The sequence below is a fragment of the Methylocystis sp. SB2 genome (genome assembly GCF_049817085.1).
GTDB classification, from domain to species: domain Bacteria; phylum Pseudomonadota; class Alphaproteobacteria; order Rhizobiales; family Beijerinckiaceae; genus Methylocystis; species Methylocystis rosea.
This window is the reverse complement of the sequence record NZ_CP187401.1, coordinates 386250-498469: the sequence shown is the minus strand read 5'-3', so window position 1 is coordinate 498469 and position 112220 is coordinate 386250. Positions and strand designations below refer to the sequence as shown.

106 protein-coding genes and 4 tRNA genes (2 of these 110 cut by a window edge) are annotated in these 112220 nt (G+C 62.2%); 66 read left to right on the top strand and 44 right to left on the bottom strand.

What is annotated here, in order from left to right; translation table 11 throughout:
- The 3 genes from fabG to ACPS74_RS02515 form a co-directional block, all read left to right on the top strand.
- Positions 1-246, top strand: partial view of a 3-oxoacyl-ACP reductase FabG gene (gene fabG, locus ACPS74_RS02525; RefSeq protein WP_029649952.1) — the final stretch only. Its footprint begins 540 nt before the window's first position; only the last 246 of its 786 coding nucleotides appear in the window; the start codon falls outside the window, past its left edge; it ends in the stop codon at positions 244-246.
- Between the two features lie 206 nt (positions 247-452).
- Positions 453-1481, top strand: coding sequence for a hypothetical protein (locus tag ACPS74_RS02520; protein ID WP_157055235.1), 1029 nt, complete (start codon positions 453-455; stop codon positions 1479-1481).
- 437 nt (positions 1482-1918) lie between these two features.
- The gene (locus ACPS74_RS02515) at positions 1919-3568 is read left to right on the top strand and encodes an anti-phage dCTP deaminase (RefSeq protein WP_244471418.1); all 1650 of its coding nucleotides are present in this window, start codon (positions 1919-1921) and stop codon (positions 3566-3568) included.
- Positions 3569-3701: 133 nt separating this feature from the next.
- Here the strand turns inward: ACPS74_RS02515 and ACPS74_RS02510 are convergent.
- The 5 genes from ACPS74_RS02510 to ACPS74_RS02490 all read right to left on the bottom strand — a co-directional run bounded on the left by ACPS74_RS02510 (position 3702) and on the right by ACPS74_RS02490 (position 9903).
- Positions 3702-3777: transfer RNA gene (locus ACPS74_RS02510), tRNA-Thr, on the bottom strand.
- Between the two features lie 119 nt (positions 3778-3896).
- Positions 3897-4934, bottom strand: a complete 1038-nt coding sequence (locus tag ACPS74_RS02505; protein ID WP_083481342.1) for a mitochondrial fission ELM1 family protein — start codon at positions 4932-4934, stop codon at positions 3897-3899.
- A 76-nt stretch (positions 4935-5010) separates the two neighbouring features.
- Complete coding sequence (gene greA / locus ACPS74_RS02500) at positions 5011-5487, bottom strand: transcription elongation factor GreA (RefSeq protein WP_029649943.1); 477 nt, start codon at positions 5485-5487, stop codon at positions 5011-5013.
- Between the two features lie 156 nt (positions 5488-5643).
- Positions 5644-8982, bottom strand: a complete 3339-nt coding sequence (carB, locus tag ACPS74_RS02495) for a carbamoyl-phosphate synthase large subunit (RefSeq protein WP_029649940.1) — start codon at positions 8980-8982, stop codon at positions 5644-5646.
- A 372-nt stretch (positions 8983-9354) separates the two neighbouring features.
- A complete protein-coding gene (locus ACPS74_RS02490; protein WP_029649938.1) occupies positions 9355-9903 on the bottom strand; it encodes a DUF924 family protein in 549 nt (182 codons plus the stop codon).
- 101 nt (positions 9904-10004) lie between these two features.
- Between ACPS74_RS02490 and ACPS74_RS02485 the strand changes: the two genes are divergently transcribed.
- Both ACPS74_RS02485 and ACPS74_RS02480 read left to right on the top strand, forming a co-directional pair.
- Positions 10005-10304, top strand: a complete 300-nt coding sequence (locus tag ACPS74_RS02485; protein ID WP_029649936.1) for a c-type cytochrome — start codon at positions 10005-10007, stop codon at positions 10302-10304.
- Between the two features lie 2 nt (positions 10305-10306).
- A complete protein-coding gene (locus tag ACPS74_RS02480) occupies positions 10307-10681 on the top strand; it encodes a GtrA family protein (RefSeq protein WP_029649935.1) in 375 nt (124 codons plus the stop codon).
- 38 nt (positions 10682-10719) lie between these two features.
- Here the strand turns inward: ACPS74_RS02480 and ACPS74_RS02475 are convergent, their stop codons facing one another.
- The 4 genes from ACPS74_RS02475 to ACPS74_RS02460 all read right to left on the bottom strand — a co-directional run bounded on the left by ACPS74_RS02475 (position 10720) and on the right by ACPS74_RS02460 (position 15546).
- Positions 10720-13026, bottom strand: coding sequence for a hypothetical protein (locus ACPS74_RS02475; protein WP_055725713.1), 2307 nt, complete (start codon positions 13024-13026; stop codon positions 10720-10722).
- A gap of 118 nt (positions 13027-13144) precedes the next feature.
- Positions 13145-14059, bottom strand: coding sequence for an oxygen-dependent coproporphyrinogen oxidase (gene hemF / locus ACPS74_RS02470; RefSeq protein WP_029649927.1), 915 nt, complete (start codon positions 14057-14059; stop codon positions 13145-13147).
- 243 nt (positions 14060-14302) lie between these two features.
- Positions 14303-14971, bottom strand: coding sequence for a hypothetical protein (locus tag ACPS74_RS02465; protein ID WP_029651481.1), 669 nt, complete (start codon positions 14969-14971; stop codon positions 14303-14305).
- A 98-nt stretch (positions 14972-15069) separates the two neighbouring features.
- Entirely contained in the window at positions 15070-15546 is a 477-nt protein-coding gene (locus ACPS74_RS02460; protein WP_029651482.1) for a tRNA (cytidine(34)-2'-O)-methyltransferase, read from the bottom strand.
- Between the two features lie 280 nt (positions 15547-15826).
- Between ACPS74_RS02460 and petA the strand changes: the two genes are divergently transcribed.
- Genes petA through ACPS74_RS02445 form a run of 3 tightly spaced genes read left to right on the top strand, consistent with a single transcriptional unit; the run spans position 15827 to position 18600 of the window.
- Positions 15827-16357: a ubiquinol-cytochrome c reductase iron-sulfur subunit gene (gene petA / locus ACPS74_RS02455; RefSeq protein WP_018408200.1), complete on the top strand. Its 531-nt coding sequence runs from the start codon at positions 15827-15829 to the stop codon at positions 16355-16357.
- 55 nt (positions 16358-16412) lie between these two features.
- Positions 16413-17651, top strand: coding sequence for a cytochrome b (locus tag ACPS74_RS02450; RefSeq protein WP_029651483.1), 1239 nt, complete (start codon positions 16413-16415; stop codon positions 17649-17651).
- Entirely contained in the window at positions 17644-18600 is a 957-nt protein-coding gene (locus ACPS74_RS02445) for a cytochrome c1 (protein ID WP_239754466.1), read from the top strand. Before ACPS74_RS02450 ends, ACPS74_RS02445 begins: the two co-directional genes overlap by 8 nt.
- 37 nt (positions 18601-18637) lie before the next feature.
- Here the strand turns inward: ACPS74_RS02445 and smbP are convergent, their stop codons facing one another.
- On the bottom strand, positions 18638-18988 hold the full coding sequence (smbP, locus tag ACPS74_RS02440) for a small metal-binding protein SmbP (RefSeq protein WP_029651485.1): 351 nt from the start codon (positions 18986-18988) through the stop codon (positions 18638-18640).
- Positions 18989-19182: 194 nt separating this feature from the next.
- Here smbP and ACPS74_RS02435 point away from each other — a divergent pair, with 194 nt between their 5' ends.
- Both ACPS74_RS02435 and glpX read left to right on the top strand, forming a co-directional pair.
- Positions 19183-20481, top strand: a complete 1299-nt coding sequence (locus ACPS74_RS02435; protein WP_029651486.1) for a homoserine dehydrogenase — start codon at positions 19183-19185, stop codon at positions 20479-20481.
- Between the two features lie 6 nt (positions 20482-20487).
- Positions 20488-21477 (top strand): class II fructose-bisphosphatase, encoded by a 990-nt coding sequence (glpX, locus tag ACPS74_RS02430; RefSeq protein WP_029651487.1) that lies wholly within the window; start codon positions 20488-20490, stop codon positions 21475-21477.
- Between the two features lie 8 nt (positions 21478-21485).
- Here the strand turns inward: glpX and ACPS74_RS02425 are convergent, their stop codons facing one another.
- Complete coding sequence (locus tag ACPS74_RS02425) at positions 21486-21635, bottom strand: hypothetical protein (RefSeq protein WP_018408206.1); 150 nt, start codon at positions 21633-21635, stop codon at positions 21486-21488.
- A 110-nt stretch (positions 21636-21745) separates the two neighbouring features.
- Here ACPS74_RS02425 and ACPS74_RS02420 point away from each other — a divergent pair, with 110 nt between their 5' ends.
- Together ACPS74_RS02420 and guaA are read left to right on the top strand one after the other, a co-directional pair.
- Positions 21746-23035: an RsmB/NOP family class I SAM-dependent RNA methyltransferase gene (locus tag ACPS74_RS02420; protein ID WP_029651488.1), complete on the top strand. Its 1290-nt coding sequence runs from the start codon at positions 21746-21748 to the stop codon at positions 23033-23035.
- Positions 23036-23177: 142 nt separating this feature from the next.
- Positions 23178-24782, top strand: a complete 1605-nt coding sequence (gene guaA, locus ACPS74_RS02415; protein ID WP_029651489.1) for a glutamine-hydrolyzing GMP synthase — start codon at positions 23178-23180, stop codon at positions 24780-24782.
- 252 nt (positions 24783-25034) lie between these two features.
- Here the strand turns inward: guaA and ACPS74_RS02410 are convergent, their stop codons facing one another.
- Entirely contained in the window at positions 25035-25988 is a 954-nt protein-coding gene (locus tag ACPS74_RS02410; RefSeq protein WP_029651490.1) for a class I SAM-dependent methyltransferase, read from the bottom strand.
- A 515-nt stretch (positions 25989-26503) separates the two neighbouring features.
- On the opposite strand from ACPS74_RS02410, the gene ACPS74_RS02405 reads away from it, so the two are divergent.
- The 8 genes from ACPS74_RS02405 (at position 26504) to ACPS74_RS02370 (ending at position 42657) form a co-directional block, all read left to right on the top strand.
- Positions 26504-27376: an FkbM family methyltransferase gene (locus tag ACPS74_RS02405; protein ID WP_029651491.1), complete on the top strand. Its 873-nt coding sequence runs from the start codon at positions 26504-26506 to the stop codon at positions 27374-27376.
- Between the two features lie 323 nt (positions 27377-27699).
- Positions 27700-27960: a hypothetical protein gene (locus ACPS74_RS02400; protein ID WP_029651493.1), complete on the top strand. Its 261-nt coding sequence runs from the start codon at positions 27700-27702 to the stop codon at positions 27958-27960.
- Between the two features lie 1019 nt (positions 27961-28979).
- Positions 28980-29795, top strand: a complete 816-nt coding sequence (locus ACPS74_RS02395; RefSeq protein ID WP_029651495.1) for a hypothetical protein — start codon at positions 28980-28982, stop codon at positions 29793-29795.
- Between the two features lie 150 nt (positions 29796-29945).
- Entirely contained in the window at positions 29946-37400 is a 7455-nt protein-coding gene (locus ACPS74_RS02390) for a type I polyketide synthase (RefSeq protein ID WP_029651496.1), read from the top strand.
- 51 nt (positions 37401-37451) lie between these two features.
- Positions 37452-38660: a 3-oxoacyl-[acyl-carrier-protein] synthase III C-terminal domain-containing protein gene (locus ACPS74_RS02385; RefSeq protein WP_018408219.1), complete on the top strand. Its 1209-nt coding sequence runs from the start codon at positions 37452-37454 to the stop codon at positions 38658-38660.
- A complete protein-coding gene (locus tag ACPS74_RS02380) occupies positions 38657-40537 on the top strand; it encodes a 4'-phosphopantetheinyl transferase superfamily protein (protein ID WP_029651497.1) in 1881 nt (626 codons plus the stop codon). The genes ACPS74_RS02385 and ACPS74_RS02380 overlap by 4 nt, the downstream gene beginning before the upstream one ends.
- A 37-nt stretch (positions 40538-40574) precedes the next feature.
- The gene (locus ACPS74_RS02375) at positions 40575-41378 is read left to right on the top strand and encodes an FkbM family methyltransferase (RefSeq protein ID WP_029651498.1); all 804 of its coding nucleotides are present in this window, start codon (positions 40575-40577) and stop codon (positions 41376-41378) included.
- A 64-nt stretch (positions 41379-41442) separates the two neighbouring features.
- Entirely contained in the window at positions 41443-42657 is a 1215-nt protein-coding gene (locus tag ACPS74_RS02370; protein ID WP_083481400.1) for a glycosyltransferase, read from the top strand.
- A gap of 15 nt (positions 42658-42672) precedes the next feature.
- On the opposite strand, the gene ACPS74_RS02365 is transcribed toward ACPS74_RS02370, so the two are convergent.
- Positions 42673-42813 (bottom strand): hypothetical protein, encoded by a 141-nt coding sequence (locus ACPS74_RS02365; protein WP_157055284.1) that lies wholly within the window; start codon positions 42811-42813, stop codon positions 42673-42675.
- 33 nt (positions 42814-42846) lie between these two features.
- Between ACPS74_RS02365 and ACPS74_RS02360 the strand changes: the two genes are divergently transcribed.
- The 7 genes from ACPS74_RS02360 to ACPS74_RS02330 all read left to right on the top strand — a co-directional run bounded on the left by ACPS74_RS02360 (position 42847) and on the right by ACPS74_RS02330 (position 49671).
- Positions 42847-43371, top strand: coding sequence for a hypothetical protein (locus tag ACPS74_RS02360; RefSeq protein ID WP_029651500.1), 525 nt, complete (start codon positions 42847-42849; stop codon positions 43369-43371).
- A 145-nt stretch (positions 43372-43516) separates the two neighbouring features.
- Positions 43517-44725: an ABC transporter permease gene (locus ACPS74_RS02355; protein WP_051381826.1), complete on the top strand. Its 1209-nt coding sequence runs from the start codon at positions 43517-43519 to the stop codon at positions 44723-44725.
- On the top strand, positions 44722-45456 hold the full coding sequence (locus ACPS74_RS02350; RefSeq protein ID WP_036242063.1) for an ABC transporter ATP-binding protein: 735 nt from the start codon (positions 44722-44724) through the stop codon (positions 45454-45456). Before ACPS74_RS02355 ends, ACPS74_RS02350 begins: the two co-directional genes overlap by 4 nt.
- The gene (locus ACPS74_RS02345; protein ID WP_029651503.1) at positions 45456-46574 is read left to right on the top strand and encodes an HlyD family secretion protein; all 1119 of its coding nucleotides are present in this window, start codon (positions 45456-45458) and stop codon (positions 46572-46574) included. The genes ACPS74_RS02350 and ACPS74_RS02345 overlap by 1 nt, the downstream gene beginning before the upstream one ends.
- Before the next feature lie 172 nt (positions 46575-46746).
- Entirely contained in the window at positions 46747-47400 is a 654-nt protein-coding gene (locus ACPS74_RS02340; protein WP_239754470.1) for a class I SAM-dependent methyltransferase, read from the top strand.
- Between the two features lie 132 nt (positions 47401-47532).
- Complete coding sequence (locus tag ACPS74_RS02335; protein ID WP_051381827.1) at positions 47533-48669, top strand: NAD(P)/FAD-dependent oxidoreductase; 1137 nt, start codon at positions 47533-47535, stop codon at positions 48667-48669.
- Positions 48670-49017: 348 nt separating this feature from the next.
- Complete coding sequence (locus ACPS74_RS02330) at positions 49018-49671, top strand: hypothetical protein (RefSeq protein WP_036242067.1); 654 nt, start codon at positions 49018-49020, stop codon at positions 49669-49671.
- A gap of 39 nt (positions 49672-49710) precedes the next feature.
- Here ACPS74_RS02330 and ACPS74_RS02325 read toward each other — a convergent pair whose 3' ends face one another.
- On the bottom strand, positions 49711-51120 hold the full coding sequence (locus ACPS74_RS02325; RefSeq protein ID WP_051381828.1) for a TolC family outer membrane protein: 1410 nt from the start codon (positions 51118-51120) through the stop codon (positions 49711-49713).
- On the opposite strand from ACPS74_RS02325, the gene ACPS74_RS02320 reads away from it, so the two are divergent.
- The 4 genes from ACPS74_RS02320 (at position 51119) to ACPS74_RS02305 (ending at position 53252) form a co-directional block, all read left to right on the top strand.
- A complete protein-coding gene (locus ACPS74_RS02320; protein WP_029651508.1) occupies positions 51119-51412 on the top strand; it encodes a hypothetical protein in 294 nt (97 codons plus the stop codon). The two genes, ACPS74_RS02325 and ACPS74_RS02320, sit on opposite strands and share 2 nt — an antisense overlap.
- Before the next feature lie 16 nt (positions 51413-51428).
- Positions 51429-51668 (top strand): hypothetical protein, encoded by a 240-nt coding sequence (locus tag ACPS74_RS02315; protein WP_029651509.1) that lies wholly within the window; start codon positions 51429-51431, stop codon positions 51666-51668.
- Between the two features lie 495 nt (positions 51669-52163).
- Complete coding sequence (locus tag ACPS74_RS02310; RefSeq protein WP_193392193.1) at positions 52164-52826, top strand: methyltransferase family protein; 663 nt, start codon at positions 52164-52166, stop codon at positions 52824-52826.
- Positions 52827-52892: 66 nt separating this feature from the next.
- On the top strand, positions 52893-53252 hold the full coding sequence (locus ACPS74_RS02305) for a protease inhibitor I42 family protein (RefSeq protein ID WP_029651511.1): 360 nt from the start codon (positions 52893-52895) through the stop codon (positions 53250-53252).
- On the opposite strand, the gene ACPS74_RS02300 is transcribed toward ACPS74_RS02305, so the two are convergent.
- Complete coding sequence (locus tag ACPS74_RS02300; protein ID WP_029651512.1) at positions 53249-54118, bottom strand: methyltransferase domain-containing protein; 870 nt, start codon at positions 54116-54118, stop codon at positions 53249-53251. The two genes, ACPS74_RS02305 and ACPS74_RS02300, sit on opposite strands and share 4 nt — an antisense overlap.
- 344 nt (positions 54119-54462) lie before the next feature.
- On the opposite strand from ACPS74_RS02300, the gene ACPS74_RS02295 reads away from it, so the two are divergent.
- The 4 genes from ACPS74_RS02295 to ACPS74_RS02280 all read left to right on the top strand — a co-directional run bounded on the left by ACPS74_RS02295 (position 54463) and on the right by ACPS74_RS02280 (position 57401).
- Entirely contained in the window at positions 54463-54957 is a 495-nt protein-coding gene (locus ACPS74_RS02295) for a L,D-transpeptidase (RefSeq protein WP_029651513.1), read from the top strand.
- A 373-nt stretch (positions 54958-55330) separates the two neighbouring features.
- Positions 55331-55834: a YbjN domain-containing protein gene (locus tag ACPS74_RS02290; RefSeq protein ID WP_029651514.1), complete on the top strand. Its 504-nt coding sequence runs from the start codon at positions 55331-55333 to the stop codon at positions 55832-55834.
- Positions 55831-56646: a pyrroline-5-carboxylate reductase gene (gene proC, locus ACPS74_RS02285; RefSeq protein WP_239754471.1), complete on the top strand. Its 816-nt coding sequence runs from the start codon at positions 55831-55833 to the stop codon at positions 56644-56646. Before ACPS74_RS02290 ends, proC begins: the two co-directional genes overlap by 4 nt.
- A gap of 77 nt (positions 56647-56723) precedes the next feature.
- Complete coding sequence (locus tag ACPS74_RS02280; RefSeq protein ID WP_029649047.1) at positions 56724-57401, top strand: TetR family transcriptional regulator; 678 nt, start codon at positions 56724-56726, stop codon at positions 57399-57401.
- Between the two features lie 72 nt (positions 57402-57473).
- On the opposite strand, the gene ACPS74_RS02275 is transcribed toward ACPS74_RS02280, so the two are convergent.
- From ACPS74_RS02275 to ACPS74_RS02265, 3 genes are read right to left on the bottom strand one after another with little or no spacing between them, the layout of a single operon-like run.
- The gene (locus ACPS74_RS02275; RefSeq protein ID WP_029649046.1) at positions 57474-58844 is read right to left on the bottom strand and encodes an ATP-binding protein; all 1371 of its coding nucleotides are present in this window, start codon (positions 58842-58844) and stop codon (positions 57474-57476) included.
- A 19-nt stretch (positions 58845-58863) separates the two neighbouring features.
- Positions 58864-59604: a response regulator gene (locus ACPS74_RS02270; protein ID WP_036241521.1), complete on the bottom strand. Its 741-nt coding sequence runs from the start codon at positions 59602-59604 to the stop codon at positions 58864-58866.
- A complete protein-coding gene (locus tag ACPS74_RS02265) occupies positions 59601-60164 on the bottom strand; it encodes a MarR family winged helix-turn-helix transcriptional regulator (protein WP_029649044.1) in 564 nt (187 codons plus the stop codon). Before ACPS74_RS02265 ends, ACPS74_RS02270 begins: the two co-directional genes overlap by 4 nt.
- A gap of 135 nt (positions 60165-60299) precedes the next feature.
- Between ACPS74_RS02265 and ACPS74_RS02260 the strand changes: the two genes are divergently transcribed.
- A complete protein-coding gene (locus ACPS74_RS02260; RefSeq protein WP_018408243.1) occupies positions 60300-61190 on the top strand; it encodes a branched-chain amino acid aminotransferase in 891 nt (296 codons plus the stop codon).
- Positions 61191-61227: 37 nt separating this feature from the next.
- Here ACPS74_RS02260 and ACPS74_RS02255 read toward each other — a convergent pair whose 3' ends face one another.
- The gene (locus ACPS74_RS02255; RefSeq protein ID WP_239754473.1) at positions 61228-62694 is read right to left on the bottom strand and encodes an aspartate aminotransferase family protein; all 1467 of its coding nucleotides are present in this window, start codon (positions 62692-62694) and stop codon (positions 61228-61230) included.
- 402 nt (positions 62695-63096) lie between these two features.
- Between ACPS74_RS02255 and ACPS74_RS02250 the strand changes: the two genes are divergently transcribed.
- The 10 genes from ACPS74_RS02250 (at position 63097) to ACPS74_RS02205 (ending at position 68002) form a co-directional block, all read left to right on the top strand.
- Positions 63097-63708, top strand: coding sequence for a cold-shock protein (locus ACPS74_RS02250; protein ID WP_029649042.1), 612 nt, complete (start codon positions 63097-63099; stop codon positions 63706-63708).
- 40 nt (positions 63709-63748) lie between these two features.
- Positions 63749-64210: a DUF192 domain-containing protein gene (locus tag ACPS74_RS02245; RefSeq protein ID WP_029649041.1), complete on the top strand. Its 462-nt coding sequence runs from the start codon at positions 63749-63751 to the stop codon at positions 64208-64210.
- An 83-nt stretch (positions 64211-64293) separates the two neighbouring features.
- Positions 64294-64370 (top strand) — tRNA-Pro (locus ACPS74_RS02240).
- Positions 64371-64434: 64 nt separating this feature from the next.
- On the top strand, positions 64435-64743 hold the full coding sequence (locus ACPS74_RS02235; protein ID WP_026222953.1) for an ETC complex I subunit: 309 nt from the start codon (positions 64435-64437) through the stop codon (positions 64741-64743).
- A gap of 9 nt (positions 64744-64752) precedes the next feature.
- A tRNA-Arg gene (locus tag ACPS74_RS02230) sits at positions 64753-64829 on the top strand.
- Between the two features lie 81 nt (positions 64830-64910).
- Positions 64911-64987, top strand: a tRNA-Arg gene (locus tag ACPS74_RS02225).
- A 28-nt stretch (positions 64988-65015) separates the two neighbouring features.
- Positions 65016-65738 (top strand): DUF2865 domain-containing protein, encoded by a 723-nt coding sequence (locus ACPS74_RS02220; RefSeq protein ID WP_029649040.1) that lies wholly within the window; start codon positions 65016-65018, stop codon positions 65736-65738.
- Positions 65739-65864: 126 nt separating this feature from the next.
- On the top strand, positions 65865-66509 hold the full coding sequence (locus tag ACPS74_RS02215) for a DUF47 domain-containing protein (protein ID WP_029649039.1): 645 nt from the start codon (positions 65865-65867) through the stop codon (positions 66507-66509).
- A 9-nt stretch (positions 66510-66518) separates the two neighbouring features.
- Complete coding sequence (locus ACPS74_RS02210; protein ID WP_029649038.1) at positions 66519-67517, top strand: inorganic phosphate transporter; 999 nt, start codon at positions 66519-66521, stop codon at positions 67515-67517.
- On the top strand, positions 67514-68002 hold the full coding sequence (locus ACPS74_RS02205) for an NUDIX hydrolase (RefSeq protein ID WP_029649037.1): 489 nt from the start codon (positions 67514-67516) through the stop codon (positions 68000-68002). Before ACPS74_RS02210 ends, ACPS74_RS02205 begins: the two co-directional genes overlap by 4 nt.
- On the opposite strand, the gene ACPS74_RS02200 is transcribed toward ACPS74_RS02205, so the two are convergent.
- Complete coding sequence (locus tag ACPS74_RS02200; protein WP_029649036.1) at positions 67989-68342, bottom strand: hypothetical protein; 354 nt, start codon at positions 68340-68342, stop codon at positions 67989-67991. The genes ACPS74_RS02205 and ACPS74_RS02200 overlap by 14 nt on opposite strands.
- Positions 68343-68416: 74 nt before the next feature.
- Positions 68417-69601, bottom strand: coding sequence for a cystathionine beta-lyase (gene metC / locus ACPS74_RS02195; RefSeq protein ID WP_029649035.1), 1185 nt, complete (start codon positions 69599-69601; stop codon positions 68417-68419).
- A 75-nt stretch (positions 69602-69676) separates the two neighbouring features.
- On the opposite strand from metC, the gene ACPS74_RS02190 reads away from it, so the two are divergent.
- Positions 69677-70708 carry an amino acid ABC transporter substrate-binding protein gene (locus tag ACPS74_RS02190; RefSeq protein ID WP_029649034.1) on the top strand — a complete coding sequence of 344 codons (1032 nt, stop codon included), beginning with the start codon at positions 69677-69679 and terminating at the stop codon, positions 70706-70708.
- Here the strand turns inward: ACPS74_RS02190 and ACPS74_RS02185 are convergent.
- Positions 70701-71291, bottom strand: coding sequence for a DUF2478 domain-containing protein (locus ACPS74_RS02185; protein WP_029649033.1), 591 nt, complete (start codon positions 71289-71291; stop codon positions 70701-70703). The two genes, ACPS74_RS02190 and ACPS74_RS02185, sit on opposite strands and share 8 nt — an antisense overlap.
- A 119-nt stretch (positions 71292-71410) precedes the next feature.
- Here ACPS74_RS02185 and ACPS74_RS02180 point away from each other — a divergent pair, with 119 nt between their 5' ends.
- A complete protein-coding gene (locus ACPS74_RS02180) occupies positions 71411-72118 on the top strand; it encodes a hypothetical protein (RefSeq protein WP_029649032.1) in 708 nt (235 codons plus the stop codon).
- Positions 72119-72128: 10 nt separating this feature from the next.
- The gene (locus tag ACPS74_RS02175) at positions 72129-72854 is read left to right on the top strand and encodes a DnaJ domain-containing protein (RefSeq protein ID WP_029649031.1); all 726 of its coding nucleotides are present in this window, start codon (positions 72129-72131) and stop codon (positions 72852-72854) included.
- A 44-nt stretch (positions 72855-72898) separates the two neighbouring features.
- Here ACPS74_RS02175 and ACPS74_RS02170 read toward each other — a convergent pair whose 3' ends face one another.
- Positions 72899-74569 carry a serine hydrolase gene (locus tag ACPS74_RS02170; RefSeq protein ID WP_029649030.1) on the bottom strand — a complete coding sequence of 557 codons (1671 nt, stop codon included), beginning with the start codon at positions 74567-74569 and terminating at the stop codon, positions 72899-72901.
- 236 nt (positions 74570-74805) lie between these two features.
- On the opposite strand from ACPS74_RS02170, the gene ACPS74_RS02165 reads away from it, so the two are divergent.
- The 5 genes from ACPS74_RS02165 to lipA all read left to right on the top strand — a co-directional run bounded on the left by ACPS74_RS02165 (position 74806) and on the right by lipA (position 80796).
- Complete coding sequence (locus ACPS74_RS02165; RefSeq protein ID WP_026222954.1) at positions 74806-75144, top strand: phasin family protein; 339 nt, start codon at positions 74806-74808, stop codon at positions 75142-75144.
- 161 nt (positions 75145-75305) lie between these two features.
- Positions 75306-75638: a hypothetical protein gene (locus ACPS74_RS02160; protein ID WP_029649029.1), complete on the top strand. Its 333-nt coding sequence runs from the start codon at positions 75306-75308 to the stop codon at positions 75636-75638.
- A gap of 148 nt (positions 75639-75786) precedes the next feature.
- A complete protein-coding gene (dnaE, locus tag ACPS74_RS02155; protein WP_029649028.1) occupies positions 75787-79248 on the top strand; it encodes a DNA polymerase III subunit alpha in 3462 nt (1153 codons plus the stop codon).
- Between the two features lie 198 nt (positions 79249-79446).
- The gene (locus tag ACPS74_RS02150; protein ID WP_029649027.1) at positions 79447-79779 is read left to right on the top strand and encodes a hypothetical protein; all 333 of its coding nucleotides are present in this window, start codon (positions 79447-79449) and stop codon (positions 79777-79779) included.
- 36 nt (positions 79780-79815) lie between these two features.
- Positions 79816-80796: a lipoyl synthase gene (lipA, locus tag ACPS74_RS02145; RefSeq protein WP_029649026.1), complete on the top strand. Its 981-nt coding sequence runs from the start codon at positions 79816-79818 to the stop codon at positions 80794-80796.
- Between the two features lie 222 nt (positions 80797-81018).
- On the opposite strand, the gene ACPS74_RS02140 is transcribed toward lipA, so the two are convergent.
- Positions 81019-81513: a hypothetical protein gene (locus ACPS74_RS02140; protein ID WP_029649025.1), complete on the bottom strand. Its 495-nt coding sequence runs from the start codon at positions 81511-81513 to the stop codon at positions 81019-81021.
- 130 nt (positions 81514-81643) lie between these two features.
- On the opposite strand from ACPS74_RS02140, the gene ACPS74_RS02135 reads away from it, so the two are divergent.
- Positions 81644-82114 carry a type II toxin-antitoxin system RatA family toxin gene (locus ACPS74_RS02135; protein ID WP_029649024.1) on the top strand — a complete coding sequence of 157 codons (471 nt, stop codon included), beginning with the start codon at positions 81644-81646 and terminating at the stop codon, positions 82112-82114.
- Here the strand turns inward: ACPS74_RS02135 and ACPS74_RS02130 are convergent.
- From ACPS74_RS02130 to ACPS74_RS02120, 3 genes are all read right to left on the bottom strand, one after another.
- Positions 82099-82608, bottom strand: coding sequence for a CinA family protein (locus ACPS74_RS02130; protein ID WP_029649023.1), 510 nt, complete (start codon positions 82606-82608; stop codon positions 82099-82101). The two genes, ACPS74_RS02135 and ACPS74_RS02130, sit on opposite strands and share 16 nt — an antisense overlap.
- Before the next feature lie 189 nt (positions 82609-82797).
- Positions 82798-83223 (bottom strand): alternative ribosome rescue aminoacyl-tRNA hydrolase ArfB, encoded by a 426-nt coding sequence (gene arfB / locus ACPS74_RS02125; RefSeq protein WP_029649022.1) that lies wholly within the window; start codon positions 83221-83223, stop codon positions 82798-82800.
- A gap of 259 nt (positions 83224-83482) precedes the next feature.
- The gene (locus ACPS74_RS02120) at positions 83483-84694 is read right to left on the bottom strand and encodes a bifunctional 2-C-methyl-D-erythritol 4-phosphate cytidylyltransferase/2-C-methyl-D-erythritol 2,4-cyclodiphosphate synthase (RefSeq protein WP_029649021.1); all 1212 of its coding nucleotides are present in this window, start codon (positions 84692-84694) and stop codon (positions 83483-83485) included.
- Between the two features lie 100 nt (positions 84695-84794).
- On the opposite strand from ACPS74_RS02120, the gene dusB reads away from it, so the two are divergent.
- From dusB to hflX, 7 genes are all read left to right on the top strand, one after another.
- Positions 84795-85844, top strand: coding sequence for a tRNA dihydrouridine synthase DusB (gene dusB / locus ACPS74_RS02115; protein ID WP_051381709.1), 1050 nt, complete (start codon positions 84795-84797; stop codon positions 85842-85844).
- Positions 85841-87013 (top strand): two-component system sensor histidine kinase NtrB, encoded by a 1173-nt coding sequence (locus ACPS74_RS02110; RefSeq protein WP_029649019.1) that lies wholly within the window; start codon positions 85841-85843, stop codon positions 87011-87013. Before dusB ends, ACPS74_RS02110 begins: the two co-directional genes overlap by 4 nt.
- 28 nt (positions 87014-87041) lie before the next feature.
- The gene (gene ntrC / locus ACPS74_RS02105) at positions 87042-88514 is read left to right on the top strand and encodes a nitrogen regulation protein NR(I) (protein WP_029649018.1); all 1473 of its coding nucleotides are present in this window, start codon (positions 87042-87044) and stop codon (positions 88512-88514) included.
- Between the two features lie 55 nt (positions 88515-88569).
- Positions 88570-90858, top strand: a complete 2289-nt coding sequence (locus ACPS74_RS02100) for a sensor histidine kinase NtrY-like (RefSeq protein ID WP_029649017.1) — start codon at positions 88570-88572, stop codon at positions 90856-90858.
- Positions 90858-92225, top strand: coding sequence for a sigma-54-dependent transcriptional regulator (locus ACPS74_RS02095; protein WP_018408274.1), 1368 nt, complete (start codon positions 90858-90860; stop codon positions 92223-92225). The genes ACPS74_RS02100 and ACPS74_RS02095 overlap by 1 nt, the downstream gene beginning before the upstream one ends.
- 229 nt (positions 92226-92454) lie before the next feature.
- Positions 92455-92718 carry an RNA chaperone Hfq gene (hfq, locus tag ACPS74_RS02090; RefSeq protein WP_026222957.1) on the top strand — a complete coding sequence of 88 codons (264 nt, stop codon included), beginning with the start codon at positions 92455-92457 and terminating at the stop codon, positions 92716-92718.
- A 4-nt stretch (positions 92719-92722) separates the two neighbouring features.
- Positions 92723-94087 (top strand): GTPase HflX, encoded by a 1365-nt coding sequence (gene hflX / locus ACPS74_RS02085; protein WP_029649016.1) that lies wholly within the window; start codon positions 92723-92725, stop codon positions 94085-94087.
- Between the two features lie 37 nt (positions 94088-94124).
- On the opposite strand, the gene mazG is transcribed toward hflX, so the two are convergent.
- The 4 genes from mazG to ACPS74_RS02065 form a co-directional block, all read right to left on the bottom strand.
- Entirely contained in the window at positions 94125-94946 is an 822-nt protein-coding gene (mazG, locus tag ACPS74_RS02080) for a nucleoside triphosphate pyrophosphohydrolase (RefSeq protein WP_029649015.1), read from the bottom strand.
- A gap of 71 nt (positions 94947-95017) precedes the next feature.
- The gene (locus tag ACPS74_RS02075) at positions 95018-95683 is read right to left on the bottom strand and encodes a cold-shock protein (RefSeq protein ID WP_026222959.1); all 666 of its coding nucleotides are present in this window, start codon (positions 95681-95683) and stop codon (positions 95018-95020) included.
- Positions 95684-96198: 515 nt separating this feature from the next.
- Positions 96199-96993 (bottom strand): MBL fold metallo-hydrolase, encoded by a 795-nt coding sequence (locus ACPS74_RS02070; RefSeq protein WP_029651005.1) that lies wholly within the window; start codon positions 96991-96993, stop codon positions 96199-96201.
- Positions 96990-97781, bottom strand: a complete 792-nt coding sequence (locus ACPS74_RS02065) for a TatD family hydrolase (protein ID WP_029651007.1) — start codon at positions 97779-97781, stop codon at positions 96990-96992. The genes ACPS74_RS02070 and ACPS74_RS02065 overlap by 4 nt, the downstream gene beginning before the upstream one ends.
- A 257-nt stretch (positions 97782-98038) precedes the next feature.
- Between ACPS74_RS02065 and ACPS74_RS02060 the strand changes: the two genes are divergently transcribed.
- The 3 genes from ACPS74_RS02060 (at position 98039) to ACPS74_RS02050 (ending at position 99885) form a co-directional block, all read left to right on the top strand.
- Positions 98039-98305: a hypothetical protein gene (locus tag ACPS74_RS02060; RefSeq protein WP_018408282.1), complete on the top strand. Its 267-nt coding sequence runs from the start codon at positions 98039-98041 to the stop codon at positions 98303-98305.
- Entirely contained in the window at positions 98302-99444 is a 1143-nt protein-coding gene (locus ACPS74_RS02055; protein WP_029651009.1) for a CapA family protein, read from the top strand. Before ACPS74_RS02060 ends, ACPS74_RS02055 begins: the two co-directional genes overlap by 4 nt.
- Positions 99445-99516: 72 nt before the next feature.
- Positions 99517-99885, top strand: coding sequence for a VOC family protein (locus ACPS74_RS02050; RefSeq protein ID WP_029651010.1), 369 nt, complete (start codon positions 99517-99519; stop codon positions 99883-99885).
- A gap of 225 nt (positions 99886-100110) precedes the next feature.
- Here the strand turns inward: ACPS74_RS02050 and ACPS74_RS02045 are convergent, their stop codons facing one another.
- The 3 genes from ACPS74_RS02045 to ACPS74_RS02035 form a co-directional block, all read right to left on the bottom strand.
- A complete protein-coding gene (locus ACPS74_RS02045; RefSeq protein WP_239754480.1) occupies positions 100111-100593 on the bottom strand; it encodes a hypothetical protein in 483 nt (160 codons plus the stop codon).
- 262 nt (positions 100594-100855) lie between these two features.
- Positions 100856-102394 (bottom strand): methionine--tRNA ligase, encoded by a 1539-nt coding sequence (gene metG / locus ACPS74_RS02040; RefSeq protein ID WP_029651015.1) that lies wholly within the window; start codon positions 102392-102394, stop codon positions 100856-100858.
- A 67-nt stretch (positions 102395-102461) separates the two neighbouring features.
- Positions 102462-102977 (bottom strand): DNA-deoxyinosine glycosylase, encoded by a 516-nt coding sequence (locus tag ACPS74_RS02035; RefSeq protein WP_029651017.1) that lies wholly within the window; start codon positions 102975-102977, stop codon positions 102462-102464.
- 62 nt (positions 102978-103039) lie between these two features.
- On the opposite strand from ACPS74_RS02035, the gene ACPS74_RS02030 reads away from it, so the two are divergent.
- Complete coding sequence (locus ACPS74_RS02030; protein ID WP_014889725.1) at positions 103040-103282, top strand: hypothetical protein; 243 nt, start codon at positions 103040-103042, stop codon at positions 103280-103282.
- Between the two features lie 17 nt (positions 103283-103299).
- Here ACPS74_RS02030 and ACPS74_RS02025 read toward each other — a convergent pair whose 3' ends face one another.
- From ACPS74_RS02025 to sufB, 10 genes are all read right to left on the bottom strand, one after another.
- Positions 103300-104073: an SDR family oxidoreductase gene (locus ACPS74_RS02025; protein ID WP_018408292.1), complete on the bottom strand. Its 774-nt coding sequence runs from the start codon at positions 104071-104073 to the stop codon at positions 103300-103302.
- 28 nt (positions 104074-104101) lie between these two features.
- Positions 104102-106831, bottom strand: coding sequence for a DNA gyrase subunit A (gene gyrA, locus ACPS74_RS02020; RefSeq protein ID WP_029651019.1), 2730 nt, complete (start codon positions 106829-106831; stop codon positions 104102-104104).
- A 115-nt stretch (positions 106832-106946) separates the two neighbouring features.
- On the bottom strand, positions 106947-107324 hold the full coding sequence (locus ACPS74_RS02015; RefSeq protein WP_029651021.1) for a TfoX/Sxy family protein: 378 nt from the start codon (positions 107322-107324) through the stop codon (positions 106947-106949).
- A gap of 16 nt (positions 107325-107340) precedes the next feature.
- Positions 107341-107733 carry a HesB/IscA family protein gene (locus ACPS74_RS02010; protein ID WP_029651023.1) on the bottom strand — a complete coding sequence of 131 codons (393 nt, stop codon included), beginning with the start codon at positions 107731-107733 and terminating at the stop codon, positions 107341-107343.
- Between the two features lie 27 nt (positions 107734-107760).
- On the bottom strand, positions 107761-108138 hold the full coding sequence (locus tag ACPS74_RS02005) for an SUF system Fe-S cluster assembly protein (protein ID WP_029651025.1): 378 nt from the start codon (positions 108136-108138) through the stop codon (positions 107761-107763).
- Positions 108139-108154: 16 nt separating this feature from the next.
- Entirely contained in the window at positions 108155-109399 is a 1245-nt protein-coding gene (locus ACPS74_RS02000; RefSeq protein WP_018408297.1) for a cysteine desulfurase, read from the bottom strand.
- The gene (sufD, locus tag ACPS74_RS01995) at positions 109396-110688 is read right to left on the bottom strand and encodes a Fe-S cluster assembly protein SufD (protein WP_029651028.1); all 1293 of its coding nucleotides are present in this window, start codon (positions 110686-110688) and stop codon (positions 109396-109398) included. The genes ACPS74_RS02000 and sufD overlap by 4 nt, the downstream gene beginning before the upstream one ends.
- 3 nt (positions 110689-110691) lie before the next feature.
- Positions 110692-111444: a Fe-S cluster assembly ATPase SufC gene (gene sufC, locus ACPS74_RS01990; protein WP_029651029.1), complete on the bottom strand. Its 753-nt coding sequence runs from the start codon at positions 111442-111444 to the stop codon at positions 110692-110694.
- Complete coding sequence (locus ACPS74_RS01985; RefSeq protein ID WP_029651030.1) at positions 111444-111728, bottom strand: type II toxin-antitoxin system RelE/ParE family toxin; 285 nt, start codon at positions 111726-111728, stop codon at positions 111444-111446. Before ACPS74_RS01985 ends, sufC begins: the two co-directional genes overlap by 1 nt.
- Positions 111729-111991: 263 nt before the next feature.
- Positions 111992-112220, bottom strand: the 3' portion of a protein-coding gene (gene sufB, locus ACPS74_RS01980) for a Fe-S cluster assembly protein SufB (RefSeq protein ID WP_029651031.1). It continues 1241 nt past the right edge of the window; only the last 229 of its 1470 coding nucleotides appear in the window; the start codon falls outside the window, past its right edge — the gene reads right to left on this strand; it ends in the stop codon at positions 111992-111994.

Below are 112220 nucleotides of genomic sequence, written 5' to 3'. Positions count from 1 at the left end.
ACCATCAACGCCGTTCTGCCGGGCAATGTGCGCACCGAAGGACTCGGCGCGCTTGGCGAAGACTATTTGGCGCAGATGACGGCCTCGATCCCGCAACGCCGGCTCGGGAGCGTCGAGGACGTCGCCTACGCCGCGCTGTTTTTCGCCAGCGACGAAGCCGGCTACATCACCGGCCAAACGCTGGTGATCGATGGTGGGCAGGTGTTGCCTGAGTCGCTGACGGCGCTGGAGGAGATGGGGCGGTGAACGGCTTTGGCCGCAACGGGTCGCAGACTTGGTTGAGTTGATCGAACGGCCATCCCAAGTATGCCGCAGAGGTCCGGCAACGATCAATGGCCTCCAGCGCAAGCGCCTGTTTAATGGCGGCGGCGAGCGGTGGAAACAATCGGTGCGACGGTAGCCGTTGCTATTTCCGGTGAAGCAAAATCCAACGTGAAGAAGTTACGAACAAAATGACTGCATCAAAGCCTAAGCGAAGGAAGCCTCGGCCAACCACGCCGTACGTTTGGAATGAAACGCGCGACGAATTTAAACCAGAAGACGTTCAATCGCTCGTCGACGCGCTGCTTAGAAATTATCTCAGCACTGAACCGTCGAAGGGAAAAGCTACTGAAGCTCGAAAGTTTGAAATTGCGGAGCAGACAATCGACCTGTTCTGGCGATTATTCGACATGCTTGGCTACTGGGCACAGGCTCAGATAGTTGGAAAGGTTTGGGCAGAGGCCAACCCAAAACTAGCGAACCAACTTGCAGAGCTTTGGAGCATCGCCGACGGCATCGAATTCGATTCTCACGTTTTGGAGAGGTTCGGCTCGGAATTCGGGCAGTCACGGGGTTGGATCGGCGAGCCCATTTTCGATTTCTTGGCGAGCAGAGAAGATTTGGACGAGCAGACCCAACTTTCGCAGCCTGTGTTGCGAGAGGCAATGCGCCGCCTGCTTTGCTCAGATTCGCGTCGAAGCTCCTTTTGGCGGAGACCACTAGCGGAAGGTCTAAAGGCTCTCAATTTCGGACAAATCGTAGAGCCGCTGGAACCGGTGCGAAGTCGTCGAAGAGCGGATTTCTTCGAAACGCTTGCCCTCAAAAGCGAAGCGCTATGTCGCATGAATTTTCTAATCGGCAAGGGCATCAAGAAGCATATCGCTTTAGAAAAAGTCGCTGGCGTATTGAACCAAAGCCCGGAAACATTGCGCTCATGGGAAAAGCTGTTGCGAGATGACGAGGAACATCAGGCTGACGCTCACGCCGCTCGCATTGCAGGCAAATTTGAGGAGGAAGTTAGGACTCGATCGGTTGATGAACTGGTCGATAAGTATGGCGACGAAGGCTTCCAGAATATCCCCTATTGGCAAAGGGCCAAATATCAGATGGGTCGAGCGCAGCATTACCCACTCGAACGCATTCGAGACGAACTAAACGAAATTCGCGCAGCGAAATCCGCGGTATCTAGACCTCGCTCCAAGATACCAAAAATGCGGTGACTATACCGACAGAAGATTCACCGCGACGAGAGTTGCCAGCGCCGGATACTAAGTCGGACACGTCGGGCAATAAGCATGCCCCGCTGGAAAGGAGCGTCCATGAATGTTCTAAATGCCGTTTCATCGCATTATGACGATGAAGCACTTTCGCCGGCCGAAGCCGGAAAATTTGTCGGTCTAGCGCCGGCCTGCCCTTGCCATAATGCGCTGTTGGGGCGGAGGGAGATATTAATTGCGGGGACTAGCGGAAAGCAGCAACTCGCGTCACGCGTAACGCAGTTCGGGAGCCACGCAAGTCCTCGTCAGTAATCAAGAACGCGCCGCGTCGCGCCATAGGTCTCTGCAGAAGCGCAAGGCGTATCGCTTCCAATTTGGCTTCGAGCGAAACATCTTGAATTTTCGCACGTCCCTTCGCGGGATTCTGGCGTATCTTGGTCATGCGATATCCTCCCGACATCACGAATCAAAATCATATTCCCTCTGATATCGGCATGCCAGAAAATGGTTTGGGCAAAATGAACAAACGTCGCACGCAGGCGAAAGTCGAGTCGCAGCCAGAAAATTCAATCCACAATCCAGAGCTCTTTTTTGGGCTCGTCGGACCGATAGGCGTTGACATCGAAACCGTCGTTGAGGCCCTCGCACGAACTTTGAAAGAAGTAGATTACGACGCCGAGCCAGTACACCTGACTCAACATATGGAGAATTCACAAATAAAGTCTCACATCGAGAATGTATCTTACCACAAGCGATATATGTCTCTCATAAAATATGCGAATGAGTTTAGGAAAATAGCGGGTTCGCCGGCTGCCATGGCTGGTTTAGCGGTTCTCACTATTAGGAAAATTCGTTCAAATCATACTTCGAGCGAGACGCTACCTAGCTTGGGTACCGGTTATATCATTCGACAATTCAAGCGGCCCGAAGAAATTGCCGCGATGCGCCGAATATACGGGCGGAAATTCGTTCAGGTTTCCGTCTATGGCAGTCCATTGGATCGGCGCAAAGTCCTGATGGAAAAAATCGCATCATTCGATGCCTCCCCAAAGACAGACGCCGACCGAGAACGACAAGCGATTGAGTTAATCGAAACGGATGCAAATCAGGCGGATGAAGAAAACGGACAGCGCCTCGCTGACGTTTTCCATCTTGGGGACGTGTTCGTCGACGGCATAGATCGAGAAAAAGCAGAGACTACACTGCGCAGGTTCATAAGAGCGTTCTTCGGGAACAACGCCGCGTCCCCAACTATTGAGGAATTTGGCCTCTACACGGCGTCCGCGGCGGCCTTACGGTCGGTCGATTTATCTCGCCAAGTTGGCTCTGCGATTTTTACGCCTTCAGGCGACATCATCTCAATGGGTTGCAACGAAGTGCCTAAGCCCGGCGGCGGAAACTATTGGGCAGATTCCGGCGAGACATTGTCGAGAGACATAGAGCGAGGCAACGACGCCAATCAGGCCCGCAAAGCAGAGATTGTATTTGATTTGGTAGAAAGGCTCGGGCGAAGCCAAATGCTCGCTTCGGAGCTTGCTGCCTTAGCTAGCGTTCCAGAACGGGTTGCCGCGGTTATGTCCAAGACTGCCGTACGAGATGCGCAGATAATGGATATCATCGAATTCGGGCGAATGATCCATGCGGAAATGAGCGCACTTACGGACGCCGCTCGCCTTGGGCGATCCACGAAGGACGCGACCCTCTATTGCACGACCTACCCCTGTCACCTTTGCGCAAAGCATATCGTTGCGGCTGGCATAATGCGGGTAGTTTTCCTCGAACCTTACCCCAAGAGCGCCGCTCAGAAGTTGCATGATGACTCGATAACTTCCGAAAGGACAGACGCCAAAAAGGTGCTGTTCGAACCATTTATGGGAATTTCGCCACGTCGCTATCGCGAAATCTTCGAAAAGAAGCGGAGGAAAGGGTCGGATGGCCGCGCCCTTGACTGGTATGAGAAGGTCCCGGTACCGCTAGTCGAAGATAAGAGCGCCGCCTACATCGAGAACGAGGAATCCGAGGTTTTCCTGGCTCTGCCGAACTTTCTCAGGGGGCGCGGAAAGAAACCGAAGCCGGCGGGCCCAAAATAAATAGAGATTTCCAGACCGATATACGCACTCATGCGCGCGCACATATATATACGCCAACCAGCCCGGTCGTTACCGGAGGTAAAATCGGATTTCCGTATCCGACCAGCTATTTTAAATAACGCATTGAATTAACTGGTGCCGCTTGAGGGATTCGAACCCCCGACCCCCTCATTACGAATGAGGTGCTCTACCAGCTGAGCTAAAGCGGCGATTGGCGGACGCCCGAAGGCGCGCGGCGGGTCACTCTTATCGGCGCGCGGCGGGTTTTTCAAGCAGCCTCGCGCCTTGCCAGCGCAGGGCGGCGCAGAAAAGCGGAGGGCGCTCAGAATTAAGGACGCGGCCCGGCAAAAGCCAAATAGGCCTGCGCGACGGCGCGGGCGATGTCGGGCGTCGCATTGACCGGCGTGCGGCGCCAGTCCTCGAGCGCGCCGCTCCAGAGGCGGATCGCGCCGGCGCCGGCGAGCGCCGTGAGATAGTCGTCGATCTTGCCTCGGCGGCTAGGCGGCGGAACGACATAGACCGGCGCGGCGGTCGCGACCGCCTCTCCCACCATATTGACGCTGTCGCCGGTCACGATAATCGCGTCGGCGTTTGCGAGCATTGAGAGATAGGGGTTCTCTCCCTCTCCATCCCAGAAGAAGCCGCTCGGGGCGATGAGAACGCGCCGAAGCCTCTCGCGCAAAGCCATCGGCGTGCGTCGGGAGGCCGTCGCCATGACCGAGCGCCCGGCGGCGAGGAGCGACGCCGCGATCTCAGCGAGCTCCGCGGTTTCCCTCGCGCCATAGGCGCCATGCCGGCTGTCGCCGCCAACAATCAGCGCAACGCGCGGGCGGGGCAGGGCGGCGATGCGGACATCGGGCGCCGCGCGCGCCGCCGCGAGCCGCTCCGGCGTGAGCCGATTCGCCGGGGTGAGCGGCGAGAAGACATTCGCGCCGCGAAGGCCGTCATGGCGCGGCGCGATGATGAGGTCGGCGGCGCTTAGTCCGTTCGCGGGCTTGTTCAGATAGACCGTGAACGTGCGCCCGCCGGAGTCGCGCTTCAGTCGCCGGAGCGCGGGGATCGTCCGGCGTCCCGCGCCGATCGCGATATCGGGGTAGGGCGGGGCGTGTGCGAAGACGTCCCGCGGATCTGCTGGCGCAAAAGGCGCGAGCGCGGCGTAAAACACGCGCGGCGCGACGCGGCGGATGTCGGGAGTCGCGCCCAGCGCTTCGGCGAGGCCGAGCGTCTGCGCCTCATGCCCGGCGCGGCCGTCGGAGAGAACGCGGATTGTCGTAAGCGGCGGAAGGTTCAGGATCCTCGAAGCGCCCCCTCCCCAGCCCTCCCCCGCTTCGCGGGAGAGGGGGTCAGATCCGGGCCAGTGACACACGCCGCGCAACCTTTGCGGTTAGGGTCCCCTCTCCCGCTTTAGCGGGGGAGGGACAGGGAGGGGGCGACGCCGTCCCTCACCCAAACGCAACCTTCAGGATCTCGTAGCTCTTGCCGCCGCCCGGGGTCATCACCTCCACAGTGTCGCCGACCGTCTTGCCGATCAAGGCGCGCGCGATGGGGCTCGTGATCGAGACCCGGCCGCTCTTCACATCGGCCTCGGTCTCGCCGACGATCTGATAGGCCTTCTCTTCTTCGGTGTCCTCGTCGACGACCGTGACGGTCGCGCCGAACTTGATCGTCGAGCCCTTGAGCTTTGAGACGTCGATGACCTCGGCGCGCGATAGCTTGTCCTCGAGCTCGGCGATGCGGCCTTCATTCAGCGACTGCGCCTCTTTCGCCGCGTGATATTCGGCGTTCTCCGAAAGATCGCCATGCGCGCGCGCTTCAGAGATTTGCTGAATGATTCGCGGACGGTCCTCCTGCTGTCGGCGGCGCAATTCTTCGGTGAGCGCGGCGTAGCCGCCGGCGGTCATGGGTACCTTGTCCACCATTGCTTTCGCTTTCTAGTCTTTTCTTGAGTTTCGCCAATCACGCGGCGCATCGGCGGAGGTTGCGCCGCCGAACTGCGGCCATGCGCTAAGGCATAGGCCGCCAAGTGGTGGTCAAATGTTACCGCACCGCCGCTTGCGTCGCAGAACTCCCAATTTTCACTTGGTCGCGTTGGGCGGAAAATAGTCCTGCAGCGCCCGGACCCTAAGGTCTCCAGACACATAGGCGCGTATTCCCTGGGCCGCCGCGACCGCCCCCGCCAGGGTCGTATAATAGGGAACCTTATGCAGAAGCGCGGCGCGGCGCAAGGAGCGCGAGTCCGCAAGCGCCTGCGCCCCTTCGGTGGTGTTGAAGACGAGCGCGATCGAGCCGTTCTTGATGGCGTCGACGATATGCGGCCGTCCCTCCGACACCTTGTTCAGTTTCTGGGCGGGAATTCCCCGCTCGACGAGATAGCGCGCCGTGCCGCCCGTGGCGACGATCGAGAACCCAACCTCCTTCAGCAGGCGGACCGCCGGAATGATTCGGCCTTTGTCCGCGTCCCTGACCGAGACGAAAACGACGCCCTCGCGCGGGGCCTTGGTGCCGCCGCCGAGCTGGCTCTTGACGAAAGCGGCGTCAAAAGAGGTGTCGAGACCCATGACTTCGCCCGTCGAGCGCATTTCGGGGCCAAGGACGGTGTCCACGCCCGGGAACCGCGCGAAGGGGAAGACAGCCTCTTTCACGCCGACATGCGCGGGCTTCGTGTCGAGCGGATCGAAATCGACGAGCTTCGCGCCGGCCATCACCCGAGCCGCGATCTTGGCGATGGGGCTGCCGATCACCTTGGCGACGAAAGGCACGGTGCGCGAGGCGCGCGGGTTCACCTCGAGCACATAGATCTCGCCATCCTTGAGCGCGAATTGCACATTCATCAGGCCGACGACTCCAAGCGACATGGCAAGGCTTTTGGTCTGCGCCTCGAGCGCGGCGATCGTCTCTGGCGCGAGCGAGCGCGGCGGCAGCGAACAGGCCGAATCGCCTGAATGAATGCCCGCCTCTTCGATATGTTCCATGACGCCGGCGACGACCGCTTCGTCGCCATCGGCGAGACAATCGACGTCGATTTCGATGGCGTCGGTCAGATAGCGATCGAAGAGCAGCGGATTCTTGCCGAGCACCGTGTTGATCTGCCCGGTCTTGTCATTCGGGTAGCGCGCCTTGATCTCGGAGGGCACGAGGCTTGGCAACGTGCCGAGAAGATAATCGTCGAGATCGCTTTGATCGCGGATGATCGCCATGGCGCGGCCGCCGAGCACATAGCTTGGGCGCACGACGAGCGGCAGTCCAAGCTCCTGCACGACGATCCGCGACTGCTCGACGGAGTAGGCGATGCCGTTCTTGGGCTGCTTCAACCCCAGCTTGTCGAGAAGCCGTTTGAAGCGATCCCGGTCCTCGGCGAGGTCGATCGAATCGACCGGCGTGCCCAGAATAGGCGCGCCCGCCTGCTCGAGCCCGTGTGCAAGCTTCAGCGGCGTTTGCCCGCCATATTGCACGATGACGCCCACAAGCACGCCGTTGGACTTCTCGACGTCGAGAATTTCGGCGACGTCTTCATTCGTTAGCGGTTCAAAATACAGCCGGTCGGAAGTGTCGTAATCCGTCGAAACCGTCTCCGGATTGCAATTGATCATGATCGTCTCGAAACCGGCTTCGGCGAGCGCGAAGCAGGCGTGACAGCAGCAATAGTCGAATTCGATGCCTTGCCCGATGCGGTTCGGCCCGCCGCCCAGAATGACGATCTTGTTCTTGTCCGAGGGCCGCGCCTCATTCGCGGGGCTCCCGATGAACGGCGTCTCATAGGTCGAATACATATAGGCTGTGGGCGAGGCGAATTCGGCCGCGCATGTGTCGATACGCTTGTAGACGGGTCGCACGTCGAGACGGTGGCGCATCTCGCGCACGTCTGCCTCATCCAGGCCCGTAAGCGTCGCGAGGCGCGAATCGGAGAAGCCGGCGAATTTGAGCTTGCGAAGATTTTCGGCGTCCTCTGGCAGCCCGTAGCTCTTGACCTTGTTTTCGAGCGCGACGATTTCCGCGATGCGCTCGATGAACCACATGTCGATCTTGCTGGCCTCGTGAATGGCTTCAGCGCTCATGCCGAGCCGCAGCGCCTGGCCGACGACGAGCAGCCGGTCCGGCGTTGGCGTGCCCAGCGCGCCGCGCAGCACATTCATATCGTCGCCTTTTCCGAAGCCTTCGATCTCGATCTCGTCGAGGCCGCAGAGGCCGGTCTCCAGCGAACGCAACGCCTTTTGCAGCGACTCGGCGAAATTGCGGCCGATCGCCATCGCTTCGCCGACCGACTTCATGGCCGTCGTCAATATCGGCTCGGCGCCCGGAAATTTTTCGAAGGCGAAGCGCGGAATTTTGGTGACGATGTAGTCGATCGTCGGTTCGAAGGACGCTGGCGTCGCCCCGCCGGTAATGTCGTTGGCGATCTCGTCAAGCGTGTAGCCGACCGCCAAACGCGCGGCGACCTTGGCGATCGGGAAGCCGGTGGCTTTCGACGCCAGCGCCGACGAACGCGACACGCGCGGGTTCATCTCGATGACGATCATGCGGCCGTTTGAGGGATCGACCGCGAATTGCACGTTCGAGCCGCCGGTTTCGACGCCGATCTCGCGCAACACCGCGATCGAGGCGTCCCGCATGATCTGGTATTCTTTGTCGGTCAGCGTCAACGCCGGCGCGACGGTGATGCTGTCGCCTGTGTGCACGCCCATCGGATCGATGTTTTCGATGGAGCAGACGATGATGCAATTGTCCGCCTTGTCGCGGACGACTTCCATCTCGTATTCCTTCCAGCCGAGAACGCTCTCTTCGACCAGCACTTCATTCGTCGGCGAGGCGTCGATGCCGCGCTCGACGATCTCGATGAACTCCACCTTGTTGTACGCGATGCCGCCGCCCGTGCCGCCGAGCGTGAAGGACGGACGGATGATCGCCGGCAGACCGATATCGTCGAGCGCCTCGAGCGCGGCGGACAATGTCTTGACGTGATGCGAGCGCGGCGTGTCGAGGCCGATTTTCGTCATCGCCTCGCGGAACAGTTCGCGGTCTTCGGCCTTGTCGATCGCATGGGCGGTCGCGCCGATCATCTCGACGTCGAATTCTTTCAGCACGCCCATTTTTTCGAGACTGAGCGCGCAATTGAGCGCGGTCTGTCCGCCCATCGTCGGCAGCAGCGCGAAGCCGCCGGGCGCCGCGTAGCGCTCCTTCTCGATGATCTTGGCGACGATTTCGGGCGTAATCGGCTCGATATAGGTGCGGTCCGCCATATCCGGGTCGGTCATGATCGTCGCCGGATTGGAGTTGACGAGAACGATCCGATAGCCTTCCGCCTTGAGCGCCTTGCACGCCTGGGTGCCCGAATAGTCGAATTCGCACGCCTGGCCAATGACGATGGGGCCGGCGCCGATGATCATGATCGTGGAAATGTCGGTTCTTTTCGCCATGTGATCCTGTTGGCCGTCCGCAGCGCGCGAGTATCTGGCCTCGTGCTGAGGCGCGCCGTAAGGCGCGTCTTGGAACCACGAGGCGAGATATGTTCAGCGGTTCCCTCGTCCTTCGAGACGGCGGCTTCGCCGCCTCCTCAGGATGAGGACACCTTTCGTCTTTCAACCTGACGCACCCCGCACGGCTGGGGAGCGCGCATAAAAAAGGGCCGCGATTCCGGCCCTTGGACCAGAACGCGTCCCGAACTTGCCCGTCATATTGTCGGCGAACCGGCGATGCGGGCGGCGAGCGGGGCGCGCCCGGCTCGAAAGTCGCCGACTGTCTAGACGAGAATGACGGTCATGTGAAGGGGCGGCGAGGGTGGGAGAGGGTTAGCCGGCGTAACCGCCATCCTCGAGAAACCGGCGCTCCTCTTCCGTCGACTCGCGTCCAAAAATGGGATTGCGATGTGGGAATCGCCCAAAGCGGCGAACAATGTCGCAGTGGCCTTCGGCGTGAGCGAGAAATGGTCCGCCGAGCCGTGACGCGAGCGTTACAGAGCGCTCCTGGTCTGACAAACTCTCCGAATGGCCAAACGGCAGGTAGAAAAAGCCCTGCAGTTGCGGCTCGACATCGCGATCGAACCCGGCCTCAATCGCCTTGGCGGCGATTTCGCGCGCGAGCCCGTCGGTTGCGTACATCCGCGGGGCATTGCGGAAGGCGTTGCGCGGAAACTGGTCCAATAGCAGCACCAGCGCCAAGGCGCCTGCGCTTGTCTCGAGCCAATGCCAGAGTCCGCCGCGCGCGACGACGTCGTGCAGGTCGAGGAAGCGGTCGCGGAAGCGTTGGTCGAATTCGGCGTTCTTGGCGAACCAGAGGTCTGGCCCCGCCTCGCGCCAAAAATCGATGACCTCAATCGCTGACGCAGGCGGATCAGTCATGACGCCCTGGTTCAAATGCACAACTGCCCGTCAGCTATTATCGTTTTGCGGCGAATTTGCGCTATCATCGGCGCTCTTTCTCATCGTCCAATAGGGGGACTATGCGCCTCATCGTTCGCTTGCCGATCTGCTTAATTTGCCTGCTTTGCGCGTCGGGCAGTCGCGCTGACGACCTGTCAGCCGTCTTTGCGCAATGCGCGGCATGTCATGGCGCGGACGGGATCGCCAAAAGCGCCGACGTTCCGCATCTTGCCGGACAGCATGAACTCTATCTCTTCAATCAAATCAAGGCGTTCAAAACCGGCAGGCGGGCGCATAAGGAGATGCGCTATATGAGCCGCCAAATGTCGGAAGCCGAGATGCGGGACATCGCGCGTCACTACGCAACGATGCCGCGCTGAGCATGTCGACGGAGCGCCAGCTTGCGACGTACGCGTCGGTCGGCGTCGGCGCGACGCTCGCGCATTACGCCATTCTCATCGCATTGGTCGAAGGCGCGGGCTGGCGCGCCGTGCCCGCGACGCTGTGCGGCTATGTCGTCGGCGGCGTTGTGGCCTATCTCCTGAACCGCCGCCACACCTTCGCAAGCGATCGGCCGCATGCCGAGGCGACGTGGCGATTTGCGCTGGTCGCCTTCGTCGGCTTTTGCGTCACCTATGCGTTGATGAGCCTTTTCGTCGATCGCTGGGCCGCGCCTTATCTCCCAGCGCAGTTGGTCACGACCGTGCTCGCGATGTTCGTCACCTTCGCGCTGAACCGGCGATGGACATTTGGGTGAAAAGTCCGCGGGCCACGGCTGGGTGCCTAAGAATCCGCTTAGAAAAAATGTTCAGCTGCGGCCTGTCCTGCAGTGCGCGGGGAAATCAGATCGGCAAGTTCCTCAAGAAGTGGTTTCAATTTGGCGCGGTCTGCCGTCGCCAGCTCCCTTTCAATCGATGAACTCCAGCGGCCCGGCCTAAATAGATTTCTGGCGCGACCACGTACGTTAAGCGCGGCGTGATCTCGCTCTTCTGGATCTGGTAGACCGCCGTTTCTGAGGCCTTTCACAATACGAGCCTTGAGCTTCGGAATAGCTCCGTCGGACTCAGCTAGTAGCGCTAGCACAGCTAAACCATAGATGGATCGTTCAAGAATCGCCCATCCGGATCGATGTGGTCCTGCCTTGAACATCCACGACGCAAGAAGATCGGTGATCTTAAGTGCAATGTTTTTGCAGTCACGTTGATGCGCGTCGAGGGCCGCATCGAACAACGTCTCCGTCATTTGGAAGTTTTCGATGAATGTTATCGCGTCCGGTTCATCCGGCATAAAAGAAAAAACCGAGATCAACCAAAGCGCGTGGTTACGCAATTTATCCTGGAGGACGCGATTGCATGCTGGAGCATTCGATACGGCGAGTAGCATGCTGGTTAGCGAACTGATCCAGTGGATCATGTCGAATGTGAAGTGCGATCTCCGGTTGATCGCTTCAAGAAGGAGTTCTTTTTCTGTCTCATATATCCCGTCAGCCCATTGTTCGATGCTGTGTATGGCCTGTTGCGCGTTCTCATCGTTCTCATTCGCATCGGAGATTGCGTTTACGAGCCCTGCAAGACGCTCGCACAGTGCTTGTGAATTGGTGGCCGAATAATATGGACCGAGATACAGACTATGGGTACTCATCAGAGGCGTGCCCGGAGTCGTCAGAAACACTTTTACAAGAAGAGACATGGTGCCGCGGATTTCTTTGGCCAAAAATCGCACGTCGTGAGATCGAGTCCGGAGTAGGTCGAAACTGAGGCCCGCAATCTGTTCAACACAGGCGGATGTGACCGGCCGGTAGTCCTCTTTTACCACGCCACAACATGCGAGGGCACCGAGTTTCTCCACCAGCGTCTGGATAGCGATCGGACCTTCGACTATGAGGAGGACGCCTGCGCATTGACCCATCAATTGCGCGCCGGTCATTAGAACGTCAGCCATGTTGTGCGGCACGGTACGCTCAACTTCCTGCGATAGATAACCGGCAGCAAGGTGAGCATGGGTCTTCGTGGCATGGGGAATGCTGTAGTCAATTCCGGAATATACCGAGACCAATGCCGCAAATGCTTTTAGCGTTTGTTCGATCTGCTGTTCGTCTCCACGTGAAATCCCGATCCGAGCGGTTTGCCGAAGATGCTCGAGTGTGTCGTTGATGAAGCCATCAGTAGTATACGGGTTGTCGAACAAGAGCTGGTTGGCAAAAAAAGTTTTTCCCTTAGCTTCCACGTAAGCGGCATTAATCGCGACCACTGCGCGAATCGCCGCTGCGCTAACTTCATGGTCACCTTGCTCGGCGTACCGGCGAGCGAATGAGACGGCATAGCGGACTGCCTGTTTGGCACCGTTGGTCCAATGGCTATTCGCTTGGAAGTAGACGGCCCGTGCAACGTCATGTTGCGAAGCGAAAGGCTCTTCGTATTCGCTAGGTCCGGGGCTCGGATCGGTAAGAAGTGGGGCAGCGCGCTTAGCGCTTCGCACCCAAGCTCGAAAATCTCGGCACGTACTGTCAATCACGAGTCCTAATTGACGGGTCGGATTGATGAGGACGAGCGCTCGTCTATAACCCGTGAGAAATAGAACCAGGATCAGCGCGATTGACCAAGATGCAACGAATATTGCAATGCCGATATTCTCGCTATCGGGAATTAATGAGAGTCCTGCAACGATCACTGCAAGCAGGAAGGCTGCTGCAAAGGCGCTAAGCAAGAGCCGGTCAGTGCTGAGCCTTTGGAACAGGCCATGCGGCATGCGCTCGACGTTGACCTGCATTGAGAACAGCACGAGCGATGTGACGATAGCTGTGGCTCCGAGCAGCGCACCTCCAAGTGTCTGGAATAGCGTGCGCAGCATTTGCAACTGGCTCCCCTCAGCCAACAGGGGTTCGAGGTGCTCTTGCAACGCCGGAATCCCGAGCGCGCTGACGGCCATTAGGAGAACCAGCAAAATTGTCCCCGCAATTTCACCGTGTCTGAGACGCCAGACTTGAAAGCGATACCGAGCCAAATAGAATCGTTGCCAAGAAAGAGCCTTAGCCCGGCTCAGCGCTTCGTATTGCAGGCGCAGCCATTGCCTCATCCGCCGACGCGCGCGGAGCAAGCTCATACGCGTGATTCGGCTAAGCGACATCGATTGCATCGTAATTTCGCACCTATCCACGTGGTTCAAGAAAGTCTGAAATTCCACAAAATACCCGACCCAATCCCGCCTCGCCCCGACCCGATCACGGCCACTTCACCAGCGGCGGCATCGAGGAGAGGATCGAGTCGACATTGCCGCCGGTCTTCAATCCGAAGATCGTGCCGCGGTCGTAGAGCAGATTATATTCGACATAGCGGCCGCGCCGCACGAGCTGCTCGTCGCGCTGCGCCTCGCTCCATGGCTTGGCGAAATTGCGCCGCACGAGTTCGGGATAGATGTCGACAAAGCTTTCGCCGACGTCGCGGGTGAAGGCGAAATCTGCATCCCAGGCGGAGTTTGCAGCGTCTCCGGCGCTGTTGAAATAGTCGTAGAAAATGCCGCCGATGCCGCGCGGCTCGTTGCGGTGGGCGAGGAAGAAATATTCATCGCACCATTGCTTGAACCGCGCGTAGTCGGCGACGGAATGGCGCTCGCAGGCGCCGCGCATCGCGGCATGGAAGGCGATCGTGTCGGGATCGTCCTGCGTGCGGCGCGCGTCGAGCACCGGCGTCAGGTCGGCGCCGCCGCCAAACCACGCCTTGCTCGTCACAACGAAGCGCGTGTTCATATGCACGGCGGGAACATTCGGATTCCAGGGATGCGCGATCAGCGAGATCCCCGTCGCAAAAAAGCGGGGGTCTTCCGCCGCGCCCGGGATCTGCTTGGCGAATTCAGGCGCGAAGGTTCCAAAGACGGTGGAGCAATGCACGCCCGCCTTTTCGAAGACGCGCCCCTTGATCATCCCCATGCGCCCGCCGCCGCCCGGCACGCCGCTGTGATCCGTTCGGCTCCAGGCGGTGAGAACAAACCGGCCGGGCTCTTCAGCCTCGGGCGCGAATGGCCCCGGCGCTTCATCCTCCAGCGCTTCGAAGGCGGCAATGATGCGCAGCTGCAACGACTCGAACCATGCGCGGGCGGCGTCTTTGCGGGCTTCGAGCTGATCGGGCGCGGCGTTCATCGACGTCTCCTCTTCTCGCCGCTTCATCCCGCCGGCGCCGCGCCTTGTCAATTCAGCAGAACTATTGCGCCAGGGCGATCGGGTGAAGGGTTTCCTCATCCTGAGGAGCGTGCGCAGCACGCGTCTCGAAGGACGAGGAAACCCGTTTTCGCGTATTCTTCCTCACCCTCGTCCTTCGAGACGCCGCCTGCGGCGGCTCCTCAGGATGAGGGTGAGGAAGACTATCCTTCCCGATTCCCCTGACTATCGCGCCATCTCCGCGACTTTCATCTTGGGGTCACGCGGCGCGGCCGACGTCGCCGTCGCCGCCGCGAAGCCGGCGCGCAGAAACTGCGCCAGCGCCGTCTTGACGTTTCTGCCGCGCTCGGTGAGTTCGGTGACATAGCAAAAGCGCGGCTCGCCATTCGGCCAGGCGTCGTTTCTGGCTTTCGCCAGGCGCATGTCTTCGAGCACCTGCGCCTTCACCTCGCGCGAGTCCTTCATCGTAATCAGCCCGTCAGCCGCCAAATGCCGGTCCGCGGCATAGTCCTCGTTCATTTTCTGAGTGGCCGACGCGAAGTCGCACAGCTTACCCTGATCGCCGACATAGAGAATGCGCTCGACCCAGTTCGCGCGCAGCGACAGAATGTCGTCGGGCAGCATTCCCCTCATTTCCGCGGGCAGGGAGTGATAGATCGGCGTCGACTCGGCGATCTGATCCACGGCGAACGCGGCTTTCACGTTGAACCCTTCGAAGCTTTGGATCTGAGTGAGTTTGACGAAGGCCTTACCGATTGCGCCGCGCGCCTCGGCGAAGTTGGTCACGAGGGCGTAAAGGCCCACGCAGAGCACTCCCGTGAACACGGCCGCATTGAGAGATTTGAGCAGCCGCTGCCAAAGTACTAGCGAGACGCGAATTGCCTGATGGGTCATATCGCCCTCCCAAAATTCATTAAGATCGCCCTAAGAAGCGGCGACGTTTTCCAACAAAGAGGGTTTTATCGCAACGCGCTGTGCGCCGCCGCACCTCGTCAGCGGGCGCGCAGCTGCCGAAGCGCCTCGCTCATGACGATCGCCGCGGCGACGGCGACGTTCAGCGAGCGCATGCCGCCGCACATGGGAATGCGAAGCGTCAGATCGGCGGCGGCATGGACCTCTTCCGGCGCGCCTGCGGACTCCCGGCCGACGAGCAGGATGTCGCCGTCGCGATAGTCGCAGTCGAGATAGGACGCCGACGCCCGCGTCGAAAGCAGCAGCAGCCGACGGCTCTCGCCCACCCGGCCGGACGCCGCCCGCCAGGCCTCAAAGGCCGCGAAGGATGCGTGTCGGTCAATCGTCACGTGATCGAGATAGTCCATGCCGGCGCGGCGAAAGTCGCGATCGCTTGTGGGAAATCCGGCCGGCCCGATGATCGCCGCCGAAACGCCGAGGCACGCGCATGTGCGCAGCATGGCGCCGGCGTTCTGAGGAATGTCCGGCTGGTACAAGGCTAGCTTAAGAGAAGTCATGGTCCGTTCGAGTGGGAGGAGATGGTGAATTTGCGGCATATCGCCGCGAATATCGGCAACGGTCTTGTGCAGCAGGGTGAATACCCAAATTTCCCTATGTCGGCTTGTGGACAGCGGCGGGGATTCGCGTCACATATCACCTCCGCCCCGCCGCAGCCTTGGCATTGCCATGGTGCGGCGCCGCAGCGATTGGCCGGAAGCGGCAAACGTGGAACGATCGCCTTGGGCGCAGCCGCAGCCTCGGCCGCGAAGACTTGAGAGCGTTGGGAGAGGTTCGAGCGTGACAAGCAAAGACACCGCCGCAAAACCGGCGGAGCCAAGCCGGCGGGACATTCTCTATATCGCAACGGGCGCCGCCGCAGCAGGCGCCGCGGCCGGCATGGTCTGGCCGCTGATCGCCCAGATGAACCCGGACGCGTCCACCCTCGCGTTGGCCTCGACGGAAGTCGATCTTTCTTCGGTCCCAGAAGGCCAGATTGTCACCGTGAAATGGCGCGGCAAGCCGGTTTTCGTGCGCCATCGGACGCCGGCCGAAATCAAGGCGGCGGAGGACACGCCGCTGTCGGTTCTGCCGGATCCGGAGGCCGATTCGAAACGCGTTCAAAAACCCGAATGGCTCGTGATCATCGGAGTTTGCACGCATCTCGGCTGCATTCCGACCGGCAAGGAAGGCGAATACAACGGCTGGTTCTGTCCCTGCCACGGCTCGGTCTACGACCTTTCGGGCAGGATTCGCAGCGGCCCGGCGCCGACCAATCTGGAGGTGCCGCCTTACGCCTTCATCGCCGAGAGCAAAATTAAGATCGGCTAGCCAAGGCCAAGCGCCTTTCATTTTTCCCGCGCGAGATTCCGAGAGCACCAGGCCCATGGAAGGACATTCCCAATACACGCCCAAGAGCGGCTTCGCTCGCTGGTTGGAGCGCCGTCTGCCGATTTTGAGCTTCATGCATGGTTCTTTCGTCTCCTATCCGACGCCAAAAAACCTGAACTACATGTGGGTGTTTGGCGCGATCTTGAGTTTCATGCTCGTCGCGCAGATCGTCACGGGCGTCGTCCTTGCGATGCATTACACCCCGGAAACGACGCTCGCTTTCGATTCCGTCGAGAAGATCATGCGCGACGTGAATTGGGGCACCGTGCTGCGCTACGCGCACGCCAATGGCGCGTCGATGTTCTTCCTCGCCGTCTACCTCCACATCTTCCGTGGCATGTATTACGGGTCTTACAAGGACCCGCGCGAGGTCTTGTGGATTCTCGGCGTGGTGATCTTCATGCTGATGATGGCCACGGGATTCCTCGGCTATGTCTTACCGTGGGGACAGATGTCCTTCTGGGCGGCGACCGTCATCACCAATCTCTTTTCCGCCATTCCCGTCGTTGGAACCGCAATCACCACTTGGCTGCTCGGCGGCTATTCCGTCGACAATCCGACGCTCAATCGCTTCTACGCTTTGCATTATCTGGTGCCGTTCATCATCGTCGCCATCGTCGCGCTTCATGTTTGGGCGCTGCATGTGACGGGCCAGAACAATCCGTCCGGCGTCGAAGTGAAGGACATCAAGAAGGAAACGGTTCCTTTCACGCCCTATGCGACCATGAAGGACGCGGTCGGCATCGCGGTTTTTCTCGTCGTCTACGCCTGGCTGACGTTTTTCGTGCCGAATTACCTCGGCCATCCGGACAACTACATCGAAGCCAATCCGCTCGTCACGCCGCCGCATATCGTGCCGGAGTGGTACTTCCTGCCGTTCTATGCGATCCTTCGCGCGATCCCGAACAAGCTGCTCGGCGTCACTGCTCTCTTCGCCTCGATTTTGATCACCGCGGCGCTGCCGTGGCTCGATACGTCGAAGGTGAAATCGGCCGTGTATCGGCCGCTGTTTCGCAAGGAGTTCTGGATTTTTGTCGCGGTGTGCATCGGGCTCGGCTATCTGGGGGCGCAGCCCGCCGAAGGCGCTTATCTTTGGTTCGCCCGGCTATTGTCGGCTTATTATTTCCTGCACTTCCTCGTCATTTTGCCAGTCATCGGCAATGTGGAGAAGCCGGAGCCGGTGCCTGAATCCATCGACGCTTCTATCCTGCGGGGGGAAACCTCCCATGTCTGAGGCGCGCGCAAGATCCACGAAATGGCAGTCCTCCGTGAATCGCCTGTCGCTGGTTCCCCTCACGATTGCTGCGGCGATGACGCTGGTCAGCCCCGCCTGGAGCCAGCAGGAGGCGCCGCCGTCCGCGACTGATCAGGTCGCGGCGCCTGAGGCCAAGGAAAAGGAATCGCGGCACGAGAGCGAGCGACATGAGCAGAAGCCCAAGCGCTTCGATTGGAGTTTCGCCGGCGCCTTCGGCCGCTACGACAAGGCGCAGTTGCGCAGAGGTTTCAAGGTCTACAAGGAGGTCTGCTCCTCCTGCCATTCGATCAAAATGCTCGCCTTCCGCAACCTTTCGCAGCCCGGCGGGCCGGAGTTTCCTGAAAAAGAGGTCGAAGCGCTCGCCGCGAGCTACAAGATCAAGGACGGCCCAAACCAGGCGGGCGAGTATTTCGATCGGCCGGGGCGCCCAAGCGACCGCTTCCCCCCGCCTTTCGCCAATGAACAGGCGGCGCGCGCAGCGCTTGCCGGCAATTATCCGCCGGACATGTCGGTTCTGGCCAAAGCGCGCGGCTATTCGCGCGGCTTTCCGCTCTTCCTGTTCGACGCTTTGCCGGGCTTTTCCTATCAGGAACACGGCGTCGACTACATCACCTCGCTGATGGAGGGCTACGAAGACCCGCCGCCAGACGTGAAACTGCCGGAAGGACAGTTTTACGATCCCTATATGCCCGGCCGGCGCATCGGCATGCCGCCGCCGCTTTCAGACGGCGTGGTGACTTACGATGACGGCGCCCCGCAGACGATCGACCAATACGCCAAAGACGTCGCGGCGTTCATGATGTGGGTCGCAGAGCCGCATCTTGAGTCGCGCAAGCGAGTCGGGCTTGGCGTCGTGGCCTTCCTGCTCGTCTTCGTCGGGCTGCTCTATTTCACCAAGCGCAGGATCTGGTCGAACGTGCCGCATTAGTTAGGCGGCGCGCTCGCCGACGAGTCGCCCGGCGCCGTCACTTGATCTTCTTCAGTTCGGCGAGCGCGCTGGTCGCGTGCTTGACGGCGCGCGCGGAGTCGCCAAACCGCCCACGCATTTCAGCGAGACGCAGATGCCTGATCGCGCGGTGCAGCAGCTTGTTGGCGGCGCGATCCCCTTCGACGGCCTTTTCGTGCAGCGCCTCGCGCGCATGGCCGAGCGCGCTCATCACATGCGTAACGATCTCCTTGGAGTCGCCCTTCGCGCCGTCGTCTATCGCCTCCTGAGTATGCTCAATCGCCGCCTCCACATGCACGCCGATGCCGGCCAGCGCACAAGTGCCGGAAAAAGCCAGCGCCGAAACGGTCAGAATCGCGAATACGCTCATTCGAGGCGTCATTGTCGTCTCCCCATCGCCGCCAGTGGGCATGGCTTCAGCTTGTCCTAGAGTTAGGGCGTCCATTGCAACGCCTCAATCCCCTCGTGGCGTCGGCGGTTTCTTGATTGCAGGCGCCAAATCGGGCACAAGGCGCTAGCGTCTCTGGGCTTTCGTCGCCCGCTCATTTTCCCGGAAAGGTTGCAATGTCGGAGATCTTGCGCGTCGGCATCGCGGGGCTCGGCACCGTCGGCGCGGCGGTGGCGCGCCTGCTCCGCCGCCAAGCCGAGGCGCTGACCGCCCGCACCGGACGGCAGATCGTCCTGGCGGGCGTTTCGGCGCGCGACGCCGCGAAGGTTCGGGACGCCGATCTTTCCGGCGCGGAGTTCTTTCCAGATCCGGTCAAGCTCGCGTCCTCGCCAGCGATCGATCTTTTCGTCGAATTGATCGGCGGCTCGGAAGGGCCAGCGAGGGCCAGCGTTGAAACCGCGCTCGCACATGGCAAGGCGGTCGTCACCGCTAATAAGGCGCTGCTCGCCGCGCATGGCTTACATCTCGCAGCGCTCGCCGAGGAGAACCATGCCGCGCTGGCTTTTGAAGCGTCCGTCGCCGGCGGCATTCCGATCGTCAAGACGCTGCGCGAGGGGCTCGCCGGCAATTCGATCGAGCGCGTCTATGGCATTCTCAACGGCACCTGCAATTACATCCTGTCGCGCATGGAAAAGGAGCAGCTCTCCTTCGAGGAATGCGTGAAGGAGGCGCAGAGGCTCGGCTATGCCGAGGCCGATCCGACCTTCGACATCGGCGGTTTCGACACCGCCCACAAGCTTGCGATCCTCACCTCGCTTGCCTTCGGCACGCGCATCGCCGCCGGCGCCATTGATATCGAGGGCATCGAGCGCGTGACGCTCGCCGACATCGACGCGGCGGCTGAGCTTGGCTACCGCATCAAGCTGCTTGGCGTTGCGCAGCGCACCGCTGATGGGGTCGAGCAGCGCGTCCATCCGACGATGGTCAGCAAGAACTCCGCCATCGCCCAGGTAATGGGCGTCCTGAACGCCGTCACCATCGACGCCGACGCGGTGCATGAACTGACGCTTGTTGGGCCGGGCGCCGGCGGCGACGCGACGGCCTCGGCCGTCGTCGCCGATATCGCCGACATCGCCAAGGGTGTGCGTTCGGCGCCGTTCGGTCTGCCGACCGCGAAGCTCGCCGAGCTCAAGCGCACGCCGATGCAGCGCCACGAAGGCGGCTATTACATCCGCATGTCGGTGCGCGACGTCGCCGGCGCTTTCGCCAAGATCGCGACGCGCATGGCGGAGCGCCGCATATCGCTTGAAAGCATCGTGCAACGCGGCGCGCGGGGCGCGCCTGGCGATTGCGTCGATGTCATCCTCATCACCCATGCGACAAGCGAACATCTCGTGCGCGAGGCGCTGGACCTGATCTATCAGGATGGCGTCATCGTTTCGCGCGCGCAGGTCATCCGCATCGAGCGCGAGTAGCGAGACATGACGCAGCAGCCTGAAACCGACGCGTCGAAGATCGACCGCTACCTGACGTTGGAGCTGGCGCGCGCGTCAGAGCGCGCCGCGGTCGCCGCCGCCAAATTCCGGGGACGCGGCGACGAAATGGCCGCCGACCTCGCGGCGGCGGAAGCGATGCGCGAGGAGCTGTCGCAGCTTCCCGTGCGCGGGCGCATCGTGATCGGCGAGGGCGATGAGGACGCCGCGCCGATGCTCTACATTGGCGAAGAAATCGGCGCGGGCGTTGGTCCCCGCGTCGATCTCGGCGTCGCGGCGCTCGAAGGCTCGACGCTTTGCGCCAAGGACATGCCAGGCTCGATGGCCGTCGTCGCCATGGCGCCGGCGGGATCGCTTCTTCATGCGCCCGACGTTTACATGGACAAGATCGCCATCGGTCCGGGATACCCTGAGGGCACAATCGATCTCGATCGCGAGCCCGGCGACAACATTAGAGCGCTTGCGATCGCCAAGGGCGTGCGGGCGAGCGAAATCACGGTCAGCATTCTCGACCGGCCGCGCCACGCAGAAATCATTCGCAATTGTCGTAATGCCGGCGCCTGCGTGCGCCTCATCACCGACGGCGACGTGGCCGCGATCATTCTCACCACCCATCCTTTTGAAACCGGCGTCGACATGTATCTTGGCCGCGGCGGCGCTTCGGAAGGCGTGCTCGCTGCCTGCGTCCTGCGTTGCGCGGGCGGCCAGATGCAGGGACGGCTGGCGCTCGAAACGCGTGATCAGATTGCGCAGGCGCAGCGTTTGGGCCTTCTAGATCCGCGCCGCAAATATACGGTCGGCGACATGGCGGCCGGAGATGTCGTCGTCTGCGTGACCGGGGTCACCGCCGGGCCGCTCGTCGGCGGCGTGTCGCTCGGCAAGACGACGATCGACACCGAGACGATCGTCTATCGCTCGGCGACAGGCACGATCCGCCGCATCCATGCGATACATCGCGCCGCCGGCAAGTTCGATTGACGTCCGCGCTAATAAGTCCTGCCGGTTTCGAGCTGAGTTTTGGCGTCGAGCTTGCGCATCGGCGGGGGCGGATAATCCGGTGGCGGCGGGGGCTGCGTCGCACAGGCGGCGAGCGACAAAGCGAAAAGCGAAGCAAGGATCAGATGAAGGCGTCGCATCAGTTTCGTCCACATTTCTCAAGAGGGCGCGCATCTTCGCGCCTCTTGCGTAAGAGCGTGGCTGTGGCGACGGAATTATGTCCATCCCGCGCCGGCGGGACGGCGCGCCAATGACTCCCGCCGCCCATATCTCCGCCGCGATCGAGGTGCTGGACGATGTTGCAAAGCGCCGCCGACCCGCCGCCGAGGCGCTAAAGGACTGGGGCCTTGCGCATCGCTTCGCGGGCTCGAAGGATCGGGCCGCCATCGCCAGTCTCGTCTTCGATGCGCTGCGGAAGCGCGCTTCGGCCATCTACGTTATGGGCGCGGACGATCCGCGCGCGATCATGCTGGGCGCGCTGCGCGAGGCGCGCGGCTTCAACGTCGAGGCGATCGCGGCGCTCTGCTCGGGCGCCGGCCATGCGCCGGCCCCGCTTTCGGACGAGGAGCGCCATCGGTTGGAGACGGCCTCGCTCGCTGACGCGCCGGATCATGTGCGCGGGGACTATCCGGAATGGCTCGCCTCGCATTTTGAGGCGGCGTTCGGCGCGCGCGCAGCGGAAGAAGGCGCGGCGCTCGCCGCTCGCGCGCCTGTCGATCTGCGCGTCAATATTCTGAAATGCTCGCGCGAACAGGTGCTCGAAAAGCTCGCGCATCTCTCTCCTGCGCCGACGCCGCTTTCGCCGATCGGCCTGCGCATCGAGGCGGGGCAGGGGCGGGGTCCGGCGCTGACGGCCGAGACCGCCTATGTGAAGGGGCTCGTCGAGCCGCAGGACGAGGCCTCGCAGCTTGCGGCGCTGCTCTGCGCCGCTGGGCCGGGCGAGCAGGTTCTCGATCTTTGCGCTGGCGGCGGCGGCAAGGCGCTGGCGCTCGCGGGGCAGATGCATAATCGCGGGCAGGTCTACGCCTATGATTCGGACGGGCGGCGCCTCATGCCGATCCATGAGCGGCTGGAGCGCGCCGGGGCCCGCAACATTCAGGTCCGTGCGCCGCGCGGCAAGGCCGACGTGCTGGCCGATCTCGAAGCGCGCTGCGACCTCGTGCTGATCGACGCGCCTTGCACGGGGACCGGCGCCTGGCGGCGCCATCCCGACGCCAAATGGCGGCTCGCGCCCGGCGCGCTGGACCGAAGATTAAAGGAACAGCGCGAACTCTTGGCGATGGCCGTCCGCTTCGTGAAGCCCGGCGGTCGGCTCGTTTACGTCACCTGTTCGGCGCTGCGCGAGGAAAACGAGGACCAGATCGCGGCGTTTCTCGCCGCCAATCCTGATTTTACGGCGCGTTCAGCCGCCGAAATTACGGAAATCGCCGGCCTCCCCGACCTCGCCCGCTTCGCCTCGCCGCACGGGCCGGGCATTCGCCTGTCGCCGGCGACAAGCGGCACGGACGGGTTTTACATTTGTGTCTTGGCGAAGCGCTGAGTAAGACCAGTCCGAGTGCTCCAACGAGCGTCATGCCCGCGCGTGTCGCGGGCATCCACGCCGACATTCCGCAGCAGCCCGGCGTGGATGGCCGGGACAAGCCCGGCCATGACGGTGAACTGCGGTTCAATCAGGTTTGCCCATGACCACCGCGCCCGACGCCTTCCATCACGACATCGCCGATCGCCATGACAAGGTGCTGATCGTCGATTTCGGCTCGCAGGTGACGCAGCTCATCGCCCGGCGCGTGCGCGAAGCGGGCGTCTATTGCGAGATCGCGCCATTCCAGACCGCCGAGCGCGCTTTCGCCGAGATCCGCCCCAAGGCGGTGATCCTCTCGGGCGGGCCGTGCTCGGTGACGGACGAGGGGTCTCCCCGCGCCCCGCAAAGCGTTTTCGACTCCGGCGTGCCGGTGCTCGGCATCTGCTATGGCGAGCAGACGATGGCGACCCAGCTCGGCGGCAAGGTCGAGGGCGGGCATCATCGCGAATTCGGCCGCGCCGATGTGACGGCGCTGGAGCACAGCGCGCTGCTCGACGGCGTGTGGGAGAAGGGCGGCAGCTTTCCGGTCTGGATGAGCCATGGCGACCGCGTGACGAAGCTGCCGGAAGGCTTTCGCGTCATCGCCGCTTCGGAAAACGCGCCCTTCGCCGCGATCGCCGATGAACGGCGCCGTTATTACGGCGTGCAGTTTCATCTCGAAGTCGTGCATACCCCGGACGGGGCCAGGCTGCTTTCGAATTTCGTGCACAAGGTCGCGGGACTGAAGTCCGACTGGACGATGGCGGCGTTTCGCGGCGAAGCCATCGCGGCGATCCGGCGCCAGGTCGGCGACGGGCGCGTGCTCTGCGGCCTCTCCGGCGGAGTCGACAGCGCCGTCGCGGCGGTGCTCATTCACGAAGCGATCGGCGAACGTTTGACCTGCGTCTTCGTCGATCACGGCCTGCTGCGGCAGGGCGAGGCGGAAGAGGTCGTGCGGCTCTTTCGCGATCACTACAATATTCCGCTGCATCACGTCGAAGCGGCAGACCTGTTCCTCGGCGCGTTAGAGGGCGTCGACGATCCGGAAGTGAAGCGCAAGACCATCGGCCGGCTGTTCATCGAGACGTTCGAAGCCGAGGCGAAGAAGATTGCGCAGGACGGGCAGGGTGCGCCGCAGTTTCTCGCGCAAGGCACGCTCTATCCCGATGTCATCGAGAGCGTCTCCTTCACCGGCGGCCCGTCGGTGACGATCAAATCGCATCACAATGTCGGCGGATTGCCGGAGCGCATGAACATGCGGCTCGTCGAACCCTTGCGCGAACTCTTCAAGGACGAAGTGCGCGCTCTGGGCCGCGAACTCGGATTGCCTGAAGCCTTCGTCGGACGCCATCCGTTTCCGGGGCCGGGGCTCGCGATCCGTTGCCCGGGCCTCATCACCCGCGAGAAGCTGGCGATCCTGCGCAAGGCCGACGCCGTCTATCTCGACGAAATCCGCAAGGCGGGATTGTATGACGTCATCTGGCAGGCCTTCGCGGCGCTACTGCCGGTGCGTTCGGTCGGCGTGATGGGCGACGGGCGCACCTATGACTACGTCGTCGCGCTGCGCGCGGTGACGTCAAGCGACGGCATGACCGCGGATTTCTATCCGTTCGACATGAATTTCCTCGGCCGCGCCGCGACGCGGATCATCAATGAGGTGAAGGGCGTCAACCGCGTTGTGTATGACGTGACGAGCAAGCCGCCGGGGACGATTGAGTGGGAGTGACCGGATACCCTCGGCGGCATTAGCGTTGATTCGGCCGCGCACCACGAGGTGGCCCGGCAATGTCGCAACAACATTGCTCTCGGCCAACTGCGCCAGCGCCAATGTGAATTTCGGCACTGTAAGCGCGACGCGGCGTGCGACTGAGACAGGGTTCATCGCGAGTACCGCACGCTCCAACACTTCCTCAACCACGAAGCGCGCCTGGTCGGCTTCATCGCGCACCGTGACGAGGCGTGGGCGCTCGGCCGATTCTCATGAGGACATTCCGCATGGGCGCCGCGCAACCAGTAGCAATCCGGAACCTTCGTCATCGGTCGACGGAACCCCATGGATCCAGTGCGCAATGGCGCCGCTGGCTAGCCCCATTGCAGCTGAAGCATGCCAGGACCACGCTTCACTGTAATGATGGCTGGCGCTTTTGAAAGGCGTACAATGTTCTATCCAATAGATCAGGGCGTCGTGTTTACCCCAGGGAACGTTCTCTATGCTGTCGATGACGACGTTGACGTCTTTCGCCAGGTGGATCAGCGCAGACTTCGTCCACCACGTTAGATGGTGGGGTGGCGCGTTCATCAAGAAATTTGGTATGCGGGTCATTGCGGAAGGGACATGCGGCACGCCGACCATAATTAGCCCCCCCGGTTTGACTGCCTGCACCATCTCAGCGAAGAGGTTGACGGGCGCCTTGACATGCTCAAGGACCTGAAAGGCGCACACGGCGTCATAAGCCCCCGTGTGATTTACGAGGTGCTGAGCTAGCGTCTCGCTGCACACCGAGCCGTCGGCGTCGCCTTCGGCGACATGCGGGTCAAGCCCAGTGTAAGTCGCCTGTGGCACGCATGTTCGGAAGTTCGCAAGTCCGCACCCGATATCGAGCACGCGCGCGCCGGGCTTGACGTGTCGGGCGGCCATCTCAAACTCCGGGCGGGCGGTTTGTTTGGAATAGAGACCTAAAGCGCGAAGTCTTGAATAGAAAGCCGCGTAAAATGCGTCGTCGCCTTCAACAAGTGGGTCGAAGAAATAGAGACCTGTGGGCGACTCCCACAAGCCAAATCGATCGACCCCGTCGAAGCTCGGCCGGGGATCCGTCTTGAACTCAATTCGCCATAAGCGAATGAGGAGAAGTGCTGGCACCCACTGAATATGGCGGACTGCGGGAAGGCCGGTGATCGGGCAAGCCGGAACGCGTCCCTGATCCAAGGTCATTGAGGTCTGCCTCCAATTTCGTGCTTGCTACCGGTTGGCGATTTTGTGGCCGGCGTGGAGGCGCATGCAAGCAAAATCAGCATGGACCCTCGGATCAAGTGTCAGAGACAGGACCCTGGAACGCGAGGCGAGCCGTTGAGCGATGACGGCCGCCGCAGCGGAGATCGGCTCTTGTCGGGGATGCAAGACCCTAAATCTCGCCATCACAGCAGGCAGAGAACTGTATGAAAAAATTTGGAATCGCCGATCGTCGGCGCAGCGCTTTGCTTTGCATGTCCCCCAGACTTCGTCGCGTTGCGCGCGCTATGCGGATTCGAGATTCTTTCGCAGCAAAGACACGAAGCAAACCGACTGCCGGGAATTTACGTGACTCGTCGCGTGGCCGGCTGAGCAACCTCAATCGGCTCCCCGTCCACGCTCATTGCAGGAGCGGCCGGTCATAGACTAACATCCTCTAGCCCCGCCCACGGGCAGTCTCGCGATGGGATAAGCAGCGTGCGCAAAAGGACAACCCCATGACGAATGCGGTCATTCATGCGTCGGTGCCGATGAAGCAATTCCGCTGCCCAAACGGACTGCGTGTTTGGAATGCTCCGAAGTCTCGCCATGATACGCGCTTTCTCTTCAAGGAGATTTTCGAACGGCGTTGTTACGAGCAGCATGGAATTACGGTCAATAACGGCGATGTTGTTCTCGATATAGGCGCAAATGTCGGGATGTTTGCGCTTTCACTGATGGAGCGCTTTCGTGATCTCAAGATCGTATGCGCGGAGCCGGTGCCCAACACATATGCCTGCCTCGAACGGAACCTGAGTGGATCACCACGTCGGAGTTTGCACGACATAACGCTTCTTGATTGCGCGATTGGATCAACGAACGCAGACGCGACGATCGCGTTTTTTCCGCAAATGCCCAGTAACTCGACACTGCATTTGCAAGAAAAGCGGCGCCACTGGGAGAAATTTTCCGCGGAAGTAACCTCGTCTGAGCTCTCGAATCTGCATCGCGCTTTTGCGTTCCTTCCGCGCCGCGTGTTTGCTCTATTCGTGAAGCCGATGCTCAAAGACGCGCAGACTATAAAGTGCAAGATACAGACCTTGAGCGACACAATTCGTCAACAGGCGCTAGGAAGCGTTGATCTGTTGAAGATCGACATCGAAGGCGCCGAGATCGAAGCGCTGCATGGTTTGGAAGAACAACACTGGCCTCTAATCCGGCAACTTGTGCTCGAGGTAGAACCTTCAAACAAGCGCGTATTGTCGTCGCTTGTCGCGAAACTCGGGGACTTGGGATTCAGCAAAGTGACGGTCGAGAGTTTCGCGGGCGGAACGGTCGACATCGAAGACTCAAAGCCTTGCACCGTCTACGCTTTGCGCATGACAGGATAGCAATAGGCAAAAGCGGCGCAATCACCTTTATTGAAGGAGACTAACGAAAATGCAGATCTCCGATTCATGAAATCGCCTTCGATAAATCAGGAAACCGCTTGCGTTATGAAATTGCGCGCCGCTTGGGCGAGGGAAGGATCGAAAAGCGCCGACCTCTTTTGACTGGTCGAGCGAGAGTTTGATCGCCCTGACGTCGACCTCTCGAAAGATTGGCTCGGCGCGCGCGCTTACCGGACGGCGTGGCGCGCCGCTTTTCCAACGACAAACTAGGCGGCGCGCCATGCTTAAATGCCTGTCGGCCTCGCCGGTAAAGCGCGTGGTATTTGAGCCGACTGGTTCTTGCCACCGCGCCCTCCAACGCACTCAATACGGCAGGTCTGCCGGTCGCCAAGGTCAATCCACGGCGGGCGCATCGCTTCGCCGGGGCCATTGAGAGACTAGTCAAAACCGATCGCGTTGATGCCGCCACTCTCGCAGGCATGGGCGAGCTTCTCGATTTGCCGGAGCGGCCTGTGCCAGCCAAAATCATTTTCTCCGTCACGCTCGCGGGAAGAGCGGGCGGTGGAACCCGTGTCCCGAAATGAAGGGGCGACAACAAGAATTCAGCCAAGACCGCAATCACCCGATTGCTTTCAATCTGCCAATTTCTTTAGGCAATCACCGGCAGCCTCGGCGGTCGTCTTTGCGGTTAAAGGGCTTAATCTGCCAGAGCTTACCTTGCTTAGGGTGATTGCTGTTACGACCGCCTCGTTGTCAGCTCCTCGACGCATTTTCCCGACTGCTGCCGCATAGATGGCTTTAGAGTCAGGTGAAAGACCCGCTGCACATGCGTCCGCCTTTTTTCTGTCGGCGTAAGCTGGCGAAGCGAGAAGGGCGGCAACTATCCCGACTTTTAGCGCCCTCATGTGTATCTCCTTCGTCGACTCGTGGTGCTTGCTATATCGGAAAATCTCGACATCGAGTTAAGCTCACATTCGGCTGCGCTAGGCGGTCGAGCCAGCGCGAAAGGCGCGGCAGCGAATGCGGCAGCGTCGCGCTTTGATGTACAAGGAGCGCGCACAGCTTCTGCGTCGAGGTCGCGCCGCAGTTGAGCGGTGTGCAGACGATGGCGTCGCCCGTGCGTCGCATGAGGCCGTTCCAGCGCGCGCTATCATAGACGATTCTGGAGCAGGTGTGATGCGCTCCGGCGCGCTCATCTGAGATCCCCCCGCGTGGCGATGACATCGGAGAAAACTTCTCCGGTCAACAAGCAAAAAATGTTCCTGGCGTCATTGCGATTGGGAGCCAGCCAGAGAGATGGTCGACGGCAGTTGCGCCATCTCTTTAAACACGCTTCAGGAATGGATCGTCTCCCGATTGGATCACGGCGCAATTTTCGCTTTTTCAAAAATTTCCAAATCAAGGAAGTCGCTGACAACTCGAAATAATTTTACGCATTTGCTCGGTGTGTGACGCAAAAATTCAGGAAAAAATGTACGCCCGATGCAACGAATTTCGGAATGAAGCGTTGACAGATCAGCGATTGCTGCAGTGCATCTAGCTATTAGGCGCAATGCTCATAATTTGGCCAGGCGCGGTGGCGATTTCTCTTGGAGGGACATTGATGGAAGCCATCAATGCGGTCACGCTCAATACATTCTTTGAATCGGATGAATCCATTCGTGGGCGCGGTTCGGAAGAGGTCGGCGTAATTGTCTTAAATCGGCAATTCGCGGCCGCCGAAGATCAATCTCTCGATCACGACGTGAATGTGTTGCGCGCGAAAGCGCGTTCGGCGCTGCAACTGGCGCAGCGTGAGCGGGATATAACCAAGGCGACGAGAGACCGCATCCAGGAAGCCGTAGACCGCGCCGACAATTTTTCTGCTGCGATCCAGAGAAGGCTTTCCAGATTCGCCAATCTTGACAAGCGGATCGCTGAAGAGTGCGCGGCATCGATACTGCGTTCGACAGGACAAGAGGCGGGCCGCGCGCTCGAGCTATCACCGAAAACGAAGAGGCTCGCTGAAAGGATTTTCTGGCTTGAAAATCAATCGGCCTCGTTTCGACGCGCTTCAGATTGCCTTCGTCAAGAACTCGCGAACGCGGAAAGCAGTCTGAAGTTAGCCGAGGGCGAAGTTAAAAAGGCGGCTGTCGCTGTCGCCGCGGCTGAAATGGAGCCGATCGCGGCTGAATTGGCGCGCGTTGAAAGTCTGGCGGCGACGCTTCGGCGTCTTCTTCTGGGATACGGCGCTCTCCGCCATGACGGTGGATTTCTGCCGATGAGCAGCGCGACCGCGCAGCTTCTCAGGTCGCCGCCGAAGAATGCAATGGTGGGCGGAAGCGTGCATTGCTTCGAGGCCACCGCGCAATGGGCATCCTATTTGCAACAGCTCAGTATCGATAGCGAGGCGACGCTCGATGCGAAAGTGCGTCGGTGAGTGTGTTGCAACACAGATTTTTTCATGTGCGGGCGCGATAAAGCGCAAGCGAACAAGCATACGAAGCGAACATTGAACCGCAAATAAGCATAGCTGAAATAAGCTTTTAGCCGTGTTTTTTGGACACAAGCTGAACTCGAGGAGATATAGATGGGTACGGTGATCGCCATCACTCCGAGCCATTGCCTCGACCCGCAAATCGCCATTGCCGCCTGCAAGGCGGGCGAGACTGGCGTCCTCGATTTGGGGTGGCGTGCAGACGCCTCTGCCATCACTGACGCGATAAACGCTCTGCGGAAGTCGGTGGGCGTCCGCGGAACATGGGGCGTCAGATGGGACGCCGCCGCCGGGCCTTACCGGGATCTGAACGAACTTTCGCAGCTCACGCAAGGCAAAGTTCCGCTTCTTGTTTTTGCGGGCGTAAAGGCGCGAGAGGCGGCGGATTTACTCAAGTCTGCGAAAGAGTTGGCGCAACGAGTCCTGCTCGAGGTCCATGATCTCGACTCGGCGCTGCTCGCAGAGGCGGAAGGCTTCGACGGACTCATCGTGAAAGGCCATGAGGCGGGCGGATGGATCGGCTCCGCCACCTCATTCATCCTGCTGCAGGAATTGAGCGGGAAGGTCCAGATTCCCTACTGGATACAGGGCGGCGTCCATATGCGCAGCGCGGCGGCAGCCGTGCTTTCCGGCGCGCGCGGCGTCGTTCTCGCCGAGCAGCTTTGGTTGACGGAAGAGGGGCCGAGCGCGTCCGCTGAGCAAAAAAAGCTGTGGAGCCAATTCGACGGCAGCGAAACGATCGTCGCCGGGCGAGGCGCTGATCTGTTTCGTCTTTCCGCTCGACACGGTCGAGGCAAGCTCCGCGAGCTGGAAGTCGGCGTCGCCAAGGGCGACGACCTGCGGGATCTCTTGCGACGATTGTTGGCGGAAGACGCGCTCACTCCGCTCGCACAGGACATCGCCTTCGCCGCCTCGCTCGGGCGTCGCTACGGCACAACAGGACGCGTGATCGCCGCGCTGCGCGACGCAATAGCGCCCGCGATCGGCGAGGCCCGTGCGCAAAATGTGCTGCGACCCGACTCAGCGCTCGCCAAACTGCACGGCGCCCGTTTTCCAATCGTGCAGGGTCCCATGACGCGCGTCAGCGACGTCGCGCCCTTTGCCGACGCGGTGTCTCGGGCGGGAGGCTTGCCGTTCCTGGCGCTCGCCGTGATGCGCGGGGTGGAAGTGCGTTCGCTGCTGACAAAGACCAAAGAGCTGATGGGCGCGCGGCCCTGGGGCGTCGGCATCTTGGGCTTCATGCCGCTCGACCTGCGACAGGAGCAGATGGAGGCCATCCGCGACGTCAAGCCGCCTTTCGCGATTGTCGCCGGGGGCAGGCCGAGCCAGGCCAAGGAACTCGAAGCGCTGGGCATTTCCACCTATCTGCATGTGCCGTCGCCCGGTCTGCTGCAGGGTTTTATCAAGGAAGGCGCGCGCAAATTCATTTTCGAGGGAAGCGAGTGCGGCGGGCACACCGGACCGCGCACAAGTTTCGTGCTGTGGGAGTCGGCCATCGAGACGCTTCTCAGCGCGAAGATTGATGATCCCGAGACGATGCAGATCCTCTTCGCCGGCGGCATTCATAACGGGCTTTCCGCCGCGATTGTTTCGGTGTTGGCGGCGCCGCTGGCCGCGAAGGGGATGAAAGTCGGCGTGCTGATGGGCACCGCCTATCTCTTCACCGAAGAAGCGGTGCGAACCGGCGCCATCGTCAACGAATTTCAGGATCAAGCCATCGACTGCCGTGAGACTGCGCTGCTGCAGTCGGGAGTCGGCTCATTCACACGCTGCGCCAACACCAGCTTTTGCGATGAGTTCGATAAGACGCGGCGCGATCTGATTTTGCAGGGCAAGTCGGAAGAAGAAATTCTCATGGCGCTCGAGCTGCTCAACATCGGGCGGCTGCGCATCGCCTCAAAGGGCGTCGCACGCAACGAGAATCCTGCGGCCGAGGATAACAACGAGAAATACGTCAGCCTCGACGCCGACGCGCAGCGCCGTGAAGGCATGTATATGATGGGCGAAGTCGCGCGCTTGCGCGACTCGCGGTTGAGCATGGCCGAACTGCACCAGGCCGTCTCCTCCGGCGCCCAGGCGGCGCTGGCCCGCGGCGACAACCGTAAGAGTTCGCCAAAGCGAGAACCGCGCGAAGAAATCGCCGTCGTCGGCATGGCCTGTCTGTTGCCGGGCGCGAACGACGTGCGCAGCTACTGGCGCAACATCATGCTGGCAATCGATTCGGTTCGCGAGGTGACTGAGGATCGCTGGCGCGCGTCCGACTTCTACGACTCAAAACGCGGCGTGAAGGACAAGGTCTATTCGAAGTGGGGCGGCTTCCTCGACGACGTCGCTTTTGACCCGACGCGTTACGGCATTCCGCCCGCCAGTCTGCGCTCCATCGAACCCGTGCAGCTCCTCGCGCTGCTGGTGTCGAGCATGGCGCTGGAAGACGCCGGCCTGGATCGCCGGCCGTTCCCGCGCGAGCGCACCGCGACAATTTTTGCCTCTGGCGGCATGAATGACCTCGGAACGATCTACATCTTCCGGACGTTGCTCGCGCACTATCTGCCGAAGGCCGAAGGCGTCTCCGAGGAAGCGCGCAAGCAGATCCTGGAGTCGCTCTATCAGGATGAGTTGCCGAAGTGGACGGAAGACTCCTTTCCGGGATTCCTCGGCAATGTCGTCGCCGGGCGCGTCGCCAATCGACTCGATCTGCGCGGCGCCAACTTCACCGTCGACGCCGCCTGCGCGTCCTCGCTCGCCGCGCTCGACGTCGGCATCAGACAGTTGCGCAGCGGCGACGCCGACATTGCGCTTGTTGGCGCGGTGGACGGCACCAACGGTCCCGTCAGCTTCATGTCCTTCGCGCAGACCCACGCGCTGTCGCCGCGCGGTCGCTGTCGCCCCTTCGATGACAGCGCGGACGGCATCGCCATTGGCGAAGGCGTCTGCGCCGTTGTGTTGAAGCGGCTCGCCGACGCCGAACGCGATGGCGACAGGATCTATTCCGTCATCAAGGGCATTGGCAGCTCAAGCGACGGCCACAATCGCAGCCTGACGGCGCCGCATCCCGAAGGGCAGGTTCTGGCGCTCGAACGCGCCTATGCCGACGCCGGCGTCGATCCATCGAGCGTGACGCTGATCGAGGCGCATGGCACCGGCACGTCGGTCGGCGACAAATCCGAGATCGGCGCGCTGAACATAGTCTTCGGTTCCGCGTCGGGCACGCCGCAGCGCTGCGCCGTCGGCTCGGTGAAGTCGATGATCGGCCACACGAAAGTCGCGGCGGGACTCGCGGCGCTCATCAAGGCGAGCCTCGCGCTCAAGCACCGCGTGCTGCCGCCGACCATCGGCGTCGAAAAACCGGTGTCAGGCGTCGATTTCGCCAAATCGCCTTTCTACATCAACACCGAAATTCGCCCCTGGCTGGGCGCCGGCGACAGCGCGCCGCGCCGTTGCGGCGTCAGCGCCTTCGGGTTTGGCGGCACCAACTTTCATACCGTGCTCGAAGAATATCGCGGCGACTTCCGGGCGTCCGACGCGCAGGATCTGAACCCGCGCGCGGCCGAGATCTTCGCCTTCAGCCGTTCGAGCGTCGAGGCGGTCGAAGACGCGGCGCGGACTCTGCTGCAAGGCGTCGAGCAGACGCAGGAGCTCGATCTCGCGCAGCTTGCATACTCGGCGTCCCTGGACGACGCCAGGCTGCGGCCGAAGAACGGCGGTCAGATCGTGCAGCTCGCCATCGTGGCGAACTCGGTCGCCGACCTGAAGGGCAAGCTGGAATTCTTCCTGCGCAGCCATCAAGGGAAGGCGACGCTCAGCGCGCCGAGCGGGATCTACTATCGGAACCTGCAACATCGCGCCGACAGCGGCGCCGTCTGCTTCCTGTTCCCGGGCCAGGGATCGCAGCAGATCAACATGCTTCGCGATCTCGTCCTCGCGCGTCCGTCCGCATACGCCTTGTTCGAAAAGGCCGACGCGATGCTCAAGGGCGCGCTGCCGAAGCCGCTGTCGCAATATGTCTATCCCGTGCCTGTCTTCGGCAAGGAGGAGCGCGAGCGTCGGCAGGCCGCATTGAACGACACGCGCGTCGCGCAGCCGGCGCTTGGATTGGCGGGCCTCGCGGCCTATGACGCGCTGTCGGCCTTCGGCGTGAAGCCCAACTTCGTCGCCGGTCACAGCTACGGTGAATATGTCGCGCTCTGCGTCGCTGGGGTTCTGTCGCGCGAGGATCTTATCCGCATCTCCGACGCGCGCGGCCGTATCTCCAAGGAGATATCCGTCGCGCAACCGGCGACGATGGCTGCGGTCAACGCCAACGAGGCATGGACGCTACAGGCGATCGCGCGTCTCGAACTGGCGGTGAGCGTCGCGAATTTGAACGCGCCTGACCAGACGATCATCGCAGGGCCAATCGCCGCAATCGACGCTGCGGTGAAGGCGCTCAGCGGGGAGGACGTGCGCGTCAAGCGGCTGCCAGTGACGGCGGCGTTCCACTGTAACGCGATGGCGGGGGCGCAAGCGGCGCTCGCCGCGGAGCTCGGCTCGGTGACGTTCCGAGCGCCGACGATCAAAGTGTTCAGCAACACGACGGGCGACCGCTATCCCGAGGAGCCTTCGGAAATCCGCGCGCTGTTGGCGCGCCACATCGTCGAGCCCTTGCGCTTCGTCGATGAGATCGAGCGCCTCTACGCGGCCGGGGCAAGAGTCTTCATCGAGGCGGGTCCCGGGCAGGTGCTGAGCGGGCTCGTCGGCCGCATTCTCGGCGACCGGCCGCACACGACGCTGTCAATCGACGCGCCGGAGCGTTCGGGCTGGCTGCAGCTCGCGCAGCTGCTCGCGCGGGCGTTTGCGCTCGGCCTTCCGGTCGATCTCGCGCCATGGTTCGCGCGCCGCGGACTTGCGGAAATGAGCCTCGCGCAAGTCTTCGAACAGGCGCGCGCCAAGGCCAATCCAGGGCCTATGGCGTGGCGGGTGAATGGCGGGCGCGCCGAGCCTTGGCGCGGCGAAGCAAAGCCGCCAAAGCGCGCCGCCGGCGCCGCCGCGCCGGCGCCTGTGAAAGCGCCCGCGGCGCCCCTCCAAACCAGACCCAATGGGAACGCAGCAGCCCATCCACCATCGGCGCCATTATTCGGCGTCGAGCGCGAGAGGAGCAGAGCCTTGTCTACTCACGTACCATCGCCAGCGCTTGGCGCGGTCAGCGCGTTAGGCGCTGAATCGCGGTTCGCCCAAGTGCAGAACAGTTTGGCGCAACTCATCGATCTACAGCGCGAACAGCAGGACGTATTGCGTCGTTTCTTCGAGTTCCAGGGACAGCTGCTCGGCGCCAACGGCAATGGCGCCGCTGAACGAACCGGGTTTGGCGCTGAGCCGATCCCGTTTCTGCTCGCCGAACAGCCGATGGCGGCTCCGACGATGGCCGGCGTCTTCGTTCCGCCTGCCCCTGTGCTGCCGAAGCTTGCGGTCACGCAGAACGGCAAGGCTCCGCAGCCGGCGCCGCGCCCCGCGAGCGCGCCGGTCGCCGCCGCACCGGTCGCCACGAAACCGGCGGCGAACGGCGTTAGCGCTGCAAAGACGACGGACCAGAAGGGCCCGAAGCAGCTTGCATCGACCGAGGCGTTCAAGGCCGATCTGTTGCAGGCGGTCGTCGAGCGCACCGGCTACACCGAGGACATGCTCGATCTCGACGCGCATATGGAGGCCGATCTCGGCATCGACTCCATCAAGCGGATCGAAATCTTGAGCAAGCTCAAGGACGATCACTCCTTCATGGAGAACCAGGACGAAGAAAAGGTCTTCGAGGAACTGTCGGGCCTCAAGACCCTGAATGCGATCGTCGATTGGTACGATCAATTTCGGAAGTCGCAGGCCGAGCCGGGAGGCTCCGATTCAATAAAAAAAGCTCAGACTCCGCTGTCGCTCTCCTTGCCTGAGACAGCGGAGTCTGACGCCCCGAAGGCAAATCCCGCGGACGTGCAGCGTTATGCGGTCACCCCGGTGGCCGCGCCGCGGGATACTTCAAGGCAAGTTAAGGACTTCCCCGCCGACCGCCTGATCCTCGTGGTCGGCGGCGCGGGGGAGTTGAGCGTCGCTTTCAGCGACGCTCTGAGGGCTAACGGCCATAAGGTCTGGCGGGTCACGCCCGGCGGCGAGACTCGCCTCGTCGATAATGAGCGCATCGAAGCCAATTTGTCTTCGCTTGACGCGGTGACCGCGCTTCGCGAGATGCTCGCCGACGAGGGCGCCAAGGTAGGCGCGATTTTCAATTTGTCCGGCTTGCAGTCGATCGGCGGCGTCGCGCATGACGCCCGTCTGGACCACGCGCGGCAATTGTTTCTGCTCCTCAAGGCCTTCGAAAAGGATTTGAGGGAAAGCGCCAAGTGCGGCGGCGGCGTCCTTTTCAATCTGACCGATTTCGATGGACAATTCGGTCTTCGCCGGGCGCGCCCGTTCGCCGCGGCTCCCGCCGGCACGCTCGGCGTCGCCAAGTCGGCGGCGCGGGAATGGCCGGAGTTGCGAGTCAAATGCATCGACGCCGATCCCGATATCGACGTGAAGCGGCTGGTCGACGAATCTTTGATGGAATTTTACGACGACGATCCGACGGTGGAAGTAGGTTTCACCCAGAGCGGACGCTTTCAGCTCGAACTCGCGGAGGAGCGCGTTCCGACAGCCGATCTGTCGGGCCTGAGCTTGGAGCACGACGGCGTGCTGCTCGTCACCGGTGGCGCCTACGGCATAACCGCGGACGTCACGCGCGCGATGGCTGAAAAATTCCGCTCCCGGCTCATCCTCGTCGGACGCAGCCCAATGCCTGGCGAAGAGCCCGACGCGACACGAGGACTGAATGATCGCGCCGAGTTGCGGCAGTTCCTCATCGGCGAAGCGCGGGCGCGCGGCGAAAAGATCAAACCGGCGGAAATCGAAAGCGGGATCAAACGCATCCTCAAAGACCGTCAGATCCGCAACAACATCGCGGCGATGCGTTCGGCCGGCGCGCAGGTCGAGTACCACGCGCTCGACATCCGCGACGGCGACGCCTTCGGGCGTCTGATCGATTCAATCTACGACCGCTATGGCCGCATTGACGGCGTGCTGCATGGCGCCGGCATCATCGACGACAGGATGATGAGAGAGAAGTCGCCCGAGTCCTTCGACATGGTGTTCGAGACGAAGGTGATCCCGGCCATGGTTCTATCCGAGAAACTGCGGCCGGAAACTCTCAAATTCCTGGTGTTCTTCTCCTCGATCGCGGGTCGTTTCGGCAACGCCGGCCAGAGCGACTACAGCGCGGCGAACGAGGTCGTCAACAAGCTGGCCGATGGCCTAAGCCACAAATGGCCGCATGTTCACGCCGTCGCGATCAATTGGGGACCGTGGGACGGCGGCATGGTGAACGACGATCTGCGTAAGCTCTACGCCTCCAAGCAGATTTATCCGATCGCCGTCGATCAAGGAATGCGGCGCTGCCTTGAAGAGCTCGAGCGCGGGAACACCGGCGCGCCAGAAATCGTCGTCGCCGCCAGTCTCGAACAGATCGCCCGACAGGGCATGCGGCAACAATAGCAGGCGTTCGCCAATTACCGACGCCGAAGTCGACAGATCGAGGAGTAGGCGATGTCGTTTTGCCTGACTAACTTTGTTCCCGTCCGCATGATCGAGCCTGTGCCGCAGGCTTTGACTCTCGAACTTTCAGCCTATGGATTCGCCAAGTCCTATTGCCGCAGTCACGGGATCACCGATGCGGAGAGCTTCGGAACGATCATTCACGAGACGCGGCAGAAATTTGAAAAATTCGCCCTGTCGCCGTCAGTGATCAAGCGGCGCCAATTGGTGTTCTTTCCGCGTCTCAGCGACATCAGCTTCAGCAATGGCGAGTTCACGGTCGCAGAGCCCGAACACGAGTATATGCAGCTCTTCGACAACTATGAGAACCTCCAGGCGAAGGACATCAAGACGCGCCATTCGAGCTATGCAAAAGTCGCCGACGGCTGCCTCAAGGAGATGTACGGCGACGCCGAGGAGGCGCCGGACGATCTCATCCATGTGACCTGTTCCGGCTATCTGGCGCCCAGTCCCGTGGAGCGGATGGTGGCTGGCAAAGAATGGTTCAACACCACCGTCACGCATAGTTACCACATGGGCTGCTACGGCGCGTTTCCGGCGATCAAGATGGCGCACGGCTTTCTCTCGTCGTCGCAATTCGCCATGACCAAGCCCAAGGATCGCGTCGACATCGTGCACACCGAGGTGCTCTCCGTTCACCGCGGCATCGAAGAGCTCAAGGCGGAGAACATCATCACGATGACGCTGTTTGCCGACGGCTTCATCAAATATTCGATGGTGACGGAAGATTACCTGCGGGAACGAGGGCTTCGCGGCTTGAGGATCCTCGCCTTCAACGAGCATCTGCTGCCGAACTCGGCCGACGACATGACCTGGGTGCCTGGTTCAACGCGCTTCCACATGACGCTCTCCGTCATGGTGCCCGTCGTCATCAAGCAATCGGTTCGCCCATTCGTCGAGCAGTTGCTGCAACGCGTCGGCGTCGATTTCGAGCATGACAAGCACAGGCTGATTTTCGCCATTCATCCTGGCGGCCCGAAGATCGTCGAACATATTCAGGAGGCGCTCGGGCTTGAGCCCGATCAGGTGGCGATCAGCAATTCGGTGTTTACCGAGAACGGCAACATGTCCTCGGCGACTGTCCCCCACATCTTGAAGGAAATTTTGGAGGAGCCCTCGATTCCTGCGGGGGTCCGCATCGTCTCTCTCGCCTTTGGACCGGGTTTGACGATCACCGGCTTGGTGGCGGAAAAGATATGAGCTTCGAGCGCGCTAAGAGAGTCAACGGCGGCGACGCTTCATCCTGGCCAGCGACGGGCGAGGGTGGAGCGCCTCTCATCGCGCGCATGTTCGAGGTTCAGGACGCGAAGGAGCTGGCGCTCGCCGTCGAGCAGCCGGAAGAAGAGGCTCATCTTTCCGAGCGGCCCAGCCCGATGGCAAGAGCGGGCGCGGGAAGCTCTGATCAGATCCAAGAGGCGGATACAAGCGAACCGCGCATGCCGTTCATCGGTTCCGTGCTCGATTACGTTCCCGGCGAGCGCATCACGATCGAGCGCAAACTCAGCGTCAACGAAGATCTCTACCTCGCCGATCACGCTTTCGTTCATGCGCCTGGCATAAAGCCGACGTCGGCCTGTTTGCCGGTCGTGCCGATGACGATGAGCCTCGAAATCATGGCCGAGGCCGCGGCGTGTCTCGCGCCGGGCTGCGGTCTGCTCGGATTTGAAGACGTACGCTCGGTGACCTGGATTGATCTCGCGGACGTTGACGAAGTCGCGCTAAACATTGTGACGCAGATCGTTCGTCACGATGCGGAGCGCGGCGCCTTCAGCATTTCCGCCGCCATTTACGTCGAAGGTAAAAGCTCTCCCGCGATCACTGCGACTGTTCTTTTCGGAGATCGCTACTTGGTCGAATTGTCGCCGACCTTTAGCGATTTGAGCAACGCGCGCGCTCACTCGCTCACAGCCGATGAAATCTATGCCGAGCGGCACATGTTTCACGGACCGAGCTTTCAATGTCTCGTTGGAGAGTTCGTTCTCGGAGACGAAGGAATTATCGGCGAGCTTTGCGTGCGGTCTCCCGAAGAGCTTTTTAAATCGACGCGTTCTCCGCAACTTCTGACGGACCCCTGCTTACTCGACGCGGTGGGACAAATCGTCGGCCTTTGGGCGATGGAGCAGGAGCGCTACGTCTTTCCAATCGGTCTCTCGAAGCTTGAAATTTATCGTCCGACCCCGCCCGTCGGAACGCGCGCGCCTGTGCGCGTTGAGATCTTGCAGTCGGAAGGCAAGACGCTCGTCGCCGACGTCGAGGTGCAGGATGGCGAAGGCGGCGTTTGGATGCGAATTTCAGGCTGGCGGACATGGAAGTTTCGCTGGGAAAAGCGCCTGGTGGATTTCCGTCGACAGCCCGACAGACACTTGATAGCGACGCCAGCGCCCGCGCCGCGTTTCGATGGCGCCATTTCACTGATGCTTTCTAGCGCTGAGCTGAAGCAATTCGATCCTGCCTTGCTCGCGCGCTATTGTCTGAGCGCCGACGAAATGCTGACCTACAAAGAACTGGAACGCTTTCCCCAGCGCCAACGGCAGTGGCTCTATGGCCGCGTCGCGGCCAAGGACGCGGTCCGCCTATGGGTGGCGAAGCGACAGCAAGGGGAGATGTCGCATCCGGCGGCGTTCGCCATCTCTTCGGACGAACGCGGACGACCGTTCGTCGAGCCCGCGCCGGGGTTGGGATCCGCGCCGTCGGTGAGCATTTCTCATTGCGAAGAACGAGCGATCGCGGTCGCTCACGAACATGACATCGGCGTCGATATAGAACGTATCGCCACTCGTGACGTCGGCGTTGTCGAAGCCTTCGCCTCAGCGAAGGAACGCGAGATGATCGCTCGTTTTCCCGTCCAAGAACGCGACGCTTGGTTGACCCGGCTGTGGTGCGCGAAGGAGGCGGTCGGCAAGCTCTTGGGCGTCGGTCTTGAGGGTAAACCGCTTGCGATGGAGGCTGCCGAAATGACCGGTGACGGACAGATCGTCCTTTCGCACAAGGACAGAAACGCGCGCGCGCGCATTTCGACGATTGAAGATGACGGATTCATTATCGCCTACGCAGACGTGGAGCAGTCAGTCGCGTAATCGGAAACCATTTGGCGGCATTCGCCGAGGAGGGATCATGCTGCAGACGATGCTTCCAAATGAACAGCGGGTGTACTGTGTGAATCCCTTGGAGGCCCCGATCATTTTTGGACAGATCGCGCCCTACTTCAAACATGGGATCGAAATTGAGGAGGGAGACACCATCGTCGACGTCGGCGCGAACATTGGACTCTTTACCTTGACCGCGTGCAATTGGGGCAAACGGGCCGTAAAAATTCTCGCCTTTGAGCCGATTCCAGACCTGTTCAAGTGCCTCACGGCTAACGCCAAGAAGTACAAGCTCGATAGCCTCGTCACCTTGCCCTACGCCCTCTCACGAGAGCGCGGCGCGATCGAATTCACCCACTATCCGCTGCTGACCTCCATGTCGACAGCCTATCCCTATGATTCGAACGCAGCGTCGGTTCGTCTTGGCTTTCGAGACATACTGCCTCAGTTCCCGCCATTTCTGCGATGGATAGAGCGACTGCCGCCCAAGCCGCAGGAAATTGCACTGCGCATTCTTCTCAAAGTCCTGTTACGCGGCCGACGCGTTTCGTGTCAGGCGATGTCGCTCTCAGACGCAATTCGCGACCATGAACTCACACGCATCGATCTCGTGAAGATCGATGCTGAAATGGCTGAACTCGACATCCTGCAAGGCGTCACAGCCGACGACTGGGGAAAGATCAAGAAGATCGTCGTCGAAGTGCACGACGTTGAAGGCCGATTGAACAAGGTGCGGAGCCTGCTTCAGGCCGCCGGCTTCCGGCGCATCGACGATGAGCAGGATCCGCATATGAGGGAGTTTCGCGTGCACACCGTTTACGCGACCAAGTGAGGAGAATGGTGGCGTCGATTTCCGCTCAGGCCTGGTTGGCTGATGCTAATCCGAGGAGCAGAATATGCTTTACGCGCTGATTATCGCTTTCCTGGGGCTGCAGCTGCTCGTAGTGCTAGCGCCGATGCTACGCTTCGCAAAGTGTTTCCGCCGCGCGCCGTCCTTGCGAACAGAGCAGCCTAAAGCAGCTGTCATCTTGCCGTGTAAGGGGATAGATGGCGCTCTGGTCGAAACCGTTCGGCGGTTGTTGCGCCAAGACTACAATAACTACGGGCTGCTGTTTGTGACCGAGAGCGAGGAAGATCCGGCACATAAGTTGATCAAAGGCCTGATCGATGGCGCTTCGCCTCCGGCGCGATTGATCACTGCTGGCCCCGCCGCGGCCTGCGGACAAAAGGTTCACAATCTCACCACCGCGGTCGACGCTCTCGATGAGTTCTTTCCCGACATTGAGATCATCGCCTTTTGTGATTCTGACGCACAGCCGCAAACGGATTGGCTGAGCAATCTGGCCGCAGGACTCGCGGACCCCGAAGTGGGCGTCGCCACCGGCTATCGCTGGTATCTCCCGGCCGGCGGCGGCCTCGGGTCTCTGCTGTTGAGCGCCTGGAACGCGCAATCGCTGTTCTTGTTTGGCGATGAGTCGAGCTTCGCCTGGGGAGGGACTATGGCGATGCGCCGCGTTGATTTCGAAAACTTGGAAATCCGGCAACGCTGGCGGGGAGGGGTGAGCGACGACGGCAGCGTGACGACCGCGGTCCGTTCGCATGGGCGGCGCATTCAGTTCGTGCCCCGCTGTCTCGTCGCCTCGCGGGGCGACGCGAGCTTGAGCGACGTTCTGGAATTCACGAACCGCCAGATCATCCTGACGCGAGTATATATGCCACGCGCATGGCGCGAGATCGTGGCGCTGACGTTGTATTTCTGCGCTCTCTTTGTGCTTGTCGCGTCGCTTCTCTACAAAGCCTTCGCCCAACAAGGTCTTCCCGATGGCGTCGTCAGTCTGCTGCTGCCCGGCATGGCGATTGCAATGGTCTTACAGTGCTGGCTGCAGACCACCTTTGCGATGCGCATTCTGCCGCAGCATCGCGACGAGCTGAGACGCCTTCGATGGGCCTATCTTGGAGTAATGCCTTTGGTGGCGCCTCTGGCGCTCTGGAACGTGATCGTATCGTGCTTCTCTCGACGCATCGTTTGGCGCGGGATCGGCTATGAGCTGCTCGGCCCTAATCAGACCGTCATTTGGAAACGCGATCTTCCCGATCCGCGCGCGATTTAGGGCGACTGCGTTGCGTCAAAGGAAATCATGATGTCCGGCCTGCAGAGCAAGCGTACTGATGTTTTCGTTCTCGGTGAGCGATTGTCTGGTGGCGTCATCCAATGAGACGATGCGCTTGGAGCGGAAATTGCTGAAATCGAGGGAACGGTTTCGCACGAATGTTGTTACTCCTCTAGCGGAGGGACTGCGATGTATTTCCTTCCTGATCAAGATCTAAAAATCGAATGGGTCCGCAAGGACGAAAGTTGTCCGCGCGAGGGCCATTCCTGGTACGAAAGTCGATATTGCTACTTCGAGATCGATCGTAGCGAGTGCGACTCGGCGATAGACGATTGCCCTGTCTATGTTCTCTATTCAATGACCGGCGAGACGCTGATCAACGAGCTTGCACGGCGCAAGGCGTCTGAACTGAGTGTGGCGCCGCCATCCGACGCCGTCAGTGAAATCGAGCGCTTGACGAGCGGCGAAGTCAGACATCGCTCGGACGAGATGGAGTTTATCGGACGCTTCATCATGCGCTCGATCGAGGACGCCTGGGACGATCGTACGGATCACCAAGCTATGTCGACATGGACAAGATTGGCGTCAATGGCGCCATCGTGGAGATTCGGCTTCAGGCGAAGAAAGATCCAAGTCAATCGTGACGCCATACGGCTGACGAAGGACGCCGCTGAAGTCTTAGAGATCAGAGAAGCGGCAAGCCGGCCGCGGTAGGTTCAGGCATGATTGAGGCGCCAGGACGCAGTCCGTCGGCTGCGCAATTCGAGGTTGCGAGCGGAGAGAATATGTCGCCTGGCGCTGTGCGCAGTCACCGGCAAGGTGAGCTTGAAGAGCTAGAAAGCTGCGGGAGCCTTTCGAAATGTCGCTAGGAAAAGAAATTGGCCTCGCCACGAGACAATTTGGCGGACGCAGCGGCGTTGCATGGACGCGTCCGAGTCTGACGCTTCTCATCGCTTGGCGAAACCTCGTCCACGATCGCGTCCGTTTCGCCGTGACGCTCGTCGGAATCGCCTTCTCGACAATCCTCGTCGGCATTCAGTTGGGCATGCTCCTTAATTTTCTTCACACGACGTCGACCGTCGTGGACCATGCCGGCGCGGATCTTTGGGTCGCCGCGCATGGCGTTCCCAGCGTCGATCTTGCAACGCCTATCGACGGCAGACGCAGATTCCAGTCGCTGGCGGTGGAAGGCGTCGCCGTCGCCGAGCCTTATCTTTTGCATTTCGGCTTTTGGAAGCGCGCCGACGGGATACGGCAGATTGTCATCCTCATTGGCGTCGAACCGGGCGCCGAGATGGGGTTACCGCTGACTTTGCCAGCCGGGCAAAGCTTCCGAGAGGCGCTATCCAGCCCCGACGGGATTATCATCGATCGACTCTACGCCGAAAAGCTTGGCGTCACCGGCCTCAATCAACTCGTTGAAATTAATGATCGCCGGGCGCGGGTCGTCGGCTTTACGGACGGGATAAGAACATTCACGCAATCGCCCTATGTCTTCACCTCGCTGCGTAACGCGCGATCGCTGCTGGGTCGAACAGACAATCTCATCACTTACGTGTTGATCCGGCTCGCCCCCGGTCAGGATCCGGCTAAGGTGATCGAGAGACTGTCCACCCGAATGCCAGACGTCGACGTAATGACTTCGCGCGAATTTGCGGCCAATAGCCAGAAATACTGGCTTCTGACCACGGGCGCGGGCATTTCGATCATCTGCTCTTCGCTGCTTGCGCTTTTTGTTGGCGTCGTGATCGTCGCCCAAACGCTCTACGCTAGCACCATGGATCGTCTTCCCGAATACGCGGTCATTCGTGCTATGGGCGGGCCGCGATGGTATCTCTACAAGATCGTCATTGAACAGGCGGTGATCGGCGGTCTGATCGGAAGCGTCGTCGGGATCGGCGCTGTGGCGGTGCTTGTATATCTCGGCCGGAACATGAGTTCGCCGCCGCTTTTTCCAGCTTGGCTTGCTGTTGGCATCGGCGCCGTCACCGTGCTGATGTGCGTCGGCGCCTCGCTGGTGTCGATCAGCAAGATCACATCAATTGATCCAGTGAAGGTGTTCAGATGAAACGCGCCGTCATCAGCGCCTCTGGCGTCAGTCATTCCTTCGACACCGGACCGACGCCGGTCACCGTGCTGCGGGACATCGACGTTGAGGTTTACGCCGGCGAGTTGCTGATGCTTGTGGGACCGTCGGGCAGCGGTAAGACGACGCTGCTCCATATTCTGGGTCGGCTGCTCAGCCCTTCGAGCGGAGTCGTGACGCTTTATGGAAAAAGCACGCAGGCGCTCGGCGAAGAGGAGCTCGCAGCGCTGCGGCTGAAATATTTTGGCTTCATTTTTCAAGCCTACAATCTGTTCCCCGTGCTGACCGCCACGGAAAACGTGATGGTGATGCTCGATCTTCTCGGAGTGTCGCGGGAGATTGCTCGGGAGCGCGCGCGCGAGCTCCTGAAATCGGTGGGCTTAGGTCACCGACTCGATTCCTTTCCCTCTCAGTTGAGTAGCGGCCAGAGACAGCGCGTCGCGATCGCGCGCGCTCTGGCCGGCGATCCCAAGATCGTGATGGCCGACGAACCGACTGCCGCGCTGGACGCAGAAAGCGGACTTCGCGCCATTGAGCTTTTGCAGATGCTTGCGCATCAGCAGGAGCGAGCGGTGGTCATCGTCACCCATGATCCGCGCATCCTTCAATTCGGGGATCGGGTGATACATCTCGAAGATGGACAAATCGCCGAGCGTTTGGCGACGCCGCGCGCTCCATCTCCATCTCCCCTACACGCAATGGGAGCCTTGTGATGAAAATGTCGTCACGCGTCGTCGCAATTCTGACTTTCCTCGGCCTGGCCGCGCTGGGCCTCTTTCTCTTTCAGTCAATTGAGAGTACGCAGTCAACCGCTCGCGCCACAACGTCGCTCGCCAGTCTTGCGCAGCATGTCGCCGCCGCGCCGGGAATGGTGGAGCCTGAAGGCGAGGAGCGAGAAATCTCCGCGCAAGCGACAGGCGTCATCCGCGAGATGCGGGTCGAGGAGAACGATGAGGTGGCGGCCGGTCAGATCATCGCGGCGCTCGACAATACCGAGCAGGTTGCTCGATTGGAGTCCGCGCGCGCCGCGCTTGCGCTGCGGCAGGCCGAACTTGAGCGCCTCACCAATGGCGCGCGCGCCGAGGAGCGCCGAGAGGCGAAGGATGCTCTGATGGAGGCAGACGCGGCGCTCGATTTGGCGCGACGCGAACATGAGCGACGTCTGCCGCTCACTAAGAGCGGCGTTTCGCCCCAAGCGGCGCTTGATCAGGCCACGTCCCACTGGAACGTCAACAAGGCGCGGCGCGCCGCGATCGCGGAAAGGCTCGCGATGCTCGAGGCTCCGCCGCGCGCTGAAGATCTCGCGGCGGCGCGCGCGCGAGTGCGGCTCGCGGAGGCGGATGTGGCTCTGTCGGAAGCGCTTTTGGAAAAGACGCTGGTGCGGTCGCCGATCGCGGGCACGATCCTGCGTCGCTCTCGCGTCGCCGGCGAAGCCGTGACGCACGTGCCGCCGACGCCGATCGCCATCGTCGGCAATGTTCGCGGTCTGCGCGTGCGCGCGGACGTCGATGAGACCGACGTCGGGAAAATCGTCGCCGGGCAGCGCGTCGAGGTCACTGCGGACGCGTTCCCAAATCAGAAATTCGGCGGAAGAGTTTTCCGCGTGTCGTCGCGGATGGGCTCCAAGGTGGTTCAGACAGGTCGCCCGACCGATCGCGTCGACGCCAAGGCGCTGCAGGTGCTTATAGATCTCGACCCCGGCGTGAAATTGCCCGTCGGGCTGCGCGTTGACGCTTATTTTTTGGTCCACCCGCTCTCGGCGCAGACAGGTTGGCTCCAACCCATGAAGGCGCAAAAATCCGCGGGGCGATTCGCCATAGCGCGCGACTGACGGAGCGCGAGGAAGTCGCGCGAATTGATTGGCTAATTCTAAATAACGCCCAGGCGGGCGCCGGAATTATCCTAACAGGGGCTATCAGAAGGAGAGCGCCAAAATGGCTAAGCTCGCTCGCGCAGTATATCCTGAACTTTTGGATTCTCTTCCATGCGACGATCCCCGAGCCATGCAGTCGCGCCGCGACCTGCAGCGCGTCAACAGCTGGATGTTGCAGACCAAGATTATGGCGACGATGCTTTCCCGCCATTTCGACAGGACGCCGAAAACCATTCTCGATCTCGGCTCCGGCGACGGGGCATTGATGCTCGGCGTCGCAAATCGCCTGGCGCCGAAGTGGCAAGGCGTGACGGTGCGCCTGCTCGACCAACAGGACATTCTATCGGACGAGACGCGCCAAGCCTTTGAAGCGATCGGATGGCGGGTGGAGAGCGTCGTCGCAGACGTCTTCGATTACCTTTCGCATGACGCCGCGACGACGGACATCATCTCAGCAAATCTGTTTCTGCATCATTTTGAAAACCCAGACCTCGCCCGCTTGCTTGAATTGGCGGCGGCGCGCACGACGCTGTTCGTCGCATGCGAACCCCGTCGCGATCATTTTTCGCTCATGGCGAGCAGCCTGGTCTGGGTCATCGGCTGCAACGACATCACGCAATGGGATGCGAAGACGAGCGTGCGCGCCGGTTTCAACAACCGCGATCTATCGAAGCTGTGGCCAAATCAGAACGACTGGGTTCTCGACGAAAGCCCCGCAAGGCCATTCACGCACTGCTTTGCGGCGCGGCAGTCGAATTCCGCCTCAGGCGCCACGCCTTCGTAAGCCGTCTCTCTCGCGAGCGGCTGGCCTGGGCCATTCGACGCAACAATCGCTTCAACAGACGGGAGGAGCCCCCAAAGGACAAACCAGTCACTCCGGAAGTGCTTCGCGAAGAGGTGAATGAGGAGTCGTATCGTGACGGAAGCAAGCGTGATCATCGGCGGCGGCGTCGCGGGAGCTACGGCGGCCCTTGCTTTATCCCGCGCGGGTCGGCGCGTCGACCTCTATGAGCGCTCGTCGTCGGCGAATCATAAGATTTGCGGCGAGTTCATGAGCCGTGAAGTCAGCGCGAATTTGCGATCTCTTGGCGTAAACCCAGTGGATCTGGGCGCTCGACCGATCAACCGTGTCCGATTGGTTCGAGGGAATCGCAGCGTGGACCAGCCGCTGCCTTTTCCGGCTCTGGCGCTATCAAGAAAAGTCCTCGACGAGGCTCTGCTCGAGCATGCAACGTCTTGCGGCGTGAACGTCATTCGCGGCAAGACGGCGCGGGTCATCGAGCAATCGGATGACGGCGGCTTCGAAGTGTCCTTCGGATCCGGAGACAGCGCCCCAGCTCGCGCGATTTTTCTTGCGAGTGGCAAGCACGATTTGCGTGGCGTCAAACGCGCTTCGCCTGGGCGCCAAAGCGACTATCTCGCGTTGAAAATGTATTACCGATTCAACAGGAAAAAAACTGAGCATCTGCGATCGGTGGTCGAGCTCATTCTCCTGAAGGAATGCTATCTCGGGCTAATGCTCGTCGAAGACGATTGCGTCAATTTCTGTCCTGTGCTCAGCCAAGACCGCTTCATGAAGGCGGGAGGAACCTGGCAAGGCGTTCTGCAGCAATTCAGCAGCGAGTCGGACTACGTAGCGGCTTACTTGGAGGGCGCCGAGCCTTTGCTGGATCGCCCGCTTGCGATCAGCCGCGTGCCTTATGGCTTTGTGCATAATCCCTCCCCCGAGGACCCGCCGGGACTATGGCGGCTTGGCGATCAGATTGCGGTGATCCCTTCTTTCACCGGCGACGGCATGGGCATGGCGAGCTGCAGCGCAGTTCTGGCGGCCAACATGTTTCTCGAAGGCGGGACCTCGCATGAGTTTCATCGCCGCTTCAGTAGTATCGTCAGAAAACAAATGCGCGTTTCAAAGCCCTTAAACAGCATGTTCTTCAGACATTCGGTTGGCCAGAACGCTCTTATATGGCTCGCCTCGCAGTTTCCGAGCGGCGTGCGCGCAATCGCGCGCGCGACGCGCGTTCCCGAAGCGGCGATGCCGCGTATCGACTGAGTCCTGACCGGGCCATGTTTATGGCCGCTAAAGACATAAGCCCTATCTCCAAATCAGCCGATCAGACTCGCCGCGCGTCATGCGTTTGAAAGTGGGCCATTAACGGCGTTTACAGATCAAGTATCAACTTGTACAAATAAACGTATGAGCCAAGACGTGCCAGATGCGATGGTCTCGGGCTAGGCGCGTCATTTCAACAACGGAACTCTCGAACGCTACGGCGGTCTGCCCCAGCGAGAGAAATGTGAGTGGGCCCAGCGACTACATTTTCGGCGCGGCGCTTGACTGACCCAACTTTTTCCCTGGTCTCCCTTGAATCGACAGCTTGTTTCAGCAAGGAGATCGATAATGATACTCTCGAGCCGGATTATCGATCAGGGAACCCAGATGAACTCGAGCCGCTCCATCCGACAGACGCGACTCATGGTTCTTCTGCTGTCTGTTTTGACCTTCTCTGGCGTGCAGGACGCCCAGGCTCAATCCCTCAAACGCGATCTGCGGGGCTTTTCGCTCGGCATGTCCAAGGATGAAGCGGCGAGACTCGCGCGATCGCAATGCAACAACTTCGGAAAGGTCTCGTTTCATGGCGGCATGCGCGCCGAGGAGTTCTTCGCATCGTCATCTGAATACGGGAAACAGTTCTCCTGCAGATTTGAAGACGGCTCCATCGTCAACTATGCGCTCACCCCGCGGACCGGCAAGGTCTACAAGCTGAACGGCGTGTTCCTTTCACAGATGACCTGTCCGGAGCTTCTCGATTTCATCATCGAAGAATTCAAAGTGGGCGAGAAATATTCGAAATACCATCCAAAGCCCAAAGCTGAGCGCGACTGTCAAGGATGGTCCTGGCAATCTGGTCCTAGCTACGATTTGAAAGTCTGGATCAACGAGCCCGACGCCACGCGATTCAACGTGAGCTTGATGGACAGCGAAGTTGTCCGGCAGAACGAGGCCTCGGCCGAGGATCCCGAAAAACAGTCGGGCGTCAAACCTCGCTTGTAGGTTCAGGGGTTCCTCGGCGCGGCGCGGGGCCGCGCAGGTTCATCGATCGGGCGTATCGGTCCCGTACCATTTGTATTTGACCTGCTCGAAATGAACGACAGGGTCGTAACGCGCGACATTGAGATTGAGCGTCTCGGCCGTCAGTCTGCCGATCGCGGCCAAAATCGCGTATGAGGCGACGACGCGGTCCCTTTGGGAAATGACCAGATTGGCGCGCGCATTGAGCAAAGTCTGCTGAGCGTTCAACACGTCGAGCGTCGTGCGCTGCCCCACCTGCGCCTCGTCCCGAACGCCTTTCAGAGCAAGTTCGGCCGCCTTCACCGTCGCCTCATCCGATCTGATCTGCGATCTGGCCGTGTCCAGCAGACCATAGCTCGAGACCACGTTAGCGCGAACGCGGTCGCGCTGCGCGTCGGCGTTGAGGCGCGCCTTGCCGAGCACCTCTTTCGCCTTACGGATCGAGGAATACTCCCCACCGCCCTGATAGAGGGGGACATTCAGCGCGCCGTTGACGCCCGCCGAAAATTGCCGCGAGCCGGGCAGTCCAAGGAAAGAGTCATACTGCTGGGATACTTGCGCATTGACCGACAGCGTGGGCAAAAGCGCGCCCTCGGCGACTTTCACCGCCGACTCCGCGGTGTCCACCCGATGTAAGGCGGCGACGATGGCGGGATGTTCGACAAGCGCGACGTCAATCGCATCCTTCACTGATTTGGGCAACATCCGCTCAACCGATGAAGCCGGCTCGAGACGTTTCGGCTCCACACCGATGATCTGCCGGTAAATGGCGGCGCTGCTTTTCAATTGCGCCTCGGCGGCAAAATATTCTGAACGCGCATGGGAGACGGAGGCTTCGCTCTGCGACACGTCGGTATTCGTCACGTCACCGGATTGATAGCGCTTCTCCGTATCGTGCAACTGTAGATCGAGCACGGCGATGTTGCTCTTGCGCAGCGATAGGATCGCCGCGTCGCGCATCACGTCCATGAAAGCGGTCGCGCCGCTACGCAATATCTCCTGCTCAGAAAGCCGCATCAGGGCGCGCGACTCGAATACGCTCGACTCGGCGCGACGCACCGAATTCTCCGTGCGACCGCCATCAAAGAAATTTTGCGAGACGTTCAGCGTGGCCCCACGCGGATATCCCGTATATTCATCGGTAAGCGGGATGCGCTGATTGATCACCGGCAGTCGCACTGGAATCCTGAGGTTCGAGCGCTGCGCGCCAACGCTTGCCTGAATATTGGCGTTGGGACGCAGTCCGGACCAGGCGCTCGAGACGTCTTCGTCACGCGCACGCACGTCGGCGCGTTGCTCGTTCAGGTCCGGGTTACCCGCATAAGCCCGGGCGAGCGCAGAGGAAATTGTTTCGGCTGAGACATCGCTTGCGCTTGCCAACGCGAGGCCTGCCCCTGCCGCTATGACCGTAAGCGCGCCGAACGATTTCATGGAATTCCACTCTCTCGCTCCAGCGCGAAGCGCACCGCTCAACGCCGGAATGAGCCTTCCGAGCTCTTACGCCGCTTTGAAAATTGGGAGCGAATGCGTGGGTGCAGCAGATCTGATCCCGTTCATTCGTCCAATCATGATATCTTTGCTTATATCGATGATAGTACCAGCAGCAACGCGTCACAGGAAGGTGACCAAAGCTGATCAGCCGATATTTATTGTTGAAGTGGCAAAAATGACACAGCGCTTGCTCCAGACTTGGGCTCTTTTCATAAAAAACTGGTTTGGTTAATTTGAAACGGCGTTCAATGACAAAATTTATTGGAGAGAATTATTTGGGCGGCGATGCCTATTCTTTGAGCAGCGACCGCAATCCGATGCAAAGCCTCCGCAAGCAGATCGGCGCCGAGCACCTTGCCGGCATGTTCGCGTCTCACGGCAAGACGCCTGATTTTAGAAACGGGGATGGCGTCGGGGGCGTTGCGGCGGAGCTTGCCGGGCGTGGCGGCGCGCTCGATCGAGCCGGCCGAAAGGCACGTCAGATCTAGGCTCTTGGCGGTCGCGCGTCAGTGTCCGGGAGGGCGATACGCGTCGCCCGCGCTGTTTGCTTGAGCGGCCGATAGGCGAAAAAATTTCGGACGGAAAGGCACGAATGGAGGATCACGGCTCGAGAGAAATATGTTTGCTTTCCCAGATTGCGGGCCGCGCTAATTAGCGAGGCGTTCGAACAGTCCTCTTCATTTAAAGGAGTTGTTATGCGTAATCTCCTCATCCTCGCGATCGCCGCGTGCATTGGCGGCATGTTCTCTACCGCGGCGAGCGCACGCCCTGTCACGACGGACGAGTGCCTCGCGCGCGGGCTTTGCGCTTACGTTAGCCCGAAAGGTCGCGTGACATGCGGAAAATGCCCTGGCCAGCTAAAGTCATCAGTCTGGTTCGCGACGCGCGCCCAGGCGTCCTCGAAGCGCAGCAAATAAGTTGGTCGTCGCCTTTGGTCCTGCGCGCGGATCATTAGTGATAGACAGGGACGGGAGCACGACTTGATGTCGCATCCGATGTTGATCCGCGCGCTGGCCGTGGCGGTGTCCATCGGCCTTTATCTCGCGCTGGCGATCCTCGGCGCAGGCGGAGTTGACGCCTACTTCGCCAATTCGGCGCGGACGGCGCTTGTCGTCGTCACGCTCGCGCTCGGAGTCGCGTCGCTCTTCGTCGGCGGCAACCTCAGTTCCGGCCTGCGCGAGGACCGCGGCAATCGATGGGTGATCCCGGCCTTTCTCGTCATCGGACTTCTCGGCGCCTATCTGCCCGCCTGGGCGGATCGGGAAGGGCTGTGGAGATTGGACGGCGACGCCATCCGATGGTTCGGCGTCGCGCTCCTTGCGGCGGGCGGGGCGTTGCGGCTGTGGCCGGTCGCCGTGCTCGGGCGCCGCTTCAGCGGCCTTGTCGCCATTCAGCCGGGACACGAACTTGTCACCACGGGACTTTACAGCCGCATCAGACATCCGAGCTATCTTGGCCTGTTGATCTCGGCGCTTGGCTGGGGGCTGGCGTTCAATACGGCGGTGGGCGTCCTCTTGGCGCTTCTGAACATCCCGCCGCTCGTCGCGCGGATGAACGCCGAGGAACGCCTGTTGAGCTCGGAGTTCGGCGCGGCCTATGAGGCCTATCGCGCACGTACGGCGCGGCTCATTCCGGGCGTATATTAGCTTGCGAGACTTGCGGACGGCGCCCGCAGCATCACGACGGTTCGCCGACGCGGCAAAAGGAAACTCATGAAGCGTTTGCTGTCGCGCCTGTTGCTGCTCAGTGTTTTCGTCGCGTTTTCCGCGCAAGCCGGCGACGTCATCAGGCTCGCGCCGGGCGGCAGCGCGATCTTTTCGCTGCAGGAGAATATGACGACCGGCTATTCCTGGCGCATCGATCATGCCGCGAGCCGTGATCTCGATATTCTGTCGATATCGGATGGCGGCCGCGGCGGCGGGCGGCGGCGCATGGTCGGCAGCCCCAGCGTGCGTCATTGGAAAATTCGGGCGCTCAAACCCGGACATGCCGAAATTGTCTTCGTCTATCAGCGGCCATGGGAGCCCGCGCCCGTTAAAACCCGCAGCGTCGAGGTGGAGATCGCGCCCTAGGCGTCGCTCTCGCGCTCGGATTTCATCGCGTCTTCGAGACTCATTATCGCCGAGCCGGGCTTCGCCGGCTTTTGCTGACTCTCATGCGGCGCCCAGCCCGACGCCCAGACGATTTCGAAGCTCGCGCGCACGCGTCCATCGGGGTCCGAAAAGCGCTCGGCGTAGATTTGCGCCGCGCGCGCAACCACGTCGCGCCGCAGCGGCTTGCGAGACCGTTTGACAAGGACGTTGGCGGCGCCCATCGCGCGCAGATCCTTCATCAGCCCGAAGATTGACTCATAGCGCAGCGTGAAGCTGTCGATGTCGGCGACGGGCAGGGCGAAGCCGGCGCGCTGCAGCAGTCCGCCCATGTCGCGCACGTCGACGAAAGGCGATACGCGGGGACTCGCCCCGCCGGTGATTTCTTCTTCGGCCTGCGCAAGGGCGGCGCGAAGCTCGACAAGACTGGCGCCGCCGGCGAGGCAGGCGAGGAAGAGTCCGTCCGGCGCAAGCATGCGTCTCGCTTGCGCCAGCGCGCCCGGCAGATCGTTGACCCACTGCAGCGACATGCCCGTGACGATCAGATCAAATGAGCCCGGCGCGAAGGGCGGCGCTTCTTCGTCAGCGATGACGTCGCCGGCATGGCCGCTCGCGCGCAAAGGCGGCGCACGGCCGCTCGCGACGACGGCTTGCGCGAAATGCGCGCTCGGCGAACCGAGATCGAGCGCGCGTGGAAATTCGCGCTTCACCGTCAGCAGGCGATCGAGCAGATCGTCGGCGGCGCGCGTGATCAGGAAATCCGGCGCGCCTTTTGACATGGCCCGGCGCAAGCGCCGCAGCAGCAGCGCGCGATCAAAAATCTTCGGCGGTCCGACTGTCTCGCTCATGCCTTATTACCGCGCCCGCGCCAGTTACCCTGCAAGTGCGCAAAGCGCATGAATTTCGACGAAAGGATGGCGCAAGCTTGAAGCGATGATCTGAAGCGAAGCGGTCGCGACGATAGAACATCCCAAATTATCTTAACGTTAAGCCATAACCTGAAAACGCGAAACGTTTCGACAAGATCATGGCCAAAGTTAGACTGCCGCCATTCGAGAAGTCGCTGTCGAGGCTTCAACACGTAGGGTGTAGCGTCATGCGTAATCTATTTTCTTTTTTGCGTCGATCCGACACCGCCAAGTCAACCGGAACGCCAGCTGGAACGTCAACCGGAACGCTTCAGGCAGTTTTGATGACGACGGTTGTCGGCCTTGGCGTCGCCGCGCTTCCGCAGGACGCGAACGCGCGCAACATCGTCTCTTTCTCTCCCCACGTCGCTCCCGGCACGGTCGTGATCAGCGCCAGCCAGCGAAGGCTGTTCTATGTCGTCGATACAGGAGTCGCCATCAGCTATCCCGTGGCCGTTCCCAAGCGCGGCAAGGAATGGTCGGGCGCGACGTCCATTGAGGGAAAATATGTCAATCCCGACTGGGTTCCGCCAGCGGTGGTAAAAGCCGACCACCCGGAACTGCCGAATTTCATTCGTGGCGGCTCGCCGCGTAACCCGATGGGCGTGCGCGCTTTGACGCTCAGCAGCGGCGAAGTGGCGATTCACGGCACGACCCAGCGGATGCGCGCGTCAATCGGCACGGCCGCCTCCTATGGCTGCATTCGAATGTTGAACGAGGACGTTTCCGACCTCTACGATCGCGTCGACGTCGGATCGCCGGTCATGATGACGCGCTAGCCCAAGCGACCCATAAAAAACGCAAGCCTCGCCCGCGAACGTGCGGACGAGGCTTTTTTTCTCCGCAGGCGATCGCGTCTCCGCGGGGATTTCGTCCTTTATCCAGAACTTTTTTTTGGCGCGGGTGGCTGTGGAAGAGGGCAGCCGCGGCATGGACGCAGACACGCGAATCCCGCAGTCTCCGCCTCGAACACGGTCTGACGATCGCTTTTTTGGCGTCATAGTTCTTGTGTGGAGTATAGTGATCGCAAGAGATGATTCGTCTTTGAATCAATCGCTTGAAAAGGAGGCGCCCTCACGCAAAGCTCCACGACGCATCGTCGCCTGTCTTTTAGTCGCCGCGTTATGCTGACATTGAGAAAAAGGTTGGCACATGCTGATCGCAACGGAAAAAGAAACGGAACGCGCTGAACATCCGGTGGATGTTGTGGAGCAACTGGCGGCCACCAATGATTGGTCCTTCGATCGAGACGATGAAGACGAGATTTCCATTTCCGTCGCCGGAGCTTGGACGGAATATCACGTCGCTTTTACTTGGCTTCCGCAGCTCGAAACGCTGCACGTCAGTTGCGCTTTCGATCTCAAGGCGCCCGAACGCAGGCGCGGCGAACTGATGTCGCTCGTCAATGCGATCAACGAGCAGATGTGGATCGGGCACTTCGACTTCTGGCCGAAGGAGGGGGTCGCGATGCACCGTCATGGCCTCATCCTGACGGGAGGGGCGCAGCCCTCGGCGACGCAATGCGCGGCCTTGCTGGACAACGCGCTTCAGGCGTGTGAGCGGCATTATCAAGCCTTTCAATTCGTGCTCTGGGCCGGAAAGAACGCCAAGGAAGCGCTCGCCACCGCCAATTTCGAGACGAAAGGCGAGGCGTGACCGACGCGGGCGGGCTGCGCGGAAAGTCGGTCGCTCTGATCGGCGCCGGAAACATGGGTCTGGCGCTACTCGAAGGCTGGGCCGCGCAGGATCTGCTGTCCGTGTCAGTCGTCGAGCCGCAGCCCTCGCAGCGGCTCCAGGAGATGTGCGCCGCGAAGGGCTACGCGCTGAACGGCCCGGCTGCTCCTCGCGACGCCGTGGTTCTCGCCGTTAAGCCGCAGGCGCTCGATGCGGGCGCCGCAGCGGCGGCCCCTTTCGTGGCGCGCGGCGCCGTTGTCGTGTCGATCCTCGCCGGCAAGCGCATCGCGGACCTTGCCGCGTGCCTGCCCACGCAAGCCGTCGTGCGCGCGATGCCAAACACGCCGGCGGCGATCGGGCGCGGCGTCACCGGCGCCTACGCCAGCGAGGCGACGAGCGCCGCTCAGCGCGCGCTCGCCGACGCATTGCTGAGCGCCGTCGGCGGCGTCGAGTGGGTCGATGACGAGGCGCTCATCGACGTCGTGACGGCGGTTTCCGGCTCGGGTCCCGCTTACGTCTTCTATTTCGCCGAGTGCCTCGCCGCCGCCGGCGCCGAAGCCGGTCTGCCGGCCGCCCTCGCGGCGCGGCTCGCCCGCGCGACGGTCGAAGGCGCCGGCGAGCTGATGCGCCGACAGCCCGAAACAGGCCCTGACGAATTGCGCCGGCGCGTGACGTCGCCTGGCGGCACGACGGCGGCGGCGCTCGAGGTTCTTGAAGCGCCGGACGGCCTTGCCGCGCTGATGCGCCGCGCCGTAGGTGCGGCGAAGCGCCGGGCAGGGGAACTTTCCGGTTGAGACGGCGCGCGCCTTGTCCCGCCGCCCGGCGACAATAGAATACTGACTAGAAAATTCCTTCGGACCTGGAGACAGACATGACCAGCGGCGGCTCCCGCGACCGAGTGATCGATGCGACGCTTCGGCTCGCCACGCGGCGAGAGTTCAGCGACGTGACGCTCACCGATATCGCCCATGAGGCCGGCATCTCGCTTGCCGATCTGCGCGAACTTTTCCCATCGAAGGGCGCGATCATGGGGGCGTTCTCTCGGCGCATCGACCGGGAGGTTCTCGATTCGGCGCCCAAGGAAGCCTCGCACGAACCCGCGCGCGAGCGGCTCTATGACGTATTGCGCCGCCGGCTCGATTCGCTCGAACCCCATCGTGAGGCGCTGGCGAGCGTCGGCCGCTGGGCGGCGCGCGATCCGCTCACTGCCGCGGCGCTCAATCGCGAAACCGTGAACTCGATGCGCTTCATGCTGGAGGCGGCGGACATCGACAGCGAGGGCCCGGTCGGGTCACTCAAGCTGCAGGGGTTGGCGTTGGCCTGGAGCCGCGTGCTCGAGGACTGGTTCGCAGGCGACATTCACGACGCCCTGTCGACGCTCGATCGCGAACTCACGCGCGGCGAGCGCTACGTCGATCGGGCGGAGGATTTCGCAAGACTGACGCGACCCTTCTATTCCTTCGCGCAAAGCCTGTTCGGCTGGCGGACGCGACGTGGCGGGCGCGATTACCACGACGACGACAGCGGCTATCCCCACGCGCGCGCGTGATTGGCGGCCGCCCGGAGCAGGTTCCTCGATGAGAACCTGCTTCACCATTTTGGTATGGAGCGATTCCTTGCTCTAAAGCGGGAGACTGGCGGTCGCCCGCAAGCCTCCGAGCGGGCTACGGTCGAGCGTGATGTCTCCGCCATGGCCGCGCGCAATGTCGCGTGCGATGGCGAGCCCCAGCCCCGAGTTTCCGTCATTCTGGTTGCGGGATTCGTCTAGCCGGTAGAACGGCCTGAAAGCGTCTTCGCGACGCTCGACGGCGATGCCGGGCCCGTCGTCATCGATATGCACGGTCATCGTCGCGCCGTCATTGATCACTGAGAGTTCGATCCGCTTGCCGTAGCGCTGCGCATTACCGACGAGGTTGGCGAGCAGCCGCTTGATCGCCGCCGGCCGCGCGACGATGTTTGGATCGCCCTCAATCTTCACGGACGCCGCGAGACCGCGCTTCGCAGTGTCCGCCCTCAGTTCGTCGAGGATGGCCGCAATATCGGTGGGGGAGGATTTTTCGTCGCCGTCGCCGCGCGCAAAGGCGAGATAGGCCTCGACCATGCGCTCCATCTCGTCGACATCCTTGCGCATTTCGACGGCTTCATGCGAGTCGCGCATCAGCGCCAGCGAAAGCTTGAAACGCGTGATGATGGTTCGCAGATCGTGCGAAACGCCATTGAGCATCGTCGTGCGCTGCTCGATCGCGCGTTCGAAACGGCGTTTCATGTCGAGAAAGGCGGCTCCCGCCTGACGCACCTCGCGTGCGCCGCGCGGACTGAATACGACATTGCGGCCTTTGCCGAACTCTTCGGCGGCGCGGGCCAGCCGCAGGATCGGCCTGATCTGATTACGCAAGAAGGACGTGGCGATGGCGAGGATAATGACCGAGGCGATCGCCATCCACATGAAGAAAATATACGAGTTCGAGGCGTATGCGTGCGTGCGCGTGGCGAGCATTCTCAACGTCGCGTCGTTGAGCGCGACGCGGATTTCGATCAGGCTGCCGGGAAGGGCGGTGTTGATCCAGAAGGGCTGCTTAAGTTTGCGCGTGAGCTCCTTCGTGAGCGCCTTGTCCAGCAGCGAGAACAAAGACGACTTTGGCGCCGGCCCGGGCAGATCCTGCTTGGGGAGAACCGCAATCTCCATATTGAGATCGAAGGCGGCGATGCGGCGCAGTTGCGAGTGATCCGGGTCGTCCGGGAACGTCTGGTAGATATCGACCAGCGCCGCCACTTGCCGGGCCACGCCCGCGGAAAGACGGTAGGTCACGACCTCCCAATGCCGCTCCATGAAGACATAGGCGACCGCGGACTGTAGGAGCACGACCGGCAAGATCACGATCAGCAGCGCGCGGGCGTAAAGCCCTTTCGGCATGCGGTCATGCAGCCAGTTGGCGAAGCGCCGCCACAGATTGCGGGGCGCGGCGAGAACTTCCGGTAAGACGACTGTCATCGTGACGACTCTATCATTTTCAGCCGTTGGCGCGTAGCGGGTCGACGAGCAGACGATACCCGTGTCCGCGCACCGTCTGAAGATAGCGCGGCGCATTCGGGTCGGTCTCGATCTTTCGCCTCAATCGGGCGATCTCAACATCGACGCTGCGCTCGCTTGCGCTTCGTGCGGGGTCACGTTGCGCCAAAGTTTGGCGGGAGACAATCGCGCCGTCGCTTTCGGCCAGCGCCCGCAACAGATCGCGCTCGCGCGTCGTGAGGCGGACCGGCGCGCCGTCGTGCAGCAATTCGCCGCGCGACGGATCAAAGACGAATTCGCCAAAGCGCTTTGGTCCCGCAGAATCTGCGCGCCGCGCGCGGCGCAAAATACTGGCGATGCGCAGCGACAACTCCCGCGGATCGAAAGGCTTGGCGAGATAGTCGTCGACGCCGGCTTCAAGCCCTTCGACACGGTCCGCCGTCTCGGTAAGCGCCGTCAGCATCAGGATAGGCGCGGAGCGCAGCGGTTCAGCGCTCTTGCGCAGCCGCGCCACAAAGGCCGTGCCGCTTTCGCCAGGCATCATGACATCCAGGACAATGAGATCGAAGGCGATGTCGCGCATTCTGGCGCTCGCCTCCCTCGTATCGGCCGCAGCGCTAACAAAATAGCCCTCTTTCATCAAATAGCGCGACAGCAAGGTGCGAATGCGCTGATCGTCGTCAACGACGAGGATATGGGCCGCTTTCGCGTGCGGCGCGGCGCGTTGTGGAATAACCGTCATGTCGCCGCGCCGGCTGTTTTCGCGCATGCAAGATGCGCTCGAACGCGCTCGCGCTCGCCGGAGTCGATCATCGCGAACAGGAATTTTGAGGCGGCGCCGCGCGCCGCAGGCGGGAGCTCGTCCATGACTTTCAGGAAACGCGCCGATTGCAGCGCCGCGAGATCGCGCGCGAGCGTCGCGCCCTTGGGGGTCGGATAGAGCAGGCGCTGGCGGCGGTCGACGACGCCGGCGCGCGCCTCGACGAAGCCCGCCTCAAGAAGTTGTTTCAGCACGCGGTTGAGGCTCTGCTTGGTGATTTTCAAAATGTCCAGCAGCGCGGCGATGGTGAGGCCTGGGCGACGGTTGACGAAATGCAGCACACGGTGATGCGCCCGTCCGAACCCATAGTTCTCGAGCAGCCGGTCGGCGTCCCCGACGAAATCACGATAGGCGAAAAAAAATAACTCCACGAGCTCGAGCGCGTCGCCGTCGCCCGCGGCGGCGGCCGCTTCTGCGGCCGTATTCGGCCAGGCGGCGACGCTGGGCGGCTCCGGGATTTTTCTCGCTACGAGTTCATCCACGCTATTTATTGCCTGACGTTTTGGCGCGAGCTATTTACGTCAACTATATTGACATAAATCTGACCGATAGCTAGTGCTGACCAAGCGTCGCAGCGCCTTGTTTGGCCTCTCGATCGCGTCTTCCCGGAGTTCGCCATGTCGCTTCCGCCCTTCGATCAGCGCGACGGATTCATTTGGTATAATGGTGCGCTCGTTCCGTGGCGCGAAGCGAAGCTTCACGTTCTCTCGCATGGGCTGCATTACGCGTCTTGCGTCTTCGAAGGCGAGCGCGCCTACGGCGGGACGATCTTCAAATCGCGGGAACATTCCGAGCGGTTTCAGACGTCCGCTCGAATCCTCGATTTCGAGATTCCTTACAGCGTCGAAGAGATCGACGCCGCAAAACATGAGACCGTCAAGGCCAACGGCCTCTCCAATTGCTATGTGCGCCCGGTCGCTTGGCGCGGCAGCGAAATGATGGCGGTCGCGGCGCAGAATTCGACGATCAACGTCGCCATCGCCGTTTGGGATTGGCCGAGCATGTTTGACGTCGAGACCAAGATGAAAGGCATCAAGCTCGACATCGCCGAATACCGGCGCCCCGATCCGCTGACCGCGCCCTCGATGGCGAAAGCCGCTGGTCTTTATATGATTTGCACCATTTCGAAGCACCGCGCGGAGCGGCGCGGCTTTGCCGACGCGCTGATGTACGATTGGCTCGGCCGAGTCGCTGAATGCACCGGCGCAAACGTCTTTTTTGTTCAGGACGGCGCGCTGCATACGCCGATCGCCGATTGTTTCCTCGACGGCATCACCAGGCGCACGGTGATTGACCTTGCGAAAAGACGCGGCGTTGAAGTCGTCGAACGCCGGATCATGCCTGAGGAGTTGGCGTCGTTTTCGGAGTGCCTCATCTGCGGCACCGGCGCAGAAGTGACGCCCGTTTCGGAAATCGGCGTCTATCGCTTCACGCCGGGCGAGCTTTCGCGCGCCCTGATCGAAGACTATTCGCGCGAGGTGGAAAAGCAGCCTTCGCCGGCGGCTTGAGCGCGACTCTGCGCGCGCGAGGGCGCTTCAAAAGCGCTCAGCCGCTCATTCGCGCCTTAATCGCGTGTTCCGCCAGAGTCTTGCCAAGCGACCAGACGGCGGAAGGCGCTTTGTGCGCGTCTGCGATGACCGCGTCGAAGGATTGCTCGATCCAATCGCAATCTTCATCGGAAATCGTGAGAGGCGGCAGCAGCTTGATCGTGTGATTGCCATGTCCGGCCACTTGCGTCAGCACTTTATGATCGCGAAACAGCGGGATGGAGATGAGCTGGCAAAACAGGCCTGAATTCACCGTCTCCAGGAGATTCCAAGCCGCCTTCAGTTTGAACGACTTCGGCGGCCCGAATTCGATTCCGATCATGAGGCCCTTGCCACGCACGTCGGCGACGAGCTCGTAGCCGGCGGCCATTCGTTGGAAGGATGCAAGCAGACGGTCGCCCGTCTTGGCCGCATTCTCGATCACCCGCTCGTTCTTCAGCACGTCGAGCGTCGCGACGCCGGCCGCCATGGCGAGATCGTTCTTGCTGAAGGTCGAGCCGTGCACGACGGCGCGATCCATGCGGTCGAAGACCTTATCGAAGATCGCTTTACGCGTAAGCACCGCTCCGACCGGCACATGGCCGCCGGACAGCGCCTTTGCGACGACGATCATATCGGGTTCGACGCCCGGGTAGTGATCGATGGCGAAGAACCGTCCCGTCCGGCCCACGCCCGTCTGAATCTCGTCGGCGACGAACAGCGTTCCGTATTTGCGGCAGAGCGCCTGCGCGCCGAGAAGATAGCCCTCTTGCGGAATGTTGACGCCCTTGCCCTGGATCGGCTCGACGAAGAAGGCGGCGATGTCGCGCCCCGCTAATGCGCGTTCGAGCGCTTCGAGATCATCGAACGCGACCTCGCGCGCATTCGGCAGCAGCGGTCCAAAACCCTTCTTGAAGATTTCGTCGCCGTTCATCGACAGCGAACCATAGGTCAGACCGTGAAAGGAATGCGCGCAGTGCAAGATTCCGGGCCGACCCGTCGCCGCGCGCGCGAATTTGATCGCCGCTTCAACCGACTCCGCGCCCGAATTGGCGAAAAAGACCTTTTCCAGCCAAGGCGCGTAGGCGAGCAATTTTTCCGCGAGAACGCCGGCCAGCACTGAAACGTCAAGTTGCACGAGATTGGCGAACTCGCCGTCAAGCACGCTGACGAGCGCATCGCGCACGGCCGGATGGTTGCGTCCGAGCGCGAAGACTCCCCAGCCGCTGAGGAGATCGAGGTAGCGGTCGCCCTTGCGGTCCCACAGATAAGGCCCAAGGCCCCGGGTGAAGCCAACGTCATAGCCGATCGTCTTGAGAACGCGCACCCACATTTCATTGAGGTGTTTTGTATGCAGCGAAAAGCGCTCGCTCTCGCGGGCCGCCACAAGCGCGGCAAGATCATAGCGAGGATCAACTTGGGGGGCGCTTCCCGCAGCGCAGACAGTCTTGGGCGCGTTCGCTGGCGCGGTCGACGAGTTGGTCATTGGCGGCGCTCCAACCGAGGAAATGGCGGGCAGGCGACAGGGCGCACGGGGCTCGCCGGGTTCCGATTGCGCGCCCGGGGCGCGTTTGTCAAATCCCCGTCCATGTGGCGCATGAGCCACAGGCTCAAAGATTTTGGACGTCTCCGCCGATTTTGTCCGCGACAGAATCTGCGTTTATCGCGCAATATCGCTGCACGCGTCGTGGCGCGCGCGCATGTTTCAGTTTCAGCGACAATGGCTTCGCCCATTCGCGCAGCGCGGCGTGCGTATCCACAGACATTCGTTGGCGGACCAAATTTGCCGGTTGGATGGCGCGCCGTGGGTGTTATCTTGTTAAGAGTGATTCATGAGCGACGCGGGGTGATTCGCGCTACAGGATAATTGCCAGCGCGCGCCAGTCGAATGCTCTGGATCAGCACGGGGAGTTGGTCGGTGAGCGCTAAAGTGACTTTTCAAGATGATTTGACAGCAAGCGCGACAGAATCCGATGAGGCCAGTCTCGAATTGGTCGAAGTCGCGGGACGGATTAAATGGTTCGATGTCGCCAAGGGCTATGGTTTCGTGGTGCCCGACGACGGCTCCGACGATATTCTCCTGCATGTCACCATTCTCCGCCGCGGCGGTCTGCAAACGGCCTTTGAAGGCGCGCGAGTCGTTTGCGAGGCGCAGAAGCGCGGCAAGGGCATGCAGGTCTTTCGCGTCATCGCGATGGACGAAACCACTGCGGTGCATCCGTCACAATCCTGCGCCGGGCGCACCCATGTTCAGGTTGTCCCGACAAGCGGCTATGAGATCGCCATCGTCAAATGGTTCAACCGCATGAAGGGATTCGGCTTCCTCACGCGCGGCGAAGGCACCGAAGACATCTTTCTGCACATGGAGACGGTGCGCCGCTACGGCATGACCGAACTCAAGCCAGGCGATAGCGTGCTCGTGCGTTACGGCGACGGTCCCAAGGGTCTGATGGCGGCCGAAGTGCGGCCGCTCGACGCCAAGAGCGTCCCGTCACACTGAAGACACCCATGCTGCGCACGGCTCTTTGGAGCCCACCCGAATGAGAACTGCGCAAATCTTCCGTACAATTGTCATGTCGCTCTGTCTGGCGCTGATCGCCTCGACAGTCGCGCGGGCCGAACCCGCCGTTGAATTCATGCGCATCGTGACGGCGACGGGCGAGCATGATTTCAAAGTCGAAGTCGCCGACACGCCCAAGGCGCGCGCCCGCGGCCTCATGTTCCGCAAATCGATGCCCGCCGATCACGGCATGCTGTTCGAATTCAAGGCCGAGGGGCCTGTTTCGATGTGGATGAGAAATACTTACATCCCGCTCGACATGGTTTTCATCGGGCGTGACGGGCGCGTGGTGGGCGTAGCCGCCGACACGGAGCCCATGTCGGAGCGAATCATCGCTTCGCCTGCGCCAGCCTATGCGGTGCTGGAGCTGAACGCCGGCGCCGCGCGGAAAATGTCGCTCGCGCCCGGGGACCAGGTGCGGCACCGCATGTTCAAGCGATAGTCGCATTCCCTTGTGAGGGGCGGCCGTGCGTGGTAGCGAAATTCGAGCGAGGGCAGAGCCGCCGTAGGCGCGGCTTGGTCCGGCGGGGTATAGCGCAGCCTGGTAGCGCGGAAGTTTTGGGTACTTCAGGTCGCAGGTTCGAATCCTGCTGCCCCGACCAGCGCGACGACCGCCGCGCGCCGCTCTCATGACGCGTCTACGAGCGCAGCCAACGACGAGGCCCTATGACCGCACGCATTTATCTTCCGGCGCCGAGCGCCACTCAATCCGGTCCGGGGTCGGACATGTGGCGTCTTGACTTCGAGCCGGAGCTTCCGCGCAGCATCGAGCCGCTCATGGGCTGGACCAGCTCCGGCGACATGCGCCAGCAGGTCAGGCTCAATTTTTCCACCAAGGAGGAGGCGATCGCCTACGCGGAGCGCAGCGGCCTCGCCTACCGGGTCGAGGAGCCGAAGCCCAATCTGGCGGCCCGGCGCGGCGCATCCTATTCAGATAATTTCAAGACCAGCCGCATCGGTCTCTGGACGCACTGAGGCTGTTTCGACCCCGTAGCTCAGCCGGATAGAGCAACTGCCTTCTAAGCAGTAGGTCGCAGGTTCGAATCCTGCCGGGGTCGCCATATATGACTACCCTGTCGGGCGTTGCTGGCGCCGCGTTGGCCGAACTGATACGGTCCCGCGGCGAAAGCTGCGCCGTCGACGGCTCCGTAGCTCAGCTGGATAGAGCAACTGCCTTCGAAGCAGTAGGTCGCAGGTTCGAATCCTGCCGGGGTCGCCAGTCGAAGTTTAGTAGACGGGGACGGCGAATGCGGCTCAACCGCCCGGGTGCGACAGGGATCGCCGGCGCTCTGGCGTTCGCCTTGGCGTTCATCTCACCCTTCGACGTTTTGGCTCAAGGCGAATTTTTAGATTTCCTGTTCGGACCCGATCAACCTCCGGCGTTCTCGTCCCACCGCTCCTGGCGGGTCATGCGTGCGCGCCCGCGGCTGCCGCGGCGCCCGCCGAAGACTTCAGTTCATTACGCCAAACCCGAACCCGTAGGCGCCGCCGACACGGACTCGATGTCCGGCGGCGGCTACTGCGTGCGCGCCTGCGACGGCTATTATTTTCCCCTCGTCAAATTATCGCGGATTTCCGGCCAGCAATCCTGCGAACTCGCCTGTCCGTCAGCGCAGGTGCAGCTCTACGAGGGCGCAAGCATCGAGCAAGCGCACAACGCCAAAGGGCAACGCTATTCGGCGCTTCCGGCGGCGTTCAGCTTTCGCGACAAGCTGACGGCGGGATGCGCGTGCAACGATCCGGCGGCGTCTCACGACTATTACCTTGGGCTGTCCCGTCGGGATCCCACATTGCAGACTGGGGATATCCTTGTTGGCGAGAAGGGCGCATTCATTTACAGCCGTTCAAGCCTGGTGAGCGTCAGTCACGCCTCGCGCCAGATCAGAGCGCGGCTACGCGGTGTGCTGTCGCGCGACCTTGCGCGGGAAGAGGCGCACGCCTCCCGGAACGGATTCCGTCGCGCTGAATAGACGCAGCGCCCGCCAAAATCGTCGCGGCCGCGGCGTCTCGCGCTTTACACTCGAAGCCGCGCCGGCTATGTGCCGCGAGCTCGTTTGTGACGATTTTGTGACAGATTCGCGGGAGGCGAGAGCGCCATGCTGTCTTGGTTTCAGGCGCTCATGCCGAGAGAGGAGCGCTTCTTCGATCTTTTCGAGCGACATGCGGAGACGCTCGTCGCCGGATCACACGCCTTGCGGGACCTGCTGGAGGGGGGGGACCGCGTGCTCGTCTGCAGTCAAGAAATCCGCCGCCAGGAAAATGAGGCCGACGCCATCGTCCGCGAGGCCCATCTGGCGGTTCGCCGCACATTCATCACCCCGTTTGATCGCAGCGACATCCGTGACCTGGTCACCGCGATGGACGACGCGATCGACCAAATGCACCAAACGGCGAAGGCGACGCTGCTCTACGAGACGCGAGATTTCGAGCCCGGCATGCGTCGCATGGGCGACATTATCGTCCAATCGGCGGAGCTCACGCGCTGCGCCATACCTTTGTTGCGCTTGATGCGCCAGAATGCCGGCAGGCTCAACGCGTTCAGCGAGGAGATCACCCGCATTGAGGACGAGGCCGACGCCATCCACGATCAGGGCCTGAAGGAGCTGTTTCTGGCGCACCGCCACAAAGACCCGATGGCGTTTATCGTCGGCGCGGAAATCTACGGCCATCTTGAAAGAGTCGTCGACGGCTTCGAGGACGTCGCCGACCGCGTCGCCGGCATCGTCATCGAGCATACTTAGGGACGACGCTTGCAGAACTTTTCATTCTATCTGATTGGGCTCGTCGCGGTCGCTCTGATCTTCGATTTCCTGAACGGTCTGCACGACGCCGCCAATTCCATCGCGACGATCGTCTCAACCCGCGTTCTGCGTCCGCAGTTCGCAGTGGCGTGGGCCGCCTTCTTCAATTTCATCGCCTTCCTGTTTTTTGGGCTTCACGTGGCGCAAACTGTGGGCTCTGGCATCGTCTCGCCGGAGATCGTGGATGACTTCGTCGTGTTCGGCGCGCTGATGGGGGCGATCGTCTGGAATCTGATCACATGGGGATTGGGCATTCCGTCATCGAGTTCACACGCCCTCGTCGGCGGTCTCGTGGGCGCCGGCGTGGCCAAAGTCGGCGCGTCCGCGATCGTCTGGAACGGGCTGCTCAAGACCGGCGCAGCGATCGTATTGTCGCCGGCGCTCGGATTCGTCCTGGCGCTCGCGCTGATCCTGCTCGTGTCCTGGGTCTTCGTACGGCGGACGCCAGGCGGCGTCGATGCGCTGTTTCGCATCCTGCAATTCGCCTCCGCCTCGCTTTATTCGCTTGGCCATGGCGGCAATGACGCGCAGAAAACCATGGGCGTGATCGCGGTGCTCCTCTATTCGCACGGGGCGCTCGGCGGCGAGTTCTACGTGCCCTTTTGGGTTGTCATCGCCTGTCAGGCGGCGATGGGCCTTGGAACCTTGTTCGGCGGATGGCGGATCGTGCGCACAATGGGATCCAGGATCACCCGCCTGACGCCGGTGCAAGGGTTCTGCGCCGAGACGGGCGGCGCGATCACTCTGTTTCTCGCGACGGCGCTGGGCGTTCCTGTGTCGACGACGCATACGATCACCGGCGCGATCATTGGCGTGGGCGCGTCGAGGCGCGTGGCGGCGGTCCGCTGGAATGTCGCGAAGGACATTGTTGTCGCATGGGTCATCACCATGCCGATGGCCGCCTTTTTCGCCGCGGCCTTCTACATGCTTGCGAGGTTCGCGGCATGAAAACGCCCAAAGCGAAGAAGAAGCGCGTCGGCGCAGGTTCTGTCCTTCGCACGCAATACGCGGCTTTACCTTGGCGAATCAACAATGGCCGCCTGGAGATCATGCTGGTCACCTCCCGCGACACAAAGCGCTGGGTGATTCCGAAGGGCTGGCCGATGAAAGGCCGCAAACCGCATATCGTCGCGGCGATCGAGGCGGTGCAGGAGGCCGGCCTCGTCGGCAAGACGGACAAAGCCAAGCTCGGCGATTTCCGCTATGAAAAACGCCTCGACAGCGGCGCGACCGTCGACTGCTGCGTCGAGGTGTTTTCTCTGCGCGTACAAAGGCAGCGCAAGAAATGGCGCGAGAAGAAGCAGCGCGCCACCCGATGGTTCGAGTGCGCCGTCGCCGCCGGACTCGTGGAGGAGCCTGAATTGCGCGCCTTGATGCTGGCGTTCTGCGACGCGTCGACTCCGCCAAAGTCTAGCGCGCCTAGCGCGTCTTGACCGGCGGAGGATCGGCGCGCATCCAGCCTTTCGGAAGCTTCATGCGGGCGGCCTTACAAAACCCAGTAGGTTCGGCGACTTTGGCGGTCTTGTCTTTTCTACTCGAACGGCTCTTGGCTGCTGCTGGGGCAGCATCCTTGTCGCCTTTGTCGTAGACCGTCTTATCCTTGCAGACGTCGGGGCATTTGCCGATGACGTCCGACTTGTTCTGGCCACACGACTTGCAGGCGCATGTGGCGTTCGGAAAATCTTGACCACTGGCCGCCAGCGCCGGCGCGACGCCCGCAATAAAAAAACTGCAGACGGCCACATAGGCAGCAACCCGGGAAACGGCCACCATACTGCTTCTCCTCTTCAACACATCTTTTCACGATAGGTATGCGAAAACCTGGAATGCGCTGCGGCGCGCCGCCTTCACGAGCCGTTGAGCCGAGCGAGCCCCGCCTCGAGATCCGACTTCAGATCTGCGACATCCTCCAGTCCGATCGAGAAGCGCAGCGCCGGTCCTTCCGGAGTCCAGCGCGTCGCCGTCCTGTAAGAAGAGCAGTCGAAGGGCAGGACAAGGCTTTCATAGCCGCCCCATGAGTATCCGATACCGAACAATTCCAATCCGTCGACAAAAGCGGCGACCGCCTTTTTTGAAGTCTCTTTGAGGATAACCGAAAAAACGCCAGAGGCGCCGGTAAAGTCTCGTTTCCACAGCGCGTGGCCGGGATGCGTCGGGAGGGCGGGATGCAGCACGCGCGAAATTTCCGGTCGGTCCTCCAGCCACTGCGCGATGTCGAGGGCGGCGCGCTCCTGTTCGCGCAGCCGTAGCGCCATGGTGCGCAGCCCGCGTAAGGCGAGCGCGGCGTCGTCGGGACTGGACCCCATGCTGAAGGCGTTGAAGGTGGCGCGCAGGCGCTTCGCCCACTCAGAATTGGCGGAAACGAGCCCCATGAGGAGATCTGCGTGGCCAGCCAGATATTTAGTGCCGGCTTCGACGGCGAGATCGCAGCCGCGCTCATGCGGCGGGAAGAATAGAGGGGTCGCCCAGGTGTTGTCCGCGATCACGCAGGCGCCATGGGCGTGGGCGGCCGCGGCGATCGCAGGAATGTCTTGAACTTCCATGGTCTGGGAACCGGGCGACTCGACGAGCACCGCGGTCGTTTCGGGCTTCATCATCGCGGCGATGCCGCCGCCGATCAAGGGATCATAATAGTCGACTTTGACCCCGAAGCGCGCGAGGAGACCGTCGCAGAAGATCCTCGTCGGCTGATAGGCGGAATCCACGATGAGCGCGTGCGCGCCCGCGCGCGTGGCGGTGAGCAGCGCCAGACCGATCGCGGCAAGGCCGGAGGGCGTCAACACCGTATCAGCGGCGCCGGCGATCTCGCTCCAGCCCTGCTCGAGCGCGCGAGTCGTGGGCGTTCCCTTGGTGCCGTAGGTGTAGGGCTGCCGTAACGCCTCGAGAGCGGCGACCGTCGGGAAGAGCACCGTCGAACCGCGGTAAATGGGTGGATTGACGAAGCCGAAATGATCGAATGGCGTGCGGCCGGCTTGCGTCACCAGAGTGGCGGGCTTTAACTTGCGCTTTGCTTTTCTCTTTTCTTCGGACATGCCGCCTCTGACGACTCGCTTTTGCGTGAACGCCGCGCGACCGTAGTATATCCTCCGCCGGATGCCGAGCCCGCCATGATCCGCCGCACAGCTTTCGCCTTCTTTGCGGCCTTCGCCGGAGCGCTTTTCGCCCTCAGCGCCGGGGCGCAAACGGACGTCGGTCCGACGCTTGCGCAAATCATGAAGCGCGGCTTTTTGACCTGCGGCGTCACCGACGCGCCAGGCTTTGCTCAACGCGACGGCGCGGGCGAATGGCGCGGCTTCGACGTCGATTTCTGCCGGGCCGTCGCGAGCGCCGTCCTCGACGACCCGGCCAAGGCGCGATTCATTGAACTCTCGCAGAAAGAGCGCGCTGGCGCACTGCAGGCCGGCGCCGCCGATCTGCTCGTCAGCGCGTCGCCGTGGACCCAAGCCCGCGACGCCAGCCATAAGCTGATCTACGCCGCCCTATTCCTGCATGATGGACAAGGCTTCTTGGTCCGGCGGCAACGCCAATCAGCTTCGGTTCAGGACCTGGACGGCGCATCGATCTGCATTGAGCAGGGCACGCCCTACGAACTCGCGGTCGCCGACTTTTTCCGGGCCCGCAAGGCGAAATATGATCCAAAGCTGTTCCCGAGCTTCGAGGACGCGGCCAAGGCTTATGACGAAGCAAAATGCGAGGCGCTAACGGCTGACGTCTCCACGCTGCACGGCGTCCGAATCGGGCTGAGCGCGCCTGCCGATCACGTAGTCCTGCCGGACCTTCTGTCGAAGTCGCCGCGCGGTCCGCTGGTGCGCCAAGGCGACGATCAGTGGCTGAACATCGTCCGCTGGACGCTTTTCGCGATGATCGACGCGGAGGAGTTGGAGGTGTCGAAGGCGAACGCCGACGCCGCTTTATCGTCGGAAAATCCGCAGATACGGCGGCTGCTCGGCGTTGACGGCGCCCATGGCGACGATCTCGGCCTCTCCGAGGATTGGGCCTACCGCATCGTCAAACACGTGGGCAATTACGCCGACGTTTTTGAGCGCAATCTCGGGCAGGGGGCGCCCTACGCCATGGAGCGCAGGCTGAATGCTTTGTGGAACAAGGGCGGCCTGATGTATGCGCCGCCGGTCAGATAGACGTTCGATCCGGCGACGGCGCGCGTAGCTTCGCCCACCAATCCGCCAACGCCTGGCGCTCGGGCGCGATGTCTTCCGCCAGCGGCCCGGCGAAGGCGCGCCATTCGTCGCGATAATGCGGAGAGACCGCCGCGATTACCGGAATGCGCGCGGTCATCGACGCTCGGAAGGCGTCGCAGAGACCGCCGCGCGAGGCCTCCTGTTTGGAGAACTTGCTGACCACGATCAGTTGCGCGCCGTCGCGCGCGGCGCGCTCGATCGCCGCGCAGGCGAGCGCCAGTTCGCTCGTATCGAGATTGCAGGCGACCGAACCGGGGCCGAGGTCCTGCGAGATCGGATAAAATGCGCCGGTGGCGACGTCGCGCAACATGATCGCCGATCGGCCAGAGGGCTCGGCGACGCGCGTCTGCGTCACGCCGCCGACTCGCACGCCATCCCGCATCAGCTCTTCGGCGAAGGCTTGCATGAGGGACTGAACCCGAACGCTATCTTCCGCGGGCAGGGCCGCGATGCGCGTCCATCCGATCTCCGCCGACAGCGGCGACTCGCTCAAGGCATGAGATTCTTCGCTGGGGATCGACATCGAATCCTCGCCGGGCGCGCTGAAAGAGCCTATGTTTCAGGTTGCGCGCCAAGCCTCTTGTTTATCAGAGAGCGCGGCCGATTTGATAGAGAGCGTCCGATAAAACGACGTGAACCGCAGTGGGCGAACATTCACCTAAACCGCCGGCAGCTCAAGGCTCTGCGCAATCGGGGCCGATAGACGCCTTTCTGGACAAGGCCAAGAACGTCGCGGCGAGCGCGTCGCGCGGACGCCTGATTTTCGCGCTGGACGCCACTATGAGCAGACAGCCGACCTGGGACATGGCCCAGTCGATTCAGGGCGAAATGTTCCGCACGACCGCCGCGCAGGGCGGACTGGACGTTCAACTCGTCTACTTCCGCGGCTTCGGAGAATGCCGCGCCTCGCGCTTTGTCTCGGGAGGCGAGGGGCTCGGCGCGCTGATGTCCCGCATCGTCTGTCGCGGCGGCCGCACGCAGATCGGCAAGGTTCTGCGTCACGCGCTCGATGAATCGCGTGCGGGACGGGTGGGCGCACTTATTTACATCGGCGACGCCATGGAGGAGCGGCTCGACGCCCTCGCGGCGACGGCAGGCGAACTCGGGTTGCTCGGCGTCAAAGCCTTCATGTTCCAAGAGGGCCAGGACTTAGCCGCACAGCAGGCCTATCGCGAGATCGCGCGCCTGACGGGCGGCGCCTATGCGGCGTTTGACGCCACGGCTCCGCGGCGTTTGGCGGATCTTCTCGCCGCCGCGGCCGCGTATGCGGTGGGGGGCAGACGGGAATTGGAGCGGCGCGCCGACGAAGGCGAGGGCGCAGCGCGTCTGCTTCTGTCTCAGATCGGTTGAGGATAAAAGGATGCCCATTCTGATCGGACTCATCGCCCTGCTCCTGACGATCATGGCGCTGAACGCCTATACGAAGACGTCGCCGGCGCTATTGGCGGTGATTTTCAAGCGCGGAGGCGGCTTCCTTGCTCTCGCGCTGGGCGCCTTGCTTTTGGTGCGCGGACGCCTCGACCTTGGCATGGCGCTCGTGGGCTTTGGCGTTTGGCTCATGGGCCTCGGCGGGGGCGCGCTGAGCGGCTTTCGCAAAGCGGGGGCAGGCGCCGGCGGCGTATCGCGGGTTCGATCAGCGATGATCGAAATGGAGCTCGACCACTCCACGGGCGCTATAAGAGGCGTGGTTCTGGCGGGACAGCATGAAGGCGCGCAGCTTGATTCATTGGCGCGGCCTGCGCTCCTCGAACTCTATGGCGTGTGCCGCCGTGACGATCCTGACGGCGCCAGGCTCTTAGAGGCTTATCTGGACCGCCGATTTTCCGGCTGGCGTTCGGCAAGCGATACGCACGCAAACTCGGGGGGTTTTCGTCCGGGCGAGGGCGGCGCGCGTCGTTCGGGCGCGATTTCGGAAGACGAGGCTTACGAAATCCTCGGCCTCAAGCGCGGCGCGGCGGCGGCGGACATTGCGCGCGCCCATCGTGATCTGATGAAGAAGCTTCATCCAGATCTTGGCGGAACGACGGATCTTGCGGCCAGGGTAAACGAGGCCAAGGACGTCCTGATGCGGCGTCACCAGCACTGACGCGCGTCGCGCGCCATAGTCGTGGTCCCAAGTCGCGGACATGATCAGTTCTTTGTCGTGAAGCAGGAGAAGCCGGAGCGCTTGAGCGCCTTGCACGCCGACTGCGCGGTGTCTTCCTCGAGTCCGGCGAAACGCGCGCGATAGAGCGTTTCGCTTCCCCTCTGCACCTTCTCGGTGAAGGCCTTGGCGGTGGCAGGAAAGCCTTGCAGCTGGCTCCTAGCGCGCACGAGCAACTGGTTGGCTTTATCCTGATCGTCGGTCGCGCCGACCTGAATCATCCAGCCCGGGCGCCCAGGACGCGCGGCGTCCGCCTTGGCCTGTGATTTTGCGCCGCTGCCGCGAATGGCGGAAGGCGTCGTCGACACGGGCGTAATGTCGATTTTACGCGCGCCGTTCGTTGTCGACCCGTCCCGTGCGGCGACTGGCGTTGCGCCGGCGCGGCTTTTCGCGCCCGGAGACGCGCCCTTGCGCTCCCCATCCCTGTCGTCGCTCGCTCGCTTCTGACCGCCGGAAACGAAAGCAGGACGAACCGCTGGCCGCTCGGCGCTCTCCTGCGGCGGAATGGCCGCCGCCGGAACCGGAGCGTTCAGCTGGCGGACAAACGGTTCAGGCTCCACAGTCGAGTTTTCCTGAGGCTCGGCATAAGCCAAGCGTTCGGCGGCGATCTGTTGGGCGCGTTCCGCGGCGCGCTCGGCGCGTTGCGCGCGCTCAGAAGCGAGTCGCTCTTGCGCCTCAATGGCGCGCGGATCTTCGCTCACCGCCGCCGCAGTTCTAACGGAAGAGCCGCCGTCAATATTTTCCTCGATCAGTCCCGCCATGATGCGATCCCGCCCGTAGGCGGTCTTGCCGCCCATCACCACCGCGACGATGTGATGCCCGCGACGGCGCACGGAGGTCAGAAGATTGAAGCCGGACGCGCGCGTATAGCCGGTCTTGATGCCGTCCATGCCCTCGACCTGGCCGAGGAGATGATTGTGATTTCGGTGCAGCGCGCCGTTGTAGGCGAAGCTCGGCGTCGAGAAATAGCGATAGTAGCGCGGAAAGCGCTCCTGGATGGCACGTCCGAGCAGTGCGAGATCATAGGCCGTCGTGACCTGATTCGGATCTGGAAGTCCCGACGCGTTCTCATAATTGGTGTTGCGCATCCCGAGCGCATGGGCTTTGCGCGTCATCATCTGCGCGAAACTATGTTCGTCGCCCGCGACGTTCTCGGCGATCGCGCAGGCGATGTCGTTGGCCGATTTGGTGACGACCGCCTTGATCGCATTGTCGACGCTGATCGTCTGTCCAGGACGCAGACCCAGCTTGGACGGCGCCTGCGCCGCCGCGTGTTGCGAAATCATCAGAGGCGAGTCGAGGCGCAGTCGCCCTTGTTCGAGCTGCTCGAACAGAAGATAGAGCGTCATCACCTTTGTGACCGAGGCGGGATGGCGCAACTCGTGCTCGGAGCGGGAATAGAGCGCACGGCCGCTGTTTGCGTCGACGACAATGGCCGAAAAGCCGCGATGCTCGCCGATGACAGCGTCGCTATTGGCGTTGGCGCGCGCCCGAACGGCCGAATTGCGGTCGTCAGAAGCGCTACGATGGTGAAAATGATGTCTGCCGCGCGCCTCCGCGTGGATCGCCGACATTGTGACGAGGACCGTGATCGTGGCAAAGCTTGCCGCGAGGGAGCGGGGCCGCGGCAGGCGGTCCGACAAACTCGATCTCAGCATTAACGCGCCCCTTGACTTCACTGTTGTTCGCGCAACCGCCCAGCCGCGCCAAAAGTGACGATTTGGCAGATTAAGGGCTTGCAGTTACCCGCGGGTTAAGCGCTAGCCTCGCGCAACGTTTATTGCGCCGCAACATTTTTATTGACTTTATTTTGTGCATTGCATATAAATAAGTCGTGAGCGGGCGCATAGCGCCGCATAGGGCGCCTTTGCGCCAAAATCATGAGGACGAACCCATGGCAGCTAATTTCGACAGCGTTCAGAAGCTCGGCAAAGAGCAGTTTGAAGCCGTGTCCGCCGCTGCGGCCGCGGTGACCAAGGGCTGGCAGAGCATCGCCGCCGAAACCACCGATTATTCCAAGAAATCCTTCGAAAAGAGCCGCGTCCTGGCAGAAAAGCTGATCGCGGTCAAGAAGATCGACGAAGCGCTTCAGCTTCAGTCCGATTTCGCCAAGAGCGCCTACGAGGATTTCATGGCCGAAGCGACCAAGCTCGGAGAGCTCTACACCTCGCTCGCCAAGGAAGCGTTCAAGCCGATCGAGTCTGCGGCGAAAGTCTATAGCCCTGCAGAGTAAGAGGCGCTAAACACGTTCGTCCAAAACGCGGCTAGGACACATGAGCCCCGGGGAGGCGTATCGCCTCCGCCGGGCTTTAGACCGAGCGCCGTTCGTGCTGCTACGCCGAGACCTGTGGTCAGGCAAAGTTCGAACGGCCGTCTTTAGCCAAGGAGCACCGCATGAGTCATGGAAAGCCGGCCCTCGCCGCCGTCGCCCTGTTTGGCGCGTTTCTTCTGAGCGCTGCAATGCCCGCGACTGCGCAGGATGTGCGCATCGGCTGTTCCCTGGTCCAGCAGTATAGCGGCCCGGAAGTGAGCGCCGTACTTGAGCAGGTCCGTTCAACCGTCGGCGAAGGCGAGGCGAACGCCCTCCACGCAAAATATGTCGGCCTCAAGAACGACTGCAGCTCTGATCTGAGCGCGTCTCGTGTGGTTCGCCTCTCTCCCGCGATGCACCGGCTCCTTACCGAATATGGCGTGAACGTTCACCGCTTCGCGGTTTTGCAGCGATAGACTGCTTTCCGCCCCAGACCTGAAACCGTCGGGGCGGGCGCAGCTTTTCACGCTATCTGGGGACGGCGGCGCGCGAGGAGTTCCGGGACGGGGGGCCAAACTGTAGACTTTGACCCGATCCGCCCCGCGTTCCCCAAGGCCTGCGACCATGCCTGCCGCCGAAGTCGGCTTTGTGCATCTTCACCTCCACACCGCCTATTCGCTGCGCGAGGGCGCGCTTTCGCTCGGCAAGCTGATCGATCTTGCGGTGCGCGACCTCCAGCCCGCGCTGGCTGTCACCGACACCAATAATCTCTTCGCGGCCCTCGAATTTTCCGAGAAGGCGGCCAAGGCTGGCCTCCAACCGATCGCAGGCGCACAGCTCCGGATCGATTTCGCCGACGGCAAGGGCGGAGCAGTCTCGGCGCGAGACGACCGTTTCGCCAATATCGTGCTGCTGGCCAAGACCGAGGCGGGCTATCGCAATTTGATGCGCCTCGCCTCGCGCGCCTTTCTCGAAGTCGAGCAGGGCGACGAGCCGCATCTGACGCTGGACGCGCTCGCCACCGACGCCGAGGAGTTGATCGCGCTGACGGGCGGACCCGACGGCGCCTTGGACCGCGCCCTGGCGCAGGGCAGGCCGGAGCAGGCGGGCGCGCGCCTGGCGACGCTCCAGCGTCTCTACGGCGACAGGCTGTATATCGAGGTCCAGCGCCACAATTTGCGTTCTGAACGCGACGTCGAGCCGCAGCTGCTGGACCTTGCCTATCGTCGCGGCGTGCCGCTCGTTGCCACCAATGAGCCCTATTTCGCTCAGCCCAGTGATTTCGAAGCGCATGATGCGCTGCTCTGCATCGCCGAAGGCGCGGTGACGAGCGTCGACGATCGCAGGCGGGTCTCGCCCGAGCACTACTTCAAGACTCGCGCCCAAATGCGCGCGCTGTTCGCCGATCTCCCAGAGGCGACCGCCAACACGCTGGAGATCGCCCGTCGAGTCAGCTTCCGGCCGCAGACGCGCAAGCCGATCATGCCGCGCTTCGTGCAGGAGGCGCGCGATGCGCAGTCTCTCGACGAGATCGAGGCGCAGGAGCTACGTCGCGAAGCGATCGAAGGGCTGGATCAGCGCCTCGCCGCGCATGGGCCCGCGGAAGGCCGAACGCGGGAAGAATACGCCGCGCGACTCGATTTCGAACTTTCCGTCATCGAGAAGATGCGCTTCCCGGGGTACTTCCTCATCGTCTCCGACTTCATCAAATTCGCCAAATCTCAGGGAATTCCGGTCGGACCGGGGCGCGGCTCCGGCGCGGGCTCGCTCGTCGCCTATGCGCTGACCATCACGGACCTCGATCCGGTTCGCTTCGGACTCTTCTTCGAACGCTTCCTGAACCCTGAGCGCAATTCGATGCCGGATTTCGACATCGACTTCTGCCAGACGCGGCGCGGCGAGGTGATCGACTATGTCAGACGCCGCTATGGCGCCGACCGAGTCGCGCAGATCATCACCTTCGGCTCCTTCCTGGCGCGCGGCGTTTTGCGCAGCGTCGGCCGCGTTCTCGAAATGCCGCTCGGACAGGTCGACAAGCTCGCCAAGCTGGTGCCGCAGAATCCCGCGAAGCCGGTCACGCTCGCCGAAGCGCTGGCGAGCGAGCAGAAGTTGCGCGAAGCCGTGGAGGAGGACGAGCGCGTCAAGCGGCTCTTTAAAATCGCCGGTTTGCTAGAGGGGCTTTATTCCAACGCCTCCACCCACGCCGCCGGCGTCGTCATCGGCGACCGGCCGCTGCACGAGGTGACGCCGCTTTACCGCGACCCCAAGTCCGACATGCCGGCGACCCAGTTCAATATGAAGTGGGTCGAGCCAGCGGGATTGATCAAATTCGACTTTCTCGGTCTGAAGACGCTCACCGTGCTGGCGACGGCAAGCCGCCTGGCGCGTCGCCGAGATCCCCATTTCGATCTCGCCAAGGTTCCGCTCGATGATCCGGCGACTTATGCGCTGCTCGGCCGCGGCGAGACGGTCGGGATATTCCAGCTGGAAAGCGCCGGCATGCGCAAGGCGCTGGTCGAAATGCACGCCGATCGGTTTGAGGACATCATTGCGCTGGTGGCGCTGTATCGCCCCGGACCTATGGCGAATATCCCAACCTATTGCGCGGTCAAGCTCGGCGACGAAGAGGCCGACTATATTCACCCGGCGATCGAGCCCATTCTGAAGGAGACCTTCGGCGTCATCATCTACCAGGAGCAGGTGATGCAGATCGCTCAGCTCCTCTCCGGCTATTCGCTCGGCGAGGCCGACAATCTGCGGCGCGCCATGGGCAAGAAGATCAAGTCCGAGATGGACGCCCAGCGCGACCGTTTCGTCAGCGGCGCGATGGAGCGGGGGCTCAGCAAACAGAAGGCCAACGAAATCTTCGATTTGCTGGCGAAATTCGCCGATTACGGCTTCAACAAGAGCCATGCGGCGGCCTATGCGCTGATCGCCTATCAGACCGCCTGGTTCAAGACGCATTATCCGGCGGAATTCCTGGCCGCCTCGATGACCTTCGACAAGAGCCAGACCGACAAGCTCGCCGAGTTTCGCGACGAAGCGCGGCGCATGGGCATCGCGGTCGAACCGCCGTCGATCAATGAGTCGGGCGTCGACTTCGACGTCGCGCCGGGCGCTGAAGGCAGGCTCGCGATCCGCTATGCATTTTCGGCGCTCAAGGGGGTCGGCGAAGCGCAGGCCGAGTCGCTTGTGCGTTCGCGGGCGGAGCGCCGATTTGCGAGTCTCGCCGACGTCGCGAGACGGCTGAACCCGCGCGAAGTGAACAAGAAGACGCTGGAGAGCCTCGCCGCCTGCGGCGCCTTCGACGAGATCGAGCCCAATCGCGCCAAGGCTTTCGCGGCGATCGAGCCGATGCTCGCGGCCGCGAACAGGCATGCCGAAGACCGCAAGGCCGGACAAAATGCGCTCTTTGGCGAAGCCGAGCCTGCGGACCTCGCGGTTCCAAAGACGCCGCCCTGGCCAGCGGCCGAGACGTTGCGACGCGAATATGAAGCCGCCGGCTTTTTCCTCTCCGGCCATCCGCTCGACGCTTACGCCGGCCTCTTGCCGAAAATCCGCGTGTCGCGCTGGAGCGAATTCGCCGCCTCGGTCAAGCGGGGAGCCACCGCTGGCCGGCTCGCGGCCGTGGTTCTCGACAGGACCGAGAGGCGCACCAAGTCCGGGTCCAAGATGGGCATCTTGCAGCTCTCGGACGTCAGCGGACAATATGAGGCGATTCTCTTCCAGGAGGGACTGACGCAATATCGCGACCTTCTGGAGAAGGGCGCGGCGGTGCTCGTGACCCTCTCCGCGGCGGTCGAGGGCGAGGACGTTCGGGCGCGCATCGTCACTGTCGAGCCTTTGGCCGCGGCGGCGGCGCGCGCGCAAAAGGGCCTGCGCGTCGTCGTCGGCGACGAGGGGCCGCTCGACGGAATCAAGACGCGGCTCGCCGGCCGCGGCGACGGCGAGGTGTCGATTCTTCTGAAGCGCGATGCCGGACAGGAGGAAATCGAAATCCGACTCCCCGGAAGCTATCCGATCACGCCGGACGTCGCTGGCGCGCTGCGCGCCATACCGGGCGTTCTGGAGGTCGAATATCTGTAGGGAGATTGTTAAACTTAAACTATAAGTTTAAGTTTAAACTATTTGATTTATAATGTATTTATATATTTTTACGATCGGCGCAGGGGCGCACCGCGCGGCGCGCGGTTTCCTAGGAAAGCTGGGAACAAAGCCTCGTCTAAATCGTTGATGGGGCGTCAGCTCCAGCTGCAACCTTTCCTTACCCGCCGGGAGGCACTCATGGACGCGTCGCTCTCAGCCGCAGCCGCGATCGTTGGCGCGCCCAACGCGCAGTTCCTCGCTCTTCTGCTCATTGCCGGCCTTGTCGGCTGGGGTACGACAAAGCTCTCACATGTTCTGCACGCAGACGTGCGAGCAGGGGCTTTGCTGCTCTCGGCGGTCACGGGCGCATGGGTGGCGGCCGAACTCGCGGTTCGGGCCGGCGTGGGCCAGCGCTGCGCAGACGCCGTCTTGATCGCCGGCGTGATCGGCGCGGCGCTGTTCTGCATCGGATGCCAGGCGCTGCTGCCTCACGCCGATAGATCTCCCGAGGACATTGCCGTCCGCCATTGATATGCCTAGCTTGGTGAGAGAGGAGACTCTCCGCCCTTGACCGTGCTTGATCTCTTGAACGACGACCCCCGAAAGAAACGGGGGGAGGCGCCTCTTCGCCATCCTGAAAAGGCGGGCCGGCCTGATGCGCCCTTGCTGCGCAAGCCGCCGTGGATTCGCGTCAAGGCGCCGGGTTCGAAGGCCTGGGCGGAAACCAGCGGCCTCTTAAAGGACGCCGGGCTCACGACCGTGTGCCAGGAAGCGTCCTGTCCCAACATCGGCGAATGCTGGGAGAAAAAGCACGCCACCTTCATGATCATGGGCGAGATCTGCACGCGCGCCTGCGCGTTCTGCAATGTCGCAACCGGCCTGCCGACGCGGCTCGATCCGACCGAGCCGGGCAGGGTCGGGGAAGCCACGCGGGCGCTCGGCCTGTCGCATGTCGTCGTGACGTCCGTCGATCGCGACGATCTCGATGACGGCGGCGCCGGTCATTTCGCCGAGACCATCGCCGCCATCCGGTCGGCCTGTCCCGAAACGACGATCGAGGTGCTCACGCCGGACTTCCTCAGGAAGCCTGGCGCGCTGGAGCGCGTGGTGGCGGCCGGCCCGGACGTCTTCAATCACAATCTCGAGACCGTGCCGTCGCTCTATGTCACCGTGCGGCCGGGCGCGCGTTATTTCCACTCGCTGCTATTGCTTCAGCGCGCCAAGGAGCTGAACCCCTCGCTTTTCACCAAGTCGGGAATCATGGTCGGGCTTGGCGAGAGCCGTCTCGAAGTGATGCAGGTGATGGACGACATGCGCTCGGCGGACATCGATTTCATCACCATCGGCCAATATCTGCAGCCGACGCGCAAGCACCACGCGATCGAGCGCTTCGTGACGCCGGAGGAGTTCGACTCCTATAAGACGCTCGCCTACGCCAAGGGCTTTCTCTACGTCGCCGCCTCGCCGCTCACCCGATCGTCGCATCATGCCGGCGATGATTTCGCCAAGCTGCGCGCGGCGCGCGAACAGCGGCGCGCGGAACGGTAAACGTGCCGGGTGGACGCGGACATGCGGAATTAACATGTGGGCGCGGCTTAGCCCCCACCCCAACCCTCCCCCGCGTCGCGGGAGAGGGAGTTAGACTCGGCGCTTCATCGAGCTTTCCGAAATGCGGCTCATTGGCGTCCCCTCTCCCGCGCAGCGGGGGAGGGACAGGGAGGGGGCTCTCCTCCCCGATTTTGCAAATTTCCCCCGAAAAGCGGAGGTAGATTAAGCGCTAAGCGCGGTGGAGATTTCCGCCAGCGTCGCGCGTTCGGCGTCGGTGACCTTCACTCCGCCAAAGCCCAGAAAACCGCCCTCGACGCCCGCTTCCGCCACCAGGTTGGCGATATGGTTGAGCCAGTCCTTGAACGCCTTCGACTCATTGGGCGCCTTCGCATCGAGAATGGAGGCGGTGCGGCGCAACTCGACGAGCGCCCGATCTTTGAACTGGTCCACCTTGGCCCCGTCGACCACGCCCTTCACGCCGTCCCGGGCCGCGGCGCGTCCGTCCGGCGTGAGAAGGTCCTCGACAACCGCCTTGATCAGCGCGTCCGCATTTGGATCGGATTTTGCCGTGGCCAAAGCCTTGGCGCTCGCGAAACCCTCCTGCAAGGTGCCGATAAAGCCGCTCGGATCGCCAGCGCTTACGGCGAAGCCGGCCAGCAGCGGCGATTCAAGCAGTTTTTTCCATTCATCAGCCGTGAAATCGGATTTATTCGCCATTGTTTCCTCCGTAGAATATCTCAGGAGCCAGCGAGAGCTCGTCGATAGAACTGCGATGCGACGCAATTGTTCCAGCCGCGTGACGGCGCCGACTTTTGCCGCTCTCGTCAATGAACTAGAAGCTTGGCTCATGAAGAGTTTCCGCAACCGTCGCTACGTGCCGCACAGCGCAGGAGAAATGTTCGCGCTGGTGCGCGACGTTGAATCCTATCCGCAATTCGTGCCCCTCTGCGAGGCCGTTCGCATCCGCCGACGGTCGGAGATCTCGCCTGGGGTCGAGGTGTCGCTGATCGAGATGCAGGTCGGCTTCAAAGCGATCTGCGAGCGCTATGTGAGCCGCGTCTGCTGCGACTCCAACAAACTGGACATCCGGGTCGAATGCGCCGAGGGACCGTTTCGAAAACTCGACAATCGCTGGACGTTTCGCGACGAGCCGGCGGCGAGCGGCGGCGCGCCGCGGTCGATGGTCGAGTTCTTCATCGCCTATGAATTCAAGAGTCCGGCGCTTGGCTTTGTGATGGGCGCAATGTTTGATCGCGCGTTCCACAAATATGCGGACGCCTTCGCCACGCGCGCCGATGCGGTTTATGGCCGCCGCTGATCCGCGTCGACGGCGTCAATCATCATGTCCAGCGCTTGCATGACGGAGGCGGCGCGAATCTCGGCGCGCGACAGCGGCCCATAGCGCCGCTCGACATGATTGACGGCGCCGTCGCGCCGGGCGCAGGCGAAATGAACCAGCCCCACAGGCTTTTCCGCCGAGCCGCCGCCGGGTCCGGCGACGCCCGTCACCGCGACGGCGACATCGGCCAGCGAACGGTCGATGGCGCCCAGCGCCATGGCGCGCGCGACCTCGGCGCTGACGGCGCCATGCGCTTTGAGCAAGGCGTCCGCGACGCCCAGCATGTCGCATTTCGCGGCGTTGGAGTAGGTGACGAAGCCGCGGTCGAACACATCGGACGAGCCTGGAATTTCGGTGAGCGCTGCGGCGACGAGCCCGCCGGTGCAGGATTCGGCGCTCGCAAGACGCAGGGCTTTGGCGCGGGCTTTGTCGAGAAGCGCGTTAGCTTTTATGTATGCCGTATGTTCACTCATTACGTATCTCATAAATTCGCATTACGTATGTCATACAAAGTCCTTTGAACGGCTCAGGCGCTATTCCCACGCGCGCAACGCGCGCGATCGGGAATCCAGAGCAAAACCAGCGTTCTTGGATTGGCCCTGGATTCCCGGTCAGGCCTTTGGCCTGCCGGGAATGACACGGCCCAACACGGATCAGCCGGATCACAACTCATGGGTCGGCTTGCCGCGCAGCGCCTTCACATCGCCGCGCTGCTTCTTGCCGTCGAGCCGCCTCAGCTTCGAGCCGAGCGTCGGCCGGGTCTTCTTTCGGGGCGGGGGCGGCGGAGCCGCCGCAATGCGAATGAGGTCGATGAGGCGATCGAGCGCATCAGCCCGGTTGCGTTCCTGCGTGCGATGGCGGCGGGCTTCGATGAGGATGACGCCGTCCTTTGTCAGACGCCTGCCGGCGAGTCGCGCGAGCCGCGCCTTCACGTCATCTGGGAGGCTGGGCGAATTGCGGATGTCGAAGCGCAGCCGCACCGCGGTTTCGACCTTCTGCACATTCTGGCCGCCGGGCCCAGACGCGCGCGCAAACTCTTCCACGATTTCCCATTCGTGGAGCGCGATTCTATCGGTCACGCGGATCATGGCGGGCCTCGGCTCTGTGAGGCTGCTTTATAGCAGGTCATGCGGGCCAGTCGTCATTGCGCGCTGTGTCATTCCCGGCAGGCCGCAGGCCTGACCGGGAATCCAGAGCAATAACGAGGATGTTTGTTGCGCCTCTGGATTCCCGATCGCGCGCAAGCGCGCGTCGGGAATGACAATCCGATACGTCAGCGACACTGGATAGCTTCGCGTCCGGCGCGCAGTGACGCGACTGGGAGCAGATGCAGGTTCGCTCAGTCTCTCACGGCAGCCGCACCGTCGCGATCGCCAGCGCCGCCATGCCTTCCTGCCGGCCGGTGAATCCCAGCCGCTCGGTGGTCGTCGCCTTGATCGCGACGCGGCCGATCTCGACGCCCATCGTCGCCGCGAGGCTTTCGCGAATCTGCTCCCGGTGCGGACCGATCTTCGGCGCTTCGCAAATGATCGTCGCGTCGACATTGGCGATCGCGCCGCCGCGCGCGCGCACCAATTCGCAGGCGCGCGCCAGAAAGATCGATGACGCCGCGCCCTTCCATTGCGGATCGGACGGGGGGAAATGCGCGCCGATGTCGCCCTCGGCGATGGCGCCGAGAATGGCGTCGGTGATCGCATGGGACAGCACGTCGGCGTCCGAATGGCCGGCGAGGCCATGCGTATGCGGGACCGCGACGCCGCCGAGCCAAACGGAATCGCCTGGCCCGAAGGCGTGGACGTCGTACCCCTGACCCATGCGGATGTCGGGCAGATCGGCGAATGCGGGTTGCTTCAACTGCTCCATGGCGCGGGCGAAGTCCTGTTGCGTCGTGAGTTTGAAATTGGCGGTATCGCCTTCAAAAATATGCACCTTCACGCCGGCGGCTTCGGCGATCATGGCGTCGTCGGTATAATCGCGCCCGCCGGCGGCCGCCGCGCGATGGGCTTCCATTATCAGATCGAAGCGAAAGGACTGCGGCGTCTGCACGGCGCAAAGCCTCGCGCGGTCGGGCGTCGCGACGACGACGCCGGCGCCGTCGATCTCCTTTATCGTATCGGCGAGCGGCACGCCGGGGGCGGCGGCCCCATGAATCTCGGCGGCTTCGATCGCGCGCGCGATGAGCGCGGCGTCCGCGAAAGGACGCGCCGCGTCATGGATCAGCACGATGTCCGGCGCGCCCTCGCTCGCGAGCGCCTCTAGGCCGTTCCTGACGCTTTCCTGCCGACTGGCGCCACCGAGGGCCGGCGGCAGAAGCCGCGCCCGATCGGCAGGGGAGAGCTCCGCGACGCTCGCGGCATAATGGTCGAGGTCCTCTTTATGGATGACGACCTTGAGCGTCGCCTGGGGCATGGCCATATGCAGCCCATGCAGCGTTCGGGCGAGCAGCGTCATGCCGGCGATCGGTCGGTATTGTTTGGGCAGGCCGTCGCCCGCCCGCGCGCCGCGCCCGCCGGCGACGATCAGGATGGCGATGGAAGGAATGTGGTGAGCGGCGCCCATGGCCGCTCTCTGTCGGTTTTCGCCAACGCCGTCAAATGGCGACGGGCTGGAGAAATGCTATGTTGCAAGTGCGAAGAGAACTGCTTATGATGTGGGCAAGATGGCTACTGCCAAAAAACTAGGCGTTGGCTTTGACCCTCCGCCTTTGAGCATTGGCGGGATCACGCTCACCGGTCGCGCGCTGCTCGCGCCGATGGCCGGCGTGACCGACCCGACCATGCGCCGTATCGCGTCGCGTCTGGGGGCGTCGGCGACGGTAAGCGAGATGGTGACCGCCGCTGGCGTCGCCCGCGGCGATCGCGAAACGGCGATGCGGCTGGAATGCGCCGGCGAGTGGCCCCGGGTCATTCAGATCGCCGCGCGCGAGCCGGCGGAAATGGCGGCGGCCGCGCGAAGCGCCGAATCCTCTGGAGCTGACTGGATCGACATCAACATGGGCTGTCCTTGCAAGCGTGTCACCGGAGGCCTCGCGGGCGCCGCGCTGATGCGCGATCTCGATCAAGCGTCGCGGCTGATCTCTGCAGCACGCGAGGCAATATGCGTGCCGCTGAGCGTCAAGATGCGGCTGGGATGGGATGAAGCGACCCGAAACGTCGCGGAGCTTGCGCGCCGCGCGGAAGCCGAAGGCGCCGCGATGATCACCGTGCATGGGCGAACGCGCCAGCAGTTTTACGCAGGCAAGGCCGATTGGCGGGCGATCGCGGCGGCGAAAGCGGCCGTGCGAATTCCGGTGATCGCCAATGGCGACTGCGCCGACGAAGACGACGCCGTCGAGATGCTCGAGCATTCGCGCGCTGACGGGGTCATGATCGGACGGGCGGCCCTGGGGCAACCCTGGATCGTCGGCGATATCGCCCATTTTCTACAGACCGGCGAGCGGCGGGCGCCGCTCACGCTGGCGCAGCGCGCCGAAATCGCGCGCGAACACCTCGAAGGTCTACTGGCGTCGATGGGCGCGTCGGCCGGGTTGAGGCACGCGCGCAAACATCTCGCCGCCTATGTCGATCGCCTCGTCGGTCGCTTGGCGGCCCATGCCGCAGCCGATGCGCGCCACGCGCTGGTCACCACGGATTCGCCCGAGGAGGCGGCGCGGCTGATTGAGCTGATTTTTCTGAAGTTGCAGCCTGCAGAGCAGGGGATCGCAGCATGAGCGTTTTCGACCGCCCTCGACGCAATGGCGCGCATTGCGGCAGCTACGAGCCGCTCAAGATCATCAATGACGCCGGCCGATCATGCATGCTTGAGGCTCTGCCCAACGCGATTCTGACCGTCGCCCGCGATGGCGTCATTGAGGACGCCAACGCCGCCGCGGAGGCCTTCTTCGAACTCGGCAAGCCTCTGCTCATCGGTCAGTCGCTCGATCGGCTGCTGCCGTTCGGATCGCCGCTCACCGCGCTCATCGAGCAGGTGCGCGAACGTGGCGCGACGATCAACGAATACAAGGTCGATCTCGGCCGACCGGGCCAGGAGGCCGACCGACGCGTCGACGTTCATTGCGCGCCGCTGCCCGAAGGCGACGGGCTCGTGCTTGTCATGCTGCAGGAGCGGACAATTGCCGACAAAATAGACAGGCAACTGACGCATCGTGGCGCCGTTCGCTCGGTTTCTGGGCTGGCCTCGATGCTGGCGCATGAAATCAAGAATCCGCTGTCCGGAATTCGCGGCGCCGCACAACTGCTCGAATCGGCGCTCGGCGATCAGGACCGCGCGCTGACGCGGCTGATTTGCGACGAGACCGATCGGATTGTGCGTCTTGTCGACCGGATGGAGGTGTTTTCCGACGCGCGTCCGTTGCAGCGCGAGCAGGTGAACATCCATTCGGTGCTGGATCACGTGAAGCGCGTCGCACAGAGCGGATTCGCCCGCAACGTTCGCTTCGTCGAGAACTACGACCCATCGCTGCCGCCGGTTTACGCCAACCGCGATCAATTGGTGCAGGCCTTCCTCAATCTCGTGAAGAACGCGGCGGAAGCCGTTGGCGAAGCCGTCGATGGGGAGATCGAACTCTCGACCGCTTTCCGGCCCGGGGTCAGCCTGCGCGCGCTTGGCGAGAAAAGCCCCATTGGACTGCCGCTCGAATTCTGTGTGCGCGACAATGGCCCCGGCGTTCCGGAAGACATCGCCGCGCATCTCTTTGATCCCTTTGTCACCACCAAATCGACAGGAACTGGCCTCGGACTTGCACTGGTTGCGAAGATCGTCAACGACCACGGCGGCATCGTGGAGTGCGAGTCCCTCCCCAGACGGACAACGTTTCGGGTTTTGATGCCGATGTACAGGGCAAAGCGGCCCGATCAACGCGAGGAACGGCGTGCATGACATCTCGCAAAGGCGGGAGACCGAAGCAATGACGCGAGGAGAAATTCTGGTCGCCGACGACGACGCGTCCATACGCACGGTCGTCGCGCAGGCGCTTTCGCGCGCAGGCTATGAAGTGCGCACCACCGGCGCGGCCGCTACCTTGTGGCGGTGGGTGCAGTCGGGCGAGGGCGACCTCGTCGTCACCGACGTCGTCATGCCCGACGAGAACGCTTTCGAGCTTCTGCCGCGCATCAAAAAGCTTCGTCCTGAGCTTCCGATCATCGTCATGAGCGCGCAAAACACGTTCATGACCGCCATTCGAGCGTCAGAGCGCGGCGCATACGACTATCTGCCCAAACCTTTCGACCTCAAGGAGCTCGTGGGCATCGTCGGCCGCGCCATGGCCGAGCCCCGCAAGCAGCCGGAGGACAACGGCCACGATGAAATCGAGGGGATGCCGCTCGTCGGCCGCTCCCCAGCGATGCAGGAAATCTATCGCTCCCTCGCGCGATTGATGCAGACTGACCTCACGGTCATGATCAATGGCGAGTCGGGAACCGGCAAGGAGCTCGTCGCCCGCGCCCTGCACGATTACGGAAAGCGCAAAAAGGGCCCCTTCGTCGCCGTGAATATGGCGGCGATTCCGCGCGATCTGATCGAAAGCGAACTCTTCGGCCATGAGAAGGGCGCCTTCACCGGCGCCAACCAGCGATCGGCCGGGCGCTTCGAGCAGGCCGAGGGCGGCACGCTGTTTCTCGACGAGATCGGCGACATGCCGATGGAGGCGCAGACCAGGCTGCTCCGCGTGCTGCAGCAGGGCGAATACACGACCGTGGGCGGGCGCACGCCGATCAAGACCAATGTCCGAATCATCGCCGCCACCAACAAGGATCTGCGCATCCTGATCCAGCAGGGCCTGTTCCGCGAGGATCTTTACTTCCGCCTCAACGTCGTGCCGCTTCGGCTGCCGCCGTTGCGCGAGCGCGCGGAGGACATCCCCGACCTCGTGCATCACTTCTTCAAGGTGGCGGCGAGCGAAGGACTGCCGCAGAAATACATCGATCAGGCCGCGCTCGACCGGATGAAGAGATACCGCTGGCCGGGCAACATCCGCGAACTCGAAAACCTCATCCGCAGGCTTGCCGCGCTGCACCCGCAGGAAGTCATTTCCGATCAGCTCGTCGAGACCGAACTCGAGCATGAGATTCGGCAGGCTGACCCGGGCGACAAAGGCTCAGCCGCCGCCGCGACCTCGCAAGAATTGTCCGACGGACAAACGCTTTCGAGCTCCGTCGAACTCCATCTCGCCAAGCTCTTCCGCGACTATGGGGATCAGTTGCCGCCGCCCGGTCTCTATCATCGGATCATTCGCGAGATCGAAATCCCGCTTGTGTCTGCGGCGCTTGCGGCCACGCGCGGCAATCAGATCAAGGCGGCGGAATTGCTCGGACTGAACCGCAATACGCTGCGCAAGAAGGTCAACGACCTCGACATCCGCCTGATGCGTTCACCGCGATAGCGACTCTTCCGGCCGTTCAATTGCAACCGGCGCGGGCGGAGCCTATACAGGCGCCATGGCCCTGACCGGAGACTCGGCTTCTCCGCCAAAGGCGAAAGGCAGAACGCCGTTTCGCAGCTGGTTCGGCCCGATCATTGTGATCGGCGCCGTCGGCTGTGCTTTGGCTACATTCCTGGTCGTGGCGGAATTCGGCGCGATATCGCCGACAGACGACCGCCTATTGCCGCTGCTCATCATCAACGGCGTCTTTGTCGCCGTTCTGCTCGCGATGGTGATCGTCAAGGCCTGGAGCCTCTACCGCGTCTGGCGGCGCGGCGAGGCGGCGGCGCGCCTTCACGTGCGCACGGTCGGCTTTTTCGCGGTCATTGCTTTGATTCCGGCGATTCTGCTGGCCGTGGCGGGGTCGCTGACTCTGGAGCGCGTGCTCAATCCCGCCTTCATGTCGAGCGTCAAGGTCTTCGTCCACAATACGGCGGAAGCCGCGGCCGTGTTCCGAGAGAGTCAGTGCCGGGCGTTGCTGCAGGAGGCGCAGCTCACGGCGTCCGATCTTGATCGCGCGGCCATTCTCTACAACTCGGACCGTCCGTACTTTCATCAAATATTTCAATCGCGGGCATATTTCCTGGGATTCTCCGTCGCAGCGCTGGTGAAATCCAACGGCGAAATTCTCGACCGCGTCGACGTGGCGCAGAACGCCGCCTCCATCATCATCGCCCCGCCGCAATCCGAGTTCGACGACGCGCGACGCGGGGAGCCTCTGTGCCTCGTGATCGATGACGGCAAGAGCTTCGTCGCATTGCGCGCGCTTAGCGCCTTTCAGGACACGTTCCTTTACGTCACTCGGCCAATTGACCCGATCGCCGTGGAATTTCCCAAACAGGCTCAGAACCTGATCAGCAGTTATGACGTCTTCGACGCCTATCGCGCCGCCGTTCAGCGCGCCTTCGTGCTGATGTACGCCTTCTTAACAACGATCATGCTGCTGTCGTCCATCTGGTTTGGACTGGATTTCGCCGACCGGCTGGTGACGCCGATCCGGGATCTGATCGCCGCAACCGACGAGGTGTCGGCCGGCAATCTCGATGTTCGCGTCAACGTCGACAAGCAGCATGGCGATTTGGCGCGCCTCGGCGACGTCTTCAACAATATGACGACCGAGCTCAATCTTCAGCAAAACCGACTGATCGAGGCCAATCGGATCAATGACGAACGTCGCGAATTCACCGAGGCCGTGCTCTCCGGCGTGCCGGTCGCGGTGATGGGCGTGGACTCGGAAAGCATCGTCACCATTCTCAACCGCTCAGCCGAGGAACTGTCGCTGGCGGACCCGACGGGGCAGGCGACCGTCGGCGCCTCGGTGGCGTCGGTCTTGCCGGAGATTGTCCCCATTCTGAAGGACGCGGCGGAAGTCTTTCCGCGCGCCGTTCAAAGCCAGATCATCATCAAGCGCGGCGTCGCCGAGCGCACCTTGAATGTGCGGGTCACCCTGGCGCGCGCCGATGCGGGACATCACAACTACGTGGTGACGCTCGACGACATCACCGACCTCGTAATGGCGCAGCGCACCTCCGCCTGGGCGGACGTCGCGCGGCGCATCGCCCACGAGATTAAAAATCCGTTGACGCCCATTCAGCTTTCGGCCGAGCGGCTGCGCCGCAAATACGGCAAGGTCATCCAGGAAGATCGAGACATTTTCGACCAATGCACAGACACGATTGTGCGTCAGGTCGACGACATCAAGCGTATGGTCGACGAGTTTTCCTCCTTTGCGCGTATGCCGAAGGCGCGCCCGGCGCGCGACGATCTCAACGAATGCATTCGGCAGGTCGCGTTCCTCATGCGCGTCGGCAACGCCGATCTCGACATCGTCGAAGAGTTGCCGGAAACGTCCGTCATCGCGCAGTTCGATCGCCGCTTGCTGTCGCAGGCGCTCACCAATATCGTGAAGAATGCCGTCGAAGGCATCGCCGCACGAGAAGAAAAAGACGCTCTGGAAAAGGGAAGAGTCGAAATCAGATTGAATGTGCGCGATCGCATGGCGGAAATCGACGTGATCGATAATGGTAAGGGCTTCCCGGCGATGAACCGGCAGCGCTTGCTCGAGCCTTACATGACGACGCGATCGGACGGCACCGGATTGGGTCTGCCGATCGTCGCCAAGATCGTCGAGGATCACGGAGGCCGGCTGGAGCTGCTGGACGCGCCGTCGGGTCGGGGGGCCTGCGTCAGGCTCATTGTGCCCCTTGCCGCGGAAACGTCCTCGAAAGAGGAGCCGCACGCGGCTGGCGCACAGGCTGAAAAAGCGCCGGCGCATGCAAGTGAGCCGGGACAGAGCGGGGTATAATGGCCAGCGATATTTTGATCGTCGACGATGAAGAGGACATCAGAGAGCTTGTCGCCGGGATTCTGAGCGACGAAGGGCACGGGGTCCGCACCGCCAAAGACTCCGATGAAGCGCTTGCGGCGATCGCAAGCCGGCGTCCGCATCTGGTTTTTCTTGACATCTGGCTGCAAGGGTCTCGGCTCGACGGCCTCCAGGTGCTCGAAGTCGCGCAGAAGCAGCACAAGGGCCTGCCCGTGGTCATGATCTCGGGCCACGGCAATATCGAAACCGCAGTCAGCGCGATCAAGATCGGCGCATACGACTTTATTGAAAAGCCCTTCAAGGCGGATCGGCTGGTGCTCGTCGCCGAACGGGCGCTCGAAGCCTATCAGCTGCGGCGCGAACTTTCCGCGCTGCGCCAGCGGGCAGGAGCCTTCGACCGCATCGTCGGCGATTCGCCGGCGGCGCATCAGCTGCAGCAGCTCATTGGCCGCGTTGCCCCTGTGAATTCGCGCGTGCTGATCACCGGCGCCCCTGGGACAGGCAAGGAACTCGCCGCCCGCTGCATCCACGAGGCGTCGAGTCGCGCCGGCGGGCCATTCGTCGTCATCAATTCGGCCACGATCACGCCGGAGAACATGGAAATCGAGCTGTTCGGTCGCGAAGGCGCCGACGGCGAGCGCAAGATCGGCGCGCTTGAGGAGGCGCATGGCGGGACGCTGTTCCTCGACGAAATCGCCGACATGCCGAAGGATAGCCAGGCGAAAATTCTGCGCGTGCTGGTCGATCAGACGTTTCAGCGGGTCGGCGGATCGAACAAGGTCGAAGTCGACGTGCGCATCATCTCGTCCTCGGCGCGCGATCTCGCTTCGGCGATCGAAGAGGGAACGCTGCGCGAGGATCTGTTTCATCGCCTCGCGGTGGTGCCGATCCGGATTCCCTCGCTGGCGGAGCGGCGCGAGGACATCCCGGCGCTCATCGACTATTTCATGGAGAATATGTCGCTCGCTTCCGGCATGCCGCGCCGACGGATCTCGGAAGACGCCCTCGCTATCCTGCAGTTGCATGACTGGCCAGGCAACATTCGCCAGTTGAGAAATAATGTAGAGCGCTTGATGATCCTCACGTCTGGCGATTCCAGCGCGACGATCACGGCCGAAATGCTTCCGGCCGATGTCGGCGAACTCGTGCCGGCGACTCCCGCCGGCGTGCGCGGCGAAAAACTGATGAGCCTGCCACTCAGAGAGGCGCGGGAAGTTTTCGAGCGCGAATACCTCGTCGCTCAGCTCAATCGCTTCTCGGGGAATATCTCCCGAACGGCTGAGTTCATCGGCATGGAGCGGTCCGCCTTACACCGAAAACTTAAGTCGCTCTCGGTCGAGTCATAGAAACATTAACTTAGACGAGCTAGTTAAAGCGTTGCATTATGTTGGCGGCGAGAGTCGGCGCGGTTTTAAAGCCGAACGCTTGCCATGAACTGGCGGCTGAAAGCGCGCGACTTGCGCCTTGCGCTTCGCCATTTGAAAGGTTCTAATGAACACGGCGGCGAAAAAAGAAGAACGATCCCCTGGGGGCGGCGTCATTCCGCTCGGCTCACAAAAAAGAACAGGACAGCCGATGTCGTCAGAGCGTTCGCAGAATCTGCAAGATACATTTTTGAATTTCGTCAGGAAGAATAAAGTCCCGCTCACGATCTTCCTCGTCAATGGCGTCAAGCTCCAGGGAATCGTCACCTGGTTCGATAATTTTTGCCTATTGCTGCGACGAGACGGGCATTCTCAGCTCGTCTACAAGCACGCCATCTCGACGATCATGCCCGGACACCCCATACAAATGTTTGAGCCGGGCGACGACGAGGGCCAGGCCGACAAACAGCGGTAGGCGATTGAAGGCTGACAGCGGAGCAGATAACGGGACGGCGCCGAACGGCGCCGGCGCCCGCGCATTGGTCATTGGGCCCTATGGGACTCAAGGCGGCGCGGCGCGTGCGCGCGACACGGCGGCGCGTCTCATGGAGGCGGTGGGACTCGCCGAGGCGATCGACCTCGATGTCGTCGGTCAACTCCCCATATCGTTGAACGAAGTTCGACCTGCGACGTACCTAGGGAAGGGCAAGGTCGAAGAGATCGGCGAACTCGTCAAGGCGAAGGACGCCGCGCTGGTCAGCATGGACTGCCAGCTCTCGCCCGTGCAGCAGCGCAATCTTGAAAGGGCGTGGGACGCCAAGGTCATCGACAGGACCGGGCTCATTCTCGAAATCTTCGGCGAGCGCGCCCGTACCAAGGAGGGCGCGCTGCAGGTGGAACTCGCGCATCTCTCCTATCAGAAGTCGCGGCTCGTTCGCTCCTGGACCCACCTTGAACGCCAGCGCGGCGGTTTCGGCTTTCTTGGCGGACCCGGCGAGACGCAGATCGAGACGGACCGGCGCCTGATCGAGGAGCGGATGCGGCGCATCGAACACGATCTTGACAAGGTGAAGCGCACGCGCGCGCTGCATCGCAAGACGCGGCGCGACGTTCCCTATCCGGTGGTCGCGCTCGTCGGTTACACGAATGCCGGAAAGTCCACGCTTTTCAATCGTCTGACCAAGGCCGAGGTGCTGGCGCAGGACATGCTGTTCGCGACCCTCGATCCCACGCTTCGCCAGATCAAATTGCCGCATGGCGCGCGCGTCCTGCTCTCCGACACGGTGGGATTCATCTCCGACCTGCCTACCATGCTCGTCTCCGCCTTCCGAGCGACGCTCGAAGAAGTGACGCTGGCCGACGTGGTTCTCCACATTCGCGACGTCTCGCACGAAGATTGGGAAGCGCAGGCGAAGGACGTCGAGTCGATCCTGAGCGAACTCGGTCTGAAAGGCGAAGCCGAGGGGCGGATCTTGGAGGTTTGGAACAAGATCGACGCGCTCGATCCCGATCGGCTTTCGGCGCTGCAGCTCGCCGTGAGCGGGATCGAGCCTCAACGGCGGCCGACGCTCGTATCAGCCTTGACCGGGCAGGGGCTCGATGAGTTGCTGGCAAGGATCGAATCCACGCTGGCGGCGGGACGGGTTCGATTTGAAATGAACCTCGACGTCGCCGACGGCGAGGGGCTCGCCTGGCTTCACGCCCATACCGAAGTGCTCGAACGCGAAGCGTTGCCGGAGGGCGGCGTCCATCTCATCGTTCGTATCGATCCTGAACGTTCGGAGGGCCTCGCGAGGCGGTTCCCTCAGGCCGAAATGATCCGCGAAGCCGGCGCTGGGCGCTAACGGACGGCGCGTAATTTTCAGACGTTTGAGAGAGCCGTCAGCGCGGCTTGCGCTCCGCGCCTTTCGCCTCGACCCACAGCGCCTCCATCTCATCGAGAGACGCTGCTTCAGGCGAATGGCCCATCTCGGCGAGGCGCCGCTCGATATGGTGGAACCGCCGCTCGAACTTGTTATTGGCGCTACGAAGCGCCTGCTCGGGATCGACCTTGGCGTGACGCGCCAGATTGGCGACGACAAAGAGTAGATCGCCGATCTCCTCTTCAAGCGCCGGCGAAGCCTTTGCGCCAGGAGCGGCGAGTTCCGCGGCGACTTCCTCTGTTTCCTCGCGAATCTTGCCAAGAACCTGCTGCGCGTCGTCCCAGTCGAAGCCGACCGCGGACGCCTTCTGTTGCAGCTTCAGGGCGCGCGTCAGAGCGGGCAGGGCGAGGGGCACGCCGTCAAGCAGGCTGGCCGGCGGCGCGCCCTCCTTCGCCGCCTTCTCGCGCGCTTTGATTGCGCTCCATTGTGTGGTCACGCCGTCGGCGTCGAGAGATTGGAGGTCGCCGAAAACGTGCGGATGCCGGCGAATGAGCTTGTCGCAGATGGCGTCGACGACGTCCTTGAAGGCGAAGGCCGCCTGCTCCTGCGCCATTCGGGCATGGAACACGACCTGCAAGAGGAGATCGCCTAACTCGTCTTTGAGCTCGGTAAGATCGTTGCGCTCGATGGCGTCAGCGACCTCATAGGCTTCCTCAATCGTGTAGGGCGCGATCGAGCGGAAATCTTGCTCGAGATCCCAGGGACAGCCGCTGCCGGGCGTGCGCAGCGCCGCCATGATTTCGATCAGTCTGGCGACGTCGCCGTGCGGTCGACCGGACATGAGGGTTTCCCAAAAGAAAAGCGCCGCGGCCCTCAAGGAGGATCGCGGCGCACGGATCTACGGAGCGAGGCTCAATCCAGGATGATCGACAGCGCTTCTCTGCCTTTCGCCGTATCGACGACCTGCATCGTGACCGGCTGCCCCTCGGCGAGGCGGTTCACGCCGGATGGGCCCAGAATCGAAATATGGACGAACACGTCCTTGCCGCCGTCGTCCGACTGCACAAAGCCGAAGCCTTTTGTCTCGTCGAACCATTTGACCTTGCCGGCGACCGGAACGGCAGTCGACGGATCGGGCGCCTGACGACGGGGCCGGGGGCTGTCAAAACCGCCGCCTGCGCGCGGCGGCGGCGGCGGCGCGCGCTCAGCGGCGCCAGCCAAATCGACCTCGAGAATGCGCGCCACTTGCTGGCCCTTCACCGAGCTCGTGACCTGCACCTGCAATTTCGCGCCGGGCGGCAGCGTGTCGTATCCCGCCGCCTGAACGGCGCCGATATGGAGGAACGCGTCGCCGGTGCCATTGGCAAGCTCAACGAAGCCGAAGCCCTTGTCAGTCTTGAACCACTTCACGATGGCGTCGACTGCTGGCTCGTTCGACATCGGAGGCGGCGAATCTGGAAATCCGCCGCCAAAGGGTGATCGCGGCGCGCGGCTCGTGCGCGGCGAATCATAGCTATACGGAGCGTCGTCATCAAATCCGCGCTTGCGGGGGCCCCGAAAATCTCTACCTTTGCTCATGTCTACCTGCTCGTCTCCGCCAAAAACGGCAAGACCGCTATGCCAACCTTGTGCGCCCAACCGCTCCAGTTGGCGCGTCTCAAATAACGCGCCCGCCCGGAAACGACGATGATGTGCCTCTTGAATGCCATATAGTCCCGCGCAGCGAGCCTTTTACCAGAGTTTTGCCCCCGAAGGCCAGAGAAATCCGTGGGGTGATCCAAAAATCCAAACAGTCGCCATAGTTTGACAACTAGGTCAAATTCCTGCGTCGGCGGGAATGTTCGCGATTGCAGGAGTTTAGATGAGCTGCGCGGGTGGGACTGTCGCGCCATGCGCTGAACACGCGGCGCCTTGTCAACATAATGCGTCATCCGAGGACGCCGGCGGCGGCGTTCCGCCGGACATGACATCGACGCAAAATCTCAGGCGAGCGAAAGGCAAGGGCCGACGGCGCCAGCCGCATCCCTCATCCACGATTCGCATAATCGATATTATGGAACCAAAATATATCATTTTTGGCGATGGCTGCGACGTCAGACGTCGAGCGCCATTCCGTCAAAAGCCGGCGTGACATTTTCCGGCAGCGTCGCGGCGAGCGCGTCGTAATCCAGATCAACGTGCAGATCCGTCAGAACGGCGCGCTTTGGCTTGAAATGCGCGATGAAGTCCAGCGCCTGACTGACGGAAAGATGTGTGCCGTGCCGCTGATGGCGCAGCGCGTCGATAATCCAGAGATCGAGCCCTTCCAGATACTGAACGCTCTCAGGCGGAATCGCGTGCAGATCCGGCGTGTAGGCCACGTTGTCGAAGCGGAAGCCGAGAGCGTCCATGTCGCCATGGTCCAGGCGAAACGGCGTGGCGACGATGGCGCCGCCGGGTCCGTCGACCGTCTCGGCGCGCCCCAAATGCAGCCGATGTTCGGTCATCAGCGGCGGATAAAAGCTCCCCGGCGGCGTCTTGAAGATGTAGTCGAACTTCGTGGCGAATGACCGCGAAGTCGGTTCGTCCATATAGGCCGGGATGCGCCGACCGCTCAGAATGACGAGGCCGCGCACATCGTCCACGCCATGCGTGTGGTCGGCGTGGGGATGGGTATAGAAAACCGCGTCGAGCCGCTTGACGTCGGCGTCGATGAGTTGCTCGCGTAGATCCGGTCCCGTGTCCACGAGCACTTGCGTCGCTGCGTCAGCAGGGCCGCGCGCGACGAGAATTGAGCAGCGCCGGCGCCGATTTTTCGGATTGTCCGGATCGCACTTTCCCCAGCCCTGCCCGACGCGCGGCACGCCGCCCGACGAGCCGCACCCAAGGATCCTGATTCTCAGGCTCACGCGACGGCGTCCAGAGGCGGCATTTTGGAAAACAGCCTCAACGCATTTTCGGTTGTGGCGATTGCAAGTTCAGCGGCGCTGATTCCCTTGAGGTCGGCGAGCACGCGCGCGGTGTCGACGACGAAGGCCGGCTCGTTGCGCTTGCCGCGATGGGGCGTCGGCGCGAGGAACGGCGCGTCGGTTTCGACCAGCATGCGCTCCAGCGGCACGTCGCGGGCGATCTCGCGCAGATATTCGGCGTTTTTGAAGGTCACAACGCCAGAAAAGGAAATATAGAGGCCGAGCTCCAGCGCCGTTTGGGCGAGCTCGGGGCCGCTCGTGAAGCAATGGAGCAGGGCGGGGAAAGTCCCCTTCCCCATTTCGTCCTTCAGAATCGCGGCGCAGTCGTCGTCGGCGTCGCGCGTATGAATGACGAGCGGAAGGCCGGTTTCCCTCGCGGCTTGGACGTGAATGCGGAAGATGCGCTGCGCCACCTCGCGCGGCGCGTGGTCGTAGTGATAGTCGAGGCCCGCTTCGCCCAATCCGACGCATTTTGGATGTTGCGACAGAGTCACCAGCGCTTCGACGGTCGGCTCGGCCTCTTCGTGCGAATGATGCGGATGCGTCCCGACGGTGCAAAAGACCTCCGGATAGGCTTCGGCGACCGCCTTCACACGGTCGAAGCGCGACAGATGCGTCGAGATCGTGATCATTCTCGCGACGCCGCGCGCCTTGGCGCGGGCGATCGTCTCCGCGAGTTCTGACGCGAAATCGGGAAAGTCGAGGTGACAATGGGTATCGATGAGCATCAGACTCGGTCAGGAAAGAGCAACACTGAATGGCCGCGGGCGCGCGCGCCGGGTGCTTGATGACGCGTTTGGATCTATGCGGCAATATGGCTCGGACGGCGGAAAACACAAATATTTAGCCTCCGGCTCCTTCGCGGCTAAGATGCGCGGCGCTATATTTTCTTGGCTATGCAACGCGCCTTTCTCATCGCCGGCATTATGCGAGACCGTCACGGATCAAGCTCGGGCGGGACGTTGCAAGCGCGAGGAGCAATAACTTGACGCAGTCTTCCGCGCCGGACGGCGACGGCCGCCCGCTGGCGACGATCAAGGACGTGACGGACGTCCTCGGCGACATCGACGACGCGACGCTGTCGGCGATCATGGATCTGCGGCCAACGATCGCTGACGTCGAGGAGGCGGCCATGTGGATGTCCGGCGATCCGGACATCTTTGGCGCCGGCGCGCCGCTCAAGGACGTGGCGGGAGAAATCGTTTCGCTGGTCGCCGGCGACGACGAAGAGAATCTTCCCCCAACGATATGAGCGAAGCCGCGCCGCCGGGTGACGGCGCGCCGGCCGTCCGACTTTTCCTGTGCGGCGACGTGATGATCGGCCGAGGCGTCGATCAAATCCTTCCGTCGCCCTGCCCGCCCAATCTCTATGAGGAATATGTTTCCTCGGCGCATGAATATGTTCGCCTGGCCGAAGCGGCGTCCGGGCCGATTCCGCGGTCGGTTGATCCTTCCTATATCTGGGGCGACGCGCTCGCCGCGCTTGAAGCACACGCGCCCGACGCCCGCATCGTCAATCTCGAAACAAGCGTGACGCGCAGCGAGACGGCCGAGCACAAGGCGATCAATTATCGCGTCAGTCCGCAGAATGCGGAATGTCTGCGCGCCGCCGGAATCGATTGTTGCGCGCTTGCCAATAATCACGTTCTCGATTGGGGACGCTCCGGCCTCCTTGAGACGCTCGGCGCGCTCGAGCGCCTGAATATCGCCGTCGCCGGCGCCGGACGCTCCGCCGGCCAAGCGCAGCGGCCGGCGATTATTGAGATCCCGAGCAAGGGACGGGTGGTCGTGCTGTCCTTCGCCCTGCCCGACAGCGGAACGCCCTTGGAGTGGGCGGCGACGCCGTCGTCGCCCGGCGTCAATCTTCTGCCCGACCTTTCTGCGGAAAGCGCGGCCTTCGCCTGCGATCTGGCGCGAAACGCGGCGCGCAGCGAAGATATTCTGGTGATGTCGATCCACTGGGGCTCGAATTGGGGCTATGGCGTTTCGAACGCCCAAAGACAATTCGCGCATCGGCTGATCGAAGACGCCGGCGCTTCCGTCGTCCACGGACATTCGTCACATCATGCGAGGGGATTTGAAGTTCATCGCAACCGCTTGGCGCTTTATGGCTGCGGCGATTTCCTCAACGACTATGAGGGCATCGATGGCCACGAACTCTATCGCGGCGATCTCTCAATGATGTATTTCGTCGATCTCGACGCGAGCGGCGATCTCATCCAACTGCGAATGGTCCCGCTGCATATGCGGCGCTTTCGCCTCGAACGAGCCTCGGCCGCCGACGCCAAATGGCTTGCGCAAACGCTCGATCGCGAAAGCGCCCCATTCGGCGTTCGCGTCCGGCGCGAACCAGATGGCGCGCTGTCAGCTTCCTGGTCCGGCGGCGAATGAGCGCCGCGACGTTCGTGACTGGGAGGCCGCGACTCCCCATCTGAATGATCGAGAGACAGGCGGAGCTGATCGATGGCCATCATTCTCAATCACACCATCGTGCCGGCGCGCGACAATGAGGCGGCGGCGCGCTGGTTCGCACGGATTTTCGGTCTGCGCTACGACGGCGCCAAGGGCCATTTCGCGCCGGTGAAGGTCAATAGCGAACTCACCCTGCTGTTCGACAAGGATGAGGGCTTCGGCGCCAGCCATTACGCCTTCCACGTCGGCGACAATGAGTTCGATGAGATCTTCCGGCGCGTGAAGGACGAAGGCGTCGCCTTTGGAAGCGCGCCGGGTCGATTCACGGACGGTCAGCTGAACGACTGGAACGGCGGCCGAGGAGTCTATTTCAAAAGCCCTGACGGCCATGTGCTCGAGCTGATGACGCAGCCGCAGTAGCGGGCGCCGCCCTTCTCGCGGCCGTCCGATGGGCGATATCGCCGGCGTAATCCTCAAAGATCACCGGGCCGAGACCCCGGTCGTAAAAAATGGGAATGTCGCCGACAAAGCGCGCTTTGTCGCTAGTCATGGCGACATTCCCTCAATGAACGGAGACAGAAGCGCCTGCCGCGACCCCGCCCCGCTCGTGAGGTTCGAACAGGGGCGGGCGGCGGCGATTGGCGCCTACTGCGCCGGCTGTTCGGCCGGCGCCTCGACCGGAGCTGCGGGCTTCGGTTTGGGCTTGGGCTTGGGCTTGGGCTTGGGCTTCGGCTTAACCGGCTGTTCGACCGCGGCCTCTGGCGCCGGAGGCGCCTCCGGCATCGCCATGGGTGCGGGTTGGGGCGGCGGCGGCGCTTCGGTCAACGGTGCCGGAGCGGGCGCAGGCGCGCTCTCCATTGGAGCCTCTACGGCCGCCGGCTGCTCAGCCGGAGGCATCTCAGGCGCAGGCGCGGCCGAGGCGTCGGGTTGGGCGGTCGCGTCCGACTCGGCGGGAGCCGCCGGGGTTTCGGCCGGCGCAGCGTCCTCGGCGGGCGCGGATTTAAACCGGCCCTCGATCGCGGCTTTCAGATTGGCGACGCCTTCGGTCGGCGCAGCGTAGATGCCGAGCCCGAAACCGATCGCGCCAAATATAACCGCCGTCAGAATTGTTGAAATGCCACGCGCCATTCCATGAGTTCCTCTGTAAGAAAAGAGCCGTCCGAGATACGACACAACGAAGGCGGATATTGTTGCGCGGGCGCTCGACCGAGCGGCGCGAGTTGCTTCACAAGGAGCCCGGGCGTTCATAATTGCACGCCCGCGCTTTGGCCGACAAGCCCGCAATGACGAAGGTCATTGCGGGCCGCTGCGCACCCGCCATTTGAAACGGCTGATTATGGTCAGCGCATGGCGAGCGCGGCGGCGGCTCCCCGCGCCTGCTGGAGCGGGACTAATTCGCCTCCTCCTCCACAAATCTCGGAAAGACAGGCGTTGGCGGCGGCAGCGGCGCGCCCTCCTGCAGGGCGTTCGCCTCCTCGGCATGCGCGAAGTCCCGCTCGTCCGGGCCGACTCCCAGGAGATCGAGAAGCTTGCCGGCGGACTCGGGCATAAATGGCTGCAGGGGAATCGCCAGACGTCGCAGCGTCTCGGCGGTGACGTAGAGTATCGTCTCCATCCGCGCAGGGTCGCTCTTCTTCTTCGCCCAGGGCTCTTCACCTGCGAAATAGCGATTGGCCTCGGCGACGATACGGAAAATTTCCGCCAGCGCGTGGTGCGGCGCGTAATCCTCCATGGCGGCGCGCGCTTTCGCGAGAGCGTCGGCCGCCTGCGCGAGAATGTCTTTGTCGGCGTCCGTAAGCGCATGTTTACGTGGTACGGCGCCCATACAATTTTTGGCGATCATCGACAGCGACCGCTGCGCGAGATTGCCGAGGTCATTGGCGAGATCGGCGTTGATGCGATTGACGATCGCCTCGTGCGAATAATTGCCGTCCTGGCCAAAGGGGATCTCGCGCAGGAAGAAGTAGCGCAGCTGGTCGACGCCATAGCGCTCGGCCAGATCGATGGGATCGACGACATTGCCGACCGATTTAGACATCTTCTCGCCTTTGGAAAACAGGAAGCCGTGCACGACGACCTGCTTGGGCAAAGGCGCGCCGGCGGACATCAGGAACGCCGGCCAGTAGATGGCGTGAAAGCGGGTGATGTCCTTGCCGATGACATGCGCGTCGGCCGGCCAGAAGCGTGCTCTATTTCCGCCTTCCGTAAGGTATCCTGTAGCCGTTACGTAATTAGTAAGCGCATCGACCCATACATACATCACATGCTTCGCGGCGGTCTGCGCGCTGGGCGGAATCTCGATGCCCCAGTCGAAGGTCGTGCGCGACACCGAGAGGTCCGTGAGCCCGCGCTTCACGAAGGCGACGATCTCGTTCTTATAGTGTTCGGGCGTGATGAAGTGTGGATAAGCCGCGTAATGCGCGAGCAATTTCTCCGCATAGGCCGACAGTTTGAAGAACCAGCTCTCCTCCTCCACCCACTCGACCGGCGTGCCCGTCGGCGCGAATTTCTTGCCGTCCCGCTCGGTGAGTTCGTCCTCGTCGTAATAGGCCTCGTCGCGCACCGAATACCAGCCTGCGTATTTGGAGAGATAGAGGTCGCCGTTCGCCTCCATCCGCCGCCACATTTCGAGCACGGTCTCTTTGTGGCGCGCCTGCGTCGTGCGCACGATGTCGTCGGCGCGGGCGTTCAGCGCCTCGCCCATCCGGGCAAATTGCGCGGCCGTGCGGTCGGCGAGCGCCAAGGGCGTCAGCCCTTCCTTTTCGGCGGTGCGCTGCATCTTCTGCCCGTGCTCGTCCATGCCGGTGACAAACAGCACTTCATAGCCGTCGAGCCGCTTCCATCGCGCGAAGGCGTCGGTGGCGATGCGCTCATAGGCGTGGCCGATATGCGGCGCGCCATTCGCATAAGGAATGGCCGTCGAGATCATGTAAGGGGGACGTTCAGGCATGGCTCGGGTCTAGCGCGGTTTTTGGGCGCGGGGAAGCGCCCCAAAGCTAATCGAGAAATGGGGCGAGCGCCGATCGCCATTTTTCCTCCTTCTGGGCGAACGTCAGCGTTGCATGCGCGGGACTCGTCGAGGGCAGTCGGCGTGAAGCAATCGCCGCGGCGCGAACCGACAGTCTGGGCAGAACCAGCCGTTGATACAGGCTGGCCGCTGTAGCGCCATTGAAGCCAATCAGCGTGATGTCTGGATGCATCTCGAAAAAGCGCTCAAAATCATTGACGCGCACAGTCGAGCGTTCGATCCGCTGGTCGAGGCTGCCCGGCCGATGGGCGCTTTCGCAGACATCCCAGAGGGCGACGCCGCGCGTGTTCAGGCTCTGGAGGCGATCGACGTAACAAGCGTCGGCGTCGAAGCCGAACAGGCTACTCATCAGCGTCCAAAACGTGTTGCGCGGCTGCGCGTAATACTGCCGGAGCTCCAGAGAACGCTGGCCGGGAAGCGAGCCAAGAATCAAGAGCTTCGCATCGCAGGTCGCCGCAGGCGGGAAGCCGACTGAATAGGTCATGACGGATCTGCGACTCCCCTTCCCGCCTCCGATGCGCTAAATTGATCGCTCGGAGCACGAGTATGAGCGTAACCAAAAACGCGCCGAGGGATCTTGCGAGGCGCTTCGCCGAGAAGCGGAGCGGTCACACCAATGGCTGGCGGCGTGAGACCTTCTCGCTGGAGCGTCTCGAGGCGCGCGCAAAGGCGCGCGAGTGGTTCGAGCGCTTCCCCAAGGCCGCCTATATGACCGAGATCGAGTTCTGGCGCGAGCTGGAGGATGGGCGGATCGAGTTCACGATGCGCCGCCTTCCGAGCGCCGACTAGCGCCGGCGACGCCAAGTCTACTCGGGCCCGACGTCCGGCGTGCGCCAGCCCAGATGCTGGCCGCTGTCGACGGCGATCATCTGCCCGGTCACGCTTTTCGCCCGGCTGAGGTAAACGACGGCGTCGACCACGCCAGAGACGTCGGCTGCCCGCTGCAGCGGCACGCCCCGGGCTTCCATCTCGAACTCCCGCTCGCCGAGCGCGGCATTTGCAAAGACCGGCCCCGGCCCGACGGCATTGACGCGAATACGCGGCGCGTAGGCCTGCGCCATGGTGCGCGTCGCCGCCCACAGCGCCGATTTCGACAGCGTATAGGAGAAGTAGCGTGGCGTGAGACGCAAAACGCGCTGATCCAGGATATTGACGATCGCGCCATCGACGCTTGCCGGCAACGCCGCCGCAAAGTCGCGCGACAGCAGCAGCGGCGCGCGCAGATTGACCTGCATCTGCCGCTCATAAAGCTCGAGCGAAAAGTCCTGCGCCGCGTCGACTTCAAAAATCGAGGCGTTGTTGACGAGGAGCCGTAGCGGTCCGAAGGCTTCGCCGGCCTGCTCAATGAGGCGCTGCGTCGACTCCGCATCGGCGAGGTCGGCGATCGCCGTCGCCGCGCGCCCGCCGCGTATTCGGATCGCGTGCGCTGCAAGCTCCGCCTCCTCGGCTGAACGCGGAGAGGCATGCAGCACGAGGGGCCGCCCCTCGCGCGCGAAGCGCTCGGCGATGGCCAGGCCGATGCGACGCGGCGCGCCGGTGACCAGCACGGGGCCGTCTGCGTCGTCGCCGCCCTCGCTCATGCGCCTACCCTATCGTTGAGCGTCCAGATTAGGCTTCGGCGTCCTCGCCCTCGCCGACATCGCCGATATGTTCGACGGAAACGACGCGCTCGTCTTCGGCCGTGTCGAAGACAATGACGCCCTGAGCGCCGCGCCCGGCGATGCGGATGCCGTCGACGGAGCAGCGGATCAGCTGGCCCCCGTCCGTCACCAGCATGATTTCGTCGCCATGGCCTACGGGGAAGGAGGCGACGAGCTTGCCGTTTCTGGCGTTCACCGCCATGGCGACGATGCCTTTGCCGCCGCGACCCGTCGTACGATATTCGTAAGAGCTCGTACGCTTACCGTAACCGTTTTCGGAAACGGTCAGAATGATCTGCTCGGCCGCCTGCATCTCGTAAAAGCGCGTATCCGACAGCTCAACGGCGATCGCGGCCTCTTCCGTCTCGGTCCCCGCCTCGGGCGACACATCTTCGCCCATGCGCCGGCGCAGCGCGTTGGCGCGCTTCAGATAGGCGGCGCGTTCCTCCCCGGCGGCGTCGAAATGATTGAGGATGGACAGCGAGATCACCCGATCGTCCTGCCCCAGCGCCACGCCGCGCACGCCCATCGAGGTGCGGCCCTGGAAGACGCGGACCTCCGGCACGGCGAAGCGGATGCATTGGCCGTCGCGTGTGGTCAGCAGCACGTCGTCGCGCTCTGTCGCGGTCGCGACGTCGACAATGGCTTCGCCGTCGTCGAGCTTCATGGCGATGAGGCCGTTGCGGCGAACGTCGACGAAATCGGAGAGTTTATTGCGCCTCACCGTGCCGCGCGTCGTCGCGAAAATGACGTCGAGCGTCGCCCAACTTGCCTCGTCTTCGGGTAGCGGCATGATCGAGGTGATGCGCTCGTTTTGTTCGAGCGGCAGCAGATTGACGAGCGCCTTGCCGCGCGCCTGCGGCGCCGAGAGCGGCAATCTCCAGACCTTTTCCTTATAGGCCTTGCCGAGCGAGGAAAAGAACAGCACCGGCGTATGCGTATTGGCGACGAACAGACGGTGGACGAAATCCTCCTCCTTCGTCTGCATGCCGGAACGGCCTTTGCCGCCGCGCCTTTGCGCGCGATAGGTCGAGAGCGGCACACGCTTGATATAGCCGGCGTGCGAGACGGTGACGACCATGTCTTCGCGCGCGATCAGGTCCTCGTCCTCGACCTCGCCGTCGGACTCAAGGATTTGCGTGCGGCGCGGCGTGGCGTGAGCTTCCTTCACCGCCAGGAGTTCGTCCTTGACGATGCCGAACAGGCGTTCGCGCGAGCGCAGAATGTCGAGGTAATCGGCGATCTCGACGGCGAGCTTGTTCAAAGCTTCGGAGATTTCCTCGCGTCCGAGCGCCGTGAGCCGTTGCAGACGCAATTCGAGGATGGCGCGCGCCTGCGCCTCCGAAAGCCGGATGGCGCCATCATCGCTGAGTCTATGGCGCGGGTCGGCGATCAGTTCGACGAGCGGCGCCATGTCCTTGGCCGGCCAATCGCGCGCCATGAGCGCTTCGCGCGCCGCGGTCGCGTCGGGCGACGTGCGGATGAGATGAATGACCTCGTCGATATTCGCGACCGCAATGGCGAGGCCGACCTGCAGATGGGCGTTGTCGCGCGCCTTGTTGAGGCGGAATTTCGTGCGGCGGGTGACGACCGTCTCGCGGAAATCCACGAAGGCGCGCAGCACGTCATGGAGCGTCATCAGCTCCGGGCGGCCGCCGTTCAACGCGATCATATTGACGGGAAAGCTTGTCTGCAGCGTCGTATGACGCCAAAGCTGGTTGAGCACGACGTCGGCGACAGCGTCGCGCTTCAGTTCGACGACGATGCGCATGCCGTCGCGATCAGACTCATCGCGCAGATCGGCGACGCCCTCGATCTTCTTCTCCCGCACCAGATCGGCGATGCGCTCGATCAGCGTCGCCTTGTTCACCTGATAAGGAATTTCGGTGAAGATGATCGCCTCGCGATCCTTGCGCAGAGTTTCGATCTCTGACTTGGCGCGCATGATGATCGATCCGCGGCCGGTCGTGAAGGCGTTGCGAATGCCGCCACGCCCGAGAATGCTCGCCGCGGTCGGAAAGTCCGGTCCCGGCACGATGTCCATCAGCTCGGCGATGGTGATGTCGGGCCGATCGATCATGGCGATGCAGGCGTCGATGACCTCGCCGAGATTATGCGGCGGAATGTTCGTCGCCATGCCGACGGCGATGCCGCCTGCGCCGTTGACCAGCAGATTGGGGAAACGCGCCGGCAGAACCGTCGGCTCGTTTTCCTTGCCGTCGTAATTGGCCTGGAAGTCGACGGTGCCTTCATCAAGATCTTCGAGCAGCGCGAGCGCAGGCTTTGCGAGCCGGGACTCGGTGTAGCGCATCGCCGCCGGCGGATCATTGTCGACCGATCCGAAATTGCCCTGCCCGTCGATGAGCGGCAACCGCATCGAAAAGGGCTGCGCCATGCGCACAAGCGCGTCGTAGATCGCCGCGTCGCCGTGCGGATGATATTTACCCATCACGTCGCCGACGATGCGCGCCGACTTCACATAGGATTTATCGGGCGTGTGGCCGTTCTCGTGCATCGAAAAGAGAATGCGCCGATGCACGGGCTTCAGGCCGTCGCGCACGTCCGGCAGCGCGCGCGACACGATCACGCTCATCGCGTAATCGAGATAGCTGCGCTTCATCTCGTCGGCGATCGAAACCGGCCTTATGTCAGAGCCGGGCTTGTCGGAATCGCTTTTTTTGGGATCGTCTTCGGCCAAGTGAGCGCCAGTTCAAGGATAGCGTCGAGTTCACATGTCTATAGGCGATTCGAACGCGCGGCGCCAGCTTTAGCGCCTTATGAAGATTGATGTTTTTCAAACGCTTATTGGCGCTTTAGCCGTCTTTCCCAGCGGAATTTGGCGCCTTGCGCCTGCCCGCGGCTGAAATCTGCCGTTTCGGGCCTGACCGGAGCGCGGTTTCGACCGCAAGCTTCGCCCATCGAACCAGTTCGTCGCCGTCTTCGAGCGCCTGGTCAGGGAGGCTCCAATAGGAGATCGTGATCGGTCGATCCTTGCCTTGGTAGACGAAAAGCCGGGAGCCCGCCTCTTCAAACCGCGCGGCGCTGTGCCGATCGGCCTTCAGATAGATTTCGCCGCCGGCCTCAATGGCGAAGAAAAGGCCATCGGCGTAAACGCCGTGGCCGCCGAACATGCGCTTGACGGACACAGCGGCAAAAGGCGCGAAAAGCTCTTCGATACGCGCGCGGTCCATAGCGGCCTCGACGCGATCAGGAACTCCCCATCTGCGACGCGGCGCCGACCTTTTCCGGGTCGGCCGGCGTCAGCTCGACGCTCTCGCCGCAGCCGCAGGCCGACTTCTGATTGGGGTTTTCGAACACGAAGGTCGAAGAGAACTGCGTCGTCTTCACGTCCATTGTCGTGCCGAGCAGATAGAGCACCGCCGCGGCGTCGACGATCACGCGACCGCCCTCGATGTCGATGACCTCATCGCCCCGCTTCGGTTCTGCGATCTCCATCTTGTAGGACATGCCGGCGCAGCCGCCCTTCTCCACGGAGACGCGCAGCCCCTTCCCTTCCGCCCCGGTCGCAAGCAGGCCACGGACCCGCTCCGCCGCGGCGGGGCTGACGTTCATCACGCTCATCTTCTGCATGGAAGTCATCGTAAAATCGTTCCCCTAGGTGTCCGCTCACCACATGTCGAGCGCGACCCGCGCTTCGTCCGACATACGGCTTTGATCCCAAGGCGGATCGAACACCATGTTCACCTTCACCTCGCTGACGCCAGGCACAGCGCTCACCGCATTTTTGACCCACACCGGCATTTCGCCGGCGACGGGGCAGCCAGGCGCTGTCAGCGTCATATCGATCTCCACGAAGCCTTCTTCCGCAATATCGACGCGGTAAATCAGGCCAAGCTCATAAATGTCGGCCGGAATTTCAGGATCGTAGACGGTCTTGAGCGCCTTAACGATGTCGTTCGTCAGCCGCTCATTTTCAATGGCCTGGGACGTCCGATCCGTAGTCGCGGAGGTTTGGGTTTCGCTCGTATTGGGAGCATCGTTCATGAACACGAAATTCTCCTCAGGCGAAAAGAGAACGGGCCTTTTCGAGCGCCTCCGCCAGCCGATCAATCTCCTCGCGCGTGTTGTAGAGCGCGAAGGATGCGCGACAGGTGGAGGTGACGCCCAAACGCGAAAGTAGCGGCATGGCGCAATGCGTCCCGGCGCGCACGGCGATGCCGGAACGATCGATCACCGTGGCGATGTCGTGCGCATGCGCCGCCGCCATGTCGAAGGAAAGGATCGGCCCCTTATCCGGCGCCCGCCCATAAATTCTGAGCCCCTCTATCTGCGACAATCTTTGATGCGCGTAAGCGGTCAATCCTGCTTCATACTCGCGGATCGCGTCCCGACCGATGCGCTCCATATAGTCGAGCGCCGCGCCGAGCCCGACCGCCTGCGCGATGGGCGGCGTGCCCGCCTCGAACCGGTGCGGCGGAGTGTTATAGGTGACGCTCTCGAGCGTCACGGTTTCGATCATCTCGCCGCCGCCGCAGAACGGCGGCAACGCTTCCAGCCATTTACGCTTGCCGTAAAGCGCGCCGATGCCGGTCGGAGCGTAAAGTTTGTGGCCGGTCACCACATAAAAGTCGACGTCGAGCGCACGCACGTCGACATCGAGATGCACAGCGCCTTGCGAGCCGTCGACGACCAGCGGCACGCCATGCGCGTGAGCGATGCGCGCGACCTCGGCGATCGGGGTCGGCGCGCCGAGAACATTCGACATATGCGTGAGCGCTACGATCTTCGTGCGCTTGGTGAACAGCTTCTCGAAAGCTTCGAGGTCGAAGCGGCCGTCGTCATCGACCTCCAGCCATTTCAACACGGCGCCTTTGCGCTCGCGCAGCAAATGCCAGGGAACGATGTTGGAGTGGTGCTCCATCATCGACAGAATAATCTCGTCGCCTTCGCCGATATGCGCTTGGCCGAAGGAAGCCGCGACCAGATTCAAGGCTTCGGTCGCGCCGCGGGTGAAAATGATCTCGTCCGTCGATTCGGCGTTGAGGAAGCGGCGCAGCGTCTCGCGCGCGCCCTCATAGCCTTCGGTTGCGGCGTTGGCGAGATAATGCAGTCCCCGATGCACATTGGCGTATTCATGCTCGTAGAAATGCGTCAGCCGATCAATCACGGCGCGCGGCTTTTGCGCCGAGGCGGCGTTGTCGAGATAGGCAAGCGGCTTCCCATAGGGGCGCTCGGAAAGAATGGGAAAATCCGCCCGAACCGCTTCAATGTCATAAGCCGTCTGAATGCGGGTAATCTCGTTCATCGGCTGATCCTTCTAGAAAGCCACGCGCTGACGCGATCGCTGAGAAACGCCCTCAACTGCTCATCCTCGATTGCGTCCATCGCCTCATTGGCGAAGCCTTCAATGAGCAAGGCTTCGGCCTCGCGGCGCGGCAGTCCGCGCGCGGTGAGATAGAACAACTGATCCTTGTCGAGCCTGCCACAGGTCGCGCCATGGCCGCACTGCACGTCGTCGGCGAAGATTTCGAGCTCCGGCTTGTTGTTCATCGCCGCCTGCTCGGAGAGCAGAAGCGCCTTCGACTGCATGACGCCGTCCGTCTTCTGCGCGCCCGGGCGCACGATAACCTTACCCTGAAACACGCCGACGCTCTGGTCATCGAGAATATTGCGAAAAACCTCCCGGCTTTCGCCGCATGGTTTTGCGTGATCCATGATGAGGGTCGTGTCGGCGTGCAAGCGGCCGCGTCCCAAAGTCGCGCCGTTAAAGACCGCCTTCGCGTTCTCGCCGTCGAGGCGCGCGAAGATCTGCCTTCGGTTCAACCCTTCGCCTTCGATCAGCGCGAAGGAATTGATCATGGCCCCCGCGTCGAGATGCGCGAGCAGCGACGCCACGCGGATCGCCTGATCGACGCCGCCCGAGAGATGAGTGACGAGGTCGAGGCGCGCGCCCGGCGCCAATCGAAGCACGAGGGCGCTATTGTCCTGCGCAGGCGCCGACGAAAGGGCGCCAAGAGTTTCCACCACTGTCGCTCGAGCGCCCTCGCCCAGCATGACGAGCGCGCGCGTATAGGTCGATTGCGCGGCTTCCGCCGACGCCAAAGTCGTGAGTTCGAGCGCGCGGTCGATCGCAGCGCCCGGCGCGATCTGAATGACGACGCCGTCCTGCATCAGCGCCGCATTGAGCGCGAGGATCGGGTCCTGCGCGCCAATATCGGCGCTGGAGAGCGCTGACAGGACATGCGGCTCGCCCTGCGCCAGCGCGTCGCGCAGCGATTGCGCGACGACGCCATCGGGAAGCCGAGCGATATCCGAAAGATCTGGCCGGAAAACGCCATCGAGCGTGACGAGACGCAGAGAATCATGCGCGCGCGGCAGCGACAATGCGGCGCGGGAGGCGGTGGCGAGCGGCGCCGGCCGGCCCATCGCCGTTTTCAGGTCCGTGTAATGCCATGACTCCACGCGCCGGTTCGGCACGCCAGACTCGGAGAATGACGCCCAGCCGGCCGCGCGCAGACGCGGCGCCCCCTTGTCGCGCATCTCTTCGTAAAAGGAGGAAAGCGTCGCTTCCGCTTCGCTCGCCAGCTTGATCATCGCTTATGCCGCCTCTTGCGCGATGTAATCCTGATAGCCGCGCTCCTCGAGCTCCAGAGCAAGTTCCGGACCGCCGGACCGCATGATGCGCCCCTGCGCCATCACATGCACTGAATCTGGCCTGATATATTCGAGCAGGCGCTGATAATGCGTGATGACGATGAAGGCGCGCTCGGGCGAGCGCAGGGCGTTGACGCCGTCCGCGACGACGCGCAGCGCGTCGATGTCGAGCCCCGAATCCGTCTCATCGAGGATCGCGAGACGCGGCTGCAGGAGCGCCATCTGCAGGATTTCCATCCGTTTCTTCTCGCCGCCGGAGAATCCGGCGTTGAGCGGCCGGCGCAGCATGTCCTGCGCGATGCCGAGCGACGCCGCGGCCTCCCTGACGCGCTTCATGAACTCCGGCGTCTGCAGTTCCGGCTCGCCGCGGGCGCGCCGCTGCGCGTTGAGCGCCGCCTTCAAAAAGGTCATCGTCGCGACGCCGGGAATTTCGACGGGATACTGAAAGGCGAGAAAGACGCCTTTGGCGGCCCGCTCCGCCGGATCGAGGTCGAGAATATTCTCTCCGTTGAGCCGCACGTCGCCTGTCGTCGCCTCATAGCCTTCGCGGCCGGCGATGACGTAGGAGAGCGTCGATTTGCCAGTTCCGTTCGGCCCCATGATCGCCGCGACTTCGCCGGCCTTAACGCTGAGCGTCAGGCCCTTGAGGATTTCCCGCTCGCCGACGGAGACGTGAAGATCCTTGATTTCGAGCATCAATTCAGCCCCTCGAGCCGTCGCCTCATATGCACATAGCGAACCACCTCCACGCGGTCCTCGAGCAACCGGTACAGGATGAGATAGGCGCCGCTTATCGCGCTTCTCACGCCTTTGCCGATGTCCGGTCGCTCTCGTCCGATTTGCGGATGTAAGCCCAACAATCTCGTTTTCCTTTCCAGCGCATCCAACGTCAGATCCGCAGCGGTCTCATTCTCTTTCGCGATATAAGACCAGATCTCGATTAAGTCCTCTTCAGCGCGCGCCGTTCGAACGATGCGCATCGAGAATTAGCTCTGTGAATGACGACGGCGCGCCTCGGCTTTGATTTCATCGATCTCGCCGAAACGCCCGGAGCCGCTTTCGACGCCTTCACGCCAAAGCCGGCGTAATTCCTCAAGGTCTGTCCGCTCCACAAGCCGCTCGGTGCGCCATTGAGCAATGGCGGCGCGAATAGCGTCATTCTCCGACTCGAACTCGCCGCAAGCGACTGCCGCAGCAAGCTCGGACTCCAATTCCTCTGGAAGAGAAATGTGTAACGTGCGCATCACCCCACGCTCCCTTCGAGCGAAATCGAGATCAGCTTCTGCGCTTCCACCGCGAACTCCATCGGCAGCTGCTGCAGCACGTCGCGCACGAAGCCGTTGACGATCAGCGCCGTCGCCTCTTCCGCCGAAAGCCCGCGCTGCATGGCGTAGAACAGCTGGTCCTCGGAAATCTTCGACGTCGTCGCTTCATGCTCGAACTGCGCGCTCGGATTCTTTGACTCGATATAG

What these genes read in the sequence shown, in the direction of transcription:
- ACPS74_RS02135 (WP_029649024.1), top strand. Translation starts at nt 81,644, where the DNA reads ATGAAGAGTTTCCGCAACCGTCGCTACGTGCCGCACAGCGCAGGAGAA.
- ACPS74_RS02055 (WP_029651009.1), top strand. Translation starts at nt 98,302, where the DNA reads ATGAGCGAAGCCGCGCCGCCGGGTGACGGCGCGCCGGCCGTCCGACTT.
- ACPS74_RS02000 (WP_018408297.1), bottom strand. Translation starts at nt 109,399, where the DNA reads ATGAACGAGATTACCCGCATTCAGACGGCTTATGACATTGAAGCGGTT.
- ACPS74_RS02280 (WP_029649047.1), top strand. Translation starts at nt 56,724, where the DNA reads ATGACCAGCGGCGGCTCCCGCGACCGAGTGATCGATGCGACGCTTCGG.
- ACPS74_RS02065 (WP_029651007.1), bottom strand. Translation starts at nt 97,781, where the DNA reads ATGCTCATCGATACCCATTGTCACCTCGACTTTCCCGATTTCGCGTCA.
- ACPS74_RS02320 (WP_029651508.1), top strand. Translation starts at nt 51,119, where the DNA reads ATGGAATTCCACTCTCTCGCTCCAGCGCGAAGCGCACCGCTCAACGCC.
- ACPS74_RS02215 (WP_029649039.1), top strand. Translation starts at nt 65,865, where the DNA reads ATGCTGTCTTGGTTTCAGGCGCTCATGCCGAGAGAGGAGCGCTTCTTC.
- ACPS74_RS02480 (WP_029649935.1), top strand. Translation starts at nt 10,307, where the DNA reads ATGTCGACGGAGCGCCAGCTTGCGACGTACGCGTCGGTCGGCGTCGGC.
- hfq (WP_026222957.1), top strand. Translation starts at nt 92,455, where the DNA reads ATGTCGTCAGAGCGTTCGCAGAATCTGCAAGATACATTTTTGAATTTC.
- ACPS74_RS02420 (WP_029651488.1), top strand. Translation starts at nt 21,746, where the DNA reads ATGACTCCCGCCGCCCATATCTCCGCCGCGATCGAGGTGCTGGACGAT.
- ACPS74_RS02345 (WP_029651503.1), top strand. Translation starts at nt 45,456, where the DNA reads ATGAAAATGTCGTCACGCGTCGTCGCAATTCTGACTTTCCTCGGCCTG.
- ACPS74_RS02290 (WP_029651514.1), top strand. Translation starts at nt 55,331, where the DNA reads ATGCTGATCGCAACGGAAAAAGAAACGGAACGCGCTGAACATCCGGTG.
- ACPS74_RS02385 (WP_018408219.1), top strand. Translation starts at nt 37,452, where the DNA reads ATGTCGTTTTGCCTGACTAACTTTGTTCCCGTCCGCATGATCGAGCCT.
- ACPS74_RS02175 (WP_029649031.1), top strand. Translation starts at nt 72,129, where the DNA reads ATGCCCATTCTGATCGGACTCATCGCCCTGCTCCTGACGATCATGGCG.
- ACPS74_RS02370 (WP_083481400.1), top strand. Translation starts at nt 41,443, where the DNA reads ATGCTTTACGCGCTGATTATCGCTTTCCTGGGGCTGCAGCTGCTCGTA.
- ACPS74_RS02260 (WP_018408243.1), top strand. Translation starts at nt 60,300, where the DNA reads ATGTCGCTTCCGCCCTTCGATCAGCGCGACGGATTCATTTGGTATAAT.
- ACPS74_RS02010 (WP_029651023.1), bottom strand. Translation starts at nt 107,733, where the DNA reads ATGACTTCCATGCAGAAGATGAGCGTGATGAACGTCAGCCCCGCCGCG.
- ACPS74_RS02450 (WP_029651483.1), top strand. Translation starts at nt 16,413, where the DNA reads ATGGAAGGACATTCCCAATACACGCCCAAGAGCGGCTTCGCTCGCTGG.
- ACPS74_RS02310 (WP_193392193.1), top strand. Translation starts at nt 52,164, where the DNA reads ATGTCGCATCCGATGTTGATCCGCGCGCTGGCCGTGGCGGTGTCCATC.
- ACPS74_RS02190 (WP_029649034.1), top strand. Translation starts at nt 69,677, where the DNA reads ATGATCCGCCGCACAGCTTTCGCCTTCTTTGCGGCCTTCGCCGGAGCG.
- smbP (WP_029651485.1), bottom strand. Translation starts at nt 18,988, where the DNA reads ATGAGCGTATTCGCGATTCTGACCGTTTCGGCGCTGGCTTTTTCCGGC.
- ACPS74_RS02095 (WP_018408274.1), top strand. Translation starts at nt 90,858, where the DNA reads ATGGCCAGCGATATTTTGATCGTCGACGATGAAGAGGACATCAGAGAG.
- ACPS74_RS02030 (WP_014889725.1), top strand. Translation starts at nt 103,040, where the DNA reads ATGAGCGTAACCAAAAACGCGCCGAGGGATCTTGCGAGGCGCTTCGCC.
- ACPS74_RS02390 (WP_029651496.1), top strand. Translation starts at nt 29,946, where the DNA reads ATGGGTACGGTGATCGCCATCACTCCGAGCCATTGCCTCGACCCGCAA.
- ACPS74_RS02410 (WP_029651490.1), bottom strand. Translation starts at nt 25,988, where the DNA reads ATGACCTTGGATCAGGGACGCGTTCCGGCTTGCCCGATCACCGGCCTT.
- ACPS74_RS02380 (WP_029651497.1), top strand. Translation starts at nt 38,657, where the DNA reads ATGAGCTTCGAGCGCGCTAAGAGAGTCAACGGCGGCGACGCTTCATCC.
- ACPS74_RS02515 (WP_244471418.1), top strand. Translation starts at nt 1,919, where the DNA reads ATGCGATATCCTCCCGACATCACGAATCAAAATCATATTCCCTCTGAT.
- greA (WP_029649943.1), bottom strand. Translation starts at nt 5,487, where the DNA reads ATGGTGGACAAGGTACCCATGACCGCCGGCGGCTACGCCGCGCTCACC.
- ACPS74_RS02475 (WP_055725713.1), bottom strand. Translation starts at nt 13,026, where the DNA reads ATGAGCTTGCTCCGCGCGCGTCGGCGGATGAGGCAATGGCTGCGCCTG.
- ACPS74_RS02520 (WP_157055235.1), top strand. Translation starts at nt 453, where the DNA reads ATGACTGCATCAAAGCCTAAGCGAAGGAAGCCTCGGCCAACCACGCCG.
- ACPS74_RS02305 (WP_029651511.1), top strand. Translation starts at nt 52,893, where the DNA reads ATGAAGCGTTTGCTGTCGCGCCTGTTGCTGCTCAGTGTTTTCGTCGCG.
- ACPS74_RS02330 (WP_036242067.1), top strand. Translation starts at nt 49,018, where the DNA reads ATGATACTCTCGAGCCGGATTATCGATCAGGGAACCCAGATGAACTCG.
- sufD (WP_029651028.1), bottom strand. Translation starts at nt 110,688, where the DNA reads ATGATCAAGCTGGCGAGCGAAGCGGAAGCGACGCTTTCCTCCTTTTAC.
- sufC (WP_029651029.1), bottom strand. Translation starts at nt 111,444, where the DNA reads ATGCTCGAAATCAAGGATCTTCACGTCTCCGTCGGCGAGCGGGAAATC.
- ACPS74_RS01985 (WP_029651030.1), bottom strand. Translation starts at nt 111,728, where the DNA reads ATGCGCATCGTTCGAACGGCGCGCGCTGAAGAGGACTTAATCGAGATC.
- ACPS74_RS02220 (WP_029649040.1), top strand. Translation starts at nt 65,016, where the DNA reads ATGCGGCTCAACCGCCCGGGTGCGACAGGGATCGCCGGCGCTCTGGCG.
- ACPS74_RS02375 (WP_029651498.1), top strand. Translation starts at nt 40,575, where the DNA reads ATGCTGCAGACGATGCTTCCAAATGAACAGCGGGTGTACTGTGTGAAT.
- ACPS74_RS02485 (WP_029649936.1), top strand. Translation starts at nt 10,005, where the DNA reads ATGCGCCTCATCGTTCGCTTGCCGATCTGCTTAATTTGCCTGCTTTGC.
- ACPS74_RS02200 (WP_029649036.1), bottom strand. Translation starts at nt 68,342, where the DNA reads ATGGTGGCCGTTTCCCGGGTTGCTGCCTATGTGGCCGTCTGCAGTTTT.
- arfB (WP_029649022.1), bottom strand. Translation starts at nt 83,223, where the DNA reads ATGATCCGCGTGACCGATAGAATCGCGCTCCACGAATGGGAAATCGTG.
- glpX (WP_029651487.1), top strand. Translation starts at nt 20,488, where the DNA reads ATGACGCAGCAGCCTGAAACCGACGCGTCGAAGATCGACCGCTACCTG.
- ACPS74_RS02275 (WP_029649046.1), bottom strand. Translation starts at nt 58,844, where the DNA reads ATGACAGTCGTCTTACCGGAAGTTCTCGCCGCGCCCCGCAATCTGTGG.
- ACPS74_RS02150 (WP_029649027.1), top strand. Translation starts at nt 79,447, where the DNA reads ATGGACGCGTCGCTCTCAGCCGCAGCCGCGATCGTTGGCGCGCCCAAC.
- ACPS74_RS02235 (WP_026222953.1), top strand. Translation starts at nt 64,435, where the DNA reads ATGACCGCACGCATTTATCTTCCGGCGCCGAGCGCCACTCAATCCGGT.
- ntrC (WP_029649018.1), top strand. Translation starts at nt 87,042, where the DNA reads ATGACGCGAGGAGAAATTCTGGTCGCCGACGACGACGCGTCCATACGC.
- ACPS74_RS02160 (WP_029649029.1), top strand. Translation starts at nt 75,306, where the DNA reads ATGAGTCATGGAAAGCCGGCCCTCGCCGCCGTCGCCCTGTTTGGCGCG.
- ACPS74_RS02205 (WP_029649037.1), top strand. Translation starts at nt 67,514, where the DNA reads ATGAAAACGCCCAAAGCGAAGAAGAAGCGCGTCGGCGCAGGTTCTGTC.
- metG (WP_029651015.1), bottom strand. Translation starts at nt 102,394, where the DNA reads ATGATCTCGACGGCCATTCCTTATGCGAATGGCGCGCCGCATATCGGC.
- ACPS74_RS02130 (WP_029649023.1), bottom strand. Translation starts at nt 82,608, where the DNA reads ATGAGTGAACATACGGCATACATAAAAGCTAACGCGCTTCTCGACAAA.
- dusB (WP_051381709.1), top strand. Translation starts at nt 84,795, where the DNA reads ATGGCTACTGCCAAAAAACTAGGCGTTGGCTTTGACCCTCCGCCTTTG.
- ACPS74_RS02170 (WP_029649030.1), bottom strand. Translation starts at nt 74,569, where the DNA reads ATGCTGAGATCGAGTTTGTCGGACCGCCTGCCGCGGCCCCGCTCCCTC.
- ACPS74_RS02005 (WP_029651025.1), bottom strand. Translation starts at nt 108,138, where the DNA reads ATGAACGATGCTCCCAATACGAGCGAAACCCAAACCTCCGCGACTACG.
- ACPS74_RS02315 (WP_029651509.1), top strand. Translation starts at nt 51,429, where the DNA reads ATGACAAAATTTATTGGAGAGAATTATTTGGGCGGCGATGCCTATTCT.
- ACPS74_RS02120 (WP_029649021.1), bottom strand. Translation starts at nt 84,694, where the DNA reads ATGGGCGCCGCTCACCACATTCCTTCCATCGCCATCCTGATCGTCGCC.
- dnaE (WP_029649028.1), top strand. Translation starts at nt 75,787, where the DNA reads ATGCCTGCCGCCGAAGTCGGCTTTGTGCATCTTCACCTCCACACCGCC.
- ACPS74_RS02425 (WP_018408206.1), bottom strand. Translation starts at nt 21,635, where the DNA reads ATGCGACGCCTTCATCTGATCCTTGCTTCGCTTTTCGCTTTGTCGCTC.
- ACPS74_RS02255 (WP_239754473.1), bottom strand. Translation starts at nt 62,694, where the DNA reads ATGACCAACTCGTCGACCGCGCCAGCGAACGCGCCCAAGACTGTCTGC.
- ACPS74_RS02350 (WP_036242063.1), top strand. Translation starts at nt 44,722, where the DNA reads ATGAAACGCGCCGTCATCAGCGCCTCTGGCGTCAGTCATTCCTTCGAC.
- ACPS74_RS02050 (WP_029651010.1), top strand. Translation starts at nt 99,517, where the DNA reads ATGGCCATCATTCTCAATCACACCATCGTGCCGGCGCGCGACAATGAG.
- ACPS74_RS02355 (WP_051381826.1), top strand. Translation starts at nt 43,517, where the DNA reads ATGTCGCTAGGAAAAGAAATTGGCCTCGCCACGAGACAATTTGGCGGA.
- ACPS74_RS02325 (WP_051381828.1), bottom strand. Translation starts at nt 51,120, where the DNA reads ATGAAATCGTTCGGCGCGCTTACGGTCATAGCGGCAGGGGCAGGCCTC.
- ACPS74_RS02460 (WP_029651482.1), bottom strand. Translation starts at nt 15,546, where the DNA reads ATGACTTCTCTTAAGCTAGCCTTGTACCAGCCGGACATTCCTCAGAAC.
- ACPS74_RS02165 (WP_026222954.1), top strand. Translation starts at nt 74,806, where the DNA reads ATGGCAGCTAATTTCGACAGCGTTCAGAAGCTCGGCAAAGAGCAGTTT.
- metC (WP_029649035.1), bottom strand. Translation starts at nt 69,601, where the DNA reads ATGTCCGAAGAAAAGAGAAAAGCAAAGCGCAAGTTAAAGCCCGCCACT.
- ACPS74_RS02075 (WP_026222959.1), bottom strand. Translation starts at nt 95,683, where the DNA reads ATGAGCAAAGGTAGAGATTTTCGGGGCCCCCGCAAGCGCGGATTTGAT.
- ACPS74_RS02395 (WP_029651495.1), top strand. Translation starts at nt 28,980, where the DNA reads ATGGAAGCCATCAATGCGGTCACGCTCAATACATTCTTTGAATCGGAT.
- ACPS74_RS02035 (WP_029651017.1), bottom strand. Translation starts at nt 102,977, where the DNA reads ATGACCTATTCAGTCGGCTTCCCGCCTGCGGCGACCTGCGATGCGAAG.
- ACPS74_RS02110 (WP_029649019.1), top strand. Translation starts at nt 85,841, where the DNA reads ATGAGCGTTTTCGACCGCCCTCGACGCAATGGCGCGCATTGCGGCAGC.
- ACPS74_RS02100 (WP_029649017.1), top strand. Translation starts at nt 88,570, where the DNA reads ATGGCCCTGACCGGAGACTCGGCTTCTCCGCCAAAGGCGAAAGGCAGA.
- ACPS74_RS02490 (WP_029649938.1), bottom strand. Translation starts at nt 9,903, where the DNA reads ATGACTGATCCGCCTGCGTCAGCGATTGAGGTCATCGATTTTTGGCGC.
- ACPS74_RS02465 (WP_029651481.1), bottom strand. Translation starts at nt 14,971, where the DNA reads ATGACCCATCAGGCAATTCGCGTCTCGCTAGTACTTTGGCAGCGGCTG.
- ACPS74_RS02405 (WP_029651491.1), top strand. Translation starts at nt 26,504, where the DNA reads ATGACGAATGCGGTCATTCATGCGTCGGTGCCGATGAAGCAATTCCGC.
- ACPS74_RS02340 (WP_239754470.1), top strand. Translation starts at nt 46,747, where the DNA reads ATGCAGTCGCGCCGCGACCTGCAGCGCGTCAACAGCTGGATGTTGCAG.
- ACPS74_RS02025 (WP_018408292.1), bottom strand. Translation starts at nt 104,073, where the DNA reads ATGAGCGAGGGCGGCGACGACGCAGACGGCCCCGTGCTGGTCACCGGC.
- ACPS74_RS02295 (WP_029651513.1), top strand. Translation starts at nt 54,463, where the DNA reads ATGACGACGGTTGTCGGCCTTGGCGTCGCCGCGCTTCCGCAGGACGCG.
- mazG (WP_029649015.1), bottom strand. Translation starts at nt 94,946, where the DNA reads ATGTCCGGTCGACCGCACGGCGACGTCGCCAGACTGATCGAAATCATG.
- ACPS74_RS02015 (WP_029651021.1), bottom strand. Translation starts at nt 107,324, where the DNA reads ATGGACCGCGCGCGTATCGAAGAGCTTTTCGCGCCTTTTGCCGCTGTG.
- ACPS74_RS02185 (WP_029649033.1), bottom strand. Translation starts at nt 71,291, where the DNA reads ATGTCGATCCCCAGCGAAGAATCTCATGCCTTGAGCGAGTCGCCGCTG.
- ACPS74_RS02300 (WP_029651512.1), bottom strand. Translation starts at nt 54,118, where the DNA reads ATGAGCGAGACAGTCGGACCGCCGAAGATTTTTGATCGCGCGCTGCTG.
- carB (WP_029649940.1), bottom strand. Translation starts at nt 8,982, where the DNA reads ATGGCGAAAAGAACCGACATTTCCACGATCATGATCATCGGCGCCGGC.
- guaA (WP_029651489.1), top strand. Translation starts at nt 23,178, where the DNA reads ATGACCACCGCGCCCGACGCCTTCCATCACGACATCGCCGATCGCCAT.
- ACPS74_RS02270 (WP_036241521.1), bottom strand. Translation starts at nt 59,604, where the DNA reads ATGACGGTTATTCCACAACGCGCCGCGCCGCACGCGAAAGCGGCCCAT.
- ACPS74_RS02435 (WP_029651486.1), top strand. Translation starts at nt 19,183, where the DNA reads ATGTCGGAGATCTTGCGCGTCGGCATCGCGGGGCTCGGCACCGTCGGC.
- hemF (WP_029649927.1), bottom strand. Translation starts at nt 14,059, where the DNA reads ATGAACGCCGCGCCCGATCAGCTCGAAGCCCGCAAAGACGCCGCCCGC.
- ACPS74_RS02140 (WP_029649025.1), bottom strand. Translation starts at nt 81,513, where the DNA reads ATGGCGAATAAATCCGATTTCACGGCTGATGAATGGAAAAAACTGCTT.
- ACPS74_RS02250 (WP_029649042.1), top strand. Translation starts at nt 63,097, where the DNA reads ATGCTCTGGATCAGCACGGGGAGTTGGTCGGTGAGCGCTAAAGTGACT.
- ACPS74_RS02360 (WP_029651500.1), top strand. Translation starts at nt 42,847, where the DNA reads ATGTATTTCCTTCCTGATCAAGATCTAAAAATCGAATGGGTCCGCAAG.
- ACPS74_RS02045 (WP_239754480.1), bottom strand. Translation starts at nt 100,593, where the DNA reads ATGGCGCGTGGCATTTCAACAATTCTGACGGCGGTTATATTTGGCGCG.
- ACPS74_RS02445 (WP_239754466.1), top strand. Translation starts at nt 17,644, where the DNA reads ATGTCTGAGGCGCGCGCAAGATCCACGAAATGGCAGTCCTCCGTGAAT.
- ACPS74_RS02245 (WP_029649041.1), top strand. Translation starts at nt 63,749, where the DNA reads ATGAGAACTGCGCAAATCTTCCGTACAATTGTCATGTCGCTCTGTCTG.